The sequence below is a fragment of the Roseofilum capinflatum BLCC-M114 genome (assembly GCF_030068505.1).
Classification (GTDB): Bacteria; Cyanobacteriota; Cyanobacteriia; order Cyanobacteriales; family Desertifilaceae; genus Roseofilum; species Roseofilum capinflatum.
On the sequence record NZ_JAQOSO010000117.1, the window covers coordinates 1 to 99,366 of the forward strand.

At 46.4% G+C, this 99,366-nt stretch carries 91 protein-coding genes and 2 pseudogenes; 46 read left to right on the top strand and 47 right to left on the bottom strand.

Features of this window, described 5'->3' with window-relative positions; genetic code table 11:
- Together PMG25_RS22935 and PMG25_RS22940 are read left to right on the top strand one after the other, a co-directional pair.
- Nucleotides 1-286, top strand: a pseudogene (locus PMG25_RS22935) (hypothetical protein); the annotation flags it as partial.
- Nucleotides 287-367: 81 nt separating this feature from the next.
- Nucleotides 368-1,720, top strand: coding sequence for an aminopeptidase P family protein (locus PMG25_RS22940; protein ID WP_283769229.1), 1,353 nt, complete (start codon nucleotides 368-370; stop codon nucleotides 1,718-1,720).
- A gap of 208 nt (nucleotides 1,721-1,928) precedes the next feature.
- Here the strand turns inward: PMG25_RS22940 and PMG25_RS22945 are convergent, their stop codons facing one another.
- On the bottom strand, nucleotides 1,929-2,345 hold the full coding sequence (locus tag PMG25_RS22945; protein ID WP_283769230.1) for a bacteriohemerythrin: 417 nt from the start codon (nucleotides 2,343-2,345) through the stop codon (nucleotides 1,929-1,931).
- A 221-nt stretch (nucleotides 2,346-2,566) separates the two neighbouring features.
- Between PMG25_RS22945 and mrdA the strand changes: the two genes are divergently transcribed.
- The gene (mrdA, locus tag PMG25_RS22950; protein WP_283769231.1) at nucleotides 2,567-4,324 is read left to right on the top strand and encodes a penicillin-binding protein 2; all 1,758 of its coding nucleotides are present in this window, start codon (nucleotides 2,567-2,569) and stop codon (nucleotides 4,322-4,324) included.
- A 49-nt stretch (nucleotides 4,325-4,373) separates the two neighbouring features.
- Nucleotides 4,374-4,961: a rhomboid family intramembrane serine protease gene (locus tag PMG25_RS22955; protein ID WP_283755384.1), complete on the top strand. Its 588-nt coding sequence runs from the start codon at nucleotides 4,374-4,376 to the stop codon at nucleotides 4,959-4,961.
- A 32-nt stretch (nucleotides 4,962-4,993) separates the two neighbouring features.
- Here the strand turns inward: PMG25_RS22955 and PMG25_RS22960 are convergent, their stop codons facing one another.
- The gene (locus PMG25_RS22960) at nucleotides 4,994-7,858 is read right to left on the bottom strand and encodes a sensor domain-containing protein (RefSeq protein ID WP_283769232.1); all 2,865 of its coding nucleotides are present in this window, start codon (nucleotides 7,856-7,858) and stop codon (nucleotides 4,994-4,996) included.
- Nucleotides 7,859-8,127: 269 nt separating this feature from the next.
- Complete coding sequence (locus PMG25_RS22965; protein WP_283769233.1) at nucleotides 8,128-8,403, bottom strand: DUF3493 domain-containing protein; 276 nt, start codon at nucleotides 8,401-8,403, stop codon at nucleotides 8,128-8,130.
- A 99-nt stretch (nucleotides 8,404-8,502) separates the two neighbouring features.
- On the opposite strand from PMG25_RS22965, the gene rnhA reads away from it, so the two are divergent.
- Entirely contained in the window at nucleotides 8,503-9,363 is an 861-nt protein-coding gene (rnhA, locus tag PMG25_RS22970; protein ID WP_283769234.1) for a ribonuclease HI, read from the top strand.
- An 80-nt stretch (nucleotides 9,364-9,443) separates the two neighbouring features.
- On the opposite strand, the gene PMG25_RS22975 is transcribed toward rnhA, so the two are convergent.
- On the bottom strand, nucleotides 9,444-9,710 hold the full coding sequence (locus tag PMG25_RS22975; protein WP_283769235.1) for a hypothetical protein: 267 nt from the start codon (nucleotides 9,708-9,710) through the stop codon (nucleotides 9,444-9,446).
- Between the two features lie 104 nt (nucleotides 9,711-9,814).
- On the opposite strand from PMG25_RS22975, the gene PMG25_RS22980 reads away from it, so the two are divergent.
- Complete coding sequence (locus tag PMG25_RS22980; RefSeq protein ID WP_283769236.1) at nucleotides 9,815-10,744, top strand: DHH family phosphoesterase; 930 nt, start codon at nucleotides 9,815-9,817, stop codon at nucleotides 10,742-10,744.
- A 241-nt stretch (nucleotides 10,745-10,985) separates the two neighbouring features.
- Here PMG25_RS22980 and PMG25_RS22985 read toward each other — a convergent pair whose 3' ends face one another.
- From PMG25_RS22985 to PMG25_RS23005, 5 genes are all read right to left on the bottom strand, one after another.
- Nucleotides 10,986-12,848 (bottom strand): CHAT domain-containing tetratricopeptide repeat protein, encoded by a 1,863-nt coding sequence (locus PMG25_RS22985; RefSeq protein ID WP_283769237.1) that lies wholly within the window; start codon nucleotides 12,846-12,848, stop codon nucleotides 10,986-10,988.
- A gap of 37 nt (nucleotides 12,849-12,885) precedes the next feature.
- Nucleotides 12,886-13,806: a DUF1822 family protein gene (locus tag PMG25_RS22990; protein ID WP_283769238.1), complete on the bottom strand. Its 921-nt coding sequence runs from the start codon at nucleotides 13,804-13,806 to the stop codon at nucleotides 12,886-12,888.
- A 26-nt stretch (nucleotides 13,807-13,832) separates the two neighbouring features.
- Nucleotides 13,833-14,504, bottom strand: coding sequence for a sigma-70 RNA polymerase sigma factor region 4 domain-containing protein (locus PMG25_RS22995; RefSeq protein ID WP_283769239.1), 672 nt, complete (start codon nucleotides 14,502-14,504; stop codon nucleotides 13,833-13,835).
- Nucleotides 14,505-14,799: 295 nt separating this feature from the next.
- Nucleotides 14,800-15,939, bottom strand: coding sequence for an N-acetylglucosamine-6-phosphate deacetylase (gene nagA, locus PMG25_RS23000; protein WP_283769240.1), 1,140 nt, complete (start codon nucleotides 15,937-15,939; stop codon nucleotides 14,800-14,802).
- A gap of 282 nt (nucleotides 15,940-16,221) precedes the next feature.
- Nucleotides 16,222-16,350: a hypothetical protein gene (locus PMG25_RS23005; protein WP_283769241.1), complete on the bottom strand. Its 129-nt coding sequence runs from the start codon at nucleotides 16,348-16,350 to the stop codon at nucleotides 16,222-16,224.
- Between the two features lie 92 nt (nucleotides 16,351-16,442).
- On the opposite strand from PMG25_RS23005, the gene PMG25_RS23010 reads away from it, so the two are divergent.
- The gene (locus PMG25_RS23010) at nucleotides 16,443-17,336 is read left to right on the top strand and encodes an AEC family transporter (protein ID WP_283769242.1); all 894 of its coding nucleotides are present in this window, start codon (nucleotides 16,443-16,445) and stop codon (nucleotides 17,334-17,336) included.
- Between the two features lie 10 nt (nucleotides 17,337-17,346).
- Entirely contained in the window at nucleotides 17,347-18,315 is a 969-nt protein-coding gene (locus tag PMG25_RS23015; protein ID WP_283769243.1) for a type II secretion system F family protein, read from the top strand.
- A gap of 21 nt (nucleotides 18,316-18,336) precedes the next feature.
- On the opposite strand, the gene PMG25_RS23020 is transcribed toward PMG25_RS23015, so the two are convergent.
- Nucleotides 18,337-18,546 carry a hypothetical protein gene (locus PMG25_RS23020; protein WP_283769244.1) on the bottom strand — a complete coding sequence of 70 codons (210 nt, stop codon included), beginning with the start codon at nucleotides 18,544-18,546 and terminating at the stop codon, nucleotides 18,337-18,339.
- A 24-nt stretch (nucleotides 18,547-18,570) separates the two neighbouring features.
- Entirely contained in the window at nucleotides 18,571-19,170 is a 600-nt protein-coding gene (locus PMG25_RS23025; protein WP_283769245.1) for a 7-carboxy-7-deazaguanine synthase QueE, read from the bottom strand.
- 105 nt (nucleotides 19,171-19,275) lie between these two features.
- Between PMG25_RS23025 and PMG25_RS23030 the strand changes: the two genes are divergently transcribed.
- From PMG25_RS23030 to PMG25_RS23045, 4 genes are all read left to right on the top strand, one after another.
- The gene (locus tag PMG25_RS23030; protein ID WP_283769246.1) at nucleotides 19,276-19,989 is read left to right on the top strand and encodes a hypothetical protein; all 714 of its coding nucleotides are present in this window, start codon (nucleotides 19,276-19,278) and stop codon (nucleotides 19,987-19,989) included.
- A 93-nt stretch (nucleotides 19,990-20,082) separates the two neighbouring features.
- A complete protein-coding gene (locus tag PMG25_RS23035) occupies nucleotides 20,083-20,307 on the top strand; it encodes a hypothetical protein (RefSeq protein ID WP_283769247.1) in 225 nt (74 codons plus the stop codon).
- A gap of 32 nt (nucleotides 20,308-20,339) precedes the next feature.
- Nucleotides 20,340-20,669, top strand: coding sequence for a DUF6883 domain-containing protein (locus tag PMG25_RS23040; RefSeq protein ID WP_283769248.1), 330 nt, complete (start codon nucleotides 20,340-20,342; stop codon nucleotides 20,667-20,669).
- Complete coding sequence (locus PMG25_RS23045; RefSeq protein ID WP_283769249.1) at nucleotides 20,669-20,992, top strand: DUF4926 domain-containing protein; 324 nt, start codon at nucleotides 20,669-20,671, stop codon at nucleotides 20,990-20,992. The genes PMG25_RS23040 and PMG25_RS23045 overlap by 1 nt, the downstream gene beginning before the upstream one ends.
- 513 nt (nucleotides 20,993-21,505) lie before the next feature.
- On the opposite strand, the gene PMG25_RS23050 is transcribed toward PMG25_RS23045, so the two are convergent.
- The 5 genes from PMG25_RS23050 to PMG25_RS23070 all read right to left on the bottom strand — a co-directional run bounded on the left by PMG25_RS23050 (nucleotide 21,506) and on the right by PMG25_RS23070 (nucleotide 25,582).
- Nucleotides 21,506-22,687 (bottom strand): AI-2E family transporter, encoded by a 1,182-nt coding sequence (locus tag PMG25_RS23050; RefSeq protein ID WP_283769250.1) that lies wholly within the window; start codon nucleotides 22,685-22,687, stop codon nucleotides 21,506-21,508.
- 68 nt (nucleotides 22,688-22,755) lie between these two features.
- Nucleotides 22,756-23,226 carry a C6orf136 family protein gene (locus PMG25_RS23055; protein ID WP_283769251.1) on the bottom strand — a complete coding sequence of 157 codons (471 nt, stop codon included), beginning with the start codon at nucleotides 23,224-23,226 and terminating at the stop codon, nucleotides 22,756-22,758.
- Nucleotides 23,227-23,299: 73 nt separating this feature from the next.
- Nucleotides 23,300-23,635 carry a XisI protein gene (locus tag PMG25_RS23060; RefSeq protein WP_283769252.1) on the bottom strand — a complete coding sequence of 112 codons (336 nt, stop codon included), beginning with the start codon at nucleotides 23,633-23,635 and terminating at the stop codon, nucleotides 23,300-23,302.
- Entirely contained in the window at nucleotides 23,623-24,036 is a 414-nt protein-coding gene (locus tag PMG25_RS23065; protein WP_283769253.1) for an element excision factor XisH family protein, read from the bottom strand. The genes PMG25_RS23060 and PMG25_RS23065 overlap by 13 nt, the downstream gene beginning before the upstream one ends.
- 61 nt (nucleotides 24,037-24,097) lie before the next feature.
- On the bottom strand, nucleotides 24,098-25,582 hold the full coding sequence (locus PMG25_RS23070) for a diguanylate cyclase (protein ID WP_283769254.1): 1,485 nt from the start codon (nucleotides 25,580-25,582) through the stop codon (nucleotides 24,098-24,100).
- A 162-nt stretch (nucleotides 25,583-25,744) separates the two neighbouring features.
- On the opposite strand from PMG25_RS23070, the gene gcvH reads away from it, so the two are divergent.
- The 4 genes from gcvH to PMG25_RS23090 all read left to right on the top strand — a co-directional run bounded on the left by gcvH (nucleotide 25,745) and on the right by PMG25_RS23090 (nucleotide 34,319).
- On the top strand, nucleotides 25,745-26,146 hold the full coding sequence (gene gcvH, locus PMG25_RS23075) for a glycine cleavage system protein GcvH (protein ID WP_283769255.1): 402 nt from the start codon (nucleotides 25,745-25,747) through the stop codon (nucleotides 26,144-26,146).
- Between the two features lie 215 nt (nucleotides 26,147-26,361).
- A complete protein-coding gene (gcvP, locus tag PMG25_RS23080; protein ID WP_283769256.1) occupies nucleotides 26,362-29,358 on the top strand; it encodes an aminomethyl-transferring glycine dehydrogenase in 2,997 nt (998 codons plus the stop codon).
- Between the two features lie 553 nt (nucleotides 29,359-29,911).
- A complete protein-coding gene (locus PMG25_RS23085) occupies nucleotides 29,912-33,805 on the top strand; it encodes a class I SAM-dependent DNA methyltransferase (RefSeq protein ID WP_283769257.1) in 3,894 nt (1,297 codons plus the stop codon).
- A gap of 115 nt (nucleotides 33,806-33,920) precedes the next feature.
- Nucleotides 33,921-34,319 carry a Fur family transcriptional regulator gene (locus PMG25_RS23090; RefSeq protein WP_283769258.1) on the top strand — a complete coding sequence of 133 codons (399 nt, stop codon included), beginning with the start codon at nucleotides 33,921-33,923 and terminating at the stop codon, nucleotides 34,317-34,319.
- A 389-nt stretch (nucleotides 34,320-34,708) separates the two neighbouring features.
- Here the strand turns inward: PMG25_RS23090 and PMG25_RS23095 are convergent, their stop codons facing one another.
- Together PMG25_RS23095 and PMG25_RS23100 are read right to left on the bottom strand one after the other, a co-directional pair.
- Nucleotides 34,709-35,740 carry an SPFH domain-containing protein gene (locus PMG25_RS23095; RefSeq protein WP_283769259.1) on the bottom strand — a complete coding sequence of 344 codons (1,032 nt, stop codon included), beginning with the start codon at nucleotides 35,738-35,740 and terminating at the stop codon, nucleotides 34,709-34,711.
- A 33-nt stretch (nucleotides 35,741-35,773) separates the two neighbouring features.
- On the bottom strand, nucleotides 35,774-36,211 hold the full coding sequence (locus tag PMG25_RS23100; RefSeq protein WP_283769260.1) for an NfeD family protein: 438 nt from the start codon (nucleotides 36,209-36,211) through the stop codon (nucleotides 35,774-35,776).
- 125 nt (nucleotides 36,212-36,336) lie between these two features.
- Between PMG25_RS23100 and PMG25_RS23105 the strand changes: the two genes are divergently transcribed.
- Together PMG25_RS23105 and PMG25_RS23110 are read left to right on the top strand one after the other, a co-directional pair.
- Nucleotides 36,337-38,160, top strand: a complete 1,824-nt coding sequence (locus PMG25_RS23105; RefSeq protein WP_283769261.1) for a PP2C family protein-serine/threonine phosphatase — start codon at nucleotides 36,337-36,339, stop codon at nucleotides 38,158-38,160.
- Between the two features lie 103 nt (nucleotides 38,161-38,263).
- The gene (locus PMG25_RS23110) at nucleotides 38,264-38,506 is read left to right on the top strand and encodes a ferredoxin-thioredoxin reductase variable chain (RefSeq protein WP_430540982.1); all 243 of its coding nucleotides are present in this window, start codon (nucleotides 38,264-38,266) and stop codon (nucleotides 38,504-38,506) included.
- Here PMG25_RS23110 and PMG25_RS23115 read toward each other — a convergent pair.
- Entirely contained in the window at nucleotides 38,492-38,749 is a 258-nt protein-coding gene (locus PMG25_RS23115) for a hypothetical protein (protein WP_283769263.1), read from the bottom strand. The two genes, PMG25_RS23110 and PMG25_RS23115, sit on opposite strands and share 15 nt — an antisense overlap.
- 16 nt (nucleotides 38,750-38,765) lie before the next feature.
- Between PMG25_RS23115 and PMG25_RS23120 the strand changes: the two genes are divergently transcribed.
- The gene (locus PMG25_RS23120; RefSeq protein WP_283769264.1) at nucleotides 38,766-39,977 is read left to right on the top strand and encodes a hypothetical protein; all 1,212 of its coding nucleotides are present in this window, start codon (nucleotides 38,766-38,768) and stop codon (nucleotides 39,975-39,977) included.
- Between the two features lie 26 nt (nucleotides 39,978-40,003).
- Nucleotides 40,004-41,527, top strand: a complete 1,524-nt coding sequence (locus tag PMG25_RS23125) for a CHAT domain-containing protein (protein ID WP_283769265.1) — start codon at nucleotides 40,004-40,006, stop codon at nucleotides 41,525-41,527.
- 21 nt (nucleotides 41,528-41,548) lie between these two features.
- Here PMG25_RS23125 and PMG25_RS23130 read toward each other — a convergent pair whose 3' ends face one another.
- The gene (locus tag PMG25_RS23130; RefSeq protein ID WP_283769266.1) at nucleotides 41,549-42,388 is read right to left on the bottom strand and encodes a pentapeptide repeat-containing protein; all 840 of its coding nucleotides are present in this window, start codon (nucleotides 42,386-42,388) and stop codon (nucleotides 41,549-41,551) included.
- A gap of 191 nt (nucleotides 42,389-42,579) precedes the next feature.
- Here PMG25_RS23130 and ilvD point away from each other — a divergent pair, with 191 nt between their 5' ends.
- Entirely contained in the window at nucleotides 42,580-44,259 is a 1,680-nt protein-coding gene (ilvD, locus tag PMG25_RS23135) for a dihydroxy-acid dehydratase (protein ID WP_283769267.1), read from the top strand.
- Between the two features lie 144 nt (nucleotides 44,260-44,403).
- Here ilvD and PMG25_RS23140 read toward each other — a convergent pair whose 3' ends face one another.
- Nucleotides 44,404-44,694, bottom strand: a complete 291-nt coding sequence (locus PMG25_RS23140) for a DUF7734 family protein (protein WP_283769268.1) — start codon at nucleotides 44,692-44,694, stop codon at nucleotides 44,404-44,406.
- Between the two features lie 34 nt (nucleotides 44,695-44,728).
- Entirely contained in the window at nucleotides 44,729-45,325 is a 597-nt protein-coding gene (locus PMG25_RS23145; protein WP_283769269.1) for a DUF3177 family protein, read from the bottom strand.
- Nucleotides 45,326-45,651: 326 nt separating this feature from the next.
- On the opposite strand from PMG25_RS23145, the gene PMG25_RS23150 reads away from it, so the two are divergent.
- On the top strand, nucleotides 45,652-46,584 hold the full coding sequence (locus tag PMG25_RS23150; protein WP_283769270.1) for a ParA family protein: 933 nt from the start codon (nucleotides 45,652-45,654) through the stop codon (nucleotides 46,582-46,584).
- A 347-nt stretch (nucleotides 46,585-46,931) separates the two neighbouring features.
- Here PMG25_RS23150 and PMG25_RS23155 read toward each other — a convergent pair.
- Nucleotides 46,932-47,342, bottom strand: a pseudogene (locus PMG25_RS23155) (transposase); the annotation flags it as partial.
- Between the two features lie 393 nt (nucleotides 47,343-47,735).
- Between PMG25_RS23155 and PMG25_RS23160 the strand changes: the two are divergent.
- A complete protein-coding gene (locus tag PMG25_RS23160; RefSeq protein WP_283769271.1) occupies nucleotides 47,736-48,062 on the top strand; it encodes a hypothetical protein in 327 nt (108 codons plus the stop codon).
- A 4-nt stretch (nucleotides 48,063-48,066) separates the two neighbouring features.
- On the top strand, nucleotides 48,067-48,384 hold the full coding sequence (locus PMG25_RS23165; RefSeq protein WP_283769272.1) for a S1 RNA-binding domain-containing protein: 318 nt from the start codon (nucleotides 48,067-48,069) through the stop codon (nucleotides 48,382-48,384).
- On the opposite strand, the gene PMG25_RS23170 is transcribed toward PMG25_RS23165, so the two are convergent.
- The gene (locus PMG25_RS23170; protein ID WP_283769273.1) at nucleotides 48,385-48,570 is read right to left on the bottom strand and encodes a hypothetical protein; all 186 of its coding nucleotides are present in this window, start codon (nucleotides 48,568-48,570) and stop codon (nucleotides 48,385-48,387) included.
- 161 nt (nucleotides 48,571-48,731) lie between these two features.
- Nucleotides 48,732-49,130 (bottom strand): helix-turn-helix domain-containing protein, encoded by a 399-nt coding sequence (locus PMG25_RS23175; RefSeq protein ID WP_283769274.1) that lies wholly within the window; start codon nucleotides 49,128-49,130, stop codon nucleotides 48,732-48,734.
- A gap of 232 nt (nucleotides 49,131-49,362) precedes the next feature.
- On the opposite strand from PMG25_RS23175, the gene PMG25_RS23180 reads away from it, so the two are divergent.
- The 3 genes from PMG25_RS23180 to PMG25_RS23190 all read left to right on the top strand — a co-directional run bounded on the left by PMG25_RS23180 (nucleotide 49,363) and on the right by PMG25_RS23190 (nucleotide 50,604).
- On the top strand, nucleotides 49,363-49,749 hold the full coding sequence (locus tag PMG25_RS23180) for a hypothetical protein (protein WP_283769275.1): 387 nt from the start codon (nucleotides 49,363-49,365) through the stop codon (nucleotides 49,747-49,749).
- A gap of 131 nt (nucleotides 49,750-49,880) precedes the next feature.
- On the top strand, nucleotides 49,881-50,150 hold the full coding sequence (locus PMG25_RS23185; RefSeq protein ID WP_347178930.1) for a UPF0175 family protein: 270 nt from the start codon (nucleotides 49,881-49,883) through the stop codon (nucleotides 50,148-50,150).
- On the top strand, nucleotides 50,134-50,604 hold the full coding sequence (locus tag PMG25_RS23190; protein WP_283769277.1) for a PIN domain-containing protein: 471 nt from the start codon (nucleotides 50,134-50,136) through the stop codon (nucleotides 50,602-50,604). Before PMG25_RS23185 ends, PMG25_RS23190 begins: the two co-directional genes overlap by 17 nt.
- Before the next feature lie 255 nt (nucleotides 50,605-50,859).
- On the opposite strand, the gene PMG25_RS23195 is transcribed toward PMG25_RS23190, so the two are convergent.
- From PMG25_RS23195 to PMG25_RS23235, 9 genes are all read right to left on the bottom strand, one after another.
- On the bottom strand, nucleotides 50,860-54,987 hold the full coding sequence (locus PMG25_RS23195) for a magnesium chelatase subunit H (RefSeq protein ID WP_283769278.1): 4,128 nt from the start codon (nucleotides 54,985-54,987) through the stop codon (nucleotides 50,860-50,862).
- A 508-nt stretch (nucleotides 54,988-55,495) separates the two neighbouring features.
- A complete protein-coding gene (locus tag PMG25_RS23200; protein ID WP_283769279.1) occupies nucleotides 55,496-56,122 on the bottom strand; it encodes a hypothetical protein in 627 nt (208 codons plus the stop codon).
- 73 nt (nucleotides 56,123-56,195) lie between these two features.
- Complete coding sequence (gene cheB / locus PMG25_RS23205) at nucleotides 56,196-57,215, bottom strand: chemotaxis-specific protein-glutamate methyltransferase CheB (protein ID WP_347178928.1); 1,020 nt, start codon at nucleotides 57,213-57,215, stop codon at nucleotides 56,196-56,198.
- Nucleotides 57,216-57,318: 103 nt separating this feature from the next.
- Nucleotides 57,319-58,200, bottom strand: coding sequence for a CheR family methyltransferase (locus PMG25_RS23210; protein ID WP_283769280.1), 882 nt, complete (start codon nucleotides 58,198-58,200; stop codon nucleotides 57,319-57,321).
- A gap of 62 nt (nucleotides 58,201-58,262) precedes the next feature.
- The gene (locus PMG25_RS23215; protein ID WP_283769281.1) at nucleotides 58,263-61,469 is read right to left on the bottom strand and encodes a HEAT repeat domain-containing protein; all 3,207 of its coding nucleotides are present in this window, start codon (nucleotides 61,467-61,469) and stop codon (nucleotides 58,263-58,265) included.
- A gap of 29 nt (nucleotides 61,470-61,498) precedes the next feature.
- Nucleotides 61,499-63,496: a methyl-accepting chemotaxis protein gene (locus PMG25_RS23220; protein WP_283769282.1), complete on the bottom strand. Its 1,998-nt coding sequence runs from the start codon at nucleotides 63,494-63,496 to the stop codon at nucleotides 61,499-61,501.
- Nucleotides 63,497-63,584: 88 nt separating this feature from the next.
- Complete coding sequence (locus PMG25_RS23225) at nucleotides 63,585-64,106, bottom strand: chemotaxis protein CheW (RefSeq protein WP_283769283.1); 522 nt, start codon at nucleotides 64,104-64,106, stop codon at nucleotides 63,585-63,587.
- Nucleotides 64,107-64,198: 92 nt separating this feature from the next.
- Nucleotides 64,199-66,340: a chemotaxis protein CheA gene (locus PMG25_RS23230; RefSeq protein ID WP_283769284.1), complete on the bottom strand. Its 2,142-nt coding sequence runs from the start codon at nucleotides 66,338-66,340 to the stop codon at nucleotides 64,199-64,201.
- 91 nt (nucleotides 66,341-66,431) lie between these two features.
- Nucleotides 66,432-66,797 (bottom strand): response regulator, encoded by a 366-nt coding sequence (locus tag PMG25_RS23235; protein WP_283769285.1) that lies wholly within the window; start codon nucleotides 66,795-66,797, stop codon nucleotides 66,432-66,434.
- A 414-nt stretch (nucleotides 66,798-67,211) separates the two neighbouring features.
- Here PMG25_RS23235 and bchM point away from each other — a divergent pair, with 414 nt between their 5' ends.
- Nucleotides 67,212-67,916 (top strand): magnesium protoporphyrin IX methyltransferase, encoded by a 705-nt coding sequence (bchM, locus tag PMG25_RS23240; protein ID WP_283769286.1) that lies wholly within the window; start codon nucleotides 67,212-67,214, stop codon nucleotides 67,914-67,916.
- A gap of 208 nt (nucleotides 67,917-68,124) precedes the next feature.
- Here the strand turns inward: bchM and PMG25_RS23245 are convergent, their stop codons facing one another.
- Entirely contained in the window at nucleotides 68,125-69,423 is a 1,299-nt protein-coding gene (locus tag PMG25_RS23245) for a glutamyl-tRNA reductase (RefSeq protein ID WP_283769287.1), read from the bottom strand.
- 112 nt (nucleotides 69,424-69,535) lie between these two features.
- Entirely contained in the window at nucleotides 69,536-70,573 is a 1,038-nt protein-coding gene (gene glpX / locus PMG25_RS23250) for a class II fructose-bisphosphatase (RefSeq protein ID WP_347178931.1), read from the bottom strand.
- A 228-nt stretch (nucleotides 70,574-70,801) separates the two neighbouring features.
- Here glpX and PMG25_RS23255 point away from each other — a divergent pair, with 228 nt between their 5' ends.
- The 9 genes from PMG25_RS23255 to PMG25_RS23290 all read left to right on the top strand — a co-directional run bounded on the left by PMG25_RS23255 (nucleotide 70,802) and on the right by PMG25_RS23290 (nucleotide 77,543).
- Entirely contained in the window at nucleotides 70,802-71,212 is a 411-nt protein-coding gene (locus PMG25_RS23255; RefSeq protein ID WP_283769289.1) for a hypothetical protein, read from the top strand.
- Nucleotides 71,213-71,409: 197 nt separating this feature from the next.
- Nucleotides 71,410-72,798 (top strand): folate/biopterin family MFS transporter, encoded by a 1,389-nt coding sequence (locus PMG25_RS23260; protein ID WP_283769290.1) that lies wholly within the window; start codon nucleotides 71,410-71,412, stop codon nucleotides 72,796-72,798.
- A gap of 83 nt (nucleotides 72,799-72,881) precedes the next feature.
- Nucleotides 72,882-73,640 (top strand): phosphoadenosine phosphosulfate reductase, encoded by a 759-nt coding sequence (gene cysH, locus PMG25_RS23265; RefSeq protein WP_283769291.1) that lies wholly within the window; start codon nucleotides 72,882-72,884, stop codon nucleotides 73,638-73,640.
- Nucleotides 73,641-73,808: 168 nt separating this feature from the next.
- Nucleotides 73,809-74,108, top strand: coding sequence for a hypothetical protein (locus tag PMG25_RS23270; protein WP_283769292.1), 300 nt, complete (start codon nucleotides 73,809-73,811; stop codon nucleotides 74,106-74,108).
- 132 nt (nucleotides 74,109-74,240) lie between these two features.
- Nucleotides 74,241-75,035 carry a YdcF family protein gene (locus tag PMG25_RS23275; RefSeq protein ID WP_347178929.1) on the top strand — a complete coding sequence of 265 codons (795 nt, stop codon included), beginning with the start codon at nucleotides 74,241-74,243 and terminating at the stop codon, nucleotides 75,033-75,035.
- Nucleotides 75,036-75,101: 66 nt separating this feature from the next.
- Complete coding sequence (locus PMG25_RS24585) at nucleotides 75,102-75,257, top strand: FAD-dependent oxidoreductase (protein ID WP_347178932.1); 156 nt, start codon at nucleotides 75,102-75,104, stop codon at nucleotides 75,255-75,257.
- A 53-nt stretch (nucleotides 75,258-75,310) separates the two neighbouring features.
- On the top strand, nucleotides 75,311-76,057 hold the full coding sequence (locus tag PMG25_RS23280; RefSeq protein WP_283769294.1) for an SDR family oxidoreductase: 747 nt from the start codon (nucleotides 75,311-75,313) through the stop codon (nucleotides 76,055-76,057).
- 48 nt (nucleotides 76,058-76,105) lie between these two features.
- The gene (locus PMG25_RS23285) at nucleotides 76,106-76,783 is read left to right on the top strand and encodes a methyltransferase domain-containing protein (RefSeq protein ID WP_283769295.1); all 678 of its coding nucleotides are present in this window, start codon (nucleotides 76,106-76,108) and stop codon (nucleotides 76,781-76,783) included.
- Between the two features lie 22 nt (nucleotides 76,784-76,805).
- Nucleotides 76,806-77,543: a class I SAM-dependent methyltransferase gene (locus PMG25_RS23290; RefSeq protein WP_283769296.1), complete on the top strand. Its 738-nt coding sequence runs from the start codon at nucleotides 76,806-76,808 to the stop codon at nucleotides 77,541-77,543.
- A 49-nt stretch (nucleotides 77,544-77,592) separates the two neighbouring features.
- Here the strand turns inward: PMG25_RS23290 and PMG25_RS23295 are convergent, their stop codons facing one another.
- The 3 genes from PMG25_RS23295 to folK form a co-directional block, all read right to left on the bottom strand.
- Nucleotides 77,593-78,435: a glycosyltransferase family 2 protein gene (locus PMG25_RS23295; protein ID WP_283769297.1), complete on the bottom strand. Its 843-nt coding sequence runs from the start codon at nucleotides 78,433-78,435 to the stop codon at nucleotides 77,593-77,595.
- Between the two features lie 54 nt (nucleotides 78,436-78,489).
- On the bottom strand, nucleotides 78,490-79,374 hold the full coding sequence (locus PMG25_RS23300; RefSeq protein WP_283769298.1) for a glycosyltransferase family 2 protein: 885 nt from the start codon (nucleotides 79,372-79,374) through the stop codon (nucleotides 78,490-78,492).
- 79 nt (nucleotides 79,375-79,453) lie between these two features.
- Entirely contained in the window at nucleotides 79,454-79,969 is a 516-nt protein-coding gene (gene folK, locus PMG25_RS23305) for a 2-amino-4-hydroxy-6-hydroxymethyldihydropteridine diphosphokinase (protein ID WP_283769299.1), read from the bottom strand.
- A 95-nt stretch (nucleotides 79,970-80,064) separates the two neighbouring features.
- Here folK and PMG25_RS23310 point away from each other — a divergent pair, with 95 nt between their 5' ends.
- Complete coding sequence (locus tag PMG25_RS23310; protein ID WP_283769300.1) at nucleotides 80,065-80,832, top strand: hypothetical protein; 768 nt, start codon at nucleotides 80,065-80,067, stop codon at nucleotides 80,830-80,832.
- Here the strand turns inward: PMG25_RS23310 and PMG25_RS23315 are convergent.
- Nucleotides 80,771-81,433 (bottom strand): PEP-CTERM sorting domain-containing protein, encoded by a 663-nt coding sequence (locus PMG25_RS23315; RefSeq protein ID WP_283769301.1) that lies wholly within the window; start codon nucleotides 81,431-81,433, stop codon nucleotides 80,771-80,773. The genes PMG25_RS23310 and PMG25_RS23315 overlap by 62 nt on opposite strands.
- 98 nt (nucleotides 81,434-81,531) lie before the next feature.
- On the opposite strand from PMG25_RS23315, the gene PMG25_RS23320 reads away from it, so the two are divergent.
- Nucleotides 81,532-82,299 (top strand): proteasome-type protease, encoded by a 768-nt coding sequence (locus tag PMG25_RS23320; RefSeq protein WP_283769302.1) that lies wholly within the window; start codon nucleotides 81,532-81,534, stop codon nucleotides 82,297-82,299.
- Here PMG25_RS23320 and PMG25_RS23325 read toward each other — a convergent pair.
- A complete protein-coding gene (locus PMG25_RS23325) occupies nucleotides 82,296-83,156 on the bottom strand; it encodes a transglutaminase family protein (RefSeq protein WP_283769303.1) in 861 nt (286 codons plus the stop codon). The two genes, PMG25_RS23320 and PMG25_RS23325, sit on opposite strands and share 4 nt — an antisense overlap.
- A gap of 26 nt (nucleotides 83,157-83,182) precedes the next feature.
- Entirely contained in the window at nucleotides 83,183-84,139 is a 957-nt protein-coding gene (locus tag PMG25_RS23330) for an alpha-E domain-containing protein (RefSeq protein ID WP_283769304.1), read from the bottom strand.
- Between the two features lie 298 nt (nucleotides 84,140-84,437).
- Between PMG25_RS23330 and PMG25_RS23335 the strand changes: the two genes are divergently transcribed.
- Together PMG25_RS23335 and PMG25_RS23340 are read left to right on the top strand one after the other, a co-directional pair.
- Nucleotides 84,438-84,653, top strand: a complete 216-nt coding sequence (locus PMG25_RS23335; protein ID WP_283769305.1) for a hypothetical protein — start codon at nucleotides 84,438-84,440, stop codon at nucleotides 84,651-84,653.
- 120 nt (nucleotides 84,654-84,773) lie between these two features.
- Nucleotides 84,774-85,757 (top strand): class I SAM-dependent methyltransferase, encoded by a 984-nt coding sequence (locus PMG25_RS23340; RefSeq protein WP_283769306.1) that lies wholly within the window; start codon nucleotides 84,774-84,776, stop codon nucleotides 85,755-85,757.
- Between the two features lie 11 nt (nucleotides 85,758-85,768).
- Here the strand turns inward: PMG25_RS23340 and PMG25_RS23345 are convergent, their stop codons facing one another.
- Entirely contained in the window at nucleotides 85,769-86,173 is a 405-nt protein-coding gene (locus tag PMG25_RS23345) for an NIL domain-containing protein (RefSeq protein ID WP_283769307.1), read from the bottom strand.
- 82 nt (nucleotides 86,174-86,255) lie between these two features.
- Between PMG25_RS23345 and PMG25_RS23350 the strand changes: the two genes are divergently transcribed.
- Entirely contained in the window at nucleotides 86,256-87,854 is a 1,599-nt protein-coding gene (locus PMG25_RS23350) for an Hsp70 family protein (protein WP_283769308.1), read from the top strand.
- A gap of 22 nt (nucleotides 87,855-87,876) precedes the next feature.
- A complete protein-coding gene (locus PMG25_RS23355) occupies nucleotides 87,877-88,713 on the top strand; it encodes a Cof-type HAD-IIB family hydrolase (RefSeq protein ID WP_283769309.1) in 837 nt (278 codons plus the stop codon).
- 290 nt (nucleotides 88,714-89,003) lie between these two features.
- On the opposite strand, the gene PMG25_RS23360 is transcribed toward PMG25_RS23355, so the two are convergent.
- From PMG25_RS23360 to PMG25_RS23370, 3 genes are all read right to left on the bottom strand, one after another.
- Nucleotides 89,004-91,751 (bottom strand): zinc-dependent metalloprotease, encoded by a 2,748-nt coding sequence (locus tag PMG25_RS23360; RefSeq protein WP_283769310.1) that lies wholly within the window; start codon nucleotides 91,749-91,751, stop codon nucleotides 89,004-89,006.
- Between the two features lie 146 nt (nucleotides 91,752-91,897).
- The gene (locus PMG25_RS23365; protein ID WP_283769311.1) at nucleotides 91,898-94,411 is read right to left on the bottom strand and encodes a GH116 family glycosyl hydrolase; all 2,514 of its coding nucleotides are present in this window, start codon (nucleotides 94,409-94,411) and stop codon (nucleotides 91,898-91,900) included.
- A 10-nt stretch (nucleotides 94,412-94,421) separates the two neighbouring features.
- The gene (locus PMG25_RS23370; protein ID WP_283769312.1) at nucleotides 94,422-94,910 is read right to left on the bottom strand and encodes a GUN4 domain-containing protein; all 489 of its coding nucleotides are present in this window, start codon (nucleotides 94,908-94,910) and stop codon (nucleotides 94,422-94,424) included.
- Nucleotides 94,911-95,047: 137 nt separating this feature from the next.
- Between PMG25_RS23370 and PMG25_RS23375 the strand changes: the two genes are divergently transcribed.
- Nucleotides 95,048-95,587 (top strand): GIY-YIG nuclease family protein, encoded by a 540-nt coding sequence (locus PMG25_RS23375; RefSeq protein WP_283769313.1) that lies wholly within the window; start codon nucleotides 95,048-95,050, stop codon nucleotides 95,585-95,587.
- Between the two features lie 78 nt (nucleotides 95,588-95,665).
- On the opposite strand, the gene PMG25_RS23380 is transcribed toward PMG25_RS23375, so the two are convergent.
- Nucleotides 95,666-96,181, bottom strand: coding sequence for a 2TM domain-containing protein (locus PMG25_RS23380; RefSeq protein WP_283769314.1), 516 nt, complete (start codon nucleotides 96,179-96,181; stop codon nucleotides 95,666-95,668).
- A gap of 353 nt (nucleotides 96,182-96,534) precedes the next feature.
- Between PMG25_RS23380 and PMG25_RS23385 the strand changes: the two genes are divergently transcribed.
- Entirely contained in the window at nucleotides 96,535-97,665 is a 1,131-nt protein-coding gene (locus PMG25_RS23385; RefSeq protein ID WP_283769315.1) for a site-2 protease family protein, read from the top strand.
- A 332-nt stretch (nucleotides 97,666-97,997) separates the two neighbouring features.
- A partial coding sequence (locus tag PMG25_RS23390; protein ID WP_283769316.1) for a DUF4114 domain-containing protein occupies nucleotides 97,998-99,366 on the top strand: 1,369 nt, incomplete at its 3' end.

The window sequence follows — 99,366 nt, forward strand, 5'->3', positions numbered from 1 at the left end:
AGAGGGACTTTCACCCCCTTCTCCTATGGGAGAAGGGGGCAGGGGGATGAGGGGCAACCGAGAGCTTGCCCTCTCCCTCTATCCCTCTCCCACGGGAGAGGGACTTTCACCTCCTTCTCCTGCGGGAGAAGGGGGCAGGGGGATGAGGGGCAACCGAGAGCTTGCCCTCTCCCTCTATCCCTCTCCCACGGGAGAGGGACTTTCACCTCCTTCTCCCTTCGACTTCGCTCAGGACAGCGCCTGTGGGAGAAGGGGGCAGGGGGATGAGGGCGTAACCGTTGGATAAATAGGAAAATGTTATAGTTGGTCTTTAATTTTCCATTGCCCATTGTCTATTGTCCCTTGTCCCTTGTCTACTTGAAAGATTATGATTTTGGCTAATCTGGTGCGATCGCGCTGCTCTAATCTCTCTCAACACATCGATTTTCCGGTGATCTTGTGGTCGGGTGCGCCGAGTCCCCGCAATTTTCCGGCTAATATTTATCCGTTTCGCGCCAATAGTCATTTTCTCTATTTTGCCGGTCTCTCCATTCCCCGTGCTGCCATTCGTCTCTACCAGGGCAAGCTAGAATTATTTATGGACGATCCTGCCCCTGGTTCGGTCTTGTGGCATGGCCCGGAACCGACGGGCGCTCAATGGGCAGAACAAATCGGCGCGGATGCTCATTATCCCTGGTCTGCTTTGGCTCAGAGGGCGAAGGATGCAGCGACGCTACCGGTGCAGGATTGGGCAACTCGCCAGCAACAAGAGCAGATTTTAGGCCGTTCTCTGTCTCCTTTGGAGGGGGAAGATCTAGAGTTGGCGAGGGCGGTGGTTGAGTTGCGTTTGTGCCAGGATGAAGGGGCGTTATCGGAAATTCGGCAAGCGGTGCAGGTGAGTGTAGAGGCGCATTTAGCGGGGATGCGGGGGACGGCTCAGGCGAAAACGGAGGCTCAGGTGCGATCGCTCATTGAAGGGGTATTTATTGCCCATGAAATGACCCCAGCTTACACGAGTATTGTCACCGTTCATGGGGAAATTCTACATCATGACCGCTCCCCCCATGCCTTGAAGTCTGGCGATTTATTGCTGGTGGATGCCGGAGCGGAAACCCTGGGAGGATGGGCTTCTGATATTACTCGCACTTGGCCGGTGAATGGCCGGTTTTCGCCGACGCAACGGGCGGTTTATGAGGTGGTTTTAGCCGCTCACGATCGCTGTATTGCCCAAGTTAAACCCGGTCGAGAATACGAGGAAATCCATCTAGAGGGCGCTTTGGCGATGGCAGAAGGTTTGGTTGATTTAGGCATTTTAACCGGCAATCCGGAAAGCCTAGTAGAACAGGATGCCCATGCCCTGTTTTTCCCCCATGGCATCGGTCATTTACTGGGCTTAGATGTCCATGATATGGAAGATTTGGGGGATTTAGCTGGTTATGCTCCAGGACGCAACAGGAGCGATCGCTTTGGCTTGCAGTTTTTGCGCTTAAATCGTCCTCTAAAATCGGGCATGGTGGTCACCATTGAACCCGGATTTTATCAAGTTCCCGCCATCTTAAACAATCCCCAATTTCGCGCCCAATATGATAGGGTCGTCAACTGGGAAAAACTCAGCCAATTTAGCGATGTACGGGGCATTCGCATCGAGGACGATGTACTGGTCACAGACCAGGGTTCCGAGGTGTTAACGGTGCAACTCCCCACCGCTCCAGACCAGATTGAACAGGCGATTGTTGAGTAATGAGTAAATAAGTCATATCAAGTCCGGTTTCCGCAAGCGGACATGAAAATTTGTTAAGAAGCGGGCAAGATGCCCGCACTCCTCGAATTCTTTGATATGACTGGAGTGGGAGCATCTTGCTCCCTGGATTTTTAATTAGGGTATTTCCGCTTCGCGGACATGAATAAGCGAACTTGATGTCATCTCCCCATCCTCACTATTTCCCCAACTAACTAACCATGCGCTTATTTTGCTTGACCAAAGGTTCCAATTGTTTATCAATTCTACGAATATGATTAACAAACCAATCGAGTAAATTTTTCTGTACTTTATTGGCAACTATATCGAGATTTTGATGAGTGTCAATTTCTCCTTTGATTTGCGTCAACATCTGCACAAAATTCTGATGAGCCTTTTGATTATCACAAGCCACCGGACACTGATGATTATTCATGCATCCTTCTTCATAGCGAAAATGAACCGCAACATAACCATCCAACATTTTTAAGATACTTTTGATTTCCCGGTCAGATTTTTTCGTCTTCAATCCTTCTAGCAACCGATCCATTTCATCGAGCAACTGTTGATGTTGAAGATCGAGTAAGGGAATGCCAATTTTCAACGAATCTATCCAAGTTCGTGGCATTATTGACCTCTTTAGGTTTAAATAGTAAAAGAATTGAACGCGATTCTAGCATGACTTACCGGAAGGAAAGTTGATCTAATCATAAAGATTTTCTAGGTCTATTGATTGTATAGTATAGAAAAAGACATTTATTTTTTCCGAAACCGTAATTAATCCGGATGAGTCTAGGGTGCAGTCGAAAACAAGCCAATAACTCGAAGAAACAGCAACAGGGAACTTATATGACTTCCATCTCTTCCTGGTTTGCCGAAAGCACACCCGCAAAAATTGCTCGTAAACGGTTACCTCAAACCTTAACGTTTATTCTGATTTTTACTACCATTTTCATAGGATATACTTACCAATTAGTAGAATTACAAATTATTCACGGAACAGAAAATCGAGAACGAGCGGAAAGTAATCGCATTCGCCAAGTTCCTGTGCCTTCAGACCGGGGCAATATTTTCGATCGCCACGGCAACATTCTAGTCTCTAACCGTCTCTCGCGATCGGTGTACCTTTGGCCCAAGGAGCGATCGCCCCAACAATGGCAAATCCAAGCGCAAAACTTGGCCACTGTCCTCGATATCCCCGAACAGGAAATTATCGAAAAACTCGAAGCCGATGACTATCAGTCGCGCTTACCGATTCGCATTTACCGCAATTTGAGCTTAGAGAAATTTACCGCTCTGTCTGAATTAAACTTGTTGGGAGTCGAAATTCGCTCTGAATCTAATCGTCTCTATCCCTATGGAACCCTAGCCAGCCATGTCATCGGTTATGTGGGAGAAGCCACCCGCGAGGAACTCGAAGCTCATCCCGATTATCCCATGGGCATGATTGTCGGACAAATGGGCATAGAACGGTTAGCCAATGAGCAGCTCAAGGGAGAATGGGGAGGCCGGTTAGTAGAGGTGAATGCCAAAGGGGAAGAGTTGCAAGAATTAGGCTTAGATGAGCCTCGCTCTGGGGACTCGGTGCAGCTCACCCTAGATTTAGAGTTACAAAAAGCGGCCGAGCAAGCGTTAGGAAATCGTCGCGGTGGGGTGGTTGCGCTGGATGTGAAAACGGGGGGAGTCCTAGCGATGGCAAGCGGGCCGACGTTTAACCCACAAATTTTCACCCGTCGCGTCACCAGTCAGGAGTGGGAAGAGCTACAAGGGGAAGATGAACCGTTTTTAAATCGCGCTCTTCAGGGTTATCCCCCAGGGAGTACGTTTAAGATCGTCACCGCAGCAGCAGGGATGGAGTCGGGCAAGTTTAGCCCCCATTCTACTCTGATGACTTCGGCCTATATTACTGTGGGGGGCATTCAGTTCCACGAACATAGTGGCGGTTATGGGGTGATTGGTTTTCGGGATGCTCTGGCTTACAGCAGTAATACGTTTTTCTATCAGATGGGGATGGAAGCGGGAGTGGAGGCGATCGCCGAATGGGCCCAAAATATGGGTATTGGCCCAACTACAGATTTAAGTTTACTGGGTTTAAACGGAGGACGCAATGGTTCGGTTCCGACTCCTGAACAAAAGCAAGAACTCTATGGTGAGCCTTGGTATAGTGGCGATACGGTGAGTATGTCCATTGGTCAGGGGTTGGTTTTGGCTTCTCCCTTGGAGTTGGCGGTGATGGTGAGCAGTATTGCCAATGGGGGAATGCGGGTTAAACCCCATTTATTAGCGTCCCAAACCGATACCGAAAAGATGCAACCGGAACCCACAGGCTTATCTCCTGACACCGTAGCAGCCATTCGCGAGGGTTTGGTGGCGGTGGTGCAAAAGGGGACGGGACGAGGAATGAATGATGGCACGATTCCCCTGACAGCCGGAAAAACGGGAACTTCGGAAGTTTTGGGACAAAAATCCCATGCGGTGTATGTGGGATATGGGCCGGTGAGTGACCCCCAAGTGGCGATCGCCGTTGTGGTAGAAAATGGCGGTTACGGTGGAGCGACCGCTCTACCGGTGGCTCAAGCTATTTTTAAAGCTTATTTCCGCCAGTAGACCCTGAGAAATTGCTAACCTGGAGAAGATATCCTCTGAGTCACGAAAGATGAGTAGTCAGGAAGGAAAGGCGATCGTTAATGAGCTAAAAACCCAGATCCTAATCTTGGCTGGGTTTGTGATCACCTTCTGGGTGGTCGAAATTGTAGATCTAATCGTTTATCAAGGACAACTGGATCAATATGGCATTCTTCCCCGCCATATTATCGGTTTGCGCGGCATCCTCTGGTCTCCGTTCTTGCATGGTAATCTTGCCCATTTAATCGCCAATACCGGCCCATTTCTGATTTTGGGATGGTTGGTGATGGTGCAAGAAACCACAGATTTCTTTTGGGTCACCGCCATTACCATGTTAGTAGCGGGGGGTGGCGTATGGCTATTTGGGGCCCCAGCCTTTCATATTGGCGCGAGTAGTTTAATTTTTGGTTATTTGGGGTTTTTACTCTTTCGAGGCTTGTTTGAGCGCAATTTAGGCTCGATCGCCCTTTCCCTAGTTGTCGGTTTCATTTATGGCGGTCTCATCTGGGGGGTACTTCCCGGACAACCCGGCATTTCCTGGGAAGGTCACCTCTTTGGACTCATTGGAGGTGTTCTCGCTGCTCGCTTTTTAGCCAACCGGAAACGGACACAGGGGTAATCGTTCAGCAATTGTTCATTGTTCATTGTTCATTATCCCCTGAGATAGTCTCGAAAGGCTTGCGCGGTTAAGGGTTTGCTGAAATAATAGCCTTGACCGTAGTCACAGCCTAGGCTTTGCAAAAATGCTTGCTGCTCGGCGGTTTCGATTCCTTCGGCGATCGATTTTAAGCCCAGGGACTGAGCCATTCCCACAATTGTTTTTACTAGGGAGACGGCTTCTGGATCTTCAGGAATTTCGGAAATAAAAGAGCGGTCAATCTTTAAGACTTGGAAGGGATAGCGCTTGAGAGTGCTGAGAGAAGAGTATCCAGTGCCAAAATCATCAATGGCTAACCGAATCTGGCGATCGTGTAATGCTTGGATTAATTCTTTCGCATTGGGAATATCTTCCATCAACAGCCGTTCGGTAATTTCCAGTTCTAAACACTGGGTGCTAATCTGATAGCGTTGAACAGTTGCCAAAATCTCCTTGATAAAATTCGATTCTCGAAATTCACGGGGAGATAAATTAACGGCAACCCAGAGGGGAGAATCATGTAAATTTTTCCATTGAGCCGCTTCTGCACAAGCTCGATCTAGGGCCCAGGCTCCCAATTCTACAATTAATCCCGTTTCTTCAGCAATGGGAATAAATCGATCGGGCCTAACTTGACCGAGTTCTGAATTAGACCATCGCATTAACGCTTCTGCGCCTACAACAGATCCTGATTTGAGGTCAATAAAGGGTTGATAGACCATATACAGTTCATTGTGGGAAATGGCATGACGCAGGTGTTTTTCGACTAAATTTCGAGTCTGAACTTGCTGATTAATTTGAGAGGTAAAAAACTTAAAGGTATTGCGCCCTTCATTTTTAGCTTTATACATGGCAGAATCAGCATTTTTCATCAGCATTACTGCATCGAATCCATCTTCCGGATATAGGGCAATGCCAATACTGACCGAAATGAAAATTTCTTCTCTTTGGATATGAAAAGGAGTTTTAAAAACTTGTAGAATATTATGGGCAATATTTTCTGGATCGTAGAGGGATTGAAGATGAGGCAGAAGAATCAAGAATTCATCACCGCCTAATCGGGCTAAGGTATCGCTTTTTTGGATACACAGGAGTAATCTTTGGGCTACTTCTTGTAGCAGTTCATCACCGAGTTCATGGCCTAAACTTTCATTGATTTGCTTAAAGTGATCGAGATCCAATAGCAAAATCGCGACCTGATTTTTTTTCTCCTCGGCTTGGGTAATAGCCTGCTGGAGGCGATCGCGAGCTAAGATCCGATTGGGTAAGGCTGTTAAGGTATCATAATTAGCTTGATATTCTAAGAGCGCCTCATTTTGCTTGCGTTGGGTAATATCTTCTTTAACGGCAACAAAATGGGTGATTTCTCCTTCTAGATTTCTGATGGGGGAAATCGAAGCATATTCCCAAAAGATATGGCCATTCTTACGTTTATTCTTAAATTCTCCATACCATTCTTTCCCGGATGCGATCGTCTCCCACATGGTTTTATATTCTTGATCGCCGGTATGACCGGATTTCAAAATTCGGGGATTTTTTCCTTTAACTTCTTCGGCACTATAACCCGTCACTTTTTCAAATTTAGGATTGACATATTCGATATTTCCCTGAGCATCGGTAATGACAATAGACGCAGGACTTTGTTCAGAAGCTTGATAGAGAATTTGTAATTTTTCCTGGGCTTGTTTGAGGCTGGTAATATCAATCAGGGAGACTAGATGGGCCATTTCTTTTTCCCAAGGAATTTCTACGGCTCTCACTTGCAAGATCACGGGGACTTGTCCCCATTTTTCTAAGACAATTTCTGTGGTTTTTCCAGAGGTATCTACAGCAAAGTAAGTGCCAATTAAATCTTCTTTTTTCTGGTTTAATAAATTCTCGGCTACAGGATTGGCAAAAACAATTTGACTGTTTTGGTTTAAGATCACTAAGCCATGAATATGGGTGGTAATGATATTTTTGAGTCGCTGTTCGCTTTGACGCAGGTCTTGATCGGCTTGATAGCGATCGCTAATATCAGTATACACGGCAATTGTGCCGGTAAATTTGCCACTGACATCTAACATGCGCTTAAATTTGACTTCAAACCAGCGTTGACCGGTCTGAGTCCAGAGTTGAGCTTCATAGCGCTGTTCTGATTCCTCGGAGTTGATAAAATTGAGTACCTGTTGATTGAGCCAAGGCAGTTCGAGTTCAATCGGTTCTGGACTATAATAGAGGGAACCCGGAACCGTCATTTCTGTAAAAGTCCGAGCAGCAGATGCATTTAAGTTAACAATTTCATTTTTCTTGTTAAGTAGGAACACTGAATCGCCGAGGCTTTCAAATAAAGTTAAGTATTTATTCTTGATATTTGCCAAATTGCGATTTTCTGCTTGTAATTCTCGGATAGCTTGATTGGTATTTTGACTCACCCATTCTCCACAAAACCCTAGCTCAATTCGGTCAAAAAATCGATGGATAAATAATCGATATTGCTGACATTTTTCCGGAGTAAATTGTCCTAGTTCAAGTAAATCGAGATAGGCTTGTCGATAATACTTAAATAATCCCAAAAAGAGTTCGATGGTAATTCCCCGACTGCGATGGCGTTGCGCCTCAAGAATGCCAAACTCAGTCCCGATATCCAGAGTTTTGGGGGGATGGGGCGTTAATTCTTGAATTCCACGATTTTCGGCGATCGCCTCCATTAAAGGCGTGGATAACCCACAAATTGAAACGCGCCAAGCTTCTGCTAATGTTGAGGTATAAACTGCATATCCCTGTTGCTTGGCATAGTACAAGATTTGATTCATTAACCACTCTTCATGACTGGCAATTAAATCAGATAAAGGTTGAAAAGGATTCTCCGAAGAATTATATGGGTCTGCATTAGTCATAGATTATTGTAGGGAAATTAATCTTTTTGCCTCAACTCCATCAGTCCAGGGAGGAACTTCATGTTTTTAACCTCCCGATGATACTGTCTTTAACTATTCTAAGTCGAATCCCAGGACAATGGTTGACTTTTGTTTCAGTTTGTTACACTGAACGCCAAGAGTAACTCATACACAACGAGCTATATTAAGAAAATTGTTTTCAGGTCTGAATCTATGACCGGTTGGGTCTGGCATCCACTGGTAGCGTTAAAAATTTTTCAGGCGATGATCTATTGGCGGTTTTCTAGGCGAAAAAGCAACACCATAAGGGCAATTACACCAAGCTGTACGGCTAAGTTGCCTAAATTGGTGGTTATCTGATCTCCGGAAGCGAGTTTAGCCAAGAAAATAAAGGCTCCGATTAAACCGGAGGTGGCAAAGGTAGCGTAAATAAATTGACGTAATCCCCGATAGGGTGCTTTAGCTTCTGCTTTGAGGCGAGCATATTTTTCTGGACTGAGGGAGGATTTGCGCCCAGGTTTGGAGCGCGGAGGATCGGAAGGCATAGGTTGATCAAGTCAGGCATATGGGAACATTTTACCATAGAGAAGGCTTAAGATTAGAAGAAATAGGGGTTATAGTATAAGGTTTAGGTTTAAATTGAAATGTTTGTGCAGTTAATGGAATCTGAACGTAAGGTTAAAAGCGTCTACACTGATGGAGCATGTTTAGGAAATCCTGGCCCAGGGGGATGGGCTGTAGTGGTCAATTTTACAGATGGCTCCGTTTATGAGATGGGAGGATCGGAGGGGGAAACAACGAATAACCGCATGGAGTTACAGGGAGCGATCGCCGGGTTAAGGTTGGTGGTGGCTTCGGGGCAAACAGAAGCGGTAACGGTGTTTACGGATAGTGACTATGTGCGTAAGGGGATTACCCAATGGATTCGAGGCTGGAAAAATAAGGGCTGGAAAACCTCTCAGGGAAAGCCGGTACAAAATCAGGATTTGTGGGAAAGTTTAGACCAATTGAATTCTAAGATGGTAACTTGGCAATATGTGCCTGCCCATACGGGCGATCGCGATAATGAACGCTGTGATGCGATCGCCAAAGCCTTCGCCAGTGGGCGCTCTCCTGACCTAAAACAAGCTTTAGAAACTCAAAAGGGATCGAGTGTTTCCCCCCTAAACGGACAGAACGCGCTACAATCCACGGATGTTGCTTTAAACAGTGGCATGACAGATGTAAGTGCTTCTTCTAATCCCCTTTCCTCCGACAATGCGGAGAATTTACCCCGTGATGTACGGGTTGGACAACTGCGAAACCTGATCGAAACCTTACGCATTGCTGACGAAATTGCCAGTCATGCTTATTTAATTACTAGCTCAGAGTTGGCAGATTTAATGGATGTCAATGCGAGTGCGGTTACCAGTCGCGGCGATCACTGGGTTTGGCGAAACTGGGTGGTTTCCAGGGTTCGGCGAGAGGGGAATCAAATCCTATGGCAACTTGAGAGAGTTGATTAGGGTGTAATGGGGTCAATTCAATTAATTAATAGACCTTATACACAATCTCAATTCCTGTAGGGGCAAACAGCCGTTCGCCCCTACATCGGGTTGGAGGATGGGTCATCCATGACTTCATAGCTTGTAACATCGATCGCATCAATCACGTCCGGGGGTTCAGCCGGGGTTGTCTCTGGTTTGCGGATGGATTTTTGAGTCCATTGGCGTACTTGCTCAAAATTCGAGGCAACTGCCAACAGTCCCCCCGCAACCAAAAACACAGGAAGGGGAACTGATAGCGCTTTGAGCTGTTGAAAGATTTGAGCTAACACTAATACAAGGACAAAACAGCTAATCCAGAGTCTCATGGGTTTCTCGTTTGGTTGAGCGTACAGCCATTGACTATACTATACTCGATAGTTATCCCAGAGTCCTGGCTGATTGCAGTTTGTCATTGAATAAGAGGTTGGTAATGGTTGATTCACAATACCGGTTAGTCACACGCAGTGATTTTGATGGGTTGGTTTGTGGGGTTCTCCTCAAAGAGCTGAATTTGATTGATGAGATTAAGTTTGTCCACCCTAAAGATATGCAGGATGGCAAAATCGAAATTAGCGATCGCGACATTACTACCAATTTACCCTATGTTCCAGGGGCGCACTTAGTCTTCGATCACCACTTGAGTGAAACCCTACGCATCGACTCTAAACCCGATAACTATATTATCGATCCTGATGCCCCCTCTGCTGCCAGAGTCGTCTACAACTATTATGGCGGAAAAGGTAAATTCCCCCAGATTTCCGAAGAGATGATGAGTGCTGTAGATAAAGCGGACTCTGCCCAATTTTCAGCCGAAGAAATTCTCAATCCGACTGATTGGGTACTCCTCAACTTTATCATGGATGCCCGAACTGGATTAGGCCGATTTAGGGAATTTAGAATCTCTAACTATCAATTGATGATGGAATTAATTGATTATTGTAAGGCCCACAGTATTGACGAAATTTTAGCCCTTCCTGATGTGCAAGAGCGAGTTAACCTCTATCAAGAACAGCAAGAACAATTTAAGCAGCAACTCCAGCGCTGTTCCCAGACCTATAATCATTTAGTGGTCATTGATCTGCGTAAAGAAGAAACGATTTATGCCGGAAATCGGTTTATGATTTATGCCCAGAATCCTGACTGTAATATTTCCATGCATATTATGTGGGGATTGAAACAGCAAAATACAGTCTTTGCTGTCGGTAAATCAATCCTCAATAAGACTTCGACTGTCAATATTGGCGAATTGATGCTGCAATACGGAGGAGGAGGCCATGCCAATGCTGGGACTTGCCAAATTGATAATGATAAAGCAGAGCAAATCAAAGCTGAATTGATCGATAAACTTCAGAATACTTAAGATTCTGGTCTATAGCAAACCTAAATGAGTTGTGTAATGGCTTCCCCTCATCCCCCTACCCCCTTCTCCCACGGGCGCTGCCCTGCTTGCCCTGAGCGTAGCCGAAGGGAGCGAAGTCGAAGGGAGAAGGGGGAAAAAGTCCCTCTCGGAGTGGGAGAGGGATTGAGGAAGAGGGCATTTCCCGTTGCACAACTCATTTAGACTAGCTATTCCCTATTCCCTATTCCCTATTCCCTATTCCCTATTCCCTATTCCCTAGCGCGTTCATGTCCGCGAAGCGGAAAGCGCTATATTCAAGAATGGCTATGGCTTCACCTAAACAATCATCTTGTTCTTTGGAGCGTTGAGTCAGTTTTTCTGTGGCATCTTTTTCAAGATCTTCTCTGGTTTTGCGCCAATAGTCTAGAGCTTTTTCTGGCTTGCCTTCTTGTTCCCAAACCTGAGCGAGTAAACAAGCTGCATGGGGGGCGGTCAGATCTTCACTGATAGATAGAGAAACTGCTTTTTCTAAGTCCTCTTTGGCTTCGATCCAGCGTCCTTGTACCATTCTTGCCCATCCCCGATTTTTCCAACAGGCTATTTCTATACCCGGATAATCTGGACGTTCGATACACTGATTACTTCGGTAGATGGCTTGATCGAGATTCCCCAGACGAATGTTGAGATAGGCGGCTTCTGCTTGAGCATCGGGATGTCCTTTATTGGCGGCTTTTTCGTACCAGAACAGACAGATGGTCTCTAATTCTCGTTTCTGTTTACAGACCCAGCCGCGATTATAGTAGGGTTGGGCAGTCCAGGGGGCGATCGCAATGGCTAAACTATTAAAAAACAAAGCTTGGGTAATTCTTCCTTCCTCATAGTGGGAACCACCCTGTTGATCAACGCGGTTAGATAGCTCTGGAGCCAGGGTTCCATACACGGGCAAAGTTACACTGAGTCCTAGAATCGTCAGAACCAGCTTCTTAATTTTCGATCGCCGAGAAACCCTTGTCCTAGGTGCTGAAACTGGGCTAAAAACGGGCGTTAGCTCTTGAGGTTGCGGCCAACTGGGAGGAGCGGCTGTAGGATGTTGGGTGACGATCGGTAACCAGGTGGCACAGGGAAATTGATCTTCCCAAGCTTGTAGTTTTTCCCGTGCTTGACGCACCGATAGATGGAAGGATTGACCACCAGAAAAGCTACGCAGGAAAGATTTGAGGAATTCTTGGGCAATGCGATCGGGGACTTTTTCCCGCATGACGATCGCGTGGGGAATGGCTAAGTCTTTGAGTTCCCGTGCTAGTCCTAAGCCATCGCAGGAGTTAAAAATGGCCACTTGTAGACCCTGTTGCGTGGCTTGACGCAAACCATACCAGAGTTCGGTCAGGGTCAGAGAATCTTGGGAATTAATATAAATCCGTCCCGTATCCCCTTCTGTTTTACTATGACCGGCAAAAAAGATAATATCCCAAGGGCCACTCCAGAGTCGATCGGTAATTTGCTCTCGTTGGGGTTCTACGAGAAAGGTGACCTGTGCGTAGGGCAAGCTTTCCAGGATTTGGCGATCGCCCTCCACATTAATCCCGTCACTGTTTCCCAAAATCGCCAGCACCCTCATCTGCTCTGGGGAGGAGTCGGGTTGTTGACAGGGTTCAAAGCAGACTTGACTTAAGGCTACTTCTGCCTGCTGATAGCGGTCAATTAAGTCCCACAAATGCCAGGGCAGTTGTTGCAATTCCGGAATTTCTGTGCGGATCAGAAACCGAATTTCATCGTCTCGGTGTAATTCTTCCCGCAACCGGCGATCGAGGTCTTGAAACGAGGGCGATCTGAGCCAAGTTTGGAAGTGCTGGCTCAGGTTCTCTGCTGCCTGACGACACTGTTCGCGGCGATCGCTAATGGAGCCATCGTAAACAATTTTACCCGGTTCGAGCCGCGAATTTCCATCTAATTGGTCATAACTCTCTTGCCACTGTTGCAGAGCCAAACATAGGTCAGGACATTGGGGTAACCGCCCCACCCGTTCGATCTGACGGGGTTCCCCTTCCTGACCCATTTCTAAGGTGACTCGGCATCCGGATACAGCCAAGTCACCTTCGAGCTTGAGTCCGACGAATTTTTTCATGGCGGATTCTAGATTAGGGATGATGAGGGTATGTTCATTAAATCACAAAAGATTCAATCATGCACATCTCACCCAAGGAAATTTGCACGCTAAAGGGTTCTCCGGTTTCTCCCTTAAATTCCATTTGAATGTTCTTGGTCTGAGTGGCGATCGCTTCCATAATGGAACGACCGGTATCATTCAAGATATTCACCTTCAGGTCATAGGGAAGATAGGTTTGTTCTCCCGTCGGATACAGCTCCACGGAAATCTGCATCTGTTGATTCAGGGGTTGAACACCCATCAGCAGGGTAAACTGATTGTTTTGGTGTTGAAACAGCTTACCGCGTTTAATCGCCTGGTTATTATTTTTTGAGCGAAAATTCAGCACCAGTTGCTGCTGCTCGACTCCCAAGATCTCATCTAGAGTGTTCCAACCTTCGGCAATCCGATTGGCGAGCCAATCACTGAGATGAATCGCAGCAGAGGGTACAGGGTGCAAAATGTCAAGCAGTTCTGTCGGCGATCGTAAGTCACTCAAAGGAATCCGCTCTGCTTCCACTCGCTCCACAAATCCGAGAATTTCCGCCTCCGTCAATTCCCGATTAAACCTCACCGCAACATAAGCAACACGATCCTCAAACACTTCAGGAGGAACCCTCATAAAATCCTCACCCGGTAGAACCGGACGACATTCAAGCTTACCTCGATTCGGTAACTCTAAATCCGCCACATCCAAGCAAGCCTGAAGCACCGGATCAAAGCTCTCGCACCCTTGCGTCTGCACTGCAAAAGCCAAGGATTTCAAATGAAATTTAACCGCTAACACCGACAGGGTGTTTAAATAAACTTGCTTGCGCTTTTGAGGACTCTTTTGGGCCTGCAAAAACTGTTCAGCTTGTTGATGGTCGCTAAAGCCTAGAGGAACTTTAGGACAGATACAATCGATAGAATCGAAAAATGAAGAAGGGATAGCCATAACAATAAACTCCAAGAAAAAAATGATTAAGTCGCTAAATCCTGTAACTGCTGTTTGCATTGAATGATTTTGCGCCGATAGAAACTCGACAAGGTAGGAACGCTAACACCGAGGGACGCAGAAATATCTTGCCAAGACTGACCATAGAGCCGCCTTAAAATCAAAATCCTCAGATTCGCCTTTGGATAACGTTTAACATGAATTTTGCTAAACTCATGTTCTGGATTTTCCTCTAATCGTTTAACGATCAGTTCTGTGGTAGATAATTTTTTTTCATCCTCATGAGGGTCAGGTTCATTTTCCTCCAAATCATCTAACGTCCATTGAGAAAACTGCGATCCATAGGGATGAGAGCGGCGAAATTCTTGAATAGCGCTAAACCAAAAGCGCTGTTTGAGCAAGAAGTTCACCCAAGCTAAAACTTTTGCGCGTTCGGGTTGATACTCATCGATATGTTCACACAGGTATAGCATTAAATTTTGTTGAGCTTCACCATAAATTTCTGCATGGGCCTGTCGATAATCAGCCGGCAGGTCATTAGGATGGGGACGGTAAAGCTCACCACAATTGAATAGTAAGCGGATGAGTTGATTCAGGGCCTGGTGATAATCGGGGGTTCCCCGTTCACACTCTTGGGCCCTGAGTACAAGTTGCCGCAGTTGTCGATCTAGGCGATCTAGGTTCTCGCTTGAGGTCATGTCATAGAGAGAAATTTCAGAGGGTGCTATAAATTAGTCAGTTTTTTATGGGCAATTTTATGCATTTTTGAGAAAATTGATACAAAAATTCACGTTTTGATAAATAAATATGACAAAATTGAAGAGTGTAAGCCTATACTCCTGATAAAAGTGATATAATAGTAAGTTTACTAACTCAATAAAGTTAGTCCCTGCTGCTATAGGGTAGATCGATGGCAGTTTTTCACTTGCCCCACCCCACGGAGAGCAGACTTCCTTCGATATAAACAGGGCCGCGATCGCGGACAGCCCTGTATCATGATTGAAATAACCGCTCCCAACTCAATCGCTGTTCTTCCTCATCCCAAGACCAACGCACTAAATCCGCAGGTTGATCGGCAGAAAGTCCAGGTATTTGCAAAGCTTTTCTAGGAATTTCTGTGGCTAAACCAATCGCTTCTCCCAACTCACAAATCCCCCAACGGACTAAATTTTCCACCCCAGAAAACAAGGGTAAAGTCGTGCCAGATAAAGTCCCATTGAGCAATCGTGCCGTTCCCTGTCTCACTTCAATTTGTCGATTATCCCAGGGATAAATGCCATCGGGTAAGCCTAAAGGCGAAAGAGCATCACTAACCAGAAACATATTCTTAGAATTCGCCCGCAATACAAGATCAATCATCGTCGGACACACATGAATCCCATCTGCAATCAACCCACAATACACCTGGGGATTCACCAAAGCAGCGCCCAATAAACCAGGGTCTCGATGGTGTAAACCGGGCATAGCATTAAAGGCGTGAGTCACCATAGTTGCGCCTTGTGCAAAGGCAAATTTGGCTTGCTCGCAAGTCGCTTGGGAATGACCGAGACTGACTGTAATTCCCAAGGAAGTTAAATAGGGAATTACCTCCCCCGTAGGATCGAGTTCTGGGGCAAGGGTGATGACTTTGACCACTGCTGCATAGTCTCCCAAGACCTGTTTCATCTTGTCTAGGGTTAAGGGAAGCAGATATTCTGATGGATGAGCGCCCCGTTTTTCTGGGTTTAAGCATGGCCCTTCTAAATGGATACCCAAGGGTTTAGCACTATTTTGGGGCGGTGAAAATTCCGTGAATATTTTTAAGGATCTGTGAATATTTTCAAGGGATGTGGTCACTAAGGTAGGCAAGAAAGAACTAACGCCTTGTTGCCAGAGAAATTGACAAATTTGAGTGAGCTTTTCCCGATCTGCGCGGGTGATTTCGGGAAAAGCTAATCCCAATGCGCCATTAATTTGTAGGTCGATTCCTGCCAAGGATATCCAGTCCCCTTGAACATCTAGGATGGGCCGATCTCCAGTTTGTTGGCCTTGGGTGGGTAAGATGGCTTGAATTTGGCCATCTCGGATGATTATATTCTGTTTGTCTTCATATCCAGGAAGGTGGGCGTTGATAATATCCAAATTAGAGTTCATGGTTCAGAGGGCTTTAGGCAATTGTAGACAATTTTAATTTTAGAATTCTGAGGCGAGGGTTAAGTTCTGCTCTATGAAAGTTGCTGCAATCAAAATATCAGGGAATTGGATGGGTGTCCCTTTGCGTCTCAAATTCCCATATAGCTAGTCGAAATCAGTTGTGCAACTGGAAATGCCCTCTCCCTATATCCCTCTCCCAAGGGAGAGGGACTTCTGCTCCCCTTCTCCCTTCGACTTCGCTCCCTTCGGCTACTGGGGGATGAGGGGCAGCCATTACATCACTCATTTAGGTTTGCTATAGATGGGAGATGCTGTTTTCAGGAAATGCTCTACAATGGGGCGGATTTGCTGTTTCAGGGTTTCCTGGGTTTGATGGTTGATGTCATTGTTATTGATGGCACTCTGAGTCATGATTTTCTCCTTCCTGGTGAGTGAATGGCAGCTACAGAGAGTATAACGAGATCCCCTAAACCTCTTGGTGTTTGTCCTCCTGCCTTTTTGTAATGAATGTTATTTTATCTGCCTTAGTCCCCGTTACTTTTATCATTTCCATTGGTATTATTGCCGGTCGCACTTTGACTCTGGAACGTTCGACCCTTTCTCAATTGGCGGTCTATATTCTGACTCCGGCTTTAATTTCGAGTAGTCTCTATCAAGCCCAGTTATCCACCGACACGACTCTGGGTTTGATTATGGGATATCTGATAACTTCGCTCTTAGTCTATGGGGTGTCTCTGGGAGTTAGCGCCTTACTGAACCTGAAATCTGGAGTGCAAAAAAGTTTTATCGCCACTTCTATGTTTGCTAATACGGGCAATATGGGCCTGCCGTTTGCGACCTTTGCGTTGGGAGAAGCGGGTTTAGATCGGGCGATTGTATGCCTGATTGTGTCGAGTTTAATTATTTTTTCCACGGGCCCGGCCTTGTTGCAAGGGGGAGGATTACGAGATAGTCTGCGCCTGATTATCAGGTTACCGCTCATTTGGGCGATGGTGGCTGGGTTGGTTTTGCGGGTTTTTTCGATTGATCTTCCCTTACGACTCGATGATGGGTTAGATCTCTTAGGCAGTGCTGCAATCCCGATCGCCCTAATTGTCCTCGGCATTCAATTAAGCACCACTGCCTTTAAAATAGGACTCTATGAGGGTATCACGGCAATCATTCGTTTGCTAGTGGCCCCAGGGATTGCGTATAGTGTGGGTCGAAGTTTAGGACTAGAGGTGCTGGATGTGCAAGTTTTAATCTTGCAAAGTGCAATGCCAACGGCTGTGAATACGGTGGTGTTGGTGACTCAATTTGGGGGGGATGCGTCATGGGCAGCTCGGACAGTGGTGGTGTCTACGGTGATGTCTTTAGTGACGCTGCCGTTAGTCCTGTGGGTAACCTTGATGCTTTAGGAGTCGGGCATTGAAGACCCAGGAAAAAGTCTTATTCTTTACGAATTTAGCGGAGTTGCTCCAGTCCGGAATTACCCTCAGACAAGGGTTAACCTTGGCGGGACGGGAGAGCGATCGCCATTTCCAATGTTATCTTCAAGGAGCCAGTCGCGCCCTACGCAATGGTCAGGATCTCGCTTCTGCGCTCACGGTTCGTACTGCTGCTGAGGGCAAACGGCAAACCTACTTTGATCCTTGGACGATCTCCGCGATCCGGTTAGCCGAAACCCAGGGAACTTTAGTGGAAACTTGCCTGATTTTAGCCGAAATCACCCAAACTCAAGGGAAATGGAAGACCTATTCTCAATCCATTCGTAGTAGTACCTTGTTGGCGCTGTGGAGTCTGTTAACCCTGCTGGCAGGCATTTTGAATGCCAATATGGCCGCCTTACTGCATCCCATGTTTTGGCTTCAGAGTGCGGCGATCGCTCTTTTCCTATGGATACTCGCCTTTTCTCTACCTCAATATTTCGGCCCCACCCTGGTCAAAATAGGCCGTTATCTGCCCCTGGTGCGTCCCTTTATCGAAGCCTATACCCTCTGGTATTTATCCCAATTGCGCCTACCCTTAAGCTGTGGAATGCCCATCCTCACCGCCCTAGAATGGGTGCAGCAACAGACCCCTCATGTGGGCATCAAAAAAGAGTTAGCCCGCATTACCCGGCACATGCGGCGAGGGCAAACCTTAAGTGATACCTTGCAAGGCATATTTCCTCCCCTGGCGATCGACTTTCTCCGCACAGGAGAAGAGACGGGAGAACTCGACTTTGCATGGCAGCAGATTGGCCAACATTACCAGGCAGAATTGGAGAAAGGATTAAAGTTTATGGCCAGCAGTTTACGGTTAATCAGTATTTTGGCTTTGAGTAACCTAATTATGATTGTCTGTATTCGCGGAATGTTTGTCCTTTTGAATGCAACTAATCCTGTGCCATTTTAATCGCGAGTGAGCCGCTTCCTTTCAGCCATCGGGAAACTGCCAACACAAGATGCGCTCAAGGCGATCGCTCCCACATTGGGGACAGGGCTGATCTTCCGAAGACCCCACCCACTCATAGCCACACTGATGACAGTGGGAAAACACATTATGCTGGTTCGCCACTTCAATTTTACGCTTCCAGCGATCGATTTGCTCGATTTGGGGGCGATCGGGTTCAAAAGGAGAGTTCATAAGCAGTCAAAGAAACAAACATCTTCAAGGGCAACCCAAAAACTTATGGCTTTGTAAACTCATCCGCCATTCTGGGTGATGCAAAATAAACTTAACCGTTATATCAATCGTCTCTGGACTATTCCATTCCGGTTGCAAAAACTTAACCACCCGATCATCAACCCATTGGGCATATTTCTGTGCCCACTCTAGATCCTCAGCACCAGTAATCACCACCTTCAATTCATTCACATAATCCCCAATACTCAAATCCGGAGACTTAAACCGCTTCGGCGAAAACGTCACCCAATCAAACGTCCCCGACAACGGATACGCTCCCGAAGTTTCTAGATGCAACGGTAGACCACATAAAGCCCTTAAGCCCTCCGTCAATTCATGTAAATCATGCATTAATGGCTCCCCCCCCGTAATCACCACCATACTCGGATTCACTGCTAAAACCTCTTGAGCCAATTGCTCAACTGAATATTGGGGATGCTTATCCATTGGCCAAGACTCTTTCGTATCACAAAACCAACATCCCACATCACACCCTGCAAGGCGAATAAAAAACGCATTCCGTCCCATCCAATAGCCTTCTCCTTGGATAGAATGAAACGTTTCTACAATAGGGTAACTTTTCACCGATCGCCATCAATCCCATACAAACATGATCTCTAGTCTAACAGTTGTCCTCCCCCTTGGGTTATAATAACCAAGCATTATTGCCATCAACCCAAGGGGGAAATCATGAACCATATCGGTTGTAAATTAGGGTGTAGAGCGATCGCATTACTAGCATTCTGGGGGGGACTCACTACGGGCAATTCTCCCCGAAAATTGGCCCACGCTCAACCCCCCCAAGTCATGTATGGAAACTATATCACCGTCAGCGCTCCCACCTCAGAGCCACCCCCAGCCAGTGCTACCAACAAACAACTCCAACCCCCTCCCCCAGTTCCCCTCTCTCCTGCACCCCAAACCGAGTCCCCAGAACCAGAATCACGCACCGCCCAAGAAACCCGCCAATCCGATCCCAGACCCCCCGTAGGCAGTTACTTTGGCATTGGGGGAACCATCGGCTTAACCGATGGAGAAACCGCCTTAGGCAGTGGCGGTTTCTCTTTAGTGAGCAAAGGAGCATTGAGCGAATATTTGACCTTGCACAACGCCACATCTTTCGGCAAACAAACCGCAAGTATGTTCGCCCTAACCGGTGAATTTCCCATCAGAAACGGTCAGACTCAAGAAGTCGTTGCCATGCCCTTTTTAGGCGGAGGAACCTTAGTCACCACTCAAGACGAATGGCGGTTTCATGGCTTAATTGTTGGCGGTGTTGATGTGCCCCTTTCCAGAGATTTCATGGGAACCATGCGAGTGAACACAGGATTTGTTGACGGCAAAACTGAAGTGGGAATTGTCTTAGGCGTGGGCTATCGATTTAATCTGTTTAACTTATTTTAAGTCTTTTTCTGCCCCATTTCCAGACAGCAACGAGAAGAGACACAAGAAACTCGGTTTCTGGGTCTCTACCTTTCTCTATCACAGGCTCTGATGATGCTTACCCTAGAAATGGCGATCGCCAAAATCCGAGCATTTCCCCCCGAACAACAGCATCAAGTGATTGAATTCATTGAACGCTTGGAAGGGCGATCGCACCAACTGCCTGAAAACACCAGCCCCGATCCTAGCTTGGACAAAGAGCAAGCCTTTTTTGAGCTGGCTGGCCTGTGGGAAAATAAAGAGATAACCCCTGAATCCTTGCGTCTACAAGCCTGGTAATGCACGATAATCAAAACCAACGAGAATAAAATATGGTTTTCTTACCAGAAGACTCTATTATTAACCCATCAAAACTCACCCAATATTTACTCGTCCAACTTCCTAAAGATGATAAATCTAAATTCCTAGCCCAGGCAGGATATACATTAGAGAACTGGCAACAACTCGAACAAGATTTAAGAACCCAAGTCCTTACTCAACCTGCTGAACCCATCGAAACTACCCCCTATGGTCAAAAATATATGATTCGGGCAACATTGCGAGGTCAGAATGGCATTGAACTCAAAACCTTAACCATATGGATGACCAATAATAATGGAACCCGATTTGTAACCCTAGTCCCCGACAAAGGAGAAAATTAATGAAAACTCAACATCCTTTATTTTCCCAAGTTGCCCTCACTGAAGACTTGCCCCAATATCAGCTAAAACAAGGCGATACTGCCACCATTGTTGAATATTATCCCATGCCAGAGTCCCAAGAAGATGGGTATAGTTTAGAAGGGTTTGATGTTCCGGAAATCACCATTGAAGTAAGGGCTTCACAGATTATACTCTTGAGTGACTATTTGAGAGAAGAAGCGATTTTAAGTAAATTTCGCAATCTGTCAGAACAGCGACAACAACAACTAGAGGAATACCTTGATTTTCTTTGGCAAAAAGACCAAACGACTCCGGTGAGTTAAGACGTGCGATCGCCAAGAGACGCGGAGGAACCCGGATTTCTCAATCAGGCAGAAGGATCTTGTACTAAATTCGCGATCGCTTCTCCTAATCGCGTAATATCAAGTCCGGTTTCCGCAAGCGGACATGAAAATTTGTTAAGAAGCGGGCAAGATGCCCGCACTCCTCGAATTCTTTGATATGACTGGAGTGGGAGCATCTTGCTCCCTGGATTTTTAATTAGGGTATTTCCGCTTCGCGGACATGAATAAGCGAACTTGATATAAAATGCTTTGGATTAAGAGTGAGCAGCATATCGACATTAGCTTTAAGGGCGGCTTCAGCAATCAATGCATCGTAAATATTGGTATCAAACAAAACTTGCATTACCCATCAAATCATTTATTCTTTCTTCTCGAATCAACGATACCCAATCCACTGGAGGCAAGGGTTCTTGAGTTTTAATCACCAAAAGACCATCAACACAAACAAAGGGACTTTCATCGAGGGAGCGGGTTTAATTTATTTAAATTATTCTAATTGTCCTGAGTCCCTTCCCCTCGATTTTCAGATGAATCAGGTTCTGAAGATAACCGTTCTCGATCTTCAGAACCTGGTAATGCCTGTTGCTCATTATCTTCTATATCTTCTGCCGATCCTTGCAGAATGGTGGCTAAATGTGAATTAGGATTTTCCAATACCCATTGGTCAAGAATGTCTTCAATCAGCAGTCGTTTAATCCACACCTGGGCAATGACAGCTAAAGGAAGAGCTAAAAACAGACCAATAATCCCAAAAAGCTGTAAACAAGTAATTTGAGCCAGTAGAGTCGCTGCGGGTAACAGAGAAACTTGTTTAGCCATTACCGTAGGGGTTAACCAATAGCTTTCCACTTGCTGGACTACCACATATAAAATCAGAACTGCACCAGCCTTGAGAAATCCACCCGTGTCTAAAAGGGCAACGGTCATGGGTAAAACAACACTTAAGGTCGGGCCAATATTGGGGATAAAATTGAGCAGCCCAGCCAGCAGAGCATGGGCTAACACCAGGCGCACACCAATAATGGATAATCCAATAAAACTGAGTGTACCAATGAATAGGGAGTTAAGAATAATGCCACCAAACCAATTATCTAAGGCAATTTCACATTCTGATAAAATACTATCGGCTCGCCGTCGATAAAAGGAGGGAAAAAGGCGCACTAATGCTCGACGATAGGAGAGAGGATCGCCTAAAAACATTAAGGTTAAGACAATCACCAGCAGGAATTGACCAACGGCAATAACGGAGTTAGAAAAGAAAGAGTAGAAGTTACCAAATACTTGGGTTAGGAAGGGTTGAATTTGTTGAAAACCACTGGACAAATCAGGAGGTTCTGGCAACCAAGGGGGAGTATTTGCTCGCCATTGGTAGAGTAGAATCCGCAGTTGTTCAATTCCGGTGGGAATCAGATTAATTAGAATTTGGAATTGTTCAATGAACGGCGGAACAATAATCCAATAGAAGAGGAGAAAACAGAGAAAGGTAACACTGATAGTGACTAAAACAGATAATCCTCGACTGAGACCGAATTTTTGCACCAGACGTACCCCTCGGTTGAGGGCTGTAGCAAGTACAATTGCTGTAAATAAGAGTAACAAAATACCCCGTATTGTCCAGAGGATATAAAGTGATGCCACTAAACTAAAAAATCCAAGTAATTGACCGAGTGTCACCGGGGTTCCTCCTCATCGATGGGGAATAGGGAATGGGGAATAGGGAATAGGGAATGGTTCTTGTTCGGCTATTTTACTTGAGGGCTGGTCGATCGCGGCAGAAATTGCTTTAAAATCTCTATGGGTTTACGATCCCAGGTATCTACATGGCGATCGATGAGTCCTTGGTCATTGAGGGTATAGGTGGAATGGCCATCAAAGTTAATTTCCGCTCTCCAGGGGACGCGCAGTTTGCCGCGCACTGTCCAGTCTACACGCAGGGTTTGGGGGGGCAAAAATTGCATCTGATGGACATCAAAGTAGAGTTCGGTGAAAAATAATTGACCGTGAAAGCGCAGTGTCCAAAAGATGATCCGGTAATTAAGTTTGCCCTTAAATTCACTGATGGGGTCTTGAAAGAGGATATCGGCAGTATAAATATCGGTGTTAATATCTTGTTCAAATAAGGTGGGTAAATCTTGTTGCAAGATCTCTATCACCCGTTTAACCTGGGGTGGGAGTGCCTCTGCGTTCGTGGATGGGGCTGATTCTGAGTTCATCGATGGAGTCGTGGAAATAGCTTTGCGATCTATTTTAAGAAACTTTTTGGGCTAGGGCAGCAGTTTAGACCCACTAACTCACAGCAAATCCATTATAGGGACGCATGAAGGGTGCATGATAAGCTAAAACAATGCGATCTTTGGGGATTCCCCGTTCTGTCAGTTCGTTGGCGACTCCTACTTCAGTGCCATCATACTCAATCCAAATTTTGTCATCTTTAATGTCAATATGAATTAAGGCTCCATAAACGCGCCGTTTGTTCATCCATCCCGTCCGCACCACTTGATAGCGATCGCGCTCTACATCAAACACAACCCCAATTTCTACCTCCCCAAATATCGGTTTAACTTGACTATGGCTCAGTAAAATCTCTTGGATGATTTGACGATAGGTTTCTATTCGATCCATTGCACGATCCTCGATTCTTCTACATCATAAATGAGTAAATGGAGCTGATATTCCCGGACTCCCTCTTCAATAAATCGGAGACGAAAGAATTCATCATAGGTTGGATGGGGTACGGCCAAATACAGAGTACGTGAGGGATCTTGTACTCTCAGAGCGCGTCGATAATTGAGATATTGACCGACGGCTGTGTGAAACTCAGAAATGGCAGAGGGATTGATGAAACTCTTGACCTCTACAGCAATTTTATCCCGATCTCGTTCGGCAGCCAAGAGTAATTCAGCACCCAAGTCAATTTGCATTTGTACCTCTCCATAATCCAGAGGAAATGGATCGTGGGTAATCAGCCACCCTTGAGCAATTAAGGCATCTTTAACCACAGAGTGGAACGCATCTCTAGCCATGAGTAATTTTGCCTTTCTCTTGCATTTTTCTCTATTTTATCGGGATATGGCGATCGCCCTATCAGCCAGCCCCTTCATTGACGACAATGCGATCGCGTCCTTGATCTTTGGCTTGATACAATGAAGCATCGGCGGTAGCAATCAGGCTCTCTGGGGAAAGGGCGATACTGGGAACCAAACAAGCTACGCCTAAGCTCAAGGTAACATAGGGTTGGACATCAGAATTGGCATGAGGCAATTGTCGCTCCTTAATGCCCTGATGAATGCGTTCGGCAACCCGAAAAGCCCCTAAACTATTGGTATTGGGCAATAAAACCACAAACTCTTCCCCCCCATAGCGAGCCACTAAATCCCTAGAGCGTCTGACTGCTTCTACCATCACCTGAGCCACTTGGCGCAAACAGTCATCCCCAGCTAAATGTCCATAGCAGTCGTTATAGCGCTTAAAATAATCCACATCCGCCAGAATCATGGAAAGGGGTTGCACTTGATGTAATAATCGCGACCATTCCTGGTGCAATACTTGGTCAAAATGCCCCCGGTTGGCAACTTGAGTTAACCCATCGAGGGTAGCTAAACGAGTTAATTCTTGATTGGCTTGGCGTAAATCTGACTCGGCTTGTTTGCGTCGCATTAAGGAGGCTAACTGATTGGCCACGGATTGAACTAAAGTTAAGGAGCGCTGATGGGGATAATAAGGCGATCGCGAAAAAAACATCAATACCGCCAACACTTCCCTCTGCCAACAAATCGGAACCGCCAAAGCGCCCTTTAACCCCACCTCTTTCGCTTGCTGCATCCGGGGAGAGATCATCCGTGTGGCTTCAGAAATATCCTCAATCCATTCTAATTCTTTCGAGATCCAAACCCGTCCCGGTAAGCCTTCATGGGGGGTAAAGGCGATCGCCTCACTCAGATGACGAAAGGCCTCAAACTGGGGACTATGGCTATATCCCCCCCGACTTAAGCGTAACTGAGTCCCCCCCTGAGTCGGTATCCAAGCCTCGCCAAAATCCCAATCCATAGTTTGACAAATTTTAGCCAATACCCCCTCTAAGGCAGACTCAATATCAACCGCATCACTGAGGGCTTCCGTCGTATCGAGCAGCAATTGTAACTGGGCATTTTGTTCTTCTAACTCCCGTTGATATTTACGCAACCGGAGCTGATGCTCAATCCGCACCACCACTTCCACCGGTTCAAACGGCTTACTAATATAATCAACTCCTCCCACTTCAAACCCTTTGATTTTACTGGGAGTTTCATCCATACCACTAATAAACAATACGGGAATATGGGCAGTCAACTCCATGGATTTTAGATGTTGACAAACCTGATAACCATCCATCTCCGGCATCATCACATCCAACAGCACTAAATCCACTGAGCCAGTGAGGATATAACTGAAGGCTTCTTCTCCACTAGAGGCTGCATTGACTTTATATCCCTCCTTCACCAAAATTCGAGTCAGTAAACTGAGATTAGCTGGTGTATCATCAACCACGAGGATGGTCGGTTTTAATCGCTTCGAGAGTTTTCGACTCATGAATGGGTAATGGGTAATGGGTAATGGGCAATGGCCAAACCTCAACGGGCGATCGCCGCTTTTGAGTAATCATTCCTGGAAAATTAAAAGAAGATGGGCCGATCATACCCAAATCCTGATATATAACCAGTAGAGATTAGTCGAAAAAAATAGGAAGTTTCTATGGAATTAGAATATCCAGATGATCTAAAATACCTCGACAGCCATGAGTACGTGCGGCTTGATGGCGAGATTGCCACCATTGGCCTAAGCGCCTTTGCGATCGATCAACTCGGTGATATTGTTCATCTTGAATTGCCGGAAGTCGGAGATGCTCTCGAAAAAGAGGAATCGTTCGGTTCCATTGAATCGGTGAAAGCCGTTGAAGACCTCTATCCCCCCGTTACCGGTACGGTCACCGAACGTAATGAAGAGCTACTAGAGACCCCCGAAAACATTGGTGACGATCCTTACGGAGAAGGATGGTTACTCAAAGTTCGTATCGATGAGACTGAAGAGCTAGAGGGCCTGCTCTCAGCCTCAGAATACCGCGCTCAACTCGAAGGGGATGAGGACGATCATTAGACTTCTTGCAGAAGTCAGGGAATAGGGAATAGGGGATAGGGAATAGGTATCAGAATACAGGATTCCTCCATTACTCTTCATTTTCTGCCCAATCATGCAAAAGGAAAGAGTGTCATCAAAACGCCTATGGCACTCTGCAAGCCTTTGATTCTGTGAGATGATGTGAGATATGGATCGCCCATGCAGAATTTCAGACGTAAACTCTCAAAGCCAACATGAACACTGGATCAGTATCCCCAAACTCTTCTTCACTCGCGTCTGAGCAACAGACTCGCTCATTTGCCGATCGCCATTTAGGCCCGAATGGCAACGATATTCAACAGATGCTCAAACTGTTAGAAATCGATGACTTAGAGACCCTCATTGAGCGTACCATCCCCCCAGCGATCCAGCTCACTCGTCCTCTGAATCTCCCCCCCGCCGAAAGTGAAAATCAAGCCCTGAACACCCTCAAAGCCATCATGGGCAAAAACCAGGTTTTTCGGTCTTATATCGGCATGGGCTACTCGAACTGTATCACTCCACCGGTTATCCAACGAAATATCCTAGAAAATCCGGGCTGGTATACGGCCTATACTCCCTATCAAGCGGAAATTGCCCAAGGTCGTCTAGAAGCGCTCTTAAACTTTCAAACTCTGGTGATTGATTTAACCGGGTTAGAAATTGCCAATGCTTCCCTGCTCGATGAAGGAACGGCCGCAGCCGAAGCCATGAGCATGAGCTATGGCATCTGCAAAAATAAGAAGGCCAATAGCTTTTTTGTCTCACAAGAGTGTCATCCCCAAACCTTGGAAGTGGTGCAAACCCGCGCTCAACCTTTGGGTATTGAGGTCATTGTGGGAGACCATCGCCAGTTTGATTTTAGCCAACCGATTTTCGGGGCCCTGCTGCAATATCCGGCTACCGATGGCACAATTTATGACTACAGTGATTTTATTACTAAAGTCCATGAAGCGGGCGCTCTGGCCACTGTTGCGGCTGACCTTCTCAGCCTCACCCTGCTGACTCCTCCGGGAGAAATGGATGCGGATATTGTGGTGGGCAATAGTCAACGGTTTGGGGTTCCCCTGGGTTATGGTGGCCCCCATGCAGCTTATTTAGCCACCCGCGAAGCCTATAAACGGCAAGTTCCCGGTCGGATTGTGGGTCAGTCTAAGGATAAGGATGGCCGGCCGGCTCTGCGGTTAGCCCTGCAAACCAGGGAGCAACATATCCGCCGGGATAAGGCGACGAGTAATATTTGTACGGCTCAGGTGCTGCTGGCGGTGATTGCGTCGATGTATGCAGTGTATCACGGGCCGGAGGGTTTGAAGGCGATCGCCGAAACCATCCATCAACAGACCCTCTGGTTGGCAGAAGGTCTCAAGCGTTTGGGCTATAGCTTGCCCGATACTCAAGTTTTTGATACTTTACGGGTAAACCTGGGCGAAACCTCCTTAGAGAAGCTCTTAGCCGCCGCTCAGGAGAAAAAAATCAACCTCCGCACCCTGGATGAAAAGACTGTGGGCATCTCTCTGGATGAAACCACGACGCTTGCGGATGTGGTTGACCTGTGGGAGATTTTCGCCCGTTCCCTTCGACTCCGCTCAGGGAACGGTGGCTCAGGGAACGGTGGCTCAGGGAACGGTGGCTCAGAGAACGAAGCGGTCACCGAGCGGAGTCGAGGTGACCAAGGCCTACCCTTTACCGCAGAAGAGATTATCGCTTCTGCACCAGCGCCAGATTTTGGCAACTTCACACGCCAAAGTCCCTACATGACCCATCCCGTTTTCCAGCAGTACCACTCGGAAACCGAATTATTGCGCTATCTGCATCGCCTGGAATCTAAGGATTTGTCCTTAACCACCTCCATGATTCCCCTCGGCTCTTGTACGATGAAACTGAATGCGACAGCCGAGATGATTCCGGTGACTTGGCCGGAAGTGGGACAAATTCATCCCTTTGCCCCCTTGGAGCAAACCCAAGGCTATCAGGAAATGTTCCGTCTGTTGGAGGACTGGTTAGCCGAAATTACGGGTTTTGAGGCGGTGTCTCTGCAACCCAATGCCGGGTCTCAGGGCGAATATGCGGGCTTACTGGTGATTCACTCCTATCATCAGCATAACGGAGAAGGCGATCGCCATATTTGTCTAATTCCAGAGTCTGCCCATGGCACGAACCCCGCCAGTGCGGTGATGTGTGGGATGAAAGTAGTGGCGGTAAAATGCGATCGCCAGGGTAATATTGACCTCACTGACCTGAGAGCCAAAGCCGAAAAACACAGCGCCAAACTCTCCGCCCTCATGGTCACCTATCCCTCCACCCACGGCGTATTTGAAGAAGCCATTCAGGAAATCTGCGAAATTATCCATAGCCATGGCGGTCAAGTCTATCTCGATGGCGCTAACATGAACGCCCAAGTCGGTCTCTGTCGTCCCGGAGACTATGGCGCAGATGTTTGTCACCTGAACCTGCACAAAACCTTCTGTATTCCCCACGGTGGCGGCGGCCCAGGGATGGGGCCCATTGGCGTTGCCCCCCACTTGGTTCCCTACCTTCCCGGTCATAGCGTGATTGATTTAGGCAAGACCGAACAGAGCGCAGTCGCAGCCGCACCTTGGGGAAGTTCCAGCATCCTCCCCATTTCCTGGATGTATATTGCCATGATGGGGGCGCAAGGGTTAACGGATGCGACGAAAGTGGCGATTTTGAACGCCAACTATATCGCCCATCGCCTCGACCCCCATTACCCGATTTTATACACCGGCAAGTTCGGCTTAGTCGCCCATGAATGTATCGTAGACTTGCGCCCCTTGAAAAAATCAGCCGGTGTGGAAGCGGAAGATATTGCCAAGCGGTTGATGGACTACGGGTTCCATGCGCCTACCATGTCTTGGCCCGTTGCCGGAACCATCATGGTTGAACCCACCGAAAGTGAGTCTAAGGAAGAGTTAGACCGCTTCTGTGATGCCATGATTGCCATTCGCGAGGAAATTGCGGCCATTGAGCGGGGAGAGATGTCTGCGGAGGATAATCTACTCAAAAATGCTCCCCATACTGCTGAAATGCTGTTAGCAGATGAGTGGACGCATCCCTATTCGCGCCAGCAAGCAGCTTATCCTGCGCCTTGGACAAGGGAGTTTAAGTATTGGCCTCCGGTAAGGCGGATTGATAATGCGTTTGGCGATCGCAATTTCGTCTGTTCCTGCGCCCCCATGGAAGCCTATTCTTAAGCGATAGAGAGTCAGTAGAAACCGGGTTGGTCTTGGCAGGAAACCAGAAACCCGGTTTCTTTGCGCGGGTGGCGATCGCCTGGGCATACAGCAGAATGAGTTGACCTTATCCAAAAGCAACGGAGGTTGAGTGATGCTAAAGAGCAACTCAACCCTCATTAATCTAATGTACAAACCTTAACGTAATTAAGCTTCTTCAGAAACTATAGACCAAAACCTTGCGATCGCACACCATCATCGGTTAAGCGTTCGTAACTGCCATAGTTATAGAAGAATGCTAACATTATAGCAATTCTAAATGAGTTATAAATCATTGCCCCTCATCCCCCTACCCCCTTCTCCCACAGGCGCTGCCCTGCTTGCCCTGAGCGAAGTCGAAGGGAGCGAAGTCGAAGGGAGAAGGGGGAAAGTCCCTCTCCCGTGGGAGAGGGATATAGGGAGAGGGCATTTCCAATTGCACAATTCATTTAGACTAGCTATATTGTGGTGACCAATAATATTCGTCATTTTAGAGAAATTCCCAATTTACAGTTAGAGAATTGGTTGGCGGGCAATGAGTAAAATTTTACCAAGACAAGCATTAAACAAAGCTTTCCTGAAAGTTAAGCCTACCCGGAGTGAGATTGAAAGCTTTAAAACCAGTCTGAAAACCTTACTCGCGCAAATTAATCCCGCAGAGTCAGAAGAGTTTCATAAAAATCTGATTGCTGATTTTTTGAAGAACACCTATTATCGGGGAAACTATTTTATTAATACGAAGGGACGGAACGACCTGGTGATTCACCCCGGCAAAACGGCTGAGAGTTCTGTGGGGGTGATTCTAGAGTTCAAAAAGCCGACTAATAAAAGTGAGATGCTGACGGTGGATGATTTGAACAGGAAAGCTTTGCACGAGTTGGTTTTGTATTTCTTGCGCGATCGCATCACGAATAACAACCTGGAAATCAAATATTTAATCGCCACTAATATTTATGAATGGTTTATTTTTGATGCTAGTCTGTTTGAAACAGCGTTTGTACAGAATCAAACATTCCTGAAGCAGTTTAAGGATTTTGAAGCCGGACGCTTAACCAGTCAGAAAACTGAGTTTTTCTATTCTGAAATTGCTCAACCGGCGATCGCTGCCATTGAGTCATCGATAAAAAATTCCTCCTCTGGCTTCCCCTTTGTTAAGGGGGACGGGAGGGGGATCGAATATACTCATTTTGATATTCGCGACTATCAGGCAATTCTACAGAATCCTGAAAAGCCAAATGAGCATCAACTGATTGCCCTGTTTAAACTGCTGTCCCCAGAACATTTATTAAAGTTGCCCTTTGCCAATGATAGTAATAGTCTGGATCGAGGCTTTTATAACGAATTGTTACATATTATTGGGTTGACGGAAACGAAACAAAAGAATAAAAAAATCATTCAACGGCAAAAATCCGGTAAACGCAACTCAGGGTCTTTAATTGAAAATGCGATCGGCCAACTGGATGATTTAGATAAACTTTCTCGTTTAGACAACCCAGAACAGTTTGGGGACAGTGAATCAGAAATACTGTTTAACTTGGGGTTGGAGTTGGCCATTACTTGGATGAATCGGATTTTGTTTCTCAAATTATTGGAGGCGCAATTAATTCGATACCACCACAATGATTTATCTTTTGGGTTCCTCAATTTAGGGACGGTGAAAAATTATGATGACTTAAATACGCTGTTTTTTAGTGTGTTGGCTCGCAAACCGGGGGAAAGGAGCGATCGCTTACAAGAAAGCTTTCGCCATGTTCCCTATTTGAATAGTTCTCTGTTTGAACCAACGGAGATGGAACAACAGACGATTGTGATTAGTAATCTCCGAGATGAGACTCTGCCAATTTTTGCGGCCACGGTGTTGAAAGATAGCAATGGCAACAAGCGCACCGGAGAAATTAACGCTTTAGAATATTTGTTTGAATTTCTCAATGCTTATGATTTTAGCAGCGAGGGGTCTGAAGAAATCCAAGAAGAGAATAAAGGATTAATTAATGCTGCGGTGTTGGGCTTGATTTTTGAGAAAATTAACGGTTATAAAGATGGGTCTTTCTTTACTCCTGGGTTTATTACTATGTATATGTGCCGGGAAACCATTCGCCGCGCTGTGGTGCAGAAGTTTAATCAGGTGAAAGGCTGGAATTGTCAGGATATTAATCAGTTGTATGACCGGATTTCTGATAAGTCAGAAGCAAATCAAATTATTAACAGTTTAAAAATTTGCGATCCGGCAGTGGGGTCGGGTCATTTTTTAGTGTCTGCCCTGAATGAGACGATCGCCATTAAAAGCGAGTTAAAGATTTTATTGGATAGACAGGGTAAGACTTTAAGAGATTATCACGTTGAAGTGGTGAATGATGAGTTAGTGGTAATTGATGATGATGGATTGTTATTTGAGTATCATCCGAAAAGTCGGGAAAGTCAGCGAGTCCAAGAGACGCTGTTTCACGAAAAGCAGACGATTATCGAAAATTGTTTGTTTGGGGTGGATGTTAACCCCAATTCGGTAAAAATATGTCGGTTGCGGTTGTGGATTGAATTGTTGAAGAATGCTTATTACAAGCCCTCACCCCTAACCCCTCTCCCAGGGGGCGAGGGGAAAATAGAATATGGAGAGTTAGAGACTTTACCGAATATTGACATTAATATTAAGTGCGGCAATTCTTTGATTAGTCGGTTTGGATTAGATGCTGATTTGCGGGTGGCTTTGAAGAAAAAACAATATAGTATTGAGAATTATCGCGATGCGGTGCAAACTTATCGCCATGCGGAGAATAAGCAGCAGAAGCGGGAGATGGAACGGCTGATTGATGAGATTAAGGGAAATTTTCGGATGACGCTGCAAGGAGTTGACCCGAAGAAAACTAAGTTAAGACAGTTAGAGGGTGAGATTTATCGTTTGGAAAATCAGTTTTCGTTGTTTGAGGAGACGAAGGCAGAGAAAAAGAAGCGCGAGAGAAAAATCGCTAAGTTAAATAATCAGATTGATAAGTTACGAGTTGAAATTGAGGAGATAGAAAGCGGCAAGATTTATGAGAATGCCCTAGAATGGCGGTTTGAGTTTCCCGAAGTTTTGAACGATCGCGGGGATTTTATCGGCTTTGATGTGGCGATCGGCAATCCTCCTTATATTCGACAGGAGGAGATTAAGCAGTTTAAGGCATTTTTCCAGGAACGGTATCAATGTTATACGGGAATTGCGGATTTATTTGTCTATTTTTATGAGCTAGGGTTAGAGTTATTGAAAGAAGACGGTCATTTAACTTATATCTCATCTAATAAATATTTTCGAGCCGGGTATGGTCAAAAACTCCGTCAATTTTTGACCGAGACCACTACGATCGCTAATTTAGTTGATTTCGGGGATTTTCCGGTGTTTGAAGAGGCGATCGCCTATCCGAGTATTATTACCCTCAGTAAAATGCGATCGGATGACAGTCAACTTAAGGCATTGTCTTGGGATGCCACCAAACACAAAAATATTGAACAATTTGCCACGATATTACATGAAGAGGGTTTTAGCATTTCCCAGAATAATTTAACATCTGATGGTTGGCGGTTAGAATCTCCCGAAGTTTTAGATTTACTGGCAAAACTGCAAACAACTGGCACACCGTTAGGCGAATATGTGAACGGTAGATTTTATCGGGGGATTCTCACAGGATTTAATGAAGCTTTTGTGGTCGATCGCTCTACCCGCGATCGCCTAATTCAAGAACATCCCTCTTCTGCTGAAGTGTTAAAGCCTTTTTTACGCGGTCGGGATGTTAAACGCTGGTCTGTTGAATTTTCGGATCAATATTTGTTGTTTATTCCTTGGCACTTTCCCCTCCACGAAGACTCATCAATTACAGGGGCATCGAAAAAAGCAGAAACAGCATTGCAACAATACTATCCTGCTATTTACAAACATTTACTTGAGTTTAAAACTCAGCTATCTGGGAGAAACAAAGCTGAGACGGGGATTAGATATGAATGGTATGCTTTACAAAGATGTGCAGCCAGCTACTGGCAAGAATTTGAGCAACCTAAAATTATTATTCCGGCAATTACTAATAATGTTGAATACGCTGCTGATTTTTCAGGATATTATGGCAATGATAAAACCTCGATTTGTATTCCAGAACATATCTATTACACTTTAGGAATTCTTAACTCATCTTTGATGTGGTGGTTTATTCAACAAATTGCAGCCTCGAAACAGGGAGGTTTTTTTGAATTTAAGCCGATGTATGTTTCTCAAATACCGATCGCCAACGCTACGGAAGCACAGCAAACCTTATTAGAAAAATTAGTAGAGCAAATTCTCAACGCCAAAACATCCGACCCGCAAGCAGACATCACCGGATTAGAAGCGGAAATCGATCGCCTGGTTTATCAACTGTACGGCTTAACCGAAGCCGAAATTAAAATAGTCGAAAGCAGTACCTAGGATGAATCAACTCATCTGTGTGGAATTGAAGAATAGGCTTAAACCCGTTATCATAGCGGTTACTCATGCGTTTTCCATCGGTGAGGGGCAACCTGCCTACTCTCATGAACTGGTTATGAAATCTAAGTATACTCGCAGTCAGCAAAAAATCATTACACTACTCAAAGGCATTCAGCGATCGCTCTCTGCTCAGGATATCTATGTTGAACTGCGAAACCGCAGTCAAACCACCGGACTTGCAACCATCTATCGCGCTCTCGAAGGACTCAAACAAAAAGGTGCGATCCAATCTCGCACCTTAGCCAATGGAGAAGCCGTCTATACCTCCATTGAACAGGATCGACACCATTTAACTTGCTTGCGCTGTGGTAAGTCGATTATGCTTCCGGAATGTCCCGTGCATGACCTAGAAACGAGTCTGCAAAACTCCTACGAGTTCAAAATCTTCTATCATACCCTGGAATTTTTTGGACTGTGTGAACAGTGCCAACTTTTACCGGCTTCCGAGCTTTAAGAGGGTGTTGGTGAGCTTTGAATGGATTCCATGGGTAGTCCATGAGTAAGGTGGGCAGGCTCTGCTTGTAGAAGTTGAATCATGTCACTTATCCTCCTGCCCACTCTACTGGACCGGCAAGCTTAATTTTGGGGGTAAGAGTGTAGGTTGGGTTGAGGAACGAAACCCAACACCCGTCTGACGAAAGTTGGGTTTCACTTCGTTCAACCCAACCTACAGTTTTAAGCTTGCCAATCCACTACTGCCGTGACAACCCTAAAATGGTGGGTTACGGCGGATTGAGAGATTGCTGTCAGAGTCTAGGTTTTAGCCGCCTAACCCACCCTACGCTAATGCACTATTTTAGCTGTGTCACGGCACTAGGGAGCAAGATGCTCCCACTCCTTACTTTAAGATTGCGATCGCAGCGCTTGTAGATCTTGGTCTAACTCAGCAGGCATAGCATTCACCTCTTCTGAGTCTAAGGAAGTCGTCGCCGCATCACCCACTATTGACCGCATTCCCTCCAGCGCCGAAGGAATACTACGGGGGTCCATAAACATGACTTTACTGCTCTCGCTACTGCCAATTTTCATGCCCATATCCATATAGTTTTGGGCGATTAAAAATTGCAACGCCTCTTTTGCCCTCGGATCGGTTTTCAGCATACTGGTCACAATTTTCATGGCTTCTGCGGTTCCTTGGGCTTTTAATACCGCTTGTTGCCGTTCCGCTTGCGCCTTGAGTACGGTGGCTTTTTGTTGCGCTTCCGCGTCTAAAATGGCTGCTTTTTGCCGCGCTTCCGCATCTAAAACCTGGGCTTCTGCCCGTCCTTTGGCGCTGTTAATAGCAGAATCTCTTTCCCCTTCCGAGGTTAAAATGGCTGCCCGTTTTTTCCGTTCGGCAGACATTTGCAGTTCCATGGAATCTTGCACTGCTTTAGAAGGAACAATATCCCGCAATTCTACCCGCGTGACTTTAATGCCCCAAGGATCGGTAGCAATATCCAATTCTCGCAACAGGACTTCATTCACTTCTGAACGAGCGGTAAAGGTTTGGTCTAACTCTAATTTGCCCATTTCGGCGCGGATCTGAGTGAGGACTAAATTGGTCATCGCCGCGTGCAAATTTTCGACCTTATAATAGGCTTTTTCTAAATCCATGATCCGCCAATAGACCACGGCATCCACACTAATCGAGACATTATCACGGGTAATACATTGTTGCGCCGGGACATCAAGAACTTTTTCACGAGTCGTTTCTTTGAAAGAAATGCGATCGACTACAGGGACTAAAAAATTTAAGCCGGGTTCGAGTTTTTTACCATTATATTTACCCAAACTTTCGACCAGCATCTGTTCGCTTTGCTTAACAACTTTAATACAAGATAAAGCGCTGCCCCCGACAAAAAGAGCAACGAGTAGACCAAATAGTTCACCCATGGGAAAACCTCCATATCATTTAATTCAAGTTATTTAAGAATTGAGCATTTTTTGGGGAATTACAATTAAGGTATTCCCTTCTCGACGGAGAACATAAACCATTTCCTGAGCCGCGATCGCCTCTTGGGGGTCATCGCACATAGCCCGCCAAGAATTTCCTTCATATAACACTCTTCCCGGTTGACCGGGTAAAATTTCGGTTAAGGTTTGCGCTTCCTGGGAATCGGCAATACTATAGGGAGTCCGTTTGGGTAAGAGTTTGCGAGTTCCCAAGACCAATCCCAAAGAAAACACCATCCACAGGCCAATCTGTATCCCTAAGCCTAGTTGAGGAAGCAATAAGGAAACCCCAGCCACCGCAAATGCTCCCACTCCCATCAGTAATTCAATAAAAGCTGTGGGAGTGATCAGTTCCATCACGCAGAGGATAAAGCCAGCAATCAGCCAAATGAATACAGGATTGAGAGCCATGCCGATTTATGAACACAGGGTTGAGTTAGAAAATGAGGATCGATGAATCCCTAAAAATAGCCTAATCTATGCAAAGAGCGATCGCACAGAAGAATTAACCTAATCTTTAGGGTTGGAGGGCTTCTATGAACACATCTGAGTGTTATCTCTGGGCAGTAAATGGATCATCGGTTCCGGTGGGGGAAAGGGTTGCTAACCGATATCAGGTGGTTAGCCCCCAAATTTGGCAGGATACACAACCGGACAAGATGCCCCTAATCCCCGATCGCTCCGATCCAAAGGTATTAGCCTATTTACACCTCTCTCCCTATCATCTCCACTTGCCCCAACTCTACGGAGCCGTGGAAATCTCTGGTCATTCCCCAATCCTACTGCTCGATCGCCTCCCCATCACCCCAGAAGGAACCCTCTACCCCTCCATCACCGAAGTGTGGCCCCATACTCCCCCAGTGCGCCAAGTCTATTGGTTATGGCAACTGAGCCAAATTTGGAACCCCTTAAACTCTTTTAGCGCAGGCTTAAGTGTGTTAACACCAGAGAATATCCGGATACAAGGCTGGCGCATTCAATTACGAGAATTAATGTTTACCCCTTCGCCACCGGGTTTAGCCGCCCTTTCCCGGTGTTGGCAAACCTGGATTAACACCTGCTCTGATGATATCCGCGAGCCGCTTAATAGCCTTTGTGCAGCAATGGAGGAGGGTAAACGTTGGCAGACCCTGACCGCCTCCCTGAATCAGATCTTATTAGAATTGGCGGCAGAATTGCCCTTAAAGATTACCACGGCTGGGGGGACAGACGCGGGCACGGTGCGATCGCACAATGAAGATAGCTGTTATCCGATCACCCTTTCCCAGAAGGGCAATCTTACCCCAGAATTCGATCGCATTCCCCAACTGGCGATCGTCTGTGATGGACTCGATGGCCATGAAGGGGGCGAAGTTGCCAGCGAGTTGGCCGTTCGCAGTCTCAAATTACAGGTACAAGGACTGCTCTTAGAATTGGCAGAGCAAACGGAAGTCGTCGAGCCAGCCATCTGGATCGACCATATCACCTCCGTGATTCGCATTGTCAATAATTTGATCGCCACTCAAAATGAGGCCAAGGGGCGCTCTGATCGCCAAAGAATGGGTACGACTGCAATTATGGCTCTACAAATTGCCCAACAGGTGAAAACCGCTTTTGGTTTAGATTTTCCCAATGCCCACGAACTCTATTTAGCCCATGTGGGCGATAGTCGTGCCTATTGGATTACCCCCGATTATTGTCAATTATTAACTCAGGATGATGATTTTGCCCATTGGCAAGTGGCTAAAGGGGAGTGCTTGCACCGTCAAGCAGCCGCTCAGGACAATGCCACGCAACTGATTCAGGCTTTGGGAACTCAACATGCGGACAACCAGGAATTAGTGCCCCATGTGCAACGGTTGATTATCGAAGAAGATGGGATATTACTCTTATGTTCCGATGGATTAAGCGATCGCCACACTATAGAACAGTATTGGCAACAAGAGATGAATTCTATTTTTACGGGTCAGATTACTTTAGAAGAGGCCGTTAATCGCTGGTTAGAGTTAGGCGCATCTGACCAAAATCCCGATAATGTTTCTGTGGTCTTGATGTATTGTCAAGTGTCTCCACAAGCGGATAAAGAAGGATCAACTCCCCAGCCAGGAACTGGGCAAAAATCCTTATCCACAGGAACCATTAATGCCCAGTTATCGTTACCCGAATCTCCAGAGTTTGTTTTTCAGCAGGTTGCCCCAGAACCGGAAACTCAGCCAGAACCTGCCCCCTCTCAACCGGAGAAAAAGCCATCCAAAGGCGTTGGGGCAATTGTTTGGGGACTGCTCTTACTCGTACTCCTCGGAGCTGGGTTCGGACTCTGGTATTCCGGGTTAATGGAGATTCCTGGGTTGAATCCCTCGCAACCGAGACAGGAGGAATAATTTTCCCTTTTTATGAGAGAATCGAACATTGTACTCAATCAACATAAAAGTTAACTGAAACGGAAGTTAAGCTAGTATTATTGTGGAGCAAAAGTGTATGAGTGTGAAAATTGGCGATCGCGTTCGAGTCAAAACTTCTTTAGTTATTTATCACCATCCTAAGCATCGGAATGAAGCATTCGATCTCCAGAATCATGAGGGCGAGGTGGTTGATTTAGCCTCCACATACAATTGGAAAGGTGAAGAAGTCACCATCAGCGCTAATTTTCCCGTGGTTGTTCAATTTCCAGAGATTAGTAAACGGTTTAAAGTCCATTTGAGAGAAGATGAATTAGAAGTTATTTAGTTGGGGAATGGGGAATGGGGAATGGGGAATAGGGAATGGGGAATGGGGAATAGGGAATAGGCAAGAGGCAATCCTCCCCATCCTCCCCATCCCCCCTATCCCCGGACTCCCGACTCCCGGCTCCAGTGCTACAGTATGGGTATCCTGCGATCGCCCACTGAGTAAGTGCAGCAAGTCTATGGCAGATACAATATTTAACTGGCCTCTGCTGAGAGGTTTGGTGTTGAGTATTCTGAGTGGCATCCTAATCAAGGAAAGCTTGGCATTCTACCAAAATTCTCAAAATTATGTTTCTTCCCCTTCTCCTGCCTCTGTCAGGGTTAATTCTGAGGACGATCGCTCCTCCCCTGAACCTGTAGAAAACTCCCGTCCTGTCCTCCCTGAATCTGCCTCCGTTGAACACCCCCCTAAACCGAGCGATCGCTGGTCAATTCAACTGCCTTCTGAGTCAGAACTGATTGCCAATTATGAACAATGGTTGGCTGGATCGCTACCCCCACCGATGAGCGATCGCCCCCAGATTGACGATCCTGTATATCTGCCCCCTGTAGACAACCATACCCTTTCGGCTGGGCCTTTAAACATGGCAAAGACAGTCGAGCAACCTGTAGCCAGGGAAAAAGCTCTACCCAGAAAAGAAAGTTCCCAAGCTTATCTACAGGCGATCGCCGCTCCCCTCCCCATCAGTCAAGCAACCGAAAGAGCGGTTTCCTCTGGTTCCCTCGCTCCCGATAGCACTCCAGGCAACCCGGAACCCTTCCAACCCTCAGCTCTTCCCCTTGCTGCTCCCACTCAAACTCCAGTTGCTGCTTCTCCAACTTCCACGATTATGATTCCCTCAGCCTATGGTCAACAGTGGGGAAAAGTGGGAGTTGCGTTAGGCGTTCAATCTCGTACCCGCTATACCGATGAGGCAGATGCTGGATTAGGCATTGGCATTGGACTGGGAAATCCGAAAACTGGAGTTGGGGTTGATGTGGGGATTAGCATTGTGGATTTGGTGGGAGAAACCGGGCAAGATGGATCGGTAAGCGTAAAAATCCATCGCCAACTGCCCCAAAATTGGGCGATCGCCGTCGGAGTTCATAATGGCCTTCAATGGGGCGATACAGACGGCGGATCGAGCGTCTATGGTGTCGTTAGTAAACGCTTCGATCTGCGTGAAAATGTCTCCGATCCCTTCAGTCGTGTTTATGTCTCGGCTGGAGTCGGTGGGGGACAATTTCGCTCAGAAGAGAATATTATGGGACAACAAGACGCGATCGAGGGATTTGGGGGGGTAGCTGTGCGAGTTGTACCTTCGGTTAATGCGATCGTCGAATGGACAGGCCAAGACCTCACCCTCGGTGCATCCGTCGCCCCCTTCTCCAAACTTCCCCTCGTCATTACCCCAGCCGTCACAGATCTTACCGGTAGCGCCGGAGATGGCAGCCGCTTCATCCTCGGCATTGGCTATGTCTTCTCCTTTTAAACCCTTCAAAACCACTCCCATCCATCATGAAAATTCGTCGTTTTTTCGCCTGGTTTACCTGTATCCTCATCCTCGTCTTCATCCACTCTTCCCTACAAATGGCCCACTCCCAAAGCGGCAACCAATCTGACGTAACAGGCCCCAATATTCAAGAAATATTTTCTAGCCCTCCTTCAGAATCAGAGAGCAATTCTGAGAGCAACGATAACAGCTCATTGAGTGAACTAGAAATTGACCGAGAAGCCTTTGAAAGTCAATTTCTGCAATCCGACTTTGAACAAGCCGTTCAACTCTTTGAAGAATTCCAAGCCGTAGAATATGCCAAATATTTCGATCTCAAACTCTATGGCCGAACCGCAACCGCCTGCGAAATTGCCCAAACCCTAGATGACTTAGCCCAAAAAACCCAACAGCGATCGGTCATTGTTTATATCATTGCCCTGCAAAACGAACTAGACATGCTGACCATTTTCCCAAAAAACAATGCCTGTTCTTCCACCGCATTCTTAAATAAACAAAATTCAGACTCTTCTCCGTTTGCCCAAATCAAAGTTCAAGAAACAAACCGTTCCTCTCTAGAAGAAACCATCAATCAATTCCGTGAAGAAGTCAGTAATCCCAGAAAAGTCAGAACCATCAGCTATCAACCCTATGCGAGTCAACTCTACCAATGGCTCATTCAACCCCTACAAGAATCCCTATCCACTCAGAAAACCGATACATTAATCTTGTGCTTAGACAAACAACTTCGCTCCCTTCCCATTGCTGCTCTCTACCATAACGATCATTTTCTGATCCAAGACTACCAAATCGGACTCATTCCCAGTTTTAGCCTGATCGATCCGACCTATCGTTCAGTTGAATCCGCAACCCTTTTAGGATTTGGAGTCTCCGATGGTGGGCAAAACCAAGAACTGCCTCCATTGCCTGCGGTTCCCATCGAAATATCTTGGCTACAAAATGTTTGGAAAAGTCAAACCTTTCTCGATCAAAACGCAACCGTCGAAAACCTACAGCAATATAGCCAAATTTCAGAAACTCGAATGATGCATATTGCCACCCATGCTGAGTTTAGAACTGGAGATGTGAGTAACTCTTTCATCCAACTCTGGGATCGCAATGTTGGCTTAGATCAACTGCGAGAATTATCTCAAAATTCCCAATGGAATCAAAATCCTAGGGTTGAACTATTAACCCTCAGCGCTTGTCGTACTGCTCTAGGAAGCGAAGAAGCAGAATTAGGCTTTTCGGGACTAGCCTTGCAAGCAGGTGTCAAAACCTCCCTAGGCAGTTTATGGTATACATCTGATGAAGGCTCTCTGGCACTCATGGCAGAATTTTATCATCAACTGCAAAACAATAATACTAAAATATCTGCCCTAAAACAAGCACAATTAAACATGATTAATGGTTCGATTCAGATCCATGACAACCGCCTGGATTTATCCTCCGATCTTTCCATTGAGATTCCGGATCAATTTTCCAAAAATCAAACCTTTACCCATCCTTATTATTGGTCAGCCTATACTTTAATCGGCAACTGGAATTAATTGCGATCGCCAGTCTATGGATTACTCGTGTGTAGAACCATCGGGCATAATTGTACTGGTCATATCTGTATTTCGCAAATTGGCCTGATTGAGTTTGGCATCAATCATCATCGCTTGAGCCAAGGTTGCTTCTCCTAAATTTGCCCAATTTAAGTTCGTCCGAAACAAGTTCGAGACTCGCATATCCGCTTGGCGCAAGGTTGCCCAACTCAAATTAGTTTGGCGTAAATTGGCTTGATATAAAATAGCTGCCCTTAAATTGGCTCCACTGACATTGGCAAAGCTCAAATCGGCCTTAGTGAGATTGGCTTCTTCTAAATTTGCCCCACTGAGCATAGCATTGGTGAGATTGACTTCTTCTAAATGGGCTTTAGTGAGCAAAGTATAAGTCAGATTTGCCCCTTCTAAATTGGCCTTAGTTAAAATCGCTTCATCCAACTTCGATCGCGTCAAGGTTGCCTTACTTAAATTGGCATCATAAAGGCGAATTTCCGTTAAAATCGATTCACTGAGATTAGCTTGGGTTAAATTGGCTCCCGTTAAATCCGCATCCTGTAAATCAGCCCCTCGCATTCCCGCCCCGCTCAAATTGGCTCCCATTAAATTAGCCCCTTGAAGATTAGCACTAATTAAATTAGCCTCTTGTAAATCAATCCCACTCAAATTTGCGCCTCGTAAGTCCGCTTCTCGAAGATTTACGCCCTTGAGTTTGGCTTTGCTCAAATTGACCTGCATCAATTTCGATTCTCGTAGATTAGCTTGGTTAAGATCGATGCCAATTAAAAGTTGGCGGCTCAGATCCACTTGGCGAAAATCTCGTTGTCCTTCTGCGTATTGTTGCTTGAGTTGATCTAGATCCATGGGTTAGGGTTAGGCTTGAGTTGCTTAGGTATTGGGAGAGAAGTGAAGAAGCCTATGAGAAATTTTAGAGTATCATACTGGCTCTAACCAAATAATAGGTCTGACTCAAAGGTATTCAAAGGGTCATTCCTTTTGAGAGAATAGGAGGGAAGAGTATAAATCTTATTTCGTTGTCACGAAAGGATATCAGGATGGCTGATAATTTTAGAAGTCAAGTGGTCACCCAGGGCGTGCAGAGAGCGCCGAATCGGGCGATGCTACGAGCGGTGGGTTTTGGTGATGAGGATTTCACTAAACCCATTGTCGGTATTGCGAATGGCTATAGCACGATTACCCCCTGTAATGTGGGTCTGAATGATTTGGCCCTGCGGGGGGAAAGTGCCCTGAAGGAAGCGGGAGCTATGCCCCAAGTGTTTGGTACGATTACGGTCAGTGATGGCATCTCTATGGGGACGGAGGGAATGAAGTATTCCTTGGTCTCTAGGGAGGTGATTGCGGATGCGATCGAAACGGCTTGTAATGGTCAGAGCATGGATGGGGTTCTGGCGATCGGCGGTTGTGATAAGAATATGCCAGGGGCGATGATTGCGATCGCCCGCATGAATATTCCGGCAGTCTTTGTTTATGGGGGAACCATTAAACCCGGACGCTACAAAGACTGCGATTTAACGGTGGTTAGCGCTTTTGAAGCGGTGGGCCAACATAGCGCTGGTAAGATTGATGAAGCGGAATTAAAGGCGGTTGAGGATAATGCTTGTCCCGGACCGGGATCTTGTGGCGGTATGTTTACGGCTAATACCATGTCTTCGGCCTTTGAAGCTATGGGCATGAGTTTACCCTATTCTTCGACAATGGCGGCGGAAGATGAGGAAAAAGCCGATAGTACGGCTGAGTCAGGGAAGGTGTTGGTCGATGCGATTCGTAAGCAAATTTTACCTCGCCAGATTTTAACGCGGAAGGCGTTTGAAAATGCGATCGCCGTGGTCATGGCTGTGGGAGGATCGACCAATGCCGTTTTGCATTTACTGGCGATCGCCCATGCCGCCGGGGTAGACTTAACCCTAGATGACTTTGAAACCATTCGCGCTAAAGTCCCCGTTCTCTGCGACCTCAAACCCTCCGGTCGCTACGTCACCGTCAATCTCCATCAAGCGGGCGGTATTCCCCAGGTGATGAAGATTTTACTCGAAAATGGCGTACTCCATGGGGATTGCCTCACCATAAGCGGTCAAACCATCGCCGAAATTCTTGCCGATGTGCCCCCAACCCCCAGGGAAGACCAGGATGTGATTCGTCCCTGGAATAACCCCATGTACACCACCGGTCATTTAGTCGTTTTGCGGGGCAATTTAGCCACTGAGGGCGGCGTGGCCAAGATTTCCGGCGTAAAAAACCCGAAAATCACGGGGCCGGCACGGGTGTTTGAATCGGAGGAAGAATGTTTAGCAGCCATTCTCGCCGGTAAAATTCAGCCTTCCGATGTGGTGGTTGTCCGCTATGAAGGCCCCAAAGGCGGCCCCGGAATGCGGGAAATGTTAGCTCCTACCTCCGCCATTATCGGTGCAGGATTGGGCGATTCGGTGGGCTTAATTACGGATGGTCGCTTTTCTGGCGGAACCTATGGCATGGTGGTGGGCCATGTGGCTCCCGAAGCAGCCGTTGGTGGGGCGATCGCTTTAGTCCAAGAAGGGGATACCATTACTATTGACGCACCAGCACGGCGTTTAGAACTTCATGTTTCTGACGAAGAGTTGGCCCAACGTCGCGCCCAATGGCAACCCAAAGAACCTCGCTATAACCGGGGCGTGTTAGCCAAGTATGCTCAATTAGTCTCTTCCAGTAGCCGGGGTGCAGTCACTGACGATTTGTAACTCTGTTGGTTCTGAGATCAAGTCCGGTTAAATACCCTCATTAACCATCCAGGGAGCAAGATGATCCCACTCCAGTCCTATCCAAGAATTCTAGGAGTGCGGGCATCTTGCCCGCTTATCTTTTCCCATGAATCGGACTTGATATTAAACGCCGACTTCTGCGAATAGGGCTTCTAGGGTGTCTAAGCTGAGTCCTTGCTGAATATATTGCGGATTGTCGGGATTGTAGGGGCTTTTTAGGCGATCGCACCCCGTAATCTTAGCGGTTTCTGGTAAGACGGGAATATCGGGGTTAAAGGCAGTCGATCGCATCAAAGAACTGGAAAACCCCTTAAACACGAGGATTTCATCTGCTTCGCCCTCAATTTCGGCGCTGATGAGCAGGACTTCTTGGGGACGTTTGAGGGTGTATTGTTCTAAACGTCGAGAGAGCATAGGATGGGTAGATGAGTAGTGAGTAATCAGTTCATTATTGGTTAACGGCGGTTCGCCCCTGTTTGCCGAGGCGAATGAGGACAAAATAGCTGAGGTAAGCTACATAGATCACTAATCCCAGGATACCAATAAAGCCTAAGAAGCGTTCGCTGGTGGCATTGTGGAATAATTGTTTATAAGCCCAAGGCGCTTCTAACCACAGTCGGCAAAAGTCATTTTGGATTAAGTCTTTCGTGGGCAGAAAAGCACATTGTAGAGAGGGCAATTGGGCGATCGCCCCAACTCCCATAAACACCGTCACTGCCCAGCGCCAAGCCGTAAATGCCAGTTTCAGGGCGCGAGAGGAGGGCATGTCCTCGATTTCCTCATTCAAGTCGATCCAAAACCAGAGGGAGATGGGAATCAAAATCCGGGCAGATAGGGAGCTGACAAAGCCAATGGGCGCTCCGCCAATCATCAAATAGAGGGAGATCATCAGCAGACTTGCCACCCGCCAATAAATAATCATTAAGCGGATCAGGGGAGTAGACTGTTTAACCAGTGACCAAATCAACAGCACCAAGGGAATACCTACTGCCACCAACACAGCTAACCGATAGTCCATCCAAATGAGCGATCGCATCCAATCCATTCCCGCTTTGCCTCAATCTCCGAGCAGCAACCTCTAACAATACCAGAAAAAGCCATTAATGGGTAATGGGCATTGGTCACAAGTTAAGGTTGTACGTGAGGGAGAGGCAAAAGGCAAAAGGCAAAAGGCAAGAGGGGGGAGAGGCAAGAGTCCATTTTCCCTTAACCTGCCCCTTACTATGACTTGAGATAGGCATTATGATTTGAAAGGCACAACTGCTAGATGAGAGCAACTCTGCGCGAGTTTTGGCATCAGAGACGCTTATAACTGTACATTTTCTGGACATTTCCTGGACATTTTTTCACCAAACTGACTGGATCTTACCTATGGGACATATCATTTCAACTGTCAATATGAAAGGAGGGGTTGGCAAAACGACCCTCACGGTTAATCTAGCGGCGTGTCTTGCCAAATACCACGACAAGCGAGTTTTGATTGTCGATTTAGATACTCAAATTAGCGCCACCCTCAGTATGATGTCGCCCGCCGATTTTGCCAAACTAAGGCGAGATCAACGCACCTTAAGACAACTGGTTAAAAAAGCGATCAATCCAGCCGCAAAAGCTGCTTTTCCCATCCAAGATATTATCATTCCCTACGCTTGTAATGTTCCCAAACTTCATTTACTGCCTGGGGATATTGATATGTATGATGAATTTTCAGTTTCAGAAATGATCTATGAAAAAGCAGTTTATCGAGAACAAGTTTCCTTTGAAACCGTATGGAATCGCTTTGAGAGAATCTTAATTGATGGCATCTTACAACCGATCATCAACGAATATGACTACATCATTTTAGATTGTGCCCCTGGCTATAATCTCTTAACTCGCAGTGCCCTGACTGCCAGCCATTTTTACTTACTCCCTGCTCGTCCTGAACCCCTTTCTCTCATCGGAATTCAGCTTTTAGAGCGTCGTTTAGTCAAACTGCGAGAAGTGCATCAAGATGAAAACCCTTTAGATATTGAAATGCTGGGCATTATCTTCACCATGGCAGGTGGGTTTATTGGACGTTATTATCGTCAAGTGATGAACCGGGTACGCACGGATTACAGCGAGGCAAAATTGTTTAGAACTCGTATTCCTTCTGATGTGAATGTGTCTAAATCTGTGGATAGTTATTTACCTGTTGTTATCGCCCATCCCCATAGCCGTGGATCAAAAGCCTTTCAAAAATTGACGGAGGAATTGCTGGATAAACTCCAAACTACCATTTCCCGGAAACATCAACAAGCTTCGGTACAAATGTCGGATTTATAGTTTGGGTAATGGGTAATGGGTTCTCTTAAAAGTCGCCATTTACAGCGCTTTACGATGTAACGGAGTATCGTCTTATTCAGATCAGTCAATTTGTAATATCAAGTCCGGTTATTCATGTCCGCGAAGCGGAAACACCATAATTAAAAGTCTAGGGAGCGAGACGCTCCCACTCCAGTAATATCAAGGGATTTCAGGAGTGCGGGCATCTTGCCCGCTTGTCTTTTCCCATTTACGAAGAAGCAAACCTTTCTTATCTTACAGGAGATCCCTCTCTTCTGTCACTCTCCGAGTTCAATGAATAGCAAATCTGCCAATTATCCGGAAGGATAAAAGGATTGAAATTTATTAACACCGTTAATCAATTTATTAAATCCTCGTAATAAATAAGAACTCATGATCATCTTTTTTTCCTTTTTTTGATCTCCAGTCTCATCAATAATCACGATGATTTCTTCTCCCCTTAAGGCTTCTAGGGTTTTTCTTAATCTCCGAGTTCTTAATTCCTTGACAGACCAGGGGGAATTGGCTATAAAATGGTGTAAGGATTGAGGAGAGTTGATGCCAACCACTTTAGCTATTTCCGGAAAGGACTTTCTGGGGATAGGAGAAATAATTCCTAAATGTAAGTATTTAAAATATTCATAACTTCTCACATCACTAAACATCTCTTGATAAGAGTCACAATATTGATCGACAACTGAAACCGTGGTTTCTGGCGATCGCGGCAAATGTTTTAAGATCTGTAACTCTACATCCATTGCTCTATCTCGCTTTTAGCTATTGATACTCTATTTTATTCTATCTTCATTGTCGGAGAGTGACAGAAGAGGTGGACATGAGTGGCGAGAGAGAAAATTGATTACCTTCTACGATGGGCGAAGCCTCGCCAGAGGCGATCGCTCTGCAACACACAAACTTCCGTATATCCCAACGCATGATTCAGAAATTGCTAGAAAATAGAGGATAAGTTGTAGGGCAGGGCAAATCATCAATTCTCTGGCTGTAAAAAAGCCCACCCGACGACCTGAGATCCAGTAGGGGCAATCGCCGCAAATTGTAAAGAATCATTACAATATCCGCAATTTTGCATAAAATCGCCCCGAAAAAACTGACTAACTTATAGGTAGGGTGGGCAGGAGTATAAGCTTGATATGATTACTATTTATAAAGCAACTCAAAAAGGAAAAGGACAATATTTTGTAGAAAAAGGCTTTCAGCCTGCTGATTTTCCTTACTCTCCACCCTATGCTGATGGTAAATGCTACTTTGCCGCGCCCAATAGCCGGAGTTTAGCAGAGGAATATCATCAGTATTACCAAGATGGTATTCTGGAAGTTACAATGGATCTAGAAACCTATCGTCAATATTTTCAACCCTTAGAACGGCCTTATCAAGGTGGAGAACAACTAGAATTACCAATTCCCCACCATTTATTTCCGATTTTAAACCAATATCCTAGAGTTCTAAAAATGAGGTAATGTAATGACTAACTTTTGGAATCAAGTTAAGTCAAAGTATCCATTAGGAGAACTGATTCATGGTAAAGTAGAGCATCATTCTCCATTTGGGATTTTTGTGACTCTCGATGATGAGATGGTGCGAGGTCTGGTTCAGATTACCGATTTTGTAGATACTGGAGAAATGACTCCAGAAATGTATCCTGATATTGGTTCTCCTATTGGTGCTGTAGTCATAGGTTATACTGAAGATGACCGGAATCAAGTCTGGCTGAGTGTCAAACCGAGTGTTTTACAAAAAGCCTTGGTTCATCTTAAAATTCCGGCGATTAGAGAAAGATGATTATTCAGTGCGATCATGGTGTTGTAGGGTGGGCAAGCTGATAAAACTCTGTTTCGCTTCGCGATCGGGGCAAATCATCAATTCTCTGGCTGTAAAAAAGCCCACCCTAGCCCTCTGACGGAGGTATTGGGTTAGAAACCCGGTTTCTGAGTTACGGGGCGATCGCCGCCAATTGTAAAGAATCATTACAATATCCGCAATTTTGCATAAAATCGCCCCGAAAAAACTGACTAACTTATTTGGTCGAAGATTTTGAGTGGAAGCTAGTGGAAGCTAGTCGTAGGGTGGGCAGGAGCATAAGCCATATGATTCAAATTCTACGACAAATATCCTGCCCACCTTATTCCCTATACACTCTCTGAGCCAGAATCATTAGATTCGAGTTCTTTTTCTTTGATGCGCTTCAGGCTTTGATCTACCTTTTGCCGTTCTTTTTCAATCTCCTCACTACTCGGTTCAGGTGGTTTCCACTGCTCTCTTGGGGCAAGCGTATAAGTATAAGTTTTACCTTTTTGGTTTTCAGTTGATTTTTCAATCATTCCTTGCTTTTCTAGATATCTGAGGGCGTATTGTGTCTTTCGGACGCTCATTTTACAAATTTCAGCAATCTTCTTCACAGTGGAATAGCATGTGCCTCGCCGAGCAATATGAGCGTAAATACGGAATTCATAAGGTTTTAATCCGTATAAATCCAAGTCCGCATGGACAAATATGATTGAATTTGATGATTTAGTTGTGGTGTTCATGATTAGGAATGCATTGTATGCACCAAAAGTTTACTATTCATACTCACTGCATGATATGCATACATTAAGTGTAATGTATTATCTTTTTTCTAGTTGTAACTTTTGGTGCATACAATGCGGACTTGCCAAAAAGCCGTGCATCCCCTTAAGATAGAAAAAAGAAGCAGACTGCGCCAACAGCCTGCTTCTTCTGAAAACTTTGATCTTCGGCAGATCGCCGAATTAATTCATTATGCTCAATTATAACGGATCTGGTCAGCCAGATCAAACCCCCAATATTGAACTTTTGGTCAACCTTCTGGAAACTATCGCACAAGTTACCCATGAACCCCTTAAAGCGGAATTTGTGGAGTCACTGGTACAGTCGATTGTTACTCCAAAAGAGAGGTTCTCTCAAAAGGGTCATGTGGTAGAACAAGAGAGTTTCTCTCAAAAGCGTCATGCAGTAGAACAGCGTGGAATCCAGCTTACTCCTGATTTAGTGAAGTTGATCAGTCGTACATCAGAAAACCAGTTGCAAAAAGCCCTGGCTATCTATGATACTTACGGCTCTCCAGTTTATTCTCCTTCAGGGCTATTCTTTACGCTACTGAAGAATGAATCTTCTGCAAGTGCCTAAATAAGCTGTGATTTAATACACTGCTGAGTTATAGGGTGGGCAGGCCGGGCAAATCATCAATTCTCTAGCTGTAGCTTGCCCCCCCTACTATAGCTAATACAATAACCCCTAGATTCTAAGGATCTGAAATGGTGCAAATTACGCTTGACCTTCCTGATGAACTCATTGACCATTTCAACCCAAACCATTTGGCTCGCGAGATTTTGGAAGCTTTAGTTGTACAAGCTTATCAGTCCGAAAAAATTACCAGTGCAGAAGTCGGTCGGATTTTAGGTTTACCTTCTCGTTGGGATGTTGATGCTTTTTTGAAGGAGCATAAGGCTGATTTGCATTATGACGAGGCAGATTTGCAGCAGGATCGGGAAACTCTTCGCCAGCTCCGTTATGATCGTCGTTTCTGATACTTCGCCGATCCACTATTTACTGCTGATTGGCCAGATTGACCTCCTCCCTAGCTTATTTGAGCAAATTATCATTCCTGATGTGGTTCAGGATGAAATGCAGGATTCTTCCGCACCAGAAGTTGTACGTCAATGGAGTGCCAATCCTCCTTCCTGGCTTACTATTGAAGTCGTTTGCAGACTTGATGAAACCCTTAATTCTCTCGATCGCGGTGAACAAGCTGCGATTAGTATAGCCCAAGCCTTACCAGCAGACCTACTGATTATCGATGAACGCTTGGGGAGACGCATAGCGAGCGATCGCTCAATTCCTGTTATCGGCACTCTGGGAATCTTGGATGAGGCTGCACATCAAGGTTTAGTCGAGCTTTCAGAGGCGATCGCTCTATTGCAACAGACGAATTTCCGTATATCCCAAAGCATCATTCAGACCTTGCTAAAAAATAGAGGATAAGTTGTAGGGTAGGCAAGCCTATCGGGACAAATCATCTTAATCATTAAATTGTTCAATAGCAACAGCGATCGCCGAACTAGAGGGTAAGGTGGGCAGGAGCATAAGCGATATCATTCAAATTCTACAACTGTCCTCCTGCCCACCCTAGGATGATTGGCTCGATCCCCCTTTCATGTCCGCTTGCGGAAAATTCCCCTTTTCAAGGGGGGCTTTCTTGATTTCCCCCCTTTTTAAGGGGGGTTAGGGGGGATCGAATTAATCATCAATTCCCTCAATGCGGTCTTCTGCTTCCTGATACAACTGGCGCAGACGGTCGAGGTTTTCTTCGCTGGTTTCCCAGTATCCGCGACCATTCACCTCTAGGAGGGTGCTAACCATCTTGCGGAAGGAATGGGGATTGAGGTTGAGCAACCGTTGACACATGGCTTCATCCTTGATGAAAGTGTCGTTGGTTTCTTCATATACCCAGTTATCCACGGCTCCCGCAGTAGCGCTCCATCCGGAAGTATTCACCAGACGCTTGGACAACTCGCGCACTCCTTCATAGCCGTGGGAGAGCATTCCCTCGTACCATTTGGGATTGAGCATTTTTGTCCGCGCATCCAGGCGCACGGTTTCGGACAAGGAGCGCACCTGACCTTTAGCGGTGGTGGTATCGGCAATATAGGCAGCCGGTTGTTTGCCATCTTTCCGCAGGGAACTCACCACCTTGGTGGGGTCACTGTCGAAATAGTGGGAAACATCGGTCAAGCTAATTTCAGAAGAGTCTAAGTTCTGGAATGTGACTTCCGCACTCTTGAGGGAAGACTCGAACACCTGACGGCTTTCCTTCATGATGCCGGGGTTGTCAGCATCAAAGGCGAAGGATTTGCGGTTGAGGTACATCTCTTGCAGTTCTGACTCTTCTTCCCAGGAGGAGTTTTCTACCGCTAGGTTGACGTTAGAAGCATAGGAACCACTGGCATTCGAGTAAATCCGGCTGGCGGCTTGCCGCAGGTTAATGCCTAACTCGTCCGCTTGCTGCATGGCATGTTTGCGGACGAAGTTCATCTCTGGGTGTTCATCCGCTTCGGCAGCCATTTTCACGGCTTTATCCATGAGCGCCATCTGATTGACAAACAGATCTCGGAAGACTCCCGAACAGTTGACGACGACATCAATCCGGGGCCGTCCCAGTTCTTCGAGGGGAATGAGTTCCAGTTTATTCACCCGGCCGAGGGCATCGGGAACGGGTTTCACACCGACAAACCAGAGGATCTGAGCTAGGGACTCGCCAAAGGTTTTGATGTTGTCGGTTCCCCAGAGAACAGTAGCAATGGTTTCGGGAAGTTGGCCGTTGTTGGTGGCTTTATGGCGCTCCAGAAGTTGATCGACCACCTTTTTAGCAGACTTAATGGCTGCTTCGGTGGGAATGGACTGGGGATCGAGGGCGTGAATATTTTTACCGGTGGGCAGTACGTCGGGGTTGCGGATGGGGTCACCACCCGGCCCAGGCAGAATGTATTGACCTTCGAGAGCGGACAAGAGACCACCCAGTTCGTTATCGGCGCAGACCTGTTCGAGACAGAATTCTAGGTATTCCATCAGGGTCTTGAGGCTGTCTTCATCGACGTTGGTGTAACCCAATTCATGGAGTTTGGCGACCCAAGGGGCTTTTTTACCCATGTTGAAGAAGTTCAACTTGGAGACGAGGGAAACTCGGCCTTCGGCGTTGGTTTGTTCTTCGACGAGGGCAGTGACGGCGGCGCGGGTGGCTTGAACAATGTTGTTATAGAGTTCTACGTCTTCAAGTACGCCTAAATCGCTGCTTTCATAGATTTGGTCGATGTCGCGGTCGATACTGCGGGCAATAATCCGGGGCAGGCTTTCGATGCCGTCTTCGGGGCGATCGATGTTGGAGATATTGACCAAGGTGGCGATCGCCTCGGTCGCTGTCGGTGGTTTCCCGACTACATGCAACCCACAAGGTAACAACCGCGACTCAATCTCCATCAGTTTGTTGTACACCTGACCGACAAGATTATCCCGCTCTTCAGCCGATAAGCGGTCACTGAGCGGAGTCGAAGTGCCATCATCGGGTAGAGCAATATCCTGATCGAGATTCACCTGGCGACACTTCTCGATGATCGTCAGTACAATTTGTTCGCCCCTGGGGGTCTCCTTAAGCTGCTGATAGGAGCCGATCAACTCGCTCAGTTCCGCTAACCCTTTATACAACCCTGCATTTTCGGCTGGAGGAGTCAGATAGGAAATGGTGGCTGCATAACCGCGCCGTTTGGCGATCGTCGCCTCCGAGGGGTTATTGGCCGCGTAGTAGTACAAGTTCGGAATCGAACCAATCAGATTATCCGGGTAACACTCGCCCGACATTCCCATCTGTTTCCCTGGCATAAATTCCAGGGAGCCATGGGTTCCAAAGTGCAGCACCGCATCCGCGCCCCAGATTTGCTCTAGATAGGTGTAGTAAGCGGCAAAGCCATGGTGGGGAGAAGCCGATCGCGAGAACAGCAGCCGCATGGGGTCACCTTCATAACCAAACGTGGGCTGTACGCCAATAAACAGGTTACCGAAGTGTTTCCCGTACACCAACAGGTTTTGACCGTCGCTGTTCAAGTGTCCGGGAGGGGGGCCCCAGTTTTCCTCTAGGCGCTCGGAATAGGGGGTCAGTTTCTCATATTCCGGCACAGACATACGATAGGCCACATTCAGTTCCGGGGAAGCATACTGAGCGCTGGCATCGTGGATCACCGCTTCCATCAACTCTTTGGGAGATTCTGGTAACTCTCCGAGATCGTAGCCATTATCTCGCAGGGCGCGAACCACTTCGTAGATGCTGCCAAATACATCTAGATAAGCTGCCGTTCCCACATTCCCTTTATCGGGGGGGAAGCTAAAGACTGTGATGGCGACTTTCTTCTCTAGCTTGGGTTTGCGCCGCAGGTTAGCCCATTTGAGGGCGCGAGCAGCAACGGACTCGATCCGGTCTTGGAGGGCGATCGCCTTTCCAGTGGCTCCATCCCGTCCCGATAGGATGATCGGCTCAATGGCTCCATCCAATTCCGGAATGGCAATTTGCAGGGCCACCTGTACCGGGTGCAGTCCCAATTCCGAGGCTTCCCACTCCTCCGTCGTTTGGAACACCAGGGGAAGAGCCACCATGTAGGGCCGGTTGAGGCGCTTCAGGCTCTCTACCGCTTTCGGATGGTCTTGACGAGCGGGGCCACCCACTAGGGCAAACCCAGTTAAAGAAATCACCGTATCGACAATGGGTTTCTGGGTGCGTTGATTCCAGAAATAGGCATCCACCGGTTTAGAGAAGTCCAGCCCCCCGGCAAATGTACCGATCACCCTGGCTCCTCGGCATTCCAGTTCTTGAACAATAGCCACATAATGGGCATCATCACCGGTAACCAGGTGAGAGCGCTGCAACACCAGACCCACACAGGGAGCGAGGGGATCTTTGAGGTCATCAGAAATATCATCCCGGCTGTTATACCAATCCCAATATTCCTGTTGGTCTTCAAACATTTTCGGAGCCATGGGATGCCAGATACCCAGGTCTGGATAGACCACCGGTTCTTCGTAGCTTAATTTCTGATCGCCTTCGAGGATATATTTATCGGCCAACATCAGCAGGAAGTTGGTCAGGTTTTCGGGAGAGCCACCGAGCCAATATTGGAAGGAGAGCATGAAGTGGCGAGCGTCCTGAGCCTTTTCAATGGGCATGTATTTCAGGACTTTGGGCAGGGTACGCAGGAGTTTGAGCATTCCGTCTTGGAAGGAGGAACCGCTCGATTCCTTGCGTTTTTTCATGAATGAGGCGATCGCGCTCTTCGACTGTCCCAACTGCGCCATACTAAAGCTACCCAGCTTATTCAAGCGCATCACTTGGGGCATGGAGGGGAAGATTACCGCCGCATCCAGGCGATCGCGATGGGGGGCAACTGTGGCTACAATGCGATCGGCCAGATCCTCAATGAAAATCAAGGAGCCAATGAAAATATTAGCCGTTTCCATATCCCGCTCAAACTCGGCATAGTTTTCCGGGTTGCGTAGCTCTTCAATCAAGTACCCACTCAGTTCTATGCCGACCTGATTTTGATGTTTAGCCGCGCTGCGGTTAATGGTTTGAGCCGCTTGGGTGAGGGCACTTTGGTATTGCGCCTCCATGACGATGTACACAATTTTGATCACTTTTCGCCCATCAGCGGCCGCTCGATCTATGGCTGGGGGTGCAGACTCTAGGTCAAGTGAACGATCTAGAGTCTCTTGCTCTGAGAGTTCTGCGGCGATCGCCTTTAGGGTTTCCCCATCTATGCCATTAACTGGCTCGGTTTCTGGTACGGTTACACGACGAATGTTGGATTTAACCTGGGTGTACATATTGGAGGTTCCTCTATGATCCTTATTCCCTTTAGTATGTATTTCGGCTTGCTGCCGATATGAATATGATTCCGATTAGGGGAGGGTCTTCCCTTGCCCACAGTGGGGACAGGAAACACCCCATAAAATAGTTAAGATACCCCTACATCATTTACCCCACGATCTGGGGTATGGGTCGTCTTTTACGACCACAACCTGTCAGGGTAACGTGGATAAGACGTTTTCAGCAATTTTAACCTTTCTGGAGTCCCAGAAGAGTCGAGTCAACCCATGGGATGAGTTTTGCCCCTTGCTGTCCGCTTGCGGAAAATCCTGATTGAATAGGTATTTTTGCGTCTATCTAACCTAATTTTATAAGCACTTTGGCCATCCCTTAACATTTATTGATATATTTTTCCCCAATCGGTGAAGTCCCCCTTTTCAACCCTTGACAAAGTAATCTTTTTATGATAGATAAAATTGTTTTAAATTAGGTCTTTTACCTTTTGCCCATTGCCCTTTCCCTAAATCAACCAGGAAGCATCATTTCATAAGAGGCTTCAATCCCCTTAATTAAGCACACTAGAGAGGTTACCCCCGTCACTAAAATCAGGTAACTCACAATGGATTGTTCAGAAAGCGTAAACTTAGCATTGAGAACCAAAGCGTATCTCAATTCGTTACGGCTGGCAATTAAACTATTGAGCAAATGGGGAACTTCTTGAACCACAAAAGAAGGAATAGAAAAACTAAGCTGTCCCCCTCGCAAATGGCTCAACATCGCCAAATAAGTGTTGAGCATCACATTGCCAATTTCCGTTAACACTTCACAACCGGAAACCGTTAAATTGGGGGTAACGGATGGAAAGCTTGAGTGGCCGAAGTGAGCTAACTTAATGGCTGAGGGATAATCGAGAACAAATAAAGCATCTCCAGCCAAAGAATTTTCAAATTTTTGATGTACACAGACGACGGGATCGCTAAAGTTATCTGACCAGTTTTGGGAGAGAATGACTAAGGAGTTGAGGGAAACATCAGAAACATCTAAGCTAATAGGAAAATGCATCAAGTCTGACAGCAAAAAAGCACTCTTTTCCGAGAGAGCCAGAGTCATAAACTCCATTAAGGCATATTTTTGATGATCGGTTAATAGCATAGTTTTCCCCTGTTAATTGAATGTTCATGGGTTCCAAGAGAGTCTCCTCATGAATGGTAATAATTTTATCATGCTAAGGACAGCTAAAGAGGAGTTCATTAATGGCATCAGCCATAGATTTTAGGGACACGCTGCGATCGCTCAACCCCGCTTCGACAACAGAACGGGGCATTCCATACACCACACAACTAGACTCAGACTCAGTGATAATCATCCCCCCATGGGATTTAATCTGAGCTGCACCTTGTTTACCATCCGATCCCATACCCGTCATCACCACACCCAAGGTGCGATCGCCATAAACTTGAGCGCCAGATTGGAATAAAACATCCACAGAAGGACGATGGGGTAAATCAAAGGGTTTAGATTGCTGTTTGGCAACCACTTGTCCCTCCCGGTTACGGTCAAAAGCTAAATGATATCCGGCTGTAGCAATCAGAACTCGACCCGGACACACGAGATCGTCAGTATGGGCTTCAATAACTTCCAGGGAACAGTAATGATTTAACCGTTCAGCATAGAGTTTGGTATAGCCTTTCGGCATATGTAAGACAACAGCAATGGGGATCGGAAAATCTTCAGGAAACTGGGGAATCAGATAGGTCAGTGCTTGAGGCCCACCGGTAGAAATGCCAATTAAAACAATATCAAATCGGGGAGTCGTAGAGGGACTGATAGATACAGAAGGTTTCACATCAGGAGTGAAAGAATTGAGAGCCGGAGGATAGGGATTTAAGGGTAATTTTGCCGCTTTTTTAACCTTCTGAATCAGATCGTCTTGAATTTCAAATATTTTATCGGTGGCTAAGGCCGTAGGTTTATGAATAAAATCTACAGCGCCTGCATCTAAGGCATCTAAAACTTTTTTACCTCCTTCATCAGCAATGCTAACAATCACAATAGGAAGAACTTTCCGCAGCATTTGCTGTCGAATAAATTCAATCCCATCAATTCCGGGCATAATTAAATCTAAGGTGACCACATCCGGATTATGTTTAGCCACTTGTTCTAAAGCATCTTCCCCATCATGGGCAATCCCGACTACCTCAATAAATGGACTGGTGGATAGCATTTTTTTGATCACTTTACGCACATAAGCTTAGTCGTCTACGACTAGCACTTTGATTAAATTGGGATTGTTAGGTTGGGTTATACTCATGATCGATATTAATAGGGGTTGGGTACAGGGAAGAACCTTAAGGTTGGTGTCGATCTTCTTGCTTCATATAGACAAATGATTGATTAATTTCACACACTTGAAATTCGGTATTGAGTTTGAGGATTGATTCGGACGATCCTAGAAATAAATAGCCATTGGCGGGCATTTTTTCAAAAAACATGATCGTAGTCTTTTTGATCGAGTCAGGGGAAAAGTAAATAAACACATTACGGCAAAAAATAAAGGGGATATTGGTGAATAAGATAAAATCGTCGGGATTTAGTAAATTAGCTGTTTTCCAGTGAATTCGATTATGAATATGGGGCTGAATACGCCATCCTGTGGTTTCCTGAGTAAAATATTTTTCTTTTAAAGCGGGTGACAAGACCCGAAAAGAATGGTCTCGGTATAGTCCTTTCTTAGCCTTCGCGATCGCCCGCGAGGAAATATCCGTGGCATAGATTTCAATGGGTAGCCGATCGAACCATCCAGCTTCTTCTAAGGCCATGGCGATCGTTAGGGGTTCTTCACCGGTGGAGCAGGCCGCACTCCAGATTTTCAGGGGATAGCTATAACCATAAGATAATCCAGAGAGTTTTTGTCGATCTAAATACTCATCAATGATTTGCTTGATTAGTACCTCAATTTGATCGAATTCCCGCCAAAAAAATGTTTCCGGCACAGTGATTGCATTCACCAACTCTTGCCATTCCCGATTGGCACTTGTGTCATACTTTAATAGATAGTAATAATCCAGAAAAGAATGAATTCCTTGCTCTAAGAGTCTGGGAGAGAGTTTGTCAGCTAACAAATCTTGTTTGGACTGATCGTAATAAATACCGGTACGTTCGTGAATTAAATTTCGTAAAATCACAAAGGTACTGTCAGACATTCCAAAAGCACGGGTTGAAAAGATCATGGTTTCCAATCACAACGCCAATTTTTTTCAGCCATAGGATGACCTCAAGCGAGTGTTCTCCTTTATTGGTGAATGGCCTTTTGAGCTGCCCGACGAACCGCTACAGAGGGATCGGTACGAGCTAAAACTAATAACTGAGGTTGACAGCTTTGATTGCCTAAATAGCTTAGGGCTTCAACTGCTGCCAAGCGTACTGATTCGTCGGAGTCACCCAGAGCAACAATCAAAAATTCTGAAGCATAGGGATGTTGAAGACGTTTTAGCACTTCTACGGTACTACAACGAACTTGACTATGGGCATGATGGAGGCCGGCGGCGATCGCGTCAATATAATCTTCTTTGAGGGTTTTCTGGCGACTGAGGACTTCAATACAGAAATGGCGATTGGCCGGGTCGAGAGTCAGTTCGAGCAAGGAGGCGATCGCCTCTTGCCCCCCCAAACGGCCCAAGGTTTCAATAGCTGCCAAAGTCACCCGCTCTTCTGGATCGGCGGCTGCCATCCATTGCAGAGCCACACCCGCTTCTTGTCCTCCACGCTCCTGGAAGGCTTGCATGGCATCTAAACGGCGTTCGGGATCGGGGGAATTGAGGGCATTGAGCAAGGGGGCGATCGCCTCACCTGTATCTAAGCGACCCAAGGCAATCAGAGCTGCTCGCGCCACATCCGCAGGCCCAGATTCAGCCAACTCTGTTAACGGCCCAATACTAGCAGGAGAAACCCGCCCCAAGCATTCAGTCGCTGCTGCCCGTACACTAATACAAGGGTCACTTTGGCCCAAACGAATCAACTGATTTGTCAACTCACTCCAGTCACCGCCATGATTTCCCCCCATCAACTGGCCAATGGATCGCAGGGCACTATAGCGCACCCATTCTTCCTCATCGAGCATTGCTTGTTGTAGGGCTGGTAAGGGGGTTTTCTCCCATCGGGCCCCATTCAACTGGCTGGGGATCTCCAGCTCGCCCAGGGCACGAGCTGCTGCTGCCCGACAAACTGGAGTTTCCTGCCTTAAGGCATCGGTTAAATAGTCTATGACTTGGGGATGGTCAAGATAGGGCAAATGTTCGATCGCCGAGCGTCGCACTTTTTCCTCCGGATCTTTGAGCAGATCGATTAGCACCTCAATGGAGTCTGGAAAGGCAAAATACCCGGCAATTTTTACTGCACATTCACGTACCCTGGGATTGGAATCCCTCAGACGGACTTGGATCTGCTCGGCCAAATAGGGAGGACGACAGGAGTTGAGGGCGGCGATCGCCCCTAGACGAACCGCTCCATCTTCGTGGCCCAGTAGAGATAACAAGGATTCCGTCGCCCTTTGATCGCCAATTTGGGCGAGGGCAGCCGTTGCGGATCGAACCAGCTCTACATCAGTTTCTTCCAGCAATTGCCGCAGTTTAGTCGTGGCCAGGGGGTCACCAATACGACCCAGGGCTACCACAGCCGCCTTTTGTCCTTCTAAATCTAGTTGGGGTAGGCTCTCTAAGAGCAGTTCAGTGCCCAAGGAACCATAACCTACCAGGATTTGAATGCAGGTCTCGCGTACTGCTTCATTGGAGAGTAGGGACGTGAAGGCTGGAGCCACTAGGGGACGATAGTCAGGGTGAACCGCACCTAAACAGAGGAGCAAGGCGGGTAAATTCTCCTGGGCAGTGTGGAGGGTTTCTTCCATCAGGGCCCTAGCCCCATCTTCATCTAGGGTTTGTCGGATCAGGTCGGTGATGGTGGTGATTTGATGGGTTTGGTCATAGCGATGGGCAATAGAGGCGATCGCCGTGGCTAAACTCGATATACTGGCTCCTGGTTCAGATAAGTGCCGTACCAGGGGAACTACCACATCCACATCACCCAGAACGCCCAAGGCTTCGGCTGCTTGGGGAGCCAGTAGGGGGTCATCTAGCAGGGGAACCAGGCGATAGGCGATCGCTCGCTCGCCGATTTGGGTGAGACTACAAAGAGCTGGAAAGGCCAAGAAAAAGTCTTCTTGGGTGGCAATCTCCAAGAGTGCTTCTACCGCTTCATTGGCTTTAAGTCGTCCCAAGGCTTCAATGGAATGGTATTTAACGTTGGGATGATCGTCCTTGAGAGCCTCCATCAGGGGGCCAATGGCTCTCGGATCGGCGCGATCGCCCAATGCACCGGCCGCATAGGTGCGTAAATCCGGATCGTTAGGGTCTTGTAAGCATCCCACCAACGCGGGAATGGGGTCAACTTCACCCAACACCAACACCTGAAGCACACTATTGAGAACATTGGGATTACGGTGTTGTTGCCGGAGAAGATTGAGTAAAGAACTGGTCAGATCGCTAGTGCCATGGAGGGCAATTTTATCGACGGCTTCCCGTCTCACTCGCCAGTTGAGGGTGCGAACCAACAGGGGAATTAATCGCGGAGTCACTTCCGGATCGTCCATTTGCATCAGGGCATCGAAGGCCCCAAACGCCAGGAAAAAATCATCGGATTGGGCAATTTCCACCAATTTATCGATCGCAGCGCTGGCTTTGAGTTTGCCCAAGGATTCAATCGCTTGATAGACCACATTGGTGTCGGGATCGTCCAGGGCCTTAATCAGGGGTTCAATGGAGCCAGGATGGTGGCGATTGCCCAGGGCGAGGGCCGCATAAATTCGTAGCTCTGGATCGGGATCTTGTAAACATTCCCACAACACGGGTGAAGGATCGATCTGGCTTTTACTCAATACCGACAGCACGCTGTTTAAGAGGGTCGGATGGCGGTGTTCCTGACGTAAGACATCTACGAGTTTACGGGTAATTTCGGGCGATCGTTGGCATTGCTCGATCGCCTTGCGCCGCTCGGCCAGCACGTCCCAAGACGAGGTACTGCGATCCTGAGACCGGAGGCTAGAGAAGGGGTCAACCCTATCCGATACTTCGGCGCTCATTTGTTTTTCTTCAATCAGGCGAGCGGTCACATCTTCTACTGTCACCAGTGTGCCGACAATTTTCTCCCCTTCCCGTAGGGGGACAATGGTCACTCGCTGCTGCATTCGGTCAAAATACTGGGAAGGAATGGGGGAATCGCAGGGGATCAAATAATGGTGTAAGGCTGGGGCAAGGGTTTCAATTACCCCTTCTTGTAACACGCGCTTAAAGTGTTGGAGTAATCCTCTGGTTTCTAACTCAGGAATAATCTCCACTAGCGGCCGGTTCATGGCTTCGCTCGGAGTCAATCCGGTCATCTCGGTTAATTGGGTATCCCAGGAGCGAATCTTTAACTGGGTATCGGTGGTAAAGATACTAATGGTCATAGTTCAATGGAGGAGGGGGAGAGGGCTGATTAGGTCACGATCAGTTGGGCGGTTAAGGTTTGAATGGCTTCGAGAGATTCTAAGGTACTTTCGCCAGAGTCTCCCATTGTTTGTAACATTTGCGCCAGTTGTTTGGAGACATTGGAGTGTTCCTGATTAGCCTGGGCCATAAAGTTGACTTGCTTGGCAATTTTTTCTGTGGTCTGACTCATGTTGCGTACGGCTCTGGCTTGTTCGGTCATGGCTTTGGCGACTTGATCGGATTGCGATCGCATACTGTCAATGGCATTGGTAATTTGTTGTACGTTTTCGGATTGCCCCTTCATGGACTCACTAATACTGTTGATAAAACGCGATAGCCTGTCCATTTCTTTCTCAATTTGATCGGCTCCTTGGGATTGTTCGGCTAAGACTTTATAGGTACTGGACATGCCGCGCCGCATACTCTCGACGGCCTGCATCACCTGGGAGGCTCCACGGGCTTGCTCTGAAGTGGCTTTTCGGACTTGCCCAGCCAGATGGCTGGTATTTTGCGCGGCTTTAATCACATCCCTGGCTGCTTTGGCCTGTTCATTCATGGCCTTGGTCACCTGTTTGGTAATTTGCCGCATATGTTCGGTCGATTGCACAATCGAGCTGGCCGCTTTCGATTGCTCGCTGGTCGCACCTGCCACTTCTTTGGCTTGTAGGGCGGTGGTATTAATGGAGTCAACCACCTGTTTCCCTAAGTGGCTTTGCTTCTGGGAAGAATTGGCAATTTGACTGACTAAGTGAGTGGTTTCTTCTACACCAGAGAGGATTTTACCCAACCCTGCGACCCCTTCTTCGGCTAAACGGCTGCTGTCTTCGGTGACCCTTAAGCCTTCTTCTGAGGTTTTAACGGCATCTTGGACGACAGACTGTAAACTCTTGATAATGGCGGCAATATCTGAGGTGGCGGTGGCGGCGCGATCGGCTAAATTGCGGATTTCTTCGGCTACGACGGCGAACCCGCGCCCGGCTTCTCCGGCTCTGGCGGCTTCAATGGAGGCGTTCAGGGATAATAAGTTGGTGCGTTCGGCAATCAGGTTGATGGTATCGACGATGGAACTAATTTCCGTGGTGCGATCGCCCATATCTCGAATTACATCGGCGGTGTTGACCATGGATTGGCGTACCCGCGTTAACCCCTGAATCGCCTTTTCTACAGTAGCTCCGCCTTCTTCGGCATCTTGGCGCACTCGCCGGGTAATATCATCAGCTTTTTCGCTCAAGTCCGTCACCGAACGAATGGACTCCTCTAGATCTTCGGAATTCTTTTGCGCTGTGTTGGCGGCTTGGGTGATCCGTTGGCTATTTTGAGCCACCCCATCAATGGAGGCGGCCATCTCTTGAATGGCTCCAGAGACTTCTTCAACAGTGGCGCTTAAATTCTCTGTGGTGGCAGACACTTCCTCAATAGAGGCCGCCATTTCATTAATGGAGGCGGTGGTTTCTTCGGCTGCGGCCGTCAGGTCATCGGAGTTTTCGGCTACCCCTTGAATGGAACCCCCCATTTCTTCAATGGAGGCGGCGGTTTGATTGACGGAGGCGGCTAGATTTTCCGTATCGCCGGTTAATCCTTTAATGTTACCGACGACTTGGGAAATGGAGGCGCTCACCTGAGTGGCAGATGTGGCCATGTCTTGGGTATTGGCGGCCACGGATTGGGTCGATTGATTACTGTCTTTGATGGAGCTGGTAATTTGATTTAATCCAGTAGCGACTTCGGTACTACTGGCGGTAACTTCTTCAATGGAGGCGGCCATTTGGTTAATTCCAGACACCACTTCCTCTGTAGACTGGGCAACCTCGTTGGTTTGCTGGGCTGTTTCTTCTAGGGATTTTCCCATTTGCACGATCGCGCTGGTACTGTCGATATAGCGCTGGTTATGTTGTTGTATTCCAGCCGTCATTTCTTGGGCGATCTTTTGGATTTGTGAGGCGGCTTGAAGGGAAATCGAGGAAGGGGAAGGGATATTTTTCTTGTTGGGTTTGCTTTTAGCCATGTTTACCTCCGATGAGTCATCAATAGGGATTGGGGAATTGGGTAATGGGTAATGGGTCAACCCACCCCTACACGGTGTTGATTAAGGGTCACGTTTCAATGATTTTTTCTATATCCAAAATGAGAATAACTCTCTGGTCTAAGGTGATGATGCCGGATAGGTATTGACTATTGACTCCGGATAAGCCGTCTGGAGGGGGTTGGATTAAGTCTTGGCCAATGGCGATGAATTCTCTGGCACTATCGACAATCAGACCCACGCGGCGATCGCCTTCTGTTAACTTCTCGGTTAGAGTATGAGCGTCTTTAGGGGTTCCTTGAGAGGAAGAGGGTTGGGTATGGATAACAATCAACCGGGTGAGCAGATCGTAGGGTTGGCGCTCAAATCCTAAGCGGATACGCAGATTAATGGCGGGAATCACTTGGGAACGACAAAAGACTACGCCTTCGACAAAGGGGGCAGCATTGGGAACGGGGGTGATCTGATCGACCATTTCTATCTGTTGCACTTGGTGGGAAACAATACCATAGGTAGTTCCCGCCAGCTCAAAGAGAATGAACGGTAGGGTGGTTTCAGTGGTTTTCGGATGAGCAGGAGAAGCATTAATCATGGGTTCTTATCTCAAATCCTTGGAGGTTTGCTACAGATAATTGATACGGAGACACGGAGATTGATGTGTAGCATAATGTTGGGAATTTCCTATTAAAACACAGAAAGGGGAGCTGTATCACGCCAGGGGTGAGATGCTTCATCGCTAATTAAACCGAGGATGTCCAGAATTAGCACAATGCGACCGTCACCGAGTTCGGTCGCCCCGCTAATACCCCGAACTCTCACTAGGGGGTCGGTAAGGGGGCGAATCACGATTTCTCGTAAGCCCAGAAGGTAATCTACGGTGAGGGCAATCAGGTTGCCAGGGGTGGTTAAGTGGTCTCCCATGTCTCCTCGACCGACGATGACGACTTTCAGGGTTTTCGAGGGGGCTGAGGGTGGGGTTAAGCTGAAAATTGAATAGAGGTTGAGTAAGGGAATGGCTTGATGGCGGTAATTGAGCAGTTGATGGTGGTCAATGATGTCTGTGGAGCAGACTTCAATGACCTCTCGGACTGCGTTTTGGGGAATGGCATAGATTTGGTCACTGACTTGAATGATTAAGGCGTTGGCGATCGCCAACGTTAAAGGCAGTTGAATGATAAACTGGGTTCCTTGACCTAGCTCGCTACTGACTTCGAGGACACCTCCTAATTCTTGCAGGGTACTGTTGACGACAGCCATACCCACTCCTCGTCCACTGGTTAAGTCGGCTTCGTCTTTGGTGGAAAATCCAGGAGCGCATAATAAATCAAGCAGAATACGATTGCGGTAAGCCGAGGGAATAGACTCGGACTGCAAGGGGTCATCTTCAGATAGATTTAAGAGTCCTTTGGCTTTCCCCCGTTCTAAGATCTGTTGCCAATCAATTCCCCGGCCATCGTCTTCGATGATTACGGTGACCATTTCCCCAGAGGTTCTCGCTTTTAAGGTGATTTTAGCTTGGGGGGGCTTACCTTGGGCAATGCGCTCGGCTTCGGGTTCAATCCCATGGCTGATAGCGTTGCGAACCATATGCAGCAGGGGGTCCATCATCCGCTCGACTACCAGTTTGTCAATTTCGGTGTCTGCGCCGATAATCTCTAGGGTGGTGGGTTTACCGCCTTCCCGTGCCAGATCTCGGACGACGAATTGCATTCGGGCGAAGATTTCACCGATGGGGACTAGGCGCACTCGCATTACGTCTTCTCGTAAGTCTCGCAGTTGTCGCTCTAGGGTGAGGTTGAGATTTTGGAGCGATCGCGCGATCGTCGATTTTCCATTTCCATTTTCTACACTAGAGGGGATGGCGATCGACTTAACTAGCTCTTCTAACCGAGCGCGGGTAATCACTAAATCCCCGACTCTGGCAATCAGATCGTCGAGTTTAGATAACTCAACACGCACCATAGAGGGAGGCGCAGATGGAGTTGCTGGTGGTGCTGGTGGTGCTGGTGGTGCTAAGGGTTCTGGCTCTTCTGGCTCTTCTGGAGGCGATAAGTACAGATCCCAGGTCAACCCTTCTGTTTGCTCGACCCATTCTTGGGGATCGGCTGGACTAGCGACCAAAAAATCAAAGCAAATATCTTGCCCATTGATCATCCGGGGAGACGCATGAATGACTTGTGCTTTTTCATTTAAGTGCCCGCGAATGCTATTGACATTAATACCTTGGGCGGTTAGATCAGCATCGGGTGAAAAAACAAATCGCCATACCGACAAGCCTTGGCCGATTAGATCTTGGACTTCTTGGGAGATATTCGCTGGAAGTTCTAAGGTGGAGCCAATAATATTCCCCGCTTTTTTGGGAGGACTTTCTTGGTTGTCCGTTTCCTGAGATTCGGGTTGACTGACTAACCCATTAATCCGATCGAGAATTGCTGTAATGTCTGGACTTTGTTGTTGTTGACGATAGGCATGAATGACCTCTTCTAAAACTTTGGTTCCCATCATCAAGGTATCAAATCCAGATTCTGAGAGAGGAGTTTCCCGATCTCGCAGTAGCCGCAGATAGTTTTCTAAATGGTGTGCTAATGCTTCGGCTTGCTCTACGCCAACCATACCCGATAAACCTTTGAGGGTATGAAAACTCCGAAACAATTGATTCAGTAACTCCATGTCTACTGCATTTTTAGGACTAGAGTCTGACGCAGTAATGTAGGATTCTAAGGACAGCAAACCTTGGCGAACACAAGTCAAATGTTCTTCACATTCAACAAAGTAGTCGTCTAGAAATTCGCTAAATAGATTGTCATTGTCAAGGGAATTAGACACAATCGGTTAAGATCCTTGTTTTTACTCAATTCTACTTTTTAGGAGCGCTTTTGTTCCCAAGAGATTTACTATCCAGACCGAGCGCGATCGCTTATTGTAATAGATCGTGAATTTGATCGGATAAGGGTTTGGGTTGGAAAGGTTTAGTGAGATAGCATTTGGCTCCCGCATCTAAAGCTTCTTTGCGGCTTTCATCATCTCCTTTTGTGGTTAAGATAACAATGGGAGTGGATTTGTATTGATGATTCTCCAAAACAAATTTGAGAACATCTAAGCCATGCATATCGGGCATATTGAGGTCTAAAATCATTAAGTCAAAGGGGCTAACTTTCATTTTTTCAATGGCTTCTAGACCATTACCCGCCTCATCAAAATTCACATCCTGTAAATCCCGCAAAGAGGCTTTCACCATTTTACGCATGGTTTGGGAATCATCAACGATTAAGATCTGTTTCATAACCATAACTCCTGTTTTGGATCTCAGGGATCAGTTTACGGATGCTTTGCTCTATCCTTATTTTACCAGCATCGTCCTGTGGAGATACTCAATCAATCATAAGATGGCTCAAAGCATACATATTGTTTAGAATGTCATGAAAATGTGAGGATTTTGTGAAGAGTAAGAGGTTACTTTTTACTGTTAATTTTTATGAATTTTTTTCAATTTTCATAAAAAATGTTGACATTTTTATTAAGTGATATAAGCGATCGCCGAAACGGTCTGATTTAACTCTCAGATTTTTAGAACATTGAGGGCTTCTGACTTGAGCAACCCTGACATCTGTGACCGTCAGCCATAGAGCAACCCCAATCATGGTATGCTCAAAAGTTGGAGACTGTCCCATCCTGTGTATAACATCCTGTAATTCCTATGACCCTGGCAGAAGAGAAAAACTTAGTAGACGATAAGACCATTGTCAAAGACTACTTTAACCAAACCGGTTTTGACCGATGGCGGAAGATTTACGGTACAGATGAGGTGAACCGCGTTCAACTCGATATCCGTAACGGCCATCAACAAACCGTCGATACGGTTCTAGACTGGTTAAAAGCAGATGATAACCTCAGTGAACTGTCCATCTGTGATGCGGGGTGTGGAGTGGGTAGCCTCAGTATTCCCCTAGCTCAAGCTGGCGCTCAGGTGTTTGCCAGTGATATCTCGGAAAAAATGGTGGGTGAAGCGCAAACTCGCGCTCAAGACGCTTTAGAAAATTTGGATAAGATTCAGTTTAAAACTCAAGATTTAGAGCAACTCGATGGTGAATATCATAGTGTGATTTGCTTGGATGTGCTGATTCATTATCCCCATGAGAAGGCGGATGAAATGATTGGTCATCTCTGTTCTTTGGCAAAATCACGGGTCATTCTTAGTTTTGCGCCGAAAACCTGTGCTTTGGCAATTCTGAAGAAGATTGGTAGCTTCTTCCCTGGCCCGTCTAAGACGACTCGCGCTTATATGCATAAGGAAAAGGATGTGATTGCTAGTTTAGAGAAATATGGCTTTAAGGTGGAACGGAATGCGATGACGAAAACTCGGTTTTATTACTCTCGCATTTTAGAAGCGACTCGTGCTTAGATGGCTTCTGCACTGTTTTCACAAATTACAGTGCAAAGCGCTGTATCGAGGCGATCGTTCCTCATCCAACTCCTCCAAGACTTCTGAAAGCCTTTGTAGGGGTCAACGGCCGTTGACCCCTACAGATACAGGATATTAGTTTTGAAGGACTATACAATCCCAATGAATAATTGTTCATTATTAATTGTTAATTATTCATTGTTTTCCTCTAGCTATATTGATTACTAGAAGCCGCCTCAATTTCTAAATTAAACAATGTATTCAGGGTTTCCATCGCTTGCTTGCGGGCTTCAATATCCTGTTGCGCCCGCAGTTGTACCATGGGATCGTGTAGAATCTTATTGACAATTCCACGGGTGAGCGCTTCAATCACTTCTTGGTGTTTTTCCGCAAACTCAGACCCCAAACGAGAAAGGGCTTTTTCTAACTCTTGCTCGCGAATGGTCTCCACTTTATGACGCAAACAGTTAATCGTCGGTACAGTTTCCAGACTGCGCCACCACACCTCAAAGGCTTCGACTTCTTCTTCTAATAAGCTTTCCGCTTCCATTGCCATCTGGCGGCGACTTTCCTGATTTTGGGCCACCACTGCCTTGAGATCATCCACATTATAGGGCTTAACCGAGGGCAACTCGCTCACATCCGCAGCCACATTCCGAGGAACGGAAATATCAATCAAAGTTAAGGGCTTTTCTGGGTTAACAATGGGTTCTAAATTCCCTCGATTTAATAAGGGTTGGGTTGCTCCGGTACTGGTAAAAACTAGATCGGATGCCTGAACCACGTCCATCATTTCTCCCATGGGATAGAGTGCTAAAGAAGCCTCGCTAAACTTACCAGCGAGTTCTTCTGCTCGTTGCATGGAACGGTTGACGATACTAATTTGAGTGCCACCTTTGGAGAGCAAATGCTGTACCAACAACCGGGACATTTTACCCGCACCGATAATGGCAATTTTGCACTCTTCCAGGGTTTCCAGTTTCATTTGTGCCAGTTCAACGGCGGCTGAACTGATGGAAACGGCTCCTGTACCGATATTGGTTTCGGTGCGTACCCGTTTGCCCGCAGTAATGGCTTGTTTCATTAAGCGGTTGAGAATTCGCCCCACGCCTTTATACTGTTGGCCGAGTTTATGACCTTGTTTAACTTGGGATAAAATTTGCCCTTCACCGAGTACCAAGCTGTCTAATCCGGCTGCCACGCGCATTAAATGCATGATTGCATCTTCATGGAGGAGGATAAACAGATGAGGACGCAATTGGGAGAGAGGCAGTTGGCTATGTTCGGAAAGAAATTGGGTAACTTCCCAGACTCCCTGTTGATTGTCGCTGATCACCACATAGATTTCTAAGCGGTTACAGGTGCTTAGAATGGCTACTTCTTCGATATGAGGATAGAGCTTGAGGGTGGTTATGGCTTGTTCAAGTTGGGGTTCGGGAATACTGAGTTTTTCGCGAACTTCAACGGAGGCTGTTTTATGACTTAAACCGATAACTGCAACATTCATTTTTTAATGTTTGTTAATGGCAACTTGCTAAGGTTTCGGGCGGATTTATGAAGAAAAAATGGCTCCAATTAAACTGAAGGTGATTCAGTTTTAATTGGAGCGGTTGGTTATCCTATCTTAATTGGATGCTTTTTGGTGCGTCAACCATATGAACGGTGTCTACAAACCGGGCGGTTTTAGACTGACTGGAAATGACCAGGCTATGGGTTCTGGCTCCACCATGGAAGTAGCGAACGCCTTCCATGAGGGTTCCTGGGGTAATGCCAGAAGCGGCAAACAAGACGGTTTCTCCACAGGCGAGTTCTTCGGCGCTGTATACGCGGTCTGGGTCTTCGATGCCCATGCTGCGTAGACGTTCGAGATTGCTTTCTTTGCTTTCGCCAATTAAGCCGGTTTTGACGATTTCTGGATCGTAGATCAGTTGTCCTTGGAAATGACCGCCTAAGCAGCGCATGGCAGCCGCAGAAATGACTCCTTCGGGAGCGGCTCCAATTCCCATTAAGGCGTGGATGTTGGTTCCGGAAAAGGCACAGGAAATGGCGGCGGATACGTCTCCATCGGCAATTAAACGAACTCTTGCGCCAGCGCTACGGATTTCGTTGATCAGGTTTTTGTGACGGGGACGATCCATGACGACAACGACTAATTCGTCTACGGAGCGGTTGAGGCACTCGGAGATGAGTTTTAGGTTTTCGGTGGCGGATTTGCGGATGTCTACATGGTTTCTAGCGGCTGGAGGAGCGGCGAGTTTTTTCATGTAGAAGTCGGGAGCGGCGAAGAGTCCGCCTTTTTCGGAAATGGCGAGTACGGCCATGGAACCGGGTTGACCGTAGGCGACGAGGTTGGTTCCTTCGCAGGGGTCAACGGCGATGTCAATTTCGACTAATTCATCGGGGTTGCAGTAATCTTTGGCATCTTCGCGGGCGCAAATGCCGACTTCTTCGCCGATGTAGAGCATGGGAGCGTCATCTCGTTCGCCTTCTCCGATGACGATGCGTCCGCGCATGTGGATTTGGTTCATGCGTTCGCGCATGGCTTCTACGGCTACTTGGTCAGCCGTATTTTTTTCTCCTTTTCCCATCCAACGAGCGGAGGCGATCGCCGCTTGTTCGACGACTTCTATAATTTCTAATCCCAATGTGGTTTCAATCACAGGTTTTTCTCCCAAGAGGTCATTCAATGAAATGCTTATATTTAGCCGGTTTCAGTGTATTAGTCTATCAGAGTCTGGGGCCAATGTTCGAGGAGAGAGTCTCTGAGATTATGTTAAGTTTTGCATCTTTTAGCCCCACTCCACTGCTCTGAGTCGGCTTTTGGGTAAATCTCCTATAATTATCGACAAAGACTCACTTGAGCGAACAACTACAGGAGCCATACCATGTCTGAAACTCAAGGAAATTCAGAATCATCTAAACCCGTGGAAACGGTGACCGAAAAGAAAGAGGAGACCAGCTTTCTGGAACCTCTGCAAACGAAGTTGGGGAATGTATTGGGTAGTTGGAAAGTTAAGGTTGGACTGGCGAGTGCGGTGCTGGTGGCGATCGCGCTGACGGTTTTCTTCTGGCAACATGAAGTGGCGGCTTTGGGTATGAGGCTCTGGTCATCACAGGCAGGCGCAACCCCCATTGAATGTATGGTTAAGGATACCAATGACGATCAATATGTCAGTTGTAGCGCTATTCTCAACGAGCAGGTTGTGCCTCTAGAATGTGGCGCAAGTATTTTTAATGTGGGCTGTCGGATTAATTACGGTGCAGCCGCGACTGGGGCACGGAAATCTAGAGATTAGACGGGGAATAGGGAATGGGGAATAGGGAATGGGGAATGGGGAATGGGGAATAGGCAAAAGGCAAAAGGCAAAAGGCAAAAGGCAAGAGGCAAAAGGCAAAAGGCCATCCTCCCGATCCTTCCTATCCCCCTATCCCCCCATTCCCCCATCTCAGGAAAGCGCTATCATAGTTACTCAGAAATATAAAGATTTGTAACATGATTGGCTTTTCCTCCCCTGGCTCCCAGAGTCTGTTTAAAAAACTGCTATTGGGCAATGAACCCACGCCGGAATTACTAGCGATTTTGCTGGTGTATTTCGTCCAAGGGGTCTTAAGTCTGGCTCGATTAGCCATTAGCTTTTTTCTCAAAGATGATTTAGGTCTCTCTCCCGCTCAAGTGGCGGCTCTGACTGGGGTGGCAGCTCTGCCTTGGATGATTAAACCCCTGTGGGGCTTTATTTCCGATGGTTTGCCCATTTTGGGCGATCGTCGCCGTCCCTATCTGATTTTGTCCGGCTTGTTGGGGAGTTTGGCTTGGGGACTGTTGGCGACGGTAGTTGATAGTGCAAGTGCTGCAACTGCGGCGATCGCCCTTAGCTCCCTCTCGGTTGCCATCAGTGACGTGATCGCTGACTCCCTCGTAGTCGAACGAGCCAGAACCGAAACCACCAGTCAAGTCGGCTCCCTGCAATCCCTCTGTTGGGCAACCTCAGCCCTAGGGGGATTAATCACAGCCTATTTAAGCGGATGGTTATTAGAAATCTTAACGCCCCAACAAGTCTTTGGGATTACTGCCCTTTTCCCCCTTATCGTCGCCCTGGGAGCCGGGTTAATTGCTGAATCTCCAGTCACCGACTATACTCCCGCTTGGCAGACCGTAAAACACCAGATCGGACAGCTTAAAGAAGCCATCTTGCTCCCCTCCATCTGGAAACCCACTCTCTTCCTCTTCCTCTGGCAAGCCACCCCCTCCTCCGACTCAGCCTTCTTCTTCTTCGTCACCAACGACTTAGGGTTTGAACCCGAATTTCTCGGTCGCGTGCGCCTCTTTACCAGCATTGCTGGACTCATCGGCATTTGGATTTTCCAGCGCTTTCTGAAAGCCGTTCCCTTTCGCACAATCTTTGGCTGGAGTACGGTAATTGCTGTCCTATTTGGCTTCACCCCGGTACTTCTAGTGACCCATACTAATCGACTTTTGGGTATTGGCGATCGCTGGTTTAGCCTCGGAGATAGCGTCATCCTCACCGTCCTGGGTGAAATCGCCTTTATGCCCGTTCTCGTTCTCTGCGCCAAACTCTGCCCCCCCGGTATCGAAGCCACCCTATTCGCCCTCCTCATGTCCATTACCAACCTCGCCCATATTCTCTCCCAAGAATTAGGCGCTATCCTCATGCATAGCTTTGGCATTACCCCCAACACCTTCGATAATCTCGCCCTGCTGGTTACCCTCACTAACCTCTCCTCCCTCCTCCCCCTTCCCTTCCTCAAACTCCTGCCGAGCGACAACACCCTCAGCACCCCACAACTAGCAGAAAACTCAAGCCATCCTCTTCCTAACCCAGAGGACGATCCAGAAAAGACCCATTCCTTACTTAAGGTTTAAATTCTCCCCTCTAGTCTCCATCCTTTGATAACCTTATATCAATAATCAAGTCCATGACCACCGATTAGGAACCTGAATTATTAATGAATTCAACCATCACCGCGCTACCCAACCTTGACACTCAAACCCTACACCAACAACTATCGGATATAGAAGCTAGGGATATTGTGCAATGGGCCGCCAGAACGTTTGGCGAAGGTCTAGCCATGAGTACCAGTTTCGGCATTCAATCGGCTGTGATGCTCCATTTGGTCACTTCTGTTGTCCCCAATATCCCTGTGATTTGGGTCGATACGGGCTATTTACCCCCAGAAACCTATCGCTTTGCCCATGATTTAACCCACAAACTCAATCTCAACCTGAAGATTTACCAATCCACCATGAGTCCAGCTCATATGGAAGCAATTTATGGCAAGCTCTGGGAACAAGGCACGGTGGAGGCGCTTAATCAGTACGATCAACTGCGTAAAGTTGAACCCATGCAACGAGCGTTAAAAGAACTCAAGGTGACGGCTTGGTTAGCGGGTTTGCGCCGCGACCAAACGGATCATCGCAAGAATTTACAGTTTATTAACCGTCAAGGGGATATTTATAAGGTTTTACCGATTCTGAATTGGAATTCACGGGATATTTACCAATATTTAGTGGCCCATGATTTGCCCTATCATCCTCTATTCGATCAGGGATATATGACGGTTGGAGATTGGCATTCTTCTCGGCCGCTCAGTTTGGAAGATGAACATGAACGAGATACCCGCTTCCAAGGTCTGAAACAAGAATGTGGATTACATTTACCGACCAGTCAAGATGAGGCCCAAAGTCTTGATTCTAGTGGTTTATAGAAGGATGATCGCCGGTTGGATCAACTTTACAGCGCTTCGCGCTGTTATGGTGTACAGTCTTAAAGGCTCAAAGCCATGTACCACAACCCTATTCCCTATTCCCTATTCCCTATTCCCTAGCGCGAAGCGCTATAAGCGAAACCGATGGCTGATGAAGTGAATCAGGGTGTGAATTCTTCCTCTGAACAACCGGATTCCCCGTCTGTCTCCTCTCGATTTCAGATCGGGTTACCTCCAGGGGTGCTGGTGGGATTGGGATTTACCCTTGCCTTTTTAATAGTGAACTTTTCTCCTGTTATTAGTATCCTCTGGGGAGTGGTGGGAGGGGTGGCAAGTTGGTGGATTGAAACTTCTTGGCAGACGGAGGAAGAGGTTAATGAAGATACTCCCAGTTTACCGACCGATCCAAGGGCGGAAAATAGTTCTTTGGCGCAAAATCGCACAAAGGGAGAACGGTGGCGGAAATGATACAGCGCTTCGCGCGGTAATGGGTATAATAAGCGAACAAGAGGTTTGTCTTGTCCCCTTCGTGGACAGGACTGTTCCAACGGACTTGATATGACTGGAGTGGGAAGGTCTCGCTCCCTAGCCCCAAAATTTATGTTTTTATTTCTCTCTAAGTTACTACCCCTATTTGTTTATCCGATGGGGTTAAGTTGTGTATTGATGATTGTTTCGTTGGTGCTGTTGTGGAAATGGCCCAAACGAGCGGCGATTTCCCTTTCTTTGGCGCTGTTAGTGTTATTGCTCGGTGGGAATAGTTGGGTCAATCGGGAGTTAATCCAATCTTTGGAACTGCGCCATATTCCGCCGGATGATTTGCCTGCTGCGGAGGCGATTGTGGTGCTGGGAGGGGGAATTAAGGCGCAAATCTATCCCCGGCCTTGGGTGGATGTTTCGGAGGCGGGCGATCGCATTCTACATGGCTCCCAGTTGTATCTGCAAGGGAAAGCGCCCCGGTTAATCCTCACGGGTGGACGCATTGACTGGAAGGATGGCGGGCCGCCAGAATCATCAGATATGGCCCAAATTGCTATAGCTCTGGGGGTTCCAAAAGAGGCGATTTTAGAAGACCCCAGTTCCTTAAATACCCATGAAAATGCGGTGAATGTGCGCCGAATTCTGGACGAAGAGGGGATTAATCGGGTATTATTGGTGACTTCTGCAACTCATATGCCGCGATCGCTTCTGGTCTTCCAAAAACAAGGCATCGAAGCCATTCCCGCCCCCACCGACTTCCTCAGTCCCCCCGGTCGCAATCCCACCGAAACCGAGACCACCTGGGAATCAGCCCTACTCAGTCTCATCCCTGATGCTAGTCGCCTCCGAGATACCACCAACGCCATCAAAGAATATATCGGCCTGTTTGTCTACGGTCTCAGGGGCTGGATTTAAATTCATTTTGATCAGCATATTCAGTCACAGCAAATTCCAGTTATCTTAGATACACAAATTCAATCCATTGCTACAGACAGATTTGGGCGCACATCAATTCCTGGTGTTTATGCTGCTGGAGATGTAGCAAATCCTAGAGATCCTTGTGTGGCCACAGCAGTGGCTCAAGGTGCAGTTGTCGCTAGAAGTTTAGACGAAGACTTACAACGTCATAAGTTGTAAAATGTCTGATATTGTAGTTATGGATAGATTTAGAGTAGCGTGTTCTAAAAACAATGGACTTAAGCAATAAGGTAGCCCTGATCACTGGCGGTGGCGTTCGAGTAGGACGCGCTCTAGTTCTAGCTCTGGCAGAAGCCGGTTGTGATGTGTTCATCCATTATGGAAATTCGGCTGATGGGGCCGTTGAAGTTAAGGAAAAAGCCGAATCTTTCGGAGTGCGAGCAGTTACTTATCCAGCAGATTTGGCGGATGCATCCGCTACCGATACAATTATCCCCAAAGCTGTTGAAGCCTTCGGCAAAGTTGATATTTTGATTAATAGTGCGTCCATTTATCCTCAAGACGATCAATTTAACCAGATTAATGTAGAATCATGGGATAGAATTTTTGCCATAAATTTACGTGCCCCCTTTCAACTTTCCCAAGCTTTTGCCCAGCACCTTTGCCCCGATGGTCAAGGCAAAATTATCAATATTAATGATGCCCGAATTCCCCATCCTAAACCGGGTAATTTTTCCTATCGATTAACCAAGCGAGGATTGTGGGATATGACCCAAATGTTATCCTTAGAATTGGCTCCCCGAATTACAGTCAATGGTTTAGCTTTGGGTCAAATTCTTGAACCTCACTATGAGTCTAACCCAGAAAAGTTCATGCAAGAGTATGCCAATCGCAGAATTCCCTTAAAAATCTCTGGTAATCCCAAAGTGGTAACCGATAGTGCTTTATTTTTACTCCAACAAGATTTTCTCACTGGAAGTACAATCACGCTCGATGGGGGAGAATATCTCTTGAATTAGCTAAAAATCCTCGCTTATCCATTACTCTTTTCAATTTCTCAGATGAAGATGAAAAAAACACTATACAATGAAGACTTCTATGTAACTCAGCAACAAGGTTCATTTCAATCCGCTCAAGTCGTTGTTCCTATGATTATGGATTTAATTCAACCCACAAGCATCATTGATGTGGGTTGTGGGGTGGGAACTTGGTTGTCCGTATTTAATCAGTGTGGAATTGATGATTATTTAGGGGTAGATGGGGCTTATGTAGATCCCAATATGCTGATGATAGACCAAGATAAATTCCAAGCTTTTGAACCAGAACAACCCATTGATTTAAATCGAGAATTTGATTTAGTCGTGTCCTTAGAAGTAGCAGAACACATTTCTATTGATTTTGCGGAAGGATTTATTAAAAACTTGACACAACTCGGCCCTGTTGTGATGTTTTCTGCTGCTATTCCTTATCAAGGAGGTACAGGCCATGTTAATGAGCAATGGCCAGAATATTGGCGCGACTATTTTTATCAATATGGTTATAGTGTCTTTGATATCATAAGATCCAAAATTTGGAATTATGATACTGTGGATTATTGGTATCGTCAAAATATTTTTCTCTATATTCGAGAAGATTGTATAGATAGATATCCAAAATTACAGAAAGAGGTCGAGGCAAAACAAGATTTTCCTCTGGCAGTCGTCCATCCTCAAACCTATCTCCTAAGTTTAGGGATTAATAGCTGATTAATATATTGAAGATCGCAAGATGAAAAATTGGGATATGATAATCGATGAGCTGGATTTGAGTGTCTTTGAAACTATACCTTCTCAGACCAGTGCTGAAGATAGACGCTCTCTGCTTGCAGTACAGAGAGCTACTGCCAGGAAATATAAAGAGTACACCTATCTTGAAATTGGCTCTTATCTAGGAGGTACTATTCAACCTCACCTAGTGGATAATCGTTGTAAAAGAATCTACTCTATAGACCCAAGGCCTGTTGAACAACCAGATGATCGCTCACCAGGATATATTGTGCATTATGAGAATAATTCTACTGAAAAAATGCTAAATATGCTTAAAGCGATAGGCTATGGTGACATCGGAAAAATAGAGTGTTTTGATGTTGATGCTTCCCAAGTAGATTCTGAAAGGATTAAAACTGCTCCTGAGATAATGTTTATTGATGGCGAACATACCCAATCCTCTACCCGTTCAGATTTTGAATTCTGTCGTAAAGTCGTTAGTGAAAATGGAGTCATTCTTTTTCACGATTACACAATTATCTATCCTGCTGTTATAGAAATCTGCAATTTATTAGATCGACAACCAATTACTTACGTGCCTCTAAAATTCAAGGGTTCCGTGTTTGGTATTTTTTTTGATTCAGAGCTAGTGTATGCAGATCCATATTTACATGAGATCTGGCAACAGGCTGAAAACTTTGAATCCAAAGTGGGCTATCGGCAATGGGAACCCGTTGCTATTGATAAGATTTTGGACTAATTCTAGTTTCTAAATCCATGCATTCATCAGTCCTAACTCTTGAATGAACTCAAAGATAAGACTTGAACAGTTTTAGAAAATTAACATTAGGATTTTTGATGATTTCTTGGGCATAAATATCTTCCATTTTCAACATCAACTCAATATGCTTTTGGGTTACTGATTGAGCAAATTTATTTTTAATACTGATTGTGCCAGAATTTAATTTTTCCAAAATCTTTTTCTTACTGAACATAAAAATCTTGGGTGTATCTTTTGAATTACACGCAGATCCTTCACGACGGTAATAAGTGTGTAGTGGTTCTGGAGAATATCCAATGGCTTCAATGGTATTAAAGAAAGACATCAAAAATATAGCATCTGGCATAGCTGGTAAATCTACATCATAATAGATGTCGATTTTACTACGGTCATAGATATATAAACTTGCTGTATGAAAGCATGTGCAAAAAAGATCGGCAGGGGTAATATATTCAGCCCTAGGTTCTGTACTTAAGTTTTCTAAAGACTCATTAGTTTCACTGTCTCTATAATCAATATTAGAAATGGCTGCACCATACTTTTGCACTAAAGGAATTAAAGTGGATAACTTCTCTGGTTTAAATGCATCATCACAATCTAAACAACTGATGTATTGACCTCTAGCGATCTCTAATCCTTTGTTTCTGGCATTACTCTCGCCAGAACCAATTTGACCTGTGGTCGTAAAACGCAGACGAGGGTCATCAATTCCATAGTTTTTCACAATTTGTTTGTAGTTTTTCTGATCGTCACTGATAACGATCATTTCCCAATTCAGGAAGTCTTGTTTAAGCACACTACGAATGGCTCGTTCTAGGGTATTCTCTCCATAATACACAGGAGTGATAATAGACACTAAAGGAACATTCATTTTAGACCTCTGTTATCAATTTAGGAGTTCATGCTGGTAATCGATCATCTATAATTAGCTTATCCTATCGAGTTCTGGTTTTAACCAATCTGTGCGGCCATTTTCTGTCATGTCAAGAAATTCTTCTAGATTTTTGCAGCGTCCGGATTCCATATACTGGCGAAAGAGCCGATTGAGGAGTAAGTTTTGGGAAAATTCATCGTTAGCGGCTTGGCGAATTTCTGGGGTGAGATCGAGTTTTCCTTCTGCTAATAAGGCGAGAATTTGTTGATAGGCGCGTTCGGCGGTTTCAAAGGCATTGGCGGATTGGGTGATGGAGTTCTCGCGCTTGTAATATTGATAGAGGGGTTGGGGGTGAATGGCTACTTTTTGGAGGCGACTGAGGAGTTCTAGGTTAAAGAGAACGTCGGCGGCAAAGGGCACTTTTGTCCAGCCTTGACCCAAAAATTCCCGACGGAAGACGGGGAAGAAGGGAACGCGGGGTTTAAGGATATCATCGGGGGTGGCAAAGGTGAGGGTGTTTCGTTTTGGGAAAGGCTGTTTGTAGAGGATTAATTCTGTATTGTAGACTCCTGTGTTATCAATGGCTGCACCGTATTCTAGGGCTAAGGGAACCAGTTCTTGCAAACGTTTGGGACTGTAGGCATCGTCGGCATCAAGGTTGGCTAAAATTTCTCCGTTGCTGATTTGGACGGCTGCATTGCGTGCTACGGCTTCTCCATTGCCGATGCTGCCGGTGAAGGTTTGTTTGATGCGGGGGTCGGTGATGCCTTGTTGGGCGAGGAGGGCAAGATAGTCTAGGTTATCATCGGAGGCGATCGCCGCTTCCCAATGGGTATAGGTTTGATTAATGAGACTTTTAACCGTAGAGGCGATCGTTGTTGTAGCTTTGTAGGCTGGAATAATAATGCTGACTAGGGGCTGAGTCTTGTCCGACATGATCAAAGTTAGGGCGTTTCTCTACATCAAACCATATTTGCGGTGAATCCTGAAACTGTTTTTAAGTGGCTGTGGAGTCTTACTTGATGGATAGAGTGACTCCAGAACAGTCTATCTTTTTTACTAATTGGGCGATCGCCTCTTTAGAAACGGGTTCTATCCAGTCTGGAGCAATTTCTGCTAATGGGACTAACACAAATGCTCTCTCGGTCATACAGGGGTGAGGGATTTGCAGTTCAGGGGTAGAGAGAATTAAATCTTCAAATAATAGGATATCTAAATCAAGGGTTCGAGGCCCCCAACGTTCTCGACGGACTCGACCAAAGTGCTGTTCGATACGGAGTAAATGATTGAGTAAGGCTTGAGGTGTTAACTCTACCTGCAAAATAGCACAGGCATTTAGGAAATCTGGTTGTGCCGGCCCGATCGGTGCAGTATGGTAGTAGCTAGAGTAAGTTTGAACCCTAATTCCAGTCGTTTGATCGAGGATGCTTAGAGCGCTGTTAAGGGTTGCTTTCGAGTCACCCAAGTTACTTCCCAAGGCGATCGCACTCTTTGTCGATTTTGGAGTTTCCCTATGATTGGATGTGACCATCCTTAATATTCCCTGGTAGAGAGTAGCGATCGACAGTCTATCAGGTTATTCGAGGCGATCGCTTATAATATTATTTCGTTGCTCAACTGCCCATTGTGACTCGATTCATTCACGATCAATTCGCCAAAGATTACCTCAGTGAACTACTCTCCCGGTTCGGAACAGTAGAAACGAGCAAAAAGATTGCCTCAGAAGTGCGCGAGGTCGATGTTTGGTTTACTCCCTCCTCTTGCGATCTCGATGTCAGGGAACTCGGATTATTGGGACAACTAATAGCGACTCCAGCACTCTTTGAACCCTTTCGTAATCCCATAACTGCCAATGAGATTCGTACTTGTCTGTTGAAATTATTCATGGTGCAAGCCAAATGGGAACGGGATCAAGAGAGCAGAAAACTTAGGGAAACCGATCTACCTAGACTGTGGATATTAACGCCAACCGCATCCAAGAATTTGCTAGATAATGCTCGTGCAAAGGAGGCAGAAAACGGCCCTCCAGGAGTCTATTATTTAGGCGATCTGTATAAAAGTGCCATCATCGTTATCCATCAATTGCGGAGAACTCCAGAAACCTTATGGTTAAGACTTCTAGGCAGAGGAACAGTGCAACAACAAGCTATTCAAGAATTGCAGAGCCTACCCCAAACTAACCGATGGCGAGGGAATGTGATAAGATTGGTCTATAATCTTTTAACTATTTTAGCCACGCGGCAAAACCAAGAAGCCGATCGAGATGATGAGGTGCTAATTGTGACTCTAACTCAATTGTATGAAGAGGCGATCGCCTTAACTCTCTTTGAATTTAACTTCTCCGATACTTCAACCACCCCCAACTCCCGAACAACAACAAGCCGAATACAGTAGAAGGCTCAGGAACTGAAGTTGGACTCTCCGGAGTGGTTACGGGAGTTGGAGTTGGTATTGGAGTTGGTGAAGGCTGAGGAATGGGTGCTAAAGGCTCAGAAATACTCGTCAGTTGTATCGGGCCATCGTACAACAATAAATGACTGCTAGAAGCATACATATTCATCGTTCCAGAAGCCCCCGCACAAGAGCGTAAATCCAAGGCACATCGTAACTGGATCGATAAAGAGGCATTAGCAAATACAATCGGTTGTGACCAAGAACTTGTAGACAAGGGTTGTGAATACCAATGAGTAATCCAAGTGGTTTTGATCTCCCATACAGAATTGGTATACTCAGCGATCAGAGCTGGAAAACTAGAGTAGAGATTAGAAGGATAAACAGGTTGTATCACCTGTGCTTCCATAGAAGTTTCATAAACGGTCACTGAACCCCAAGACCCTTTTGGCATTAATCGAGCCGGATCGAAGGAAAGATCCGCACTCGTCCGACCATCGGGAGATTGAAAGTGAAATTGAAGCGCTGACGTTTTAGAGGCAGTCAAACAGAGACCCAGGCAAGCACCTGTGAAGATTAAGGCAGTAGTTTTTAGGGCATTCATACCCTTTTCCTTATCAACTCAATAGGTAAAGATACACCTCAGCCCTACTAGATTCCCTAAATTCCGTACAATCAGTAAGGTGTTGTTATCTGGCTTCTATGACCTATTGTCTTGGTATTATCACCCGTTCGGGGCTTGTGCTGGCGGCAGACTCGCGAACCAATGCGGGAGTGGACTATATTTCCACTTATCGTAAGTTGTTTGATTTCTCCCTACCTGAAGAACGAGTGATTATCCTTTGTACTTCCGGGAATCTCTCTGTCACTCAAGCGGTGATCTCTAGTTTGAAGAAAGATATTAAAGTGCAGCAGGACGTTAACTTGCATTCTCTGCCCACGTTTCACGAAATTGCCCGCTATGTAGGCAGCAAAGTCCGGCAACTGCTAGAGCAAGACCGAGCTTGGTTAGAAAAAGATGGCATTGATTACCATTGTAACTTTTTGGTGGGGGGGCAAATTCAGGGAGAAGACCCGGAGCTTTATCTGATTTACACCCAAGGGAATTCGATTCAAGCGACTCCGGAAACTCCGTTTTTACAGATTGGGGAAACGAAGTATGGTAAGCCGATTCTCGATCGCACTCTCCACTTTGACACTCCGGTAGATGTGGCGGCGAAAGCGGCTATCCTATCTATTGATTCTACCATGAAATCCAATATTTCCGTAGGGCCGCCCATTAACCTGGTGATGTACGAAACCGATAGTTTGGTCATTCGCCACCAGCTTGAGCTACCCCTGAGAGACCCTTATTTAGGCAAACTTCGCAAAACTTGGGAGGTTGCCCTGAACCATGCGGTGGAAAGTATTCCCAATATTGATTGGGAGTATTATGCCCAGGGGGATGAAACGGATTTAAGTACGGATTAATCTAGAAATGCGATCGCCAAATCAAAGTCCATTTTGCTCTGTACTTGGGAGCGCCGCAGTGTGCCAGAAACCGGAGCCGTATTTTGGGGGATGGCACTGGCTGCGACGGCGATATGGCCATTGCTGACCGCGAGGCCGAGGGTGGGGTCATAACCCCGCCATCCGGCTCCAGGAAGATACACTTCTACCCAAGCATGGAGGTGACGGTCTGTAGTATCGCGATCGCCCTCTTGATAGCCACTGACAAACCGCGCAGCTAACCCCATGGCCCGACAAGCTTCCATAAATAAGACCGCATAATCTCGACAAGTTCCCCCTTTTTGCTCCCATGTAATGCCTGGAGGAAACGGATCGCCGGTATCGCGAATATAATAATCGCACCGTTCATAAATGTCCTGATTAATCGCACTCAAAAACGGCGTAATTTGATAATGAACGCGATCGGCAATGTCTACCGCCCAAGCATAAACCCTCGGATCGACCGGACTGGGTAAGGTTCTGGGAGCAAAATAGGGGGATAAACGAGCCAGTAGACTCGAAGGATAATCAATCGGAAACTGAATCGCCCAAGGCTCTAAGAGATAATTAAAGGGGTTGGTACAATGGGTTTGGACTTCCGAAATAGCAGTAATCTTCAGCGCTTTGAGTTCCTGACGGTCGAACCAAATTTTTTCCAGTACATTCCCCTCCGCATCTAGGACAGAGGAACAACCTGTGGGAGGGGGATCGATCTCTAGCTGAAAGTGATGCAAGCTTTGTTGGCCATCCGATCGCGATCGCAGCCGCAGCCAATGGGGACTCAGGGCCACAAACTCACTATAGGTATAACGAGTCGTGTGGACAATTTTATAGCGCATAGTGTACCCTTTTCAACGTCTTTGATTTAACACACAGACTCTAAACAAAAATAGGTTTGATAAAGCTGCTCGCCCACAAAATTCAACTGTTGTTGTAAATGATCCACAAATTCATGTAATCCTTGTTGAATAATATCCTCAATCGTGATATACTCCAACTCCGATCGCAACCGACCGAGGGCCCGTTCGGCCGGATCGCTCCAGGTAGCTGGCGCTGTACCATTAATTCTATGAAGCGACTGCTCCGAGCGAAACAGACAAGAGCGTACCGCACGGGGAAAATCGCGATCGAGCAGCAAAAAGCCCGCGACTCCCATAGGAGTAATTTGGTGACGATCCATCTGTTTACGATACATCTCATACGCACTAGCAGACTTTAATAAAGCAATCCAATGAATTTCATCTAGAGTTGTGCCCACATCCTCAGCCGAAGGCAACAAAATAAAATACTTTACATCCAAAATCCGCGAAGTCTTATCTGCTCGTTCTAACAACCGGCCAATCAAGCCAAAATGCCATCCCTCATTATGGGACATGGTAGCATCCATCAAGCCCGAAAACAAATGGCTACAGCGCTTCACTTCATTATAAAAATCCGATAACTCCACCATTGACCCATCCGGTGAAGTATCCTTAACCATATAATAGAATTCATTAATTTGCTGCCACATCTCCGAAGAAATCACCTCTCGAATCGATCGGGCATTCTCACGAGCCATCCACAAACAAGACAAAATCGAATTGGGGTTTTTCGCATCAAACGTGAGAAAATGGCGCACATTCTCCTTACTTGCCTCACCATAGCGCTCCCAAAACACCTGGCGATCGCCTGTAGTAATCACCAACGGTTCCCACTGATGAGCAACCCCTACGGGAGAATCCAAAATCAACGTCAAATTAGCATCAATAAACCGAGCCGTATTTTCCGCCCGCTCCACATAACGATTGAGCCAATAGATTGAATCTGCTACACGACTTAACATAATTGACCTGAAACAGCACTTAAACCCTAACCCCCGTATTATCGGATCATATCGGTTAAATTCTGCTCATTGTAAACGGATCTTAAATGGGGACACAGGGATTCAAAGACGCTCCAGACCCAGAGCAATAGGCTAAAATCCCTTTCTGGCCTTGCTTTTGCCCTGTGCCTCTAGCTTGCTCCCTTTCAACTCACTCAAATACCTAACGTAAATCACAAGATTGGTGTGGGGGTTGTCACCCCATGTTTAACCAAAGGGAGCAACAATAGGGATATAAGATGAGTTGATTACCAAAACTATGTTATCTCCAACAGAAAAGCTATCTGACCGCATTTCCGAAATTTTTGGCGCAGTAGGTGCAACAGGTGTAGTCTCTTCTACTGACTATCATACTCTCCAACTCGCTTCTAGCTATTCTCAACTACAACCTCACGAACGCAAGTCGGTGAACCGTTTATTGCGAGCTGTACAGCGAGGTAAAATCCATTTAATTCCTACCTCTCTAGCTGGTTAAGGCTCTAGAATTGCCGATCCTAAACTTCAAGATTTTTTTCACAGGAAGCTCAATAATAAATTCTGTACCTTGACTTTAATTTTGGTAAGGGTATACTGTGATGACCTATAGATGAAGTCAATGTTAAAAAAAGTCGTTTTTAAGCTTCTAACATCTGGTTTAAGCCAACCCGTCGATCAACAAGTGGATGAATTGACGTTAAAAAAAGCTTTAGCCGCAATCGATCGGTTATTTGACTGCGATCGCCTTTTGAACAAACTTTCAAACGATGATGTGATCCCCTATTATAGCGGAAGTGAATGGGGATATCGTTATGTTCACTCTGGCGAAGATGCCATTCATATGGCTTTGAATTTTGAGGATCGGTTTGATTCACAAGGCTATTATACGCAACCTAAAATTGTTGGTGAACAAATTGAGAAAATTGGGGCTAGGAATATTTTAGAGCTTGGATGTGGCAAAGGATTTAATAGTCTGTTTTTAGCTCGGAACTATCCAGATGTAGAGTTTACTGGAATTGATCTAACCCCTCTTCATGTAAAAATTGCTGCTCGAAAGGCGAATTCATACAGAAACTTAAAGATACAACGGGGAAATTTTAATCAGCTTGATTTTGCCAGCGAGTCTTTTGATATTGTTTTTGGCGTTGAATGTTTATGTCACTCCCCTGAACCCCATAGAGTTTTACAAGAATGTACTGAAGTCTTACCTCCTGGAGGCAGGATTATTGTGTTTGATGGATTCCGTCGGAGTGGATTTGAACAGAGAACGACTGATCTCCAAAGAGCTACTCAACTCACTGAGGTATCCATGAGCGTTCAAAATGGATTTTCTTCCGTTGAACATTGGCAAAAATCAGCAGAAGAGTTAGGACTCAAAGAATTAGACTATGAAGATTTATCCCTAGCGATCCGACCCAATCTATTAAAACTTCAGTTATCAGCTCTTAAAGTCATTCAATCTTATTGGCGAGGTAAACTGTTAATTACTGTATTACCGAAATATTTAATGATTAATACAATTGCTGGATTGCTGATGCCGTTTGTTTTTGATCCTAAAGAGGGATCTCTTCAATATTGTAAAGTGATTTGGGAGAAACAATAATCTTGATGAATCTAAAGAGTGGTTGAAATCGCCTGTACGGGACAAGTGGGGATGCATTGTTCGCAGACGACACAGCGCGATCGCATAAAGGTAAGCTTAAAGGTCTGTGGATCGAGGGTGAGAGCTTGGGTTGGACAAACTCCGGTACAGAGTCCACAATCAACACAAGTTTCTTCATTGACGACAATCTCGCTCGTCGCTTGAGAGACTTGGATATTCTGCGATCGCATCCATTCTATGCAATCTTCGAGTTGATCGATATCCCCAGAGAGTTCTAAAACCAGCTTTCCGACTTGATTGGGGGCCACTTGAGCGCGAATAATATTGGCAGCGACATTAAAATCTTTGGCTAGACGGTAGGTAACTGGCGTTCTTACCCAACGCTGGGCAAAGGTCAGGGTGACTCGTTTTTTCACTTTTTTACCCTCTAATTTGGTAGAATTTGACTGCTGATATTTAATAACAAATTTTTTTTAACTGTATCATTTTTCATCTCTTATGGCGATCGCAATCGATTTTGGCACGTCTAACACGGTTATTACCCGTTGGAATCCAGTAACTCAAAGCCCAGAAACGGTCAAGGTTCCTGGATATGCCTTGCAACAGGCTCCCAATCCGCCCTTGATTCCTAGTTTGGTTTATGTAGAAAATGCCGAGTTAGGGCAAGTGATTATTGGGCAACCGGTGCGCGATCGCGGCCTCGATCTCGCTCAAGATACACGATTTTTTAGCCATTTTAAGCGTGGGATTGGCACACCGATTCAGGGGTTTTTACCCCAACTCGATGGGGTAACGATTCAGTTTGAACAAGTTGGCACGTGGTTTCTGAATAATTTACTCAAGCAAATTAATCTGGAAGAATCCCTGATTGTGACTGTGCCAGTTGATAGTTTTGAAACTTATCGTCACTGGTTAGGGAAAGTGTGCCAAGCTTGGTCAGTGGATAAGGTGAGAATTATTGATGAACCCACAGCCGCAGCATTGGGCTATGGTGTGGGGGATCGAGATTTAATTTTAGTGGTAGATTTCGGCGGCGGAACCTTAGATTTTTCTTTAGTACAACTGAATCTCGATGGGGTAAAAAGTGAAACGAAAGCCGCGAGTCCCCTAGGGTTTGTGCTTAAATGGGGGGAAAAGTCTTTTGGGGAAAAATCGGGTCAACAGGTGAGGACAGCGCGGGTAATTGCTAAAGCGGGTTTAAATTTAGGGGGTTCGGATTTAGACCATTGGATTACAGATGAATTGATTGCCCAGTATGGCTTAATTCAATCTATCTCGTTAACCCGATTAGCGGAAAAATTGAAAATTCAGTTATCGTCTCGTACCACAGCAACAGAAGTTTATTTTGATCGAGATTCTTTAGAGAGCTATGATTTAAAACTAACTCGTAAACAGTTTCAATCGATTCTAGAAGACCGTAATTTTTTTAGTCAGCTTGATACGATTATGGATCAAGTGCTGCAACAGGCAACCCGTGAAGGGGTGGATAAATCCCAAATAGATTCTGTGTTATTGGTGGGCGGAACTTGTCAAATTCCGGCGGTGCAAGATTGGATTAAGGGCTATTTTGAAGAAAAAAGGGTGCGCTGTGATAAACCGTTTGAAGCGATCGCTCAAGGTGCGCTGCAATTGGTTCAGGGGATTGAGTTGAAAGATTTCCTCTATCATAGTTATGGGATTCGCTATTGGAATCGACGCACGAAATCTCATAGTTGGCATCCAATTATACCAGAAGGACAGCCCTATCCCATGTCAAAACCGATTGAGTTAATGTTAGGAGCTTCTGGGGAAAATCAACCGAAAATTGAGTTGGTTTTAGGAGAGTTGGGTGCAGAAAGGGGAGGAACGGAAATCTATTTTGATGGCGATCGCCTGATTACCCGCATTTTGAGTGGCGATAAGCGATCGGTAACTCCCCTCAATGATACAGAAAGCGCCCGTACTATTGCCAACTTAAATCCTCCCGGTAGTCCTGGGACAGATCGCATTAGAGTGTTATTTGAAGTCGATGGGGAGCGATTTTTGAGGATTACGGTTGAAGATTTGCTCACGAATCAAACTTTGCTCAATCATCAAGTTGTGGTTCAATTAAGCTAGATGGGGTCATAGGTAATGGGTAATGGGTAATTGCCAAAACATCAAACTTGTAGTCTTAGATATTGATGGCACGATTAATGGCCTCTCCAATCAAGTTCGTCAACCGGTCATAGAGGCGATCGCCAAAGTGAAAAAGCAGGGAATCCCGGTAGCAGTGGCGACAGGGCGTATGTTTTGCTCGGCTCTACGCTTTTATGAGGCGATCGGCGCTCTGTTACCCCTAATTTGCTATAATGGAGCCTTAATTCAAGACCCAAAAACGAATAAAGTTCATCAACATTTGCCTGTCCCTATTCCTTTAGCTGGGCAAATTCTCGACGCTTTAGAGAATCCTCCCTATCGGGATAAAGTGACCATTCATTTCTATATTGATGATTGTTTATATGTGCGAGACATGGGAGAAGATACTCGCAAGTATCTAGAGCGCACCTCTGCACCGGTTCGAGTCGTAGAAGACTTAAGAGACTTGCTGAAAGTAGAACCGACTAAAATTTTAGCTCTGAGTGAGAATCTAGAGTTTATTGACCAGCTTGCGGCGGATTTATGTACCACATTTACTCAAGACCAACTGCATTTTACTAAATCTACACCCACATTTTTCGAGATCACCCATCCCTTAGCTAATAAGGGGTTTGCGGTTCAATACTTAGTAGAAACGATCTTGGGATTGAAACCGGAAAATGTGATGGCGATCGGCGATAATTTTAATGATTTAGAAATGCTTAAGTATGCAGGTATTGGCATTGCTATGGGTAATGCTCCTGCCCCAGTTCAAACAATTGCGGATTGGATTGCCCCCTCGATTGAAGAGGATGGTGTGGTTGCTGCTTTCACTGAGTTTTTGGCGATCGATCGCTAATATATAGTAAACCTAAATGAGTTATGTAATGGCTGCCCCTCATCCCCCTAGAAGTCCCTCTCCCGTGGGAGAGGGATTAGGGAGAGGGCATTTCCTGTTGCACAACTCATTTAGACTAGCTATATAGTAAACCTAAATGAGTTATGTAATGGCTGCCCCTCATCCCCCTGCCCCCTTCTCCCGCGGGAGAAGGGGGAAAAGTCCCTCTCGGAGTGCTAATCCTGTAGGGGTTTCATGGAACTACAATTTGGGCTGTATGTCGGATGAAGTCCGAAATGGGCTGACCCAGTTTAATTGGGAATTGACTTGGACTCTAGGGGAGCATCAAGAACCTTAGCAATGCGATCGCGGGTTTTTTCTAAATGGGCTTTAGTATAGGTATCTAAGCCTCTTCCCCGTCGGCGCAAGGTTTGGTCAATGCGATCTTCTAATTCCCGCAGGTTGTACCAAGCTAGGGTAACTGCATCTTCGGGAACTCTAACTTGTCGTAAGCTGATCTTGCTCAAGACTTCCACATATTCCCGTTGCAGAGCGCGACGGACGCTCGATAGGTTAGCGATGTCTCCATCGATGACTTCTGTCCAAATGCTCCCTTGAATCGTGGTGAACAGTTCCGGTAACCTAAATACTTCTTCTGTGGCATCGGTTTTTAGCTCCAGATCTTGCAAGCGAGAAAGACGGGTGGGAGATAAGAGAGAGCGCAAAACCACCTTTTGTAAGAATAATAGGCGATCGCTAATCGGATAATCCAACTCAAACAAATCCGGGAATGCCCCCCAATGAGACCAACGAGAGGGGGCTAATTGGTTCAGCAACTGGGGTGAAAATTCAAACGCTTCTGCGGAAAACACATATTCATTAATCGCCCCTAACGCCGCTCGTTGCTTCTCGGCTGACAGGGGTTGAAAGGGCAGACCCCCATTGGGATCGCCGGCATAATGGCGATTAAACGATTGTCCTCCCACATAGAGGGGTAAATTGATGGCATTGCGGAAATAGTACATAAATACGGTATCAAACAGTTCCCGCATTTCACTGAAGCTTTCCCCCGGAGCTGGCGATCGCCGATTCAGTCGAGACCACATGGCTTGGGCATTTTCAAACTGCCATTGGGCATAGGTGAGAGGATCGTTACTCATATCAAAAATATTCACCGCCGGATCGAGACCACTGAGAAAATCCTCATCCGTACCATAGGCTAATTCCGGTTCGGCTGCTCGTTGGGCAATTTGGCGCAATTGCCGCAATTCTGCTTCTGGAGAAACCGCATTCAGGGGTTTATATCCATATTCGATCGCCCAAACATCATAGGGCCCTAATTTCATTGGGAAATAATCCCCTTGGGGTTTGCCGGGGGGCGCTAAATTGGGCGATACATAATCCATCACCGACCCCACCATGCCGAGGGTGCGGGTAATCTCCGGGTTTTGTAATTCTTCCGGACTCAGGAGGGTGCTGCCATGGAAATTATGCCGTAATCCTAGGGTATGACCCACTTCATGGGCAACCAAAAAACGGATAAATTGCTGCACATAATTCTCCATTTCTGCGCTACTGGGCAACACATTGTTAACCAAAGATAGGGACGTTGCCCCGATCGCCAATTGTCGGTTAAACTCTTTGGCAAAACACACATCTCGGTCTAACAGAGATTTTGCTAAAGGAAACCCAGACAGGCGATCTTTTTTCGCTTCCGACTCTTCCGACAGGTCAACCCCACGTAAATAACTGTTTTCCAGGGTATCTTGGCAAAAGGTTTGCAATAAACTCTGTTGTTGTCCCCCCCCTGCGTCAGGATTAACCAGGGTTTGATATTGGCCTTTGATCAATCGCACCACATTGGCATCAATCAAAATATCCGCATCTAAAATTTCCCCAGTTAGGGGGTTGGTTCGAGAAGGGCCAATGCCATAAAACATGGGTTCAAAGGAACTCGACCAGCGCACCACATTGTAGCGAATATCCGCCGGAGTCCAGTCCGCATTATCGGGCATTTGTCGCACTTCGATCGCCTGGGGTAATCCCGCTTGGGCAAAGGCTTCATTCCACATGAGGATGCCTTCTTTTACCGCCTCGCGATATTCTAGGGGAACGGTATTTTCGATCCAAAAGACTAAGGGTTTTCCCGGTTGCAGATTCCAGCGATTAATGTAGCGCACAAAGGGGTCGCGGCGATCGCTATTGCCAAAATCCTTATAGGCTGTTAAAAAATAACCCACTCGCTCATCCGCTAATCGAGGGCGATAGTCATGGGTGGGCAATTGGGAAAAACTATAATGCACCGCTAAATTAAAGGCGCGGCTATCAGGCAAGCTGCTTATATTTAGGCCTAGGCCCCTAAAGCCATAGAGAGCTTCAATTTCCACATTTTCGGGAAAATTTTCCACTTCCGTAATATAGGAACTATCAGGGGAGACCGAATAGGCTCCATCGAGCAAATAGGGCAAAAACGTGGATAAGCCACTGAGATCCCCTTCTCCCATCACCAGATTGGTGGCATCAATGAGTAAGGACTTCCGTTCGGGATGAGTGCTTTTAATCTCTAAGGAATAGAGAACCGAATCGCTAAAACCTTCCTGGAGCGATCGCGCTAAGGGATCGCCAGGATCGGTGCGAAAATTAGTTTGGGGAACCACAAATTGCACTCGGTCTTGCACATGACGCAATTGAAATAATATCTCCCCGATGGGCATTCCATTGAGTAAAAACCCTTCGCCAATGCCACTCGATAGGGTCATCACGCACAAGAAATTTCGGTTCAGTTGTTCGGGGGCAATTTCTAAATAAATATTCTCATTATTTTCGGTTTTATAGAGCGTAAATAAGCCTTCTTCTTTCTGCGTTTCAGAAATCAAATCTGCAAAAGATTTAGGGGATTTAGACTCCGATGATTCTTCAGCTTTGAGCCGATGCTCAAGGGGCTGGGCAACTTGTACCCCTGACGTAAGGGGTCGATCGACGATTATTCCCCAACTGGGCCAGATGGTTACTACCAGAAATCCCAGAATTAAACAGGCAATTAGATATAGTTTTTTCATACCCCAATCCAATAGTTAAGCATTCGTTTCGATCCCATGATTCGATCCCTTGCGCGGACAGACAATGAATAATAAGCAGCGATCCTGATACAGAATGACTATTGCCTATTGCCTATTGCCTATTGCCTTTTGCCTTTTGCCTGACTTCAGAAAGAAGTCTGTTGATGCCCCATTACCCATTCATGTCCGCTTGCGGAAACGTGGTAAAGTCCCCAAATGGCCATAGCTCGCAGATAATGACTGGCGCGAAAGGTTCCGGCTGCGGTAATGGCTTCTGGGGTGCGAAATTGCAAACCATGGGTATAAATTTGATGAACCACGGCTTCGGCGATCGCAAAAGCTTCGGCTTTCATTCCTTGTTGTAACATAAATGCGGCTAATCCGAAGTTAATTCCTGTCCAAATTTCCAGGGGATGGGTGGCATTGGGGTTTTCGGGTGAGCCATCGGGGTTCACACCATTGGCTACACCGAGAGCGGCTTGATCCGGGTTTTGGGTCTGGTTAAAGAGGGTAAAACAGGTGTGATAGATGGTTTGTAGGGTGGTCTGGGTGCAGTCTTCTGGCACAATAGAGGGTAAGTTTAATAACTGGGCGTAAAATTGACCGCAGAGCTGATCGGCCATCACGACTTGCGATCCGCTTTGGCTATCGAGGTTATAGTAGGTTCCATTCCACAGCGTTTTTTGATACAGGGGCTTGGACTGCGTTAACCAGCCTGACCATTGTTCAATCTGAGCGTCAAGATCGGCGGAGGTTTGAGCCGCTTGCAGCCGTTGTCCGATCGCGATCGCCCCTTCGAGCGCGGCTAACCATAATCCCCCACAATAGGCGCTAATGCCCTTCAGTTGCCAATCATCAAAGGTTTGATCGGGCGCTCCTGAGTTTTCGGGAATGCCATCCCCATCAATATCAAAGGTTTTTAGATAGTCGAGGGTTTCCACAATGGCTAACCAGCAGTCCTGCAAAAACTCCAGATCCTCGGCTCCTGTCCAGAGAAAATACCGATAGACTTGCAGCACAAAATCACAGCCCAAGTCTTTCCACAGGTTGCAGTCCTGATAGCTGGTGTAATTAGTTTTGTCCCAGGGATGTTCATTGGGAGCGCCTAGATCGTGGGGGGTGGCGCTGGCAATTTTACGCACGGCTTGGGCTTGGTTGTAACCAATCGTTCGGGGGGTATTGTCTCCCTGGGGAATGGCGCGAGCGAAGGCTAACATTACTGCTTTTTCCAGTTTCGGCCAGAGTTGGGTTAAGGCAAAGCCCCCATAGAGCCGCACATCTAGGCTTTCATACCAGCGATAGTCTAGGCATTCGAGTACCCCAAATTGACCAATGGGGTCGTTTTCTGTGCCTGCTGTCCACAGGGTTCCGCCATCGGTGAGTAGGTAGAGTTCGTTAAACAGGGCCATTTTCAGGGATTCGGGAAATCCGCGATCGCCTAAAATGGGTTTGCGCCATTCGTTAATCGCCTCTTTCCAAGTATCCGAATGTTTCAGAGCCGTGCGTACCATTGACCAGGCATTTTTGCCATTGCGCCCGAAGAAGTCGGTATAGCGGCGATAGTAGCTAATCGGTTGACCGGCGGGTTCTTCGCCCGTTGAGGGCAGTTGGCCAGAAAAGTCACTCCCCGCTTGAGTATAGCCAAACTGGGTTACGGGAAAGTCCCAAGCCAGGATAAAGGGTATTTTTCGGGTTTTTCCGGGTCTGAGGGTAAAGCGGACGGCGATCGCACAGGCGAGGCGTTCCCCAGATGCGGCTGGACTTTCATCTTCTGAGTCTGACAAGGAGCCATCGCTGGCAAAGGGCGACCAAACGGCATCCCCATTACTGGTAGGGTTCCAACGGGTATGGTAAAAGACTTCGACGGCCGGGTGTGCAATAGTGGCGATCGCCCATTGCCCCTCCCCTTCTTCCGGGATCTCATGGGTACTCAACCGACTCATCAAGCAGCCCACCCGAAAGTTATTTTCAATCCACCGGTTATAGTTATCCGTGCTTTCTCCCCATTGGGGTTGATACTCGTAAACCGGCGAACCATCATCCCGAACTGTAATTTCCGGGGTTTTGATGGCATTAGTAAACCAACCCACCGTATTTTCCCAGGTGAGCATAATACTCAGAGTGAGGGGCTTATCCGTGGGGTTATGGGCCGTCCATTCAAAGATGGCCAGGGGATAGCTGGTTTCTTGGTAGTTGTGGGGAATAATGGGCGAAAATTGTTCGCATAGGAGTTGGGCATTGTAAACCCCTTCGTAGTGATACCAGCTTTGGGGATAGAGGGCGCTATAGGTTCCCGTTTGTTGGATGGCACTGGTGGGGGGATACCATTGCCAACGGCTCAGAGTTCCATCTGTGGGGGGTTGGGTACTGAGGGCATAGGTTTTGCTGCGCCCGTCTGAGGTTTGTTCAAAGACGCTAAACTGACAGGCGGGTAGGGTTTTGAAGATATGTTCTCCCCCGTCAATATGCCAGAGGTTAAACTCTCCCCTGGGCGATCGCCCGATACACCCTGCACCAAACCCACCGAGGGGCATTCCATGCCAAGGGCCATCATCTAAATTGGACGTATAACGCACCGTGTAAGGATTATCCCACCCCAAACCGAGGGGGCGTTGCCATGCACAGGAAGGAATCTGGGATTGAAAGGGTTGATCTGCCATAGGGTTTATTTTACAGGTCTCGGCGCGATAGTAGGGCGATTCTCCATGTGCCGAGGACAAAGGAGAAACAGGGCTGATCTCCCACGGGAATCAGCAGTTTGGCGACGGGTAAGTGCCCCAAGGGAGCCTCAAGGCTAAAGGTTAATTGATCATAATTTAACCAGACTTCTTGCGATAATGCTCCGCATTGCTGACGCGATCGCCACCCCACTTTTTCCCCAAATTCAGCATAGTTCTGATGGCTGAGGTTCCAGATCTGCTGTTGGATGCTAAAACCGAAATGACTGTGGCTATGTTCTCTCCACAGGCGATCGATCTGTTGTAGCTCTGAGGTAGGGAGTGCCAGAGCATGGCGTTTGTTAATGTAGCCTTCTGAAGTGCGATCGCTCAGTTGCAAGAGTATCCTACCCGTTTCTTCGTCTGCTTCTTCCCACTGTTGGGCTACCAGTAGATGTTCTAGGTTTTTATAAAGAGACTCAAGGGGGGTAAGAGTTTTCATTGGCTTGGGGTCTTTACGTTTCCCCTCTATTTTATCCTATTGTTTTCCGTTTATTTTGTTGCATAGATTGCTCTTGTAATCAGTGAAGTCACCATGATATAAATAAAAGTCGTGATGTGATTAACCCTCCTTTCTTTATGTCTTCCCCCCTTGAAATCTGCCCTCTGGCAAACTTAGAGTATATTCCCTACATTGATGACCAGGGGAAATTTCCCGAACAATTCTCTAAACAAATCGGAGTCTATGCTATTTTTGATGAAAATAAAACGTTACAACTGGTTTATTATTCACGGGATATTTATCTAAGCCTGAAGCAACATATGGTGCGGCAACCCCAAGCCTGTTATTGGGTTAAAGCCTATGGTATTGAGAAGCCCAACCGCAGTCAACTCGAACAAATCAAAGAAGCTTGGATTGCTGAAAATGGCTCAACTCCCTTGGGAAATGGGGAACAGTTCAGTCAATGGACTGATCCCATTGATGCGAAAGTGTCAATGACCGATGAGGAAAAGGCAGCCTATGAAACCAGTGATGAATTAGGACAAATGAAACTGTTGAAAAATGTCGCTCGTCGAGTTCAAGAGGAAATATTAGCGCGTTTAGAGCCTCGAAAGATTCAGGACTCATTTCGGTTTAATCCGAAGTTGAAAGAAAAAGGGTTATTAGACTTGAAATAAAATAGGGCGAGTCCTAGGTAATGGGTAAACTTTTTTCTATTGCCTACTGCCTACTGCCTACTGCCTACTGCCTATTGCCTATTGCCTTTCCTGAGATTTCCAGAGAACTTGACTTAATTTCTGCCAGGTTTTCTGAGCAGCTTCCTTTATTTGATTGCGATTATACCATTTCTGAAACTCTTGTTCATACTCGGCATCGGTCATCTGGTAAGTATTCCAGGTTTTCAAACCGAGGAGCAATCCCCAAATGAGAAGCACATAAATAGACCAGGACAATGTGCCCACACTGACTAAATTAATAACGACCAGAAAACTATTGGCAATGATATATTTTCCCGCATCCTTTTTGAGGGTTTGATAGCGCTGGATATCAAACTCTTTACGATACTCAAGTTTCCCTTTTTGTTCGATCCATTCTTGTTCAGCAGCTTTGAGTTCTTCAGTAGAAATGTCTAATTCTGTGGCAATTTCTACTAACTGCTCATAGGAAAACTCTTCTATATGATTTTGGCGGGCGATCGCCAGTTGCAAAATCTGTTGTAGATCCTCTTGGCGATAGGAACGGGAGATAGGTGCAGAAGAACCAGACATCATCTTAACTTAGGCTTCACTTATAGGGTCTTATAGGGTAATGACAATCCAATCATTGAGCAGATTTGGTGAGGATGGAGGTGGAAAAGCATTTGCTCCCTTCTATTATGCCGAAGATAAGCCGATCCAGACAAGAAACATAGAGAGGGCAAAGATGGGGAAGCGCGGAGATTCCCCATTCCCTATTCCCCATTCCCTATTCCCCATTCCCCATTCCCCATTCCCTACCCGAACCATTCAAGGACGGATAATCCCCCTAAAATGCCCTTACCCCTCAAAAAGCCGCTCATTACAATGGAGAGAGCGAGGCGCACCCCTCCCCCGATATGATGCAATCTTAGATTCAGAGGTGTTTTATGAACGGCAATATTCGCGTGGGCAGTCTTTTTGGCATTCCCTTTTATCTTAATCCGTCCTGGTTTCTGGTTCTTGGTTTAGTGACCTTGAGCTATGGAACCAACTTGAGTGCTAGTTTTCCCCAACTGGGTTCAGTCTTACCCTGGATTTTAGGGTTAGGCGCTGCTCTGTTGCTCTTTTCTTCCGTGTTGGCACACGAACTCGGCCATAGTCTAGTTGCTATTCGTCAGGGGATTGGGGTGAATTCGATTACCTTATTTCTGTTTGGAGGACTGGCAAGTTTAGAGAAAGAATCGAAAACTCCTGCGGAAGCCTTTTGGGTGGCGATCGCCGGCCCTGCGGTGAGTTTGATTCTCTGTGGTCTGTTTACAGCGATCGCGGTTTTTACCCCCATTAGCGGCCCCTTAGCTGCCATTATCGGACTTCTGGCCTACATTAACCTGGTTTTAGGGCTGTTTAACCTGATTCCCGGTTTACCCCTCGATGGCGGCAATATTCTCAAAGCTCTGGTGTGGAAAATTACCGGAAACCCGAACCGAGGCGTAGTGTTTGCTAGTCGCGTAGGACAACTGATCGGTTGGTTTGCGGTGGCGATCGGGGCCCTGTCAGTCTTAGATATTCAAGTGGTTCTGTTTGGCTTCCCCATTCCCGGTAGTATTTGGACGCTCTTAATCGGTTGGTTCCTCCTGCAAAATGCTGGTCGTTCTGCTCAGTCGGCGACCATCCAAGATATTCTCGCTCACTTGAAGGCCGAAGACGCGGTTCATGCTGAAAGTCCTGTCGTTACGTCTAATCTCTCCCTGCGCGAGTTTGCCAATAATTATGTGATTGGTCAAAAGCAATGGAAAAAGTTCCTGGTGATTGATGAGGAAGGACATCTGTTAGGAACGGTCAGCATTGATGATATGCGATCGGTTCCCACCTCCGAATGGCCTGAAACCACCGTTCAAGCCTTAGTCAAACCCACACCAAGTTCAGAAATTATCCAATCGGATCAAAACCTTTTGGAAGTGGTGCAACTGTTGGAACAAACTCAATTGTCTGAACTGCCAGTGGTGCGCGAGAACGGCATTTTAGTTGGCTTACTCGATAAGGCAGAAATCGCCCGCTTAGTGCAACAGCAAGCCTGATCGATAAAAACCCGATAGTTGAATAGTTAATATCAGTAGGGGCGAAAACAGTTTCGCCCCTACTCTTCTGTATTCAGTAGTTAGGAGCGCCTTCTTCCCTAGCGTTTGAATCGGGATTCTTTGTCCCCATTTTATATTAAGATTTATTACAATTTTCGGGATTTTGCATAAAAATGACCTGATTTTTCTGAGATCTAGGTCAGAAATTTGAAGATGATAACTTTACAAAAACTTCATCAAAAATACGGATAACTTCATCGAATCTTCATATTACTCAGAAAAAATGGTGATACTTTTAAACTTATTCCTTCTGCTACTCACCCAGGTGTCCTATGAGCTGGTTTGATTTCCTCTTTAAACCCGTGTTTTCCACTGATTCTGCCTCAGAAACTCATAAAACCTTCATATTGGAACCCATTCTTACTCCCTCTGGCATCGTTGATTCCCTTGATGAAGGGTTGGATTTTGATGCTGATGGAGAAGACAGTACCGTAGAAAATACGGAAGTAGACTTCGATAACGATGTTAATGATTCAGTTAAAGGTCAATCAGATAATACGGTGAACGACAGCGCATCTTTACCGGAAATCCCGGATGAAGATTTAGAAGAGATCCCGTTTATTTACGCATTAGAGGAAGAACCAGACGCAGAAACAGGAGAAGAGTCCTTAGAACCTACGCGAACAGAAGATAATTCCACCTTCACGTCTGACTCAGAGGTAGAAGTTGAGAATAAAACGGAGCAGGAATCCCTAGAACCGGTCAAAACAGAGGAAATTCCGGTCTTGATTTCTGATTCAGAGGCAGAAGGGGATGAGGAAATTACGCAAGAAAGCGCTAAGTTAGCAACCGATACAGAGACTGATGGAGAACCCCCCGTTGAGTTGGGGATAACAGAAGAGGTTATTTCTCAACCCAAATTTGACTCCGGTTACTTCGTAGTGGGAGAAACAGGAGAAATAGAGATTGATTACCTCTTTGATGGCGGTAAATATAAGGGTGAACTCTCCATTTTTAGCTTAGACGGAATGGACGACTATGACCCCGATACAGAGGATTTTATTGCCGAAGCAGCTAAAAGATCCAACTCCAACTCAGAACTCGGTCATATTGTAATCTCAGACCGAAGTGAAGGCGCACACTTTAGCGGAGAACTCGGAGAAGCTGACCATAATTCTGGCGAATATCAAGGCATAAAAACCTTCAACATGCGCTCTGGAGATAGCTTCGCCATGATGCTCGTTCCCAAAGGAAGAGTAGAACAAGTGGTAGATAATCCTGCTATTGGTGGTGCAACCCGTCCCCTATTTTCCCTTGCAACTGCGAACCCAGACGATGGCTTTCACATGGGACAAATTGCCGATGTGACGGGAGAAGGCAATGTTTTTGTGTTTGAAGACTTGCGCGTGGATGGTAAATCTGACGGAGATTATAACGATCTGATTTTCCGCGTCAAGGGTGCAACAGGTAAAACAGCACAGTTGGATGATGTCATTGATACCGCAAAAGATTGGCGCGATTCGGATTTAGGACAGGAATTGATCGCTTATGTGACTGGGGATGATAGTGCAGTTGCAGAGATTGAGATTGACGATCTAGAGGATGTTACTGATACCGAGACTGTTGTTGAAGATATTGCCTTTAGCGATAACGGTAGGGGCGAACGGCCGTTCGCCCCTACATCTGGGACAGGTGAGGATG

Coding starts and splice junctions, on each gene's coding strand:
- PMG25_RS22940 (WP_283769229.1), top strand. CDS start 368: ATGATTTTGGCTAATCTGGTGCGATCGCGCTGCTCTAATCTCTCTCAA.
- PMG25_RS22945 (WP_283769230.1), bottom strand. CDS start 2,345: ATGCCACGAACTTGGATAGATTCGTTGAAAATTGGCATTCCCTTACTC.
- mrdA (WP_283769231.1), top strand. CDS start 2,567: ATGACTTCCATCTCTTCCTGGTTTGCCGAAAGCACACCCGCAAAAATT.
- PMG25_RS22955 (WP_283755384.1), top strand. CDS start 4,374: ATGAGTAGTCAGGAAGGAAAGGCGATCGTTAATGAGCTAAAAACCCAG.
- PMG25_RS22960 (WP_283769232.1), bottom strand. CDS start 7,858: ATGACTAATGCAGACCCATATAATTCTTCGGAGAATCCTTTTCAACCT.
- PMG25_RS22965 (WP_283769233.1), bottom strand. CDS start 8,403: ATGCCTTCCGATCCTCCGCGCTCCAAACCTGGGCGCAAATCCTCCCTC.
- rnhA (WP_283769234.1), top strand. CDS start 8,503: ATGTTTGTGCAGTTAATGGAATCTGAACGTAAGGTTAAAAGCGTCTAC.
- PMG25_RS22975 (WP_283769235.1), bottom strand. CDS start 9,710: ATGAGACTCTGGATTAGCTGTTTTGTCCTTGTATTAGTGTTAGCTCAA.
- PMG25_RS22980 (WP_283769236.1), top strand. CDS start 9,815: ATGGTTGATTCACAATACCGGTTAGTCACACGCAGTGATTTTGATGGG.
- PMG25_RS22985 (WP_283769237.1), bottom strand. CDS start 12,848: ATGAAAAAATTCGTCGGACTCAAGCTCGAAGGTGACTTGGCTGTATCC.
- PMG25_RS22990 (WP_283769238.1), bottom strand. CDS start 13,806: ATGGCTATCCCTTCTTCATTTTTCGATTCTATCGATTGTATCTGTCCT.
- PMG25_RS22995 (WP_283769239.1), bottom strand. CDS start 14,504: ATGACCTCAAGCGAGAACCTAGATCGCCTAGATCGACAACTGCGGCAA.
- nagA (WP_283769240.1), bottom strand. CDS start 15,939: ATGAACTCTAATTTGGATATTATCAACGCCCACCTTCCTGGATATGAA.
- PMG25_RS23005 (WP_283769241.1), bottom strand. CDS start 16,350: ATGACTCAGAGTGCCATCAATAACAATGACATCAACCATCAAACCCAG.
- PMG25_RS23010 (WP_283769242.1), top strand. CDS start 16,443: ATGAATGTTATTTTATCTGCCTTAGTCCCCGTTACTTTTATCATTTCC.
- PMG25_RS23020 (WP_283769244.1), bottom strand. CDS start 18,546: ATGAACTCTCCTTTTGAACCCGATCGCCCCCAAATCGAGCAAATCGAT.
- PMG25_RS23030 (WP_283769246.1), top strand. CDS start 19,276: ATGAACCATATCGGTTGTAAATTAGGGTGTAGAGCGATCGCATTACTA.
- PMG25_RS23035 (WP_283769247.1), top strand. CDS start 20,083: ATGCTTACCCTAGAAATGGCGATCGCCAAAATCCGAGCATTTCCCCCC.
- PMG25_RS23040 (WP_283769248.1), top strand. CDS start 20,340: ATGGTTTTCTTACCAGAAGACTCTATTATTAACCCATCAAAACTCACC.
- PMG25_RS23045 (WP_283769249.1), top strand. CDS start 20,669: ATGAAAACTCAACATCCTTTATTTTCCCAAGTTGCCCTCACTGAAGAC.
- PMG25_RS23055 (WP_283769251.1), bottom strand. CDS start 23,226: ATGAACTCAGAATCAGCCCCATCCACGAACGCAGAGGCACTCCCACCC.
- PMG25_RS23060 (WP_283769252.1), bottom strand. CDS start 23,635: ATGGATCGAATAGAAACCTATCGTCAAATCATCCAAGAGATTTTACTG.
- PMG25_RS23065 (WP_283769253.1), bottom strand. CDS start 24,036: ATGGCTAGAGATGCGTTCCACTCTGTGGTTAAAGATGCCTTAATTGCT.
- PMG25_RS23070 (WP_283769254.1), bottom strand. CDS start 25,582: ATGAGTCGAAAACTCTCGAAGCGATTAAAACCGACCATCCTCGTGGTT.
- gcvH (WP_283769255.1), top strand. CDS start 25,745: ATGGAATTAGAATATCCAGATGATCTAAAATACCTCGACAGCCATGAG.
- gcvP (WP_283769256.1), top strand. CDS start 26,362: ATGAACACTGGATCAGTATCCCCAAACTCTTCTTCACTCGCGTCTGAG.
- PMG25_RS23085 (WP_283769257.1), top strand. CDS start 29,912: ATGAGTAAAATTTTACCAAGACAAGCATTAAACAAAGCTTTCCTGAAA.
- PMG25_RS23090 (WP_283769258.1), top strand. CDS start 33,921: ATGAAATCTAAGTATACTCGCAGTCAGCAAAAAATCATTACACTACTC.
- PMG25_RS23095 (WP_283769259.1), bottom strand. CDS start 35,740: ATGGGTGAACTATTTGGTCTACTCGTTGCTCTTTTTGTCGGGGGCAGC.
- PMG25_RS23100 (WP_283769260.1), bottom strand. CDS start 36,211: ATGGCTCTCAATCCTGTATTCATTTGGCTGATTGCTGGCTTTATCCTC.
- PMG25_RS23105 (WP_283769261.1), top strand. CDS start 36,337: ATGAACACATCTGAGTGTTATCTCTGGGCAGTAAATGGATCATCGGTT.
- PMG25_RS23115 (WP_283769263.1), bottom strand. CDS start 38,749: ATGCCACTCAGAATACTCAACACCAAACCTCTCAGCAGAGGCCAGTTA.
- PMG25_RS23125 (WP_283769265.1), top strand. CDS start 40,004: ATGAAAATTCGTCGTTTTTTCGCCTGGTTTACCTGTATCCTCATCCTC.
- PMG25_RS23130 (WP_283769266.1), bottom strand. CDS start 42,388: ATGGATCTAGATCAACTCAAGCAACAATACGCAGAAGGACAACGAGAT.
- ilvD (WP_283769267.1), top strand. CDS start 42,580: ATGGCTGATAATTTTAGAAGTCAAGTGGTCACCCAGGGCGTGCAGAGA.
- PMG25_RS23140 (WP_283769268.1), bottom strand. CDS start 44,694: ATGCTCTCTCGACGTTTAGAACAATACACCCTCAAACGTCCCCAAGAA.
- PMG25_RS23145 (WP_283769269.1), bottom strand. CDS start 45,325: ATGGATTGGATGCGATCGCTCATTTGGATGGACTATCGGTTAGCTGTG.
- PMG25_RS23150 (WP_283769270.1), top strand. CDS start 45,652: ATGGGACATATCATTTCAACTGTCAATATGAAAGGAGGGGTTGGCAAA.
- PMG25_RS23160 (WP_283769271.1), top strand. CDS start 47,736: ATGATTACTATTTATAAAGCAACTCAAAAAGGAAAAGGACAATATTTT.
- PMG25_RS23165 (WP_283769272.1), top strand. CDS start 48,067: ATGACTAACTTTTGGAATCAAGTTAAGTCAAAGTATCCATTAGGAGAA.
- PMG25_RS23170 (WP_283769273.1), bottom strand. CDS start 48,570: ATGATTCTTTACAATTGGCGGCGATCGCCCCGTAACTCAGAAACCGGG.
- PMG25_RS23175 (WP_283769274.1), bottom strand. CDS start 49,130: ATGAACACCACAACTAAATCATCAAATTCAATCATATTTGTCCATGCG.
- PMG25_RS23180 (WP_283769275.1), top strand. CDS start 49,363: ATGCTCAATTATAACGGATCTGGTCAGCCAGATCAAACCCCCAATATT.
- PMG25_RS23190 (WP_283769277.1), top strand. CDS start 50,134: ATGATCGTCGTTTCTGATACTTCGCCGATCCACTATTTACTGCTGATT.
- PMG25_RS23195 (WP_283769278.1), bottom strand. CDS start 54,987: ATGTACACCCAGGTTAAATCCAACATTCGTCGTGTAACCGTACCAGAA.
- PMG25_RS23200 (WP_283769279.1), bottom strand. CDS start 56,122: ATGCTATTAACCGATCATCAAAAATATGCCTTAATGGAGTTTATGACT.
- PMG25_RS23210 (WP_283769280.1), bottom strand. CDS start 58,200: ATGATCTTTTCAACCCGTGCTTTTGGAATGTCTGACAGTACCTTTGTG.
- PMG25_RS23215 (WP_283769281.1), bottom strand. CDS start 61,469: ATGACCATTAGTATCTTTACCACCGATACCCAGTTAAAGATTCGCTCC.
- PMG25_RS23220 (WP_283769282.1), bottom strand. CDS start 63,496: ATGGCTAAAAGCAAACCCAACAAGAAAAATATCCCTTCCCCTTCCTCG.
- PMG25_RS23225 (WP_283769283.1), bottom strand. CDS start 64,106: ATGATTAATGCTTCTCCTGCTCATCCGAAAACCACTGAAACCACCCTA.
- PMG25_RS23235 (WP_283769285.1), bottom strand. CDS start 66,797: ATGAAACAGATCTTAATCGTTGATGATTCCCAAACCATGCGTAAAATG.
- bchM (WP_283769286.1), top strand. CDS start 67,212: ATGACCCTGGCAGAAGAGAAAAACTTAGTAGACGATAAGACCATTGTC.
- PMG25_RS23245 (WP_283769287.1), bottom strand. CDS start 69,423: ATGAATGTTGCAGTTATCGGTTTAAGTCATAAAACAGCCTCCGTTGAA.
- PMG25_RS23255 (WP_283769289.1), top strand. CDS start 70,802: ATGTCTGAAACTCAAGGAAATTCAGAATCATCTAAACCCGTGGAAACG.
- PMG25_RS23260 (WP_283769290.1), top strand. CDS start 71,410: ATGATTGGCTTTTCCTCCCCTGGCTCCCAGAGTCTGTTTAAAAAACTG.
- cysH (WP_283769291.1), top strand. CDS start 72,882: ATGAATTCAACCATCACCGCGCTACCCAACCTTGACACTCAAACCCTA.
- PMG25_RS23275 (WP_347178929.1), top strand. CDS start 74,241: ATGTTTTTATTTCTCTCTAAGTTACTACCCCTATTTGTTTATCCGATG.
- PMG25_RS23280 (WP_283769294.1), top strand. CDS start 75,311: ATGGACTTAAGCAATAAGGTAGCCCTGATCACTGGCGGTGGCGTTCGA.
- PMG25_RS23285 (WP_283769295.1), top strand. CDS start 76,106: ATGAAAAAAACACTATACAATGAAGACTTCTATGTAACTCAGCAACAA.
- PMG25_RS23290 (WP_283769296.1), top strand. CDS start 76,806: ATGAAAAATTGGGATATGATAATCGATGAGCTGGATTTGAGTGTCTTT.
- PMG25_RS23295 (WP_283769297.1), bottom strand. CDS start 78,435: ATGAATGTTCCTTTAGTGTCTATTATCACTCCTGTGTATTATGGAGAG.
- PMG25_RS23300 (WP_283769298.1), bottom strand. CDS start 79,374: ATGTCGGACAAGACTCAGCCCCTAGTCAGCATTATTATTCCAGCCTAC.
- folK (WP_283769299.1), bottom strand. CDS start 79,969: ATGGTCACATCCAATCATAGGGAAACTCCAAAATCGACAAAGAGTGCG.
- PMG25_RS23315 (WP_283769301.1), bottom strand. CDS start 81,433: ATGAATGCCCTAAAAACTACTGCCTTAATCTTCACAGGTGCTTGCCTG.
- PMG25_RS23320 (WP_283769302.1), top strand. CDS start 81,532: ATGACCTATTGTCTTGGTATTATCACCCGTTCGGGGCTTGTGCTGGCG.
- PMG25_RS23325 (WP_283769303.1), bottom strand. CDS start 83,156: ATGCGCTATAAAATTGTCCACACGACTCGTTATACCTATAGTGAGTTT.
- PMG25_RS23330 (WP_283769304.1), bottom strand. CDS start 84,139: ATGTTAAGTCGTGTAGCAGATTCAATCTATTGGCTCAATCGTTATGTG.
- PMG25_RS23335 (WP_283769305.1), top strand. CDS start 84,438: ATGTTATCTCCAACAGAAAAGCTATCTGACCGCATTTCCGAAATTTTT.
- PMG25_RS23340 (WP_283769306.1), top strand. CDS start 84,774: ATGTTAAAAAAAGTCGTTTTTAAGCTTCTAACATCTGGTTTAAGCCAA.
- PMG25_RS23350 (WP_283769308.1), top strand. CDS start 86,256: ATGGCGATCGCAATCGATTTTGGCACGTCTAACACGGTTATTACCCGT.
- PMG25_RS23355 (WP_283769309.1), top strand. CDS start 87,877: ATGGGTAATTGCCAAAACATCAAACTTGTAGTCTTAGATATTGATGGC.
- PMG25_RS23360 (WP_283769310.1), bottom strand. CDS start 91,751: ATGAAAAAACTATATCTAATTGCCTGTTTAATTCTGGGATTTCTGGTA.
- PMG25_RS23365 (WP_283769311.1), bottom strand. CDS start 94,411: ATGGCAGATCAACCCTTTCAATCCCAGATTCCTTCCTGTGCATGGCAA.
- PMG25_RS23370 (WP_283769312.1), bottom strand. CDS start 94,910: ATGAAAACTCTTACCCCCCTTGAGTCTCTTTATAAAAACCTAGAACAT.
- PMG25_RS23375 (WP_283769313.1), top strand. CDS start 95,048: ATGTCTTCCCCCCTTGAAATCTGCCCTCTGGCAAACTTAGAGTATATT.
- PMG25_RS23380 (WP_283769314.1), bottom strand. CDS start 96,181: ATGATGTCTGGTTCTTCTGCACCTATCTCCCGTTCCTATCGCCAAGAG.
- PMG25_RS23385 (WP_283769315.1), top strand. CDS start 96,535: ATGAACGGCAATATTCGCGTGGGCAGTCTTTTTGGCATTCCCTTTTAT.